103 protein-coding genes, 2 tRNA genes and 1 pseudogene (1 of these 106 only partly in view) are annotated in these 113,700 nt (G+C 65.1%); 46 read left to right on the forward strand and 60 right to left on the reverse strand.

The genetic code is table 11. The features are described 5' to 3' along the window. Positions 1-291: 291 nt before the first annotated feature. Positions 292-367 (forward strand) — tRNA-Thr (locus KVP10_RS12840). Positions 368-702: 335 nt separating this feature from the next. On the opposite strand, the gene KVP10_RS12845 is transcribed toward KVP10_RS12840, so the two are convergent. Continuing rightward, positions 703-1,218 (reverse strand): DUF2478 domain-containing protein, encoded by a 516-nt coding sequence (locus KVP10_RS12845; RefSeq protein ID WP_217965012.1) that lies wholly within the window; start codon positions 1,216-1,218, stop codon positions 703-705. 397 nt (positions 1,219-1,615) lie between these two features. On the opposite strand from KVP10_RS12845, the gene KVP10_RS12850 reads away from it, so the two are divergent. Next, positions 1,616-1,933 (forward strand): TM2 domain-containing protein, encoded by a 318-nt coding sequence (locus KVP10_RS12850; protein WP_217965013.1) that lies wholly within the window; start codon positions 1,616-1,618, stop codon positions 1,931-1,933. 99 nt (positions 1,934-2,032) lie between these two features. Here the strand turns inward: KVP10_RS12850 and KVP10_RS12855 are convergent, their stop codons facing one another. The 9 genes from KVP10_RS12855 to KVP10_RS12895 form a co-directional block, all read right to left on the reverse strand. After that, on the reverse strand, positions 2,033-2,779 hold the full coding sequence (locus tag KVP10_RS12855; RefSeq protein ID WP_217965014.1) for an IclR family transcriptional regulator: 747 nt from the start codon (positions 2,777-2,779) through the stop codon (positions 2,033-2,035). 161 nt (positions 2,780-2,940) lie between these two features. Then, the gene (locus KVP10_RS12860; protein ID WP_217965015.1) at positions 2,941-3,789 is read right to left on the reverse strand and encodes an N-formylglutamate amidohydrolase; all 849 of its coding nucleotides are present in this window, start codon (positions 3,787-3,789) and stop codon (positions 2,941-2,943) included. A gap of 180 nt (positions 3,790-3,969) precedes the next feature. Next, entirely contained in the window at positions 3,970-5,469 is a 1,500-nt protein-coding gene (locus tag KVP10_RS12865; protein WP_217965016.1) for a YfcC family protein, read from the reverse strand. A 285-nt stretch (positions 5,470-5,754) separates the two neighbouring features. Then, the gene (locus tag KVP10_RS12870) at positions 5,755-5,958 is read right to left on the reverse strand and encodes a hypothetical protein (RefSeq protein WP_217965017.1); all 204 of its coding nucleotides are present in this window, start codon (positions 5,956-5,958) and stop codon (positions 5,755-5,757) included. Between the two features lie 29 nt (positions 5,959-5,987). After that, the gene (gene def, locus KVP10_RS12875; protein WP_217965018.1) at positions 5,988-6,509 is read right to left on the reverse strand and encodes a peptide deformylase; all 522 of its coding nucleotides are present in this window, start codon (positions 6,507-6,509) and stop codon (positions 5,988-5,990) included. A gap of 247 nt (positions 6,510-6,756) precedes the next feature. Then, positions 6,757-7,524: an ABC transporter ATP-binding protein gene (locus KVP10_RS12880; RefSeq protein WP_217965019.1), complete on the reverse strand. Its 768-nt coding sequence runs from the start codon at positions 7,522-7,524 to the stop codon at positions 6,757-6,759. Positions 7,525-7,570: 46 nt separating this feature from the next. Continuing rightward, a complete protein-coding gene (hisM, locus tag KVP10_RS12885; protein ID WP_217965243.1) occupies positions 7,571-8,290 on the reverse strand; it encodes a histidine ABC transporter permease HisM in 720 nt (239 codons plus the stop codon). Between the two features lie 5 nt (positions 8,291-8,295). After that, positions 8,296-8,982 (reverse strand): ABC transporter permease, encoded by a 687-nt coding sequence (locus KVP10_RS12890; protein ID WP_217965020.1) that lies wholly within the window; start codon positions 8,980-8,982, stop codon positions 8,296-8,298. 160 nt (positions 8,983-9,142) lie between these two features. Continuing rightward, positions 9,143-9,922 carry a transporter substrate-binding domain-containing protein gene (locus KVP10_RS12895; RefSeq protein ID WP_217965021.1) on the reverse strand — a complete coding sequence of 260 codons (780 nt, stop codon included), beginning with the start codon at positions 9,920-9,922 and terminating at the stop codon, positions 9,143-9,145. A 524-nt stretch (positions 9,923-10,446) separates the two neighbouring features. Here KVP10_RS12895 and KVP10_RS12900 point away from each other — a divergent pair. Continuing rightward, on the forward strand, positions 10,447-11,568 hold the full coding sequence (locus tag KVP10_RS12900; RefSeq protein ID WP_217965022.1) for a DUF2817 domain-containing protein: 1,122 nt from the start codon (positions 10,447-10,449) through the stop codon (positions 11,566-11,568). A 241-nt stretch (positions 11,569-11,809) separates the two neighbouring features. Here the strand turns inward: KVP10_RS12900 and KVP10_RS12905 are convergent, their stop codons facing one another. Continuing rightward, the gene (locus KVP10_RS12905) at positions 11,810-15,940 is read right to left on the reverse strand and encodes a Pls/PosA family non-ribosomal peptide synthetase (protein ID WP_217965023.1); all 4,131 of its coding nucleotides are present in this window, start codon (positions 15,938-15,940) and stop codon (positions 11,810-11,812) included. A 439-nt stretch (positions 15,941-16,379) separates the two neighbouring features. After that, positions 16,380-17,027, reverse strand: coding sequence for an FMN-dependent NADH-azoreductase (locus KVP10_RS12910; RefSeq protein ID WP_217965024.1), 648 nt, complete (start codon positions 17,025-17,027; stop codon positions 16,380-16,382). Positions 17,028-17,192: 165 nt separating this feature from the next. Between KVP10_RS12910 and KVP10_RS12915 the strand changes: the two genes are divergently transcribed. After that, positions 17,193-18,119 (forward strand): LysR family transcriptional regulator, encoded by a 927-nt coding sequence (locus KVP10_RS12915; RefSeq protein ID WP_217965025.1) that lies wholly within the window; start codon positions 17,193-17,195, stop codon positions 18,117-18,119. Between the two features lie 9 nt (positions 18,120-18,128). Here the strand turns inward: KVP10_RS12915 and KVP10_RS12920 are convergent, their stop codons facing one another. The 5 genes from KVP10_RS12920 to KVP10_RS12940 all read right to left on the reverse strand — a co-directional run bounded on the left by KVP10_RS12920 (position 18,129) and on the right by KVP10_RS12940 (position 26,198). Beyond that, positions 18,129-19,511 carry a heavy metal sensor histidine kinase gene (locus KVP10_RS12920; RefSeq protein WP_217965026.1) on the reverse strand — a complete coding sequence of 461 codons (1,383 nt, stop codon included), beginning with the start codon at positions 19,509-19,511 and terminating at the stop codon, positions 18,129-18,131. Beyond that, on the reverse strand, positions 19,508-20,194 hold the full coding sequence (locus KVP10_RS12925; protein ID WP_217965027.1) for a heavy metal response regulator transcription factor: 687 nt from the start codon (positions 20,192-20,194) through the stop codon (positions 19,508-19,510). Before KVP10_RS12925 ends, KVP10_RS12920 begins: the two co-directional genes overlap by 4 nt. 120 nt (positions 20,195-20,314) lie before the next feature. Continuing rightward, positions 20,315-23,503, reverse strand: a complete 3,189-nt coding sequence (locus tag KVP10_RS12930; protein ID WP_217965028.1) for an efflux RND transporter permease subunit — start codon at positions 23,501-23,503, stop codon at positions 20,315-20,317. Continuing rightward, on the reverse strand, positions 23,500-24,672 hold the full coding sequence (locus tag KVP10_RS12935) for an efflux RND transporter periplasmic adaptor subunit (RefSeq protein ID WP_217965029.1): 1,173 nt from the start codon (positions 24,670-24,672) through the stop codon (positions 23,500-23,502). Before KVP10_RS12935 ends, KVP10_RS12930 begins: the two co-directional genes overlap by 4 nt. Then, positions 24,669-26,198, reverse strand: coding sequence for an efflux transporter outer membrane subunit (locus KVP10_RS12940; RefSeq protein ID WP_217965030.1), 1,530 nt, complete (start codon positions 26,196-26,198; stop codon positions 24,669-24,671). The genes KVP10_RS12935 and KVP10_RS12940 overlap by 4 nt, the downstream gene beginning before the upstream one ends. Before the next feature lie 816 nt (positions 26,199-27,014). On the opposite strand from KVP10_RS12940, the gene KVP10_RS12945 reads away from it, so the two are divergent. Then, positions 27,015-28,025 carry an aldo/keto reductase gene (locus KVP10_RS12945; RefSeq protein ID WP_217965031.1) on the forward strand — a complete coding sequence of 337 codons (1,011 nt, stop codon included), beginning with the start codon at positions 27,015-27,017 and terminating at the stop codon, positions 28,023-28,025. Between the two features lie 194 nt (positions 28,026-28,219). Here KVP10_RS12945 and KVP10_RS12950 read toward each other — a convergent pair whose 3' ends face one another. Beyond that, positions 28,220-29,128 (reverse strand): LysR family transcriptional regulator, encoded by a 909-nt coding sequence (locus KVP10_RS12950; RefSeq protein WP_217965032.1) that lies wholly within the window; start codon positions 29,126-29,128, stop codon positions 28,220-28,222. A gap of 113 nt (positions 29,129-29,241) precedes the next feature. Between KVP10_RS12950 and KVP10_RS12955 the strand changes: the two genes are divergently transcribed. The 6 genes from KVP10_RS12955 (at position 29,242) to KVP10_RS12980 (ending at position 35,428) form a co-directional block, all read left to right on the forward strand. Beyond that, positions 29,242-30,324: a tartrate dehydrogenase gene (locus tag KVP10_RS12955; protein ID WP_217965033.1), complete on the forward strand. Its 1,083-nt coding sequence runs from the start codon at positions 29,242-29,244 to the stop codon at positions 30,322-30,324. Positions 30,325-30,606: 282 nt separating this feature from the next. Then, positions 30,607-31,917: an MFS transporter gene (locus KVP10_RS12960; RefSeq protein WP_217965034.1), complete on the forward strand. Its 1,311-nt coding sequence runs from the start codon at positions 30,607-30,609 to the stop codon at positions 31,915-31,917. A 612-nt stretch (positions 31,918-32,529) separates the two neighbouring features. After that, positions 32,530-32,793, forward strand: coding sequence for a hypothetical protein (locus KVP10_RS12965; protein WP_217965035.1), 264 nt, complete (start codon positions 32,530-32,532; stop codon positions 32,791-32,793). Positions 32,794-33,133: 340 nt separating this feature from the next. After that, a complete protein-coding gene (locus KVP10_RS12970) occupies positions 33,134-33,850 on the forward strand; it encodes a Crp/Fnr family transcriptional regulator (protein WP_217965036.1) in 717 nt (238 codons plus the stop codon). A gap of 73 nt (positions 33,851-33,923) precedes the next feature. After that, the gene (locus tag KVP10_RS12975) at positions 33,924-34,922 is read left to right on the forward strand and encodes a 2-hydroxyacid dehydrogenase (RefSeq protein WP_217965037.1); all 999 of its coding nucleotides are present in this window, start codon (positions 33,924-33,926) and stop codon (positions 34,920-34,922) included. An 89-nt stretch (positions 34,923-35,011) separates the two neighbouring features. Beyond that, positions 35,012-35,428, forward strand: a complete 417-nt coding sequence (locus tag KVP10_RS12980; RefSeq protein ID WP_217965038.1) for a GNAT family acetyltransferase — start codon at positions 35,012-35,014, stop codon at positions 35,426-35,428. A gap of 150 nt (positions 35,429-35,578) precedes the next feature. Here KVP10_RS12980 and KVP10_RS12985 read toward each other — a convergent pair whose 3' ends face one another. From KVP10_RS12985 to KVP10_RS13000, 4 genes are all read right to left on the reverse strand, one after another. Then, complete coding sequence (locus KVP10_RS12985; protein ID WP_217965039.1) at positions 35,579-36,340, reverse strand: class I SAM-dependent methyltransferase; 762 nt, start codon at positions 36,338-36,340, stop codon at positions 35,579-35,581. Positions 36,341-36,692: 352 nt separating this feature from the next. Continuing rightward, entirely contained in the window at positions 36,693-37,595 is a 903-nt protein-coding gene (locus KVP10_RS12990; RefSeq protein WP_376810925.1) for a DMT family transporter, read from the reverse strand. 155 nt (positions 37,596-37,750) lie between these two features. Beyond that, positions 37,751-38,338 (reverse strand): hemerythrin domain-containing protein, encoded by a 588-nt coding sequence (locus tag KVP10_RS12995; RefSeq protein WP_217965041.1) that lies wholly within the window; start codon positions 38,336-38,338, stop codon positions 37,751-37,753. 158 nt (positions 38,339-38,496) lie between these two features. Continuing rightward, positions 38,497-39,381: a LysR family transcriptional regulator gene (locus KVP10_RS13000; RefSeq protein WP_217965042.1), complete on the reverse strand. Its 885-nt coding sequence runs from the start codon at positions 39,379-39,381 to the stop codon at positions 38,497-38,499. 189 nt (positions 39,382-39,570) lie between these two features. On the opposite strand from KVP10_RS13000, the gene KVP10_RS13005 reads away from it, so the two are divergent. From KVP10_RS13005 to KVP10_RS13045, 9 genes are all read left to right on the forward strand, one after another. Further along, on the forward strand, positions 39,571-41,196 hold the full coding sequence (locus KVP10_RS13005; protein ID WP_217965043.1) for a gamma-glutamyltransferase family protein: 1,626 nt from the start codon (positions 39,571-39,573) through the stop codon (positions 41,194-41,196). 156 nt (positions 41,197-41,352) lie between these two features. Continuing rightward, positions 41,353-42,861: an ABC transporter substrate-binding protein gene (locus KVP10_RS13010; RefSeq protein WP_217965044.1), complete on the forward strand. Its 1,509-nt coding sequence runs from the start codon at positions 41,353-41,355 to the stop codon at positions 42,859-42,861. A 177-nt stretch (positions 42,862-43,038) separates the two neighbouring features. Then, positions 43,039-43,983: an ABC transporter permease gene (locus KVP10_RS13015; protein ID WP_217965045.1), complete on the forward strand. Its 945-nt coding sequence runs from the start codon at positions 43,039-43,041 to the stop codon at positions 43,981-43,983. After that, entirely contained in the window at positions 43,980-44,861 is an 882-nt protein-coding gene (locus tag KVP10_RS13020) for an ABC transporter permease (protein ID WP_217965046.1), read from the forward strand. The genes KVP10_RS13015 and KVP10_RS13020 overlap by 4 nt, the downstream gene beginning before the upstream one ends. An 11-nt stretch (positions 44,862-44,872) precedes the next feature. Beyond that, on the forward strand, positions 44,873-46,732 hold the full coding sequence (locus KVP10_RS13025; RefSeq protein ID WP_217965244.1) for a dipeptide ABC transporter ATP-binding protein: 1,860 nt from the start codon (positions 44,873-44,875) through the stop codon (positions 46,730-46,732). A gap of 351 nt (positions 46,733-47,083) precedes the next feature. Beyond that, entirely contained in the window at positions 47,084-48,109 is a 1,026-nt protein-coding gene (locus KVP10_RS13030) for a TRAP transporter substrate-binding protein (protein WP_217965047.1), read from the forward strand. A 198-nt stretch (positions 48,110-48,307) separates the two neighbouring features. Then, complete coding sequence (locus KVP10_RS13035; protein ID WP_246600670.1) at positions 48,308-50,107, forward strand: TRAP transporter large permease; 1,800 nt, start codon at positions 48,308-48,310, stop codon at positions 50,105-50,107. Positions 50,108-50,110: 3 nt separating this feature from the next. After that, a complete protein-coding gene (locus KVP10_RS13040) occupies positions 50,111-51,205 on the forward strand; it encodes a LacI family DNA-binding transcriptional regulator (RefSeq protein ID WP_217965049.1) in 1,095 nt (364 codons plus the stop codon). Between the two features lie 10 nt (positions 51,206-51,215). Continuing rightward, on the forward strand, positions 51,216-52,271 hold the full coding sequence (locus KVP10_RS13045) for an NAD(P)-dependent oxidoreductase (protein ID WP_246600648.1): 1,056 nt from the start codon (positions 51,216-51,218) through the stop codon (positions 52,269-52,271). Here the strand turns inward: KVP10_RS13045 and KVP10_RS13050 are convergent. After that, a complete protein-coding gene (locus KVP10_RS13050) occupies positions 52,261-53,106 on the reverse strand; it encodes an aldo/keto reductase (protein ID WP_217965050.1) in 846 nt (281 codons plus the stop codon). The two genes, KVP10_RS13045 and KVP10_RS13050, sit on opposite strands and share 11 nt — an antisense overlap. A 340-nt stretch (positions 53,107-53,446) precedes the next feature. Here KVP10_RS13050 and KVP10_RS13055 point away from each other — a divergent pair, with 340 nt between their 5' ends. The 9 genes from KVP10_RS13055 (at position 53,447) to KVP10_RS13090 (ending at position 62,072) form a co-directional block, all read left to right on the forward strand. Next, complete coding sequence (locus KVP10_RS13055) at positions 53,447-54,226, forward strand: AraC family transcriptional regulator (protein WP_217965051.1); 780 nt, start codon at positions 53,447-53,449, stop codon at positions 54,224-54,226. Between the two features lie 221 nt (positions 54,227-54,447). After that, a complete protein-coding gene (locus KVP10_RS13060; protein WP_343218734.1) occupies positions 54,448-55,428 on the forward strand; it encodes a Bug family tripartite tricarboxylate transporter substrate binding protein in 981 nt (326 codons plus the stop codon). Between the two features lie 99 nt (positions 55,429-55,527). Further along, a complete protein-coding gene (locus KVP10_RS21335) occupies positions 55,528-56,382 on the forward strand; it encodes an SDR family NAD(P)-dependent oxidoreductase (RefSeq protein WP_343218735.1) in 855 nt (284 codons plus the stop codon). Between the two features lie 11 nt (positions 56,383-56,393). Continuing rightward, positions 56,394-58,667: an acetate--CoA ligase family protein gene (locus tag KVP10_RS13065; protein ID WP_343218742.1), complete on the forward strand. Its 2,274-nt coding sequence runs from the start codon at positions 56,394-56,396 to the stop codon at positions 58,665-58,667. Continuing rightward, a complete protein-coding gene (locus KVP10_RS13070) occupies positions 58,657-59,115 on the forward strand; it encodes an FAS1-like dehydratase domain-containing protein (protein ID WP_217965053.1) in 459 nt (152 codons plus the stop codon). Before KVP10_RS13065 ends, KVP10_RS13070 begins: the two co-directional genes overlap by 11 nt. A gap of 30 nt (positions 59,116-59,145) precedes the next feature. Further along, on the forward strand, positions 59,146-59,565 hold the full coding sequence (locus KVP10_RS13075) for a MaoC/PaaZ C-terminal domain-containing protein (protein WP_217965054.1): 420 nt from the start codon (positions 59,146-59,148) through the stop codon (positions 59,563-59,565). Between the two features lie 17 nt (positions 59,566-59,582). Continuing rightward, positions 59,583-60,752, forward strand: coding sequence for a thiolase domain-containing protein (locus tag KVP10_RS13080; RefSeq protein ID WP_217965055.1), 1,170 nt, complete (start codon positions 59,583-59,585; stop codon positions 60,750-60,752). Next, positions 60,749-61,165 (forward strand): Zn-ribbon domain-containing OB-fold protein, encoded by a 417-nt coding sequence (locus KVP10_RS13085; RefSeq protein ID WP_343218736.1) that lies wholly within the window; start codon positions 60,749-60,751, stop codon positions 61,163-61,165. The genes KVP10_RS13080 and KVP10_RS13085 overlap by 4 nt, the downstream gene beginning before the upstream one ends. A gap of 58 nt (positions 61,166-61,223) precedes the next feature. Then, positions 61,224-62,072 (forward strand): SDR family NAD(P)-dependent oxidoreductase, encoded by an 849-nt coding sequence (locus tag KVP10_RS13090; protein WP_217965056.1) that lies wholly within the window; start codon positions 61,224-61,226, stop codon positions 62,070-62,072. Here KVP10_RS13090 and KVP10_RS13095 read toward each other — a convergent pair. Then, complete coding sequence (locus tag KVP10_RS13095) at positions 62,069-63,457, reverse strand: M20 family metallopeptidase (protein ID WP_217965057.1); 1,389 nt, start codon at positions 63,455-63,457, stop codon at positions 62,069-62,071. The two genes, KVP10_RS13090 and KVP10_RS13095, sit on opposite strands and share 4 nt — an antisense overlap. Positions 63,458-63,621: 164 nt before the next feature. On the opposite strand from KVP10_RS13095, the gene KVP10_RS13100 reads away from it, so the two are divergent. Then, the gene (locus KVP10_RS13100) at positions 63,622-63,996 is read left to right on the forward strand and encodes an MAPEG family protein (RefSeq protein WP_217965058.1); all 375 of its coding nucleotides are present in this window, start codon (positions 63,622-63,624) and stop codon (positions 63,994-63,996) included. 74 nt (positions 63,997-64,070) lie between these two features. Here the strand turns inward: KVP10_RS13100 and KVP10_RS13105 are convergent, their stop codons facing one another. After that, positions 64,071-65,417 (reverse strand): MFS transporter, encoded by a 1,347-nt coding sequence (locus tag KVP10_RS13105; RefSeq protein WP_217965059.1) that lies wholly within the window; start codon positions 65,415-65,417, stop codon positions 64,071-64,073. A gap of 153 nt (positions 65,418-65,570) precedes the next feature. Between KVP10_RS13105 and cyoA the strand changes: the two genes are divergently transcribed. The 7 genes from cyoA (at position 65,571) to KVP10_RS13140 (ending at position 72,601) form a co-directional block, all read left to right on the forward strand. Continuing rightward, the gene (gene cyoA / locus KVP10_RS13110; protein ID WP_217965060.1) at positions 65,571-66,644 is read left to right on the forward strand and encodes a ubiquinol oxidase subunit II; all 1,074 of its coding nucleotides are present in this window, start codon (positions 65,571-65,573) and stop codon (positions 66,642-66,644) included. Between the two features lie 81 nt (positions 66,645-66,725). After that, positions 66,726-68,723: a cytochrome o ubiquinol oxidase subunit I gene (gene cyoB / locus KVP10_RS13115; protein WP_217965061.1), complete on the forward strand. Its 1,998-nt coding sequence runs from the start codon at positions 66,726-66,728 to the stop codon at positions 68,721-68,723. Continuing rightward, positions 68,716-69,351: a cytochrome o ubiquinol oxidase subunit III gene (cyoC, locus tag KVP10_RS13120; protein ID WP_217965062.1), complete on the forward strand. Its 636-nt coding sequence runs from the start codon at positions 68,716-68,718 to the stop codon at positions 69,349-69,351. The genes cyoB and cyoC overlap by 8 nt, the downstream gene beginning before the upstream one ends. Further along, positions 69,348-69,746 (forward strand): cytochrome o ubiquinol oxidase subunit IV, encoded by a 399-nt coding sequence (gene cyoD / locus KVP10_RS13125; protein ID WP_217965063.1) that lies wholly within the window; start codon positions 69,348-69,350, stop codon positions 69,744-69,746. Before cyoC ends, cyoD begins: the two co-directional genes overlap by 4 nt. A gap of 5 nt (positions 69,747-69,751) precedes the next feature. Beyond that, on the forward strand, positions 69,752-70,657 hold the full coding sequence (locus tag KVP10_RS13130; RefSeq protein ID WP_217965248.1) for an SURF1 family protein: 906 nt from the start codon (positions 69,752-69,754) through the stop codon (positions 70,655-70,657). An 11-nt stretch (positions 70,658-70,668) separates the two neighbouring features. Further along, a complete protein-coding gene (locus tag KVP10_RS13135) occupies positions 70,669-72,051 on the forward strand; it encodes an ATP-binding protein (RefSeq protein ID WP_217965064.1) in 1,383 nt (460 codons plus the stop codon). After that, entirely contained in the window at positions 72,041-72,601 is a 561-nt protein-coding gene (locus tag KVP10_RS13140) for a response regulator transcription factor (RefSeq protein ID WP_217965065.1), read from the forward strand. Before KVP10_RS13135 ends, KVP10_RS13140 begins: the two co-directional genes overlap by 11 nt. Positions 72,602-72,630: 29 nt before the next feature. On the opposite strand, the gene KVP10_RS13145 is transcribed toward KVP10_RS13140, so the two are convergent. The 13 genes from KVP10_RS13145 to KVP10_RS13205 all read right to left on the reverse strand — a co-directional run bounded on the left by KVP10_RS13145 (position 72,631) and on the right by KVP10_RS13205 (position 85,536). Further along, entirely contained in the window at positions 72,631-73,491 is an 861-nt protein-coding gene (locus KVP10_RS13145; RefSeq protein ID WP_217965066.1) for an amidohydrolase family protein, read from the reverse strand. 113 nt (positions 73,492-73,604) lie between these two features. Further along, positions 73,605-74,285 (reverse strand): MgtC/SapB family protein, encoded by a 681-nt coding sequence (locus KVP10_RS13150; protein ID WP_217965067.1) that lies wholly within the window; start codon positions 74,283-74,285, stop codon positions 73,605-73,607. A 175-nt stretch (positions 74,286-74,460) separates the two neighbouring features. Further along, the gene (locus tag KVP10_RS13155; protein ID WP_217965068.1) at positions 74,461-75,522 is read right to left on the reverse strand and encodes an AI-2E family transporter; all 1,062 of its coding nucleotides are present in this window, start codon (positions 75,520-75,522) and stop codon (positions 74,461-74,463) included. A gap of 281 nt (positions 75,523-75,803) precedes the next feature. Further along, the gene (locus KVP10_RS13160; RefSeq protein ID WP_217965069.1) at positions 75,804-76,115 is read right to left on the reverse strand and encodes a high-potential iron-sulfur protein; all 312 of its coding nucleotides are present in this window, start codon (positions 76,113-76,115) and stop codon (positions 75,804-75,806) included. After that, positions 76,112-76,309, reverse strand: coding sequence for a cbb3-type cytochrome oxidase assembly protein CcoS (gene ccoS, locus KVP10_RS13165; protein ID WP_217965070.1), 198 nt, complete (start codon positions 76,307-76,309; stop codon positions 76,112-76,114). The genes KVP10_RS13160 and ccoS overlap by 4 nt, the downstream gene beginning before the upstream one ends. Next, on the reverse strand, positions 76,306-78,543 hold the full coding sequence (locus KVP10_RS13170) for a heavy metal translocating P-type ATPase (protein ID WP_217965071.1): 2,238 nt from the start codon (positions 78,541-78,543) through the stop codon (positions 76,306-76,308). Before KVP10_RS13170 ends, ccoS begins: the two co-directional genes overlap by 4 nt. Continuing rightward, a complete protein-coding gene (locus KVP10_RS13175) occupies positions 78,540-78,704 on the reverse strand; it encodes a hypothetical protein (protein ID WP_217965072.1) in 165 nt (54 codons plus the stop codon). The genes KVP10_RS13170 and KVP10_RS13175 overlap by 4 nt, the downstream gene beginning before the upstream one ends. 31 nt (positions 78,705-78,735) lie before the next feature. Next, on the reverse strand, positions 78,736-79,659 hold the full coding sequence (ccoP, locus tag KVP10_RS13180; RefSeq protein ID WP_217965073.1) for a cytochrome-c oxidase, cbb3-type subunit III: 924 nt from the start codon (positions 79,657-79,659) through the stop codon (positions 78,736-78,738). Beyond that, positions 79,656-79,901: a cbb3-type cytochrome oxidase subunit 3 gene (locus KVP10_RS13185; RefSeq protein ID WP_217965074.1), complete on the reverse strand. Its 246-nt coding sequence runs from the start codon at positions 79,899-79,901 to the stop codon at positions 79,656-79,658. Before KVP10_RS13185 ends, ccoP begins: the two co-directional genes overlap by 4 nt. Then, complete coding sequence (ccoO, locus tag KVP10_RS13190; protein WP_217965075.1) at positions 79,898-80,536, reverse strand: cytochrome-c oxidase, cbb3-type subunit II; 639 nt, start codon at positions 80,534-80,536, stop codon at positions 79,898-79,900. Before ccoO ends, KVP10_RS13185 begins: the two co-directional genes overlap by 4 nt. Positions 80,537-80,741: 205 nt before the next feature. Next, positions 80,742-82,205, reverse strand: coding sequence for a cytochrome-c oxidase, cbb3-type subunit I (ccoN, locus tag KVP10_RS13195; protein ID WP_217965076.1), 1,464 nt, complete (start codon positions 82,203-82,205; stop codon positions 80,742-80,744). Positions 82,206-82,537: 332 nt separating this feature from the next. Then, complete coding sequence (locus tag KVP10_RS13200) at positions 82,538-83,056, reverse strand: DUF1993 domain-containing protein (protein ID WP_246600650.1); 519 nt, start codon at positions 83,054-83,056, stop codon at positions 82,538-82,540. Between the two features lie 146 nt (positions 83,057-83,202). Further along, positions 83,203-85,536 (reverse strand): molybdopterin-dependent oxidoreductase, encoded by a 2,334-nt coding sequence (locus KVP10_RS13205; protein WP_217965077.1) that lies wholly within the window; start codon positions 85,534-85,536, stop codon positions 83,203-83,205. A gap of 351 nt (positions 85,537-85,887) precedes the next feature. Here KVP10_RS13205 and KVP10_RS13210 point away from each other — a divergent pair, with 351 nt between their 5' ends. From KVP10_RS13210 to KVP10_RS13220, 3 genes are all read left to right on the forward strand, one after another. Continuing rightward, the gene (locus KVP10_RS13210) at positions 85,888-86,823 is read left to right on the forward strand and encodes a 4-hydroxy-tetrahydrodipicolinate synthase family protein (protein ID WP_217965078.1); all 936 of its coding nucleotides are present in this window, start codon (positions 85,888-85,890) and stop codon (positions 86,821-86,823) included. Between the two features lie 15 nt (positions 86,824-86,838). Beyond that, positions 86,839-87,618: an SDR family oxidoreductase gene (locus KVP10_RS13215; RefSeq protein ID WP_217965079.1), complete on the forward strand. Its 780-nt coding sequence runs from the start codon at positions 86,839-86,841 to the stop codon at positions 87,616-87,618. Positions 87,619-87,726: 108 nt separating this feature from the next. Continuing rightward, complete coding sequence (locus KVP10_RS13220; RefSeq protein ID WP_217965080.1) at positions 87,727-88,725, forward strand: Bug family tripartite tricarboxylate transporter substrate binding protein; 999 nt, start codon at positions 87,727-87,729, stop codon at positions 88,723-88,725. Positions 88,726-88,868: 143 nt separating this feature from the next. Here KVP10_RS13220 and KVP10_RS13225 read toward each other — a convergent pair whose 3' ends face one another. From KVP10_RS13225 to KVP10_RS13255, 7 genes are all read right to left on the reverse strand, one after another. Next, positions 88,869-89,909, reverse strand: coding sequence for an XdhC family protein (locus KVP10_RS13225; protein WP_217965081.1), 1,041 nt, complete (start codon positions 89,907-89,909; stop codon positions 88,869-88,871). Positions 89,910-90,093: 184 nt separating this feature from the next. Beyond that, the gene (locus KVP10_RS13230; protein WP_217965082.1) at positions 90,094-90,702 is read right to left on the reverse strand and encodes an SRPBCC family protein; all 609 of its coding nucleotides are present in this window, start codon (positions 90,700-90,702) and stop codon (positions 90,094-90,096) included. Positions 90,703-90,720: 18 nt separating this feature from the next. Further along, positions 90,721-91,962, reverse strand: coding sequence for a vWA domain-containing protein (locus KVP10_RS13235; protein WP_246600651.1), 1,242 nt, complete (start codon positions 91,960-91,962; stop codon positions 90,721-90,723). Positions 91,963-91,997: 35 nt separating this feature from the next. Beyond that, positions 91,998-92,930: an AAA family ATPase gene (locus KVP10_RS13240; protein WP_217965083.1), complete on the reverse strand. Its 933-nt coding sequence runs from the start codon at positions 92,928-92,930 to the stop codon at positions 91,998-92,000. A gap of 25 nt (positions 92,931-92,955) precedes the next feature. Then, the gene (locus KVP10_RS13245) at positions 92,956-93,747 is read right to left on the reverse strand and encodes an FAD binding domain-containing protein (protein WP_217965084.1); all 792 of its coding nucleotides are present in this window, start codon (positions 93,745-93,747) and stop codon (positions 92,956-92,958) included. Positions 93,748-93,765: 18 nt separating this feature from the next. Beyond that, the gene (locus KVP10_RS13250; protein ID WP_217965085.1) at positions 93,766-96,135 is read right to left on the reverse strand and encodes a xanthine dehydrogenase family protein molybdopterin-binding subunit; all 2,370 of its coding nucleotides are present in this window, start codon (positions 96,133-96,135) and stop codon (positions 93,766-93,768) included. Positions 96,136-96,154: 19 nt separating this feature from the next. After that, on the reverse strand, positions 96,155-96,622 hold the full coding sequence (locus KVP10_RS13255; RefSeq protein ID WP_217965086.1) for a (2Fe-2S)-binding protein: 468 nt from the start codon (positions 96,620-96,622) through the stop codon (positions 96,155-96,157). A 134-nt stretch (positions 96,623-96,756) separates the two neighbouring features. Between KVP10_RS13255 and KVP10_RS13260 the strand changes: the two genes are divergently transcribed. Together KVP10_RS13260 and KVP10_RS13265 are read left to right on the forward strand one after the other, a co-directional pair. Further along, the gene (locus KVP10_RS13260; protein ID WP_217965087.1) at positions 96,757-97,458 is read left to right on the forward strand and encodes a helix-turn-helix transcriptional regulator; all 702 of its coding nucleotides are present in this window, start codon (positions 96,757-96,759) and stop codon (positions 97,456-97,458) included. Between the two features lie 100 nt (positions 97,459-97,558). Continuing rightward, positions 97,559-97,948, forward strand: a complete 390-nt coding sequence (locus KVP10_RS13265; protein ID WP_217965088.1) for a VOC family protein — start codon at positions 97,559-97,561, stop codon at positions 97,946-97,948. 22 nt (positions 97,949-97,970) lie between these two features. On the opposite strand, the gene KVP10_RS13270 is transcribed toward KVP10_RS13265, so the two are convergent. Together KVP10_RS13270 and KVP10_RS13275 are read right to left on the reverse strand one after the other, a co-directional pair. After that, the gene (locus KVP10_RS13270; RefSeq protein ID WP_246600652.1) at positions 97,971-98,579 is read right to left on the reverse strand and encodes a trimeric intracellular cation channel family protein; all 609 of its coding nucleotides are present in this window, start codon (positions 98,577-98,579) and stop codon (positions 97,971-97,973) included. Between the two features lie 13 nt (positions 98,580-98,592). Next, positions 98,593-99,414 carry an HpcH/HpaI aldolase family protein gene (locus KVP10_RS13275; RefSeq protein WP_217965090.1) on the reverse strand — a complete coding sequence of 274 codons (822 nt, stop codon included), beginning with the start codon at positions 99,412-99,414 and terminating at the stop codon, positions 98,593-98,595. Positions 99,415-99,723: 309 nt separating this feature from the next. Here KVP10_RS13275 and KVP10_RS13280 point away from each other — a divergent pair, with 309 nt between their 5' ends. Both KVP10_RS13280 and KVP10_RS13285 read left to right on the forward strand, forming a co-directional pair. After that, positions 99,724-100,047, forward strand: coding sequence for a type II toxin-antitoxin system RelE/ParE family toxin (locus KVP10_RS13280; RefSeq protein ID WP_217965091.1), 324 nt, complete (start codon positions 99,724-99,726; stop codon positions 100,045-100,047). Further along, positions 100,044-100,331, forward strand: coding sequence for a helix-turn-helix domain-containing protein (locus tag KVP10_RS13285; RefSeq protein WP_217965092.1), 288 nt, complete (start codon positions 100,044-100,046; stop codon positions 100,329-100,331). Before KVP10_RS13280 ends, KVP10_RS13285 begins: the two co-directional genes overlap by 4 nt. Positions 100,332-100,569: 238 nt before the next feature. Here KVP10_RS13285 and KVP10_RS13290 read toward each other — a convergent pair whose 3' ends face one another. From KVP10_RS13290 to KVP10_RS13315, 6 genes are all read right to left on the reverse strand, one after another. Then, positions 100,570-101,139, reverse strand: a complete 570-nt coding sequence (locus KVP10_RS13290) for an Hsp20/alpha crystallin family protein (RefSeq protein WP_217965251.1) — start codon at positions 101,137-101,139, stop codon at positions 100,570-100,572. A 119-nt stretch (positions 101,140-101,258) separates the two neighbouring features. Then, positions 101,259-101,666, reverse strand: a complete 408-nt coding sequence (locus tag KVP10_RS13295) for an Hsp20/alpha crystallin family protein (protein WP_217965093.1) — start codon at positions 101,664-101,666, stop codon at positions 101,259-101,261. Between the two features lie 27 nt (positions 101,667-101,693). Continuing rightward, positions 101,694-102,134, reverse strand: coding sequence for an Hsp20/alpha crystallin family protein (locus tag KVP10_RS13300; RefSeq protein WP_217965094.1), 441 nt, complete (start codon positions 102,132-102,134; stop codon positions 101,694-101,696). 290 nt (positions 102,135-102,424) lie between these two features. Next, positions 102,425-104,044: a chaperonin GroEL gene (gene groL, locus KVP10_RS13305; protein ID WP_217965095.1), complete on the reverse strand. Its 1,620-nt coding sequence runs from the start codon at positions 104,042-104,044 to the stop codon at positions 102,425-102,427. Between the two features lie 32 nt (positions 104,045-104,076). After that, complete coding sequence (locus tag KVP10_RS13310) at positions 104,077-104,391, reverse strand: co-chaperone GroES (RefSeq protein ID WP_217965096.1); 315 nt, start codon at positions 104,389-104,391, stop codon at positions 104,077-104,079. 165 nt (positions 104,392-104,556) lie between these two features. After that, positions 104,557-105,192 carry a diguanylate cyclase gene (locus tag KVP10_RS13315; protein WP_217965097.1) on the reverse strand — a complete coding sequence of 212 codons (636 nt, stop codon included), beginning with the start codon at positions 105,190-105,192 and terminating at the stop codon, positions 104,557-104,559. Positions 105,193-105,702: 510 nt separating this feature from the next. Here KVP10_RS13315 and KVP10_RS21440 point away from each other — a divergent pair. Then, positions 105,703-105,873 (forward strand): annotated as a pseudogene (locus KVP10_RS21440) (tyrosine-type recombinase/integrase); the annotation flags it as partial. 98 nt (positions 105,874-105,971) lie between these two features. Beyond that, positions 105,972-106,205, forward strand: coding sequence for a tyrosine-type recombinase/integrase (locus KVP10_RS21445; protein WP_343218743.1), 234 nt, complete (start codon positions 105,972-105,974; stop codon positions 106,203-106,205). A 36-nt stretch (positions 106,206-106,241) separates the two neighbouring features. Here the strand turns inward: KVP10_RS21445 and KVP10_RS13325 are convergent. From KVP10_RS13325 to KVP10_RS13355, 7 genes are all read right to left on the reverse strand, one after another. Further along, positions 106,242-106,317 (reverse strand) — tRNA-Asn (locus tag KVP10_RS13325). A 252-nt stretch (positions 106,318-106,569) separates the two neighbouring features. Beyond that, a complete protein-coding gene (locus KVP10_RS13330) occupies positions 106,570-108,162 on the reverse strand; it encodes a DHA2 family efflux MFS transporter permease subunit (RefSeq protein WP_217965098.1) in 1,593 nt (530 codons plus the stop codon). Next, on the reverse strand, positions 108,159-109,346 hold the full coding sequence (locus tag KVP10_RS13335; RefSeq protein WP_217965099.1) for an HlyD/EmrA/EmrK family protein: 1,188 nt from the start codon (positions 109,344-109,346) through the stop codon (positions 108,159-108,161). The genes KVP10_RS13330 and KVP10_RS13335 overlap by 4 nt, the downstream gene beginning before the upstream one ends. Positions 109,347-109,378: 32 nt before the next feature. Then, positions 109,379-110,869, reverse strand: coding sequence for an efflux transporter outer membrane subunit (locus tag KVP10_RS13340; protein ID WP_217965100.1), 1,491 nt, complete (start codon positions 110,867-110,869; stop codon positions 109,379-109,381). 121 nt (positions 110,870-110,990) lie between these two features. After that, the gene (locus KVP10_RS13345; RefSeq protein WP_217965101.1) at positions 110,991-111,566 is read right to left on the reverse strand and encodes a MarR family winged helix-turn-helix transcriptional regulator; all 576 of its coding nucleotides are present in this window, start codon (positions 111,564-111,566) and stop codon (positions 110,991-110,993) included. A 197-nt stretch (positions 111,567-111,763) separates the two neighbouring features. Further along, positions 111,764-113,023, reverse strand: a complete 1,260-nt coding sequence (locus KVP10_RS13350) for a DUF3734 domain-containing protein (RefSeq protein WP_376810923.1) — start codon at positions 113,021-113,023, stop codon at positions 111,764-111,766. A 358-nt stretch (positions 113,024-113,381) separates the two neighbouring features. Then, positions 113,382-113,700: the 3' portion of a LysR substrate-binding domain-containing protein gene (locus KVP10_RS13355; protein WP_217965252.1), read on the reverse strand. 620 nt of this gene lie beyond the right edge of the window; 319 of the gene's 939 nt are visible here — the last part of the coding sequence; its start codon lies off the right edge, out of view; it ends in the stop codon at positions 113,382-113,384.

Below are 113,700 nucleotides of genomic sequence, written 5' to 3' on the forward strand. Positions count from 1 at the left end.
AGGGTTGCCCGGCGCGGCTCTCATCATGGAGCGGGGATCCGTCCCCATGCAGACTCCGGATAGATTTAAGCAAGCCCAATTTACGTCAACACTGTCCTGTTTGCAAAAATCGGGCTGACCATAGATTACTAACTGGCTACTACAACAGGGCCGCCCCCTTACTTTCCAAGGCGCGCGAAAACTGCTAGAATTTTCGACTCTTTGCCATTGACGCCTGCGGCCCGGCACCGGGGTTCGCGGAAAACGGGCAAATAGAAACAGGCGAAAAGAGAATTCAAGGTTTTAGGTTTCGCCGCTTTAGCTCAGTTGGTAGAGCAGTTCATTCGTAATGAAAAGGTCGCCAGTTCGAATCCGGCAAGCGGCACCAAAAAGTGAGAAGGGCCACCCACTAGGGTGGCCCTTTTGCTTGCATCGGGTCGCCAGTTACCTACGCAGTCGACTGTCCAGGCAGCCAACGATCTTTGCAGCCAATTACCTGTTTGATCGATGACCTGTTCGGCCGGGTTCTTCCCCGTTGGCTCTACCCCATAAACAGGGGATGGGGGCATTCATCACACTCGGTTAATTACCCCATTCGGCCGCACTGGGCCAAGACCTGTGCGGTAATTCGGCCGATTACCGGCCAGCCGATCACCCACATAGACGGATGAGCGTTGTAGAGATGGCTGGGCGTGCCATGCATGGCGGCTGGCCGCATGGCGCTTAGCGCGGCCCTGGCCGGATCATGTTCCACCATTGCGCGATCGCCGCCGGTTTGCTCTCGAGCCGCAGCGCGGCGGGGGCGAAGGCCTGCCAGGCTTGGGCATGCTTGGGCGACACGGTCGTCAGCAGCGGCCTGCCGGCCGAGATGGCGGCGGCAAAGGCTGCCCAGAGGCCTTTCTGCGTGGCTTCCAGTTTGCCGAACTTGCTGAAGACGACGATGTCGGCCTGCGGTATCTGGGTCAGCAGGCCGGCGCCGGCGTCTTCCATGCCCGCGGTGTCAAGGTGGCACGAGGTGCCGGCCGGCGGGGCGTCGAGCTGGATGGAAAATCTCTTGCCCGAGGCCAGGTCGCGCAGGAAACCGGCGCTGCACATGCCCTCGGTCTCGTTGTTTTCCGCGAGCACGCCGACGGCCTCGATGCCCGCCGCGCGCCACTGCGCGACGGCGGCCGAGAGCAGCGCCTGGGAGTCCAGGCCTTCGCGGTTCGCGATGTAGGCGATAGTGCTGGAAGTAGTCATTGCAATGAGCCGCCTGTATGGAAAACGTATTGCTTTGCCGGACGTTGCCTGCCCACGGCCTGGCTGCTGGCCACGTCCCGGGCTCGTCGCACAAGACCCGGGCCGGCGCTGGCCGGACCAAGAGCCTGCCGAATGGAACAAGGCCCAAGTGCGATTGGATCGGGATCCTGCCGCTGGGGACAAGATCCAACTCCAGCTAGATCAAAGGCTATCGTATGCGACAAGGCCGACTCCGGCTGGATCAAGGCCCGCCCCACAGGGCGAGGCCCAGCCCTGGCTTGATTGTAGTCTCTCGCTTGTAGTCTCTCGCCGTCGTCCGTCACGACATTGCGCCCGTGCAAGCCTGCCTCCGGAAGGATAGAATCGTCACCAAATCGACAAGGAAAGGGAGTACGCCATGGACAACAATCAAGCCGCTGTGACCATGCTCTACGACGCCAACAAGAAGAGCGCGGTCGTGGCCTATCTGCTCTGGTTCTTCCTGGGCGCCCTGGGCGGCCATCGCTTCTATGTCGGCAAGATCGGCAGCGCGATAGGCATGATCATCCTGCTTGTCATCGGATCGATGCTGGCCATGGTGGGGATAGGCACCGTGTTGCTGGCTATCCTGGGCATCTGGGTGATCGTGGACGCGTTCCTGATTCCCAAGTGGATACGGATAGACAATACTCGGCTGGCGACGAAGCTGGCCGGCGGCGGCCAAGTGCCGAATTAGCGTGAAGTCTCGGCGCTTGGGATAGCACCGAGCTCAGCGCCGTTCCCAGTTCAGCACAGAGCCGGTTCAGCACCGCTCCGAGTCCGGCACAGCGTCGGTTCAGCACAGCGCCGAGATCACCTGGGCGCTTTCCAGCAGCCTGTTCTTGATGGCCTGGGTGCGTTCGTTCGAGAAGCGGCGCCCCGGGCCCGCCACGCTGAGCGAGGCCAGCACTTCCTTGTCGCGATTCCATATGGGCACCGCCACGGCGGTGGCACCCGGCGTGTTTTCCCCGCGCGAGATCGCATAGCCGTTGGCGCGTATGCGGGCCAGTTCGCGTGTGATCTGGCTGCGCCGCACCAGCGTGTCGGGCGTGCGCGCCGCCAGCGGCTGGCTCAGCAGGGCATCCAGCACCTCTGGCGGGCTGTGGGCCAGCAACACCTTGCCCGAGGCCCCCACGTACAGCGGCCGGCGCACGCTGACGTCGTTGTGCACGCGATCGGGATCGACGGTGTCCCAGCGCGCGATGCACAGGGTCTCGAGGCCGTCGCGCACCCGCATCTGCACGTTCTCGCCGAACAGGCGGCCGAGTTCCCGCAGGTGGGGCCGCACCAGGCCGACCAGGCGGGTCTGTTCCTGCGCCGACAACCCCAGGTACAGGGCCTTGTTGCCCAGGAAATACAGGCCCTGGGGCCCTTGCTTGCGCACCAGGCCGCGGCGCTCCAGCGTATACAGCAGCCGGAAGGTGCGGGTCTTGGTGTTGTGGCTGTCGCGGGCCAGTTCGGTGACGCCCAGACCCGGCGTCTGCGCGATCCGCAGCAGCAGGGCCAGGGCTTCGTCGACGGCGGAAACGGTGTAGTCGGTCACGGTAGGTGGCGGGCGTCTTTGCCTGTTTGGGGTGAACAGGCTCTAGTGTCGTGTCCTGGAAATTCGCCCGCGCGATTCCGGGACACGACACCGGTTTTTGTTTGCCTAGTTTAGTGCGGGGCCGGAGTCGGAGTCGGGGCGTGAGCAGCGGCGGCCTGCCATCAGCCCTGCCGTATGCGCGCCGCGATGCGGCGCGCCACTTCGTGCAGCTTGTCCTGCAGCACCGTGTAGCCCTCGTGCTTTTCGAAGCGCTGTTCGTCCATGTACAGGCGGCGGTTCAGCTCGATCTGCAGGCTGTAGCGGCGCGAGCCCGGGTCGCTGTAGGCGCGGATCAGCTCCGCTCCCTTGTAGGGCTGGTTGATCGCCGCCTGGTAGCCCAGGTCGCGGAATTGCGCCGCTAGCCATTCGATGAATTCGCGCGGTGCGGTGGTGTGGTCGTAGTCGCCGATCACCACGTCGGGGCGCGCCGCGCCGGCATCGGTGTTCATGGCGTTGCCCACCGATTTCATGGAATGGCAGTCGATGTGCCAGACCACGCCGTCGCGCGCGTGGGCTTCGTCCAGCAGGCTTTTGAGCCGGGCGTGGTAGGGCAGGTAGTAGTGGTCGATGCGGTGGCGGACCTCGGCGACATCCAGCGGGCCGTCATACACCGGCACACCGGGCAGGGCGTAGCGGCGGATCAGCCCCATGCCTGCGCGGGTCTTGGCGCTGGCCTGCACCGGCCCGGGCCAGGGCTGCGCGAGCAGCTCGACGTCGATGTCGCGCACGTTGCGGTTGGCGTCTATATAGCTGCGGTGAAAGCCGGCGGCCAGGATATGTGCGCCTTCGGCCAGCGCACCGTTCCAGAGTTCTTCCACCCAGGCGTCCCAGCCCGTATCCAGTTGCTCGCGGCTGGCTCGCAGCGGCACCGTGGCCGGAAAATGCCGGCTGCTGTGGGGCGAGTCGAATATCAGGGGGATCGCGGGCCCATGGGGGGCTTGCAGGGTGTAGGGGGCGTGAGCTTCGGTCATGGCAGTGTCCGGATGGATGCGAGGTACGGGCCGTCGGCTCCGGGGCGCGCCCGGTCGGGCGCGGACGAAACACATTTGCCGGCAGCTATTGGCCGCCGGCGTGGCCTTGCGGCCTGCCGCCGCGGCGCCGGCCGCGGCCCTGGTGCCGCCGGCGGCCGGGCTGGCGCGTGGCCGCGCATTTCAGTAGCCTACGGAAATGGCGTAGGCCATTATCGCCAGGGACAGGACGGCCAGCAGCACGAACAGCGGCAGTATGAATTTCAGCCATTCCAGCAGGTTCACCTTGCCGGCGGCCAGGAAGGCCAGCAGCATGCCGGAGGTGGGCGTGATCATATTGGTCAGGCCGTTGCCGAACAGGAAGGCCTGCACGATGGACTGCTTGCCTATGCCGGCGAGCTGGCCGATGGGGCCGAGGATGGGGATGCTCATGGCCGCCTTGCCCGAAGTCGAAGGCACCAGCACGTCCAGTATCATTTCCACGAACATCATGCCCTGCGCGGCGAAGCTGGTGGAATGCCCGTCGGCCAGCGAAGACAGCTTGTAGATCACCGTGTCCAGCACCAGGCTGTCGCGCAGCACGATATTGATGGCGGCGGCCAGGCCGATCAGCAGGCCCGCCAGCACCATCCCCTTCATGCCGTCCAGGAACGCCTCGCAGGAATCGCGCAGCGGCAGGCCGGCGATCAGCGCGGAAATAATGGCCACTGCCAGGTAGAAGGTGCTCAGATCCTTGGAGTGCCAGTTGTAGCGGTTCACGCCGTAGATCAGCGCCACGATGCTGGCGCCCAGCACGCAGAGCAGGGCCAGGTGCCGGCCCGCCAGGCGCGTGCCGGCGGCAACCCGCGGATTGGGCGCGCGCGCCACGGCCGATTGTGCGGATGCGCCGGGCGCAGGGCTCTCTTGCGGCTGCGTTGTTTCTGTCCCGTCAGGAGCGTTTCCCGCGGAAAGCCGCCTGGCCGCGCTCATCCTCCGCACTTGGTACAGCATGTAGGCGATGCCCACGGCCAGGTAGAGGCAGAAGACGAAGACGCGCAGGCCGACGCCGTTCAGGGCGGGCAGCCCGAGCAGGGGCTGGGTGATGTTCAGGGCGAGCGGATTGGTGATGGAGGCGATGTAGCCGATCTTGGCGGCGATCAGCACCAGGCCGACGCCGAACAGCGGTGGCAGGTCCAGCCGTTCGGCCAGCAGCACGACCACGGGAATCAGCACCAGGTACTCGGAAATCAGGCCCAGGAAGGTGCTGCCGCAGGCCAGCGCGATCATCAGCAAGGGCGTCAGCCAGTAGACATTGCCGCGGGTCACTTCCAGCAGCCGGTCTATGCCTGCATCGATGGCGCGGCTCTTGCGGATGATGCCGAACATGCCGCCTATGATCATCACCATGAAGATCAGGTCGGCGGACTGGCTCAGGCCCTTGGGGATCGCGGCCAGGGTCGAGACCAGGCTGGCGGGCACGGCGCTCTTGCCGTGCGGCGAACTGTACAGCACGTCGCTCAGGTGCCGTTCCTTGGGCAGTACGTGATAGGTGCCGGCGACCACCAGCTTGCCGGATCGCTGGAACATGCCCGAATCCAGAACATAGGTCAGCGCCATGGCGAACAGCATGATGAGCAGCATGATGGCGACCGGGTGCAGCATTTTCTTCTGCGGCTTTGCGGGCTTGGCGGCGTCAGCGATCACGATTCATCTCCGGGCGGAATGTTTCGTTCAACGAAATCGAATAAAGGAGTCGGCATAGTTAGCCACCGAATTCCCGGGTAATAAAGCCTGGCAGAGCCCGGAACGAAAATATAGCCGGAATGTTTCGTCTGACAAAACAAGGGGAATGGCACCGCAGGCGCGATGCCGGAAGCTGCCGCAGGGACATTGGCCCCGCAATCCGCGTCTCGCACCCCGCAGCCCGCGTCTTGCCCCGTAGAGCTTGGATTTATTTCTAATAAGGATGCAAACCGCCGGGAGGCGGCCTTAGAAGGAACGCGCGACGCCCCAGATCAGCAGCGTCAGGCCGGCCAGGATGGCGATCATCTGCAGAATGGTGCCGCTTTGCCCGCGCAGCAGGGGCGGCCTGGATTCCTGGGGAATCTTGCTCAGTCGCGCGGCGGTGCGCGCTACGACCCAGCCGACCACGATCAGCAGGATGTTCAAGTATCGGGGGGACAGTCCGGTCATGCGTTGGGTTCCTGGGTGATGGCGCGACGCTATGCCGTCGCCTGGGGCTGGACGATCTCGGTGTAGCCGAAATGCGAGAAGTCGCGGATGCGCGAAGGATAGAGGCGGCCGATGAGATGGTCGCATTCGTGCTGCACGACGCGGGCATGGAAGCCTTCGGCCAGGCGATCGATGGGCATGCCCTGCGGGTCGCGCCCGGTGTAATGGATGCGTGTATAGCGCGGCACGGTTCCGCGCAAGCCCGGCACCGACAGGCAGCCTTCCCAGCCTTCTTCCGTTTCGTCGGACAGGGGCGTGATGATCGGGTTGCACAGCACGGTCTGTTCGACCGCCGGGGCGTCGGGATAGCGCGTGCTGGAATCGAAGCCGAACACGACCAGTTGCAGGTCCACGCCGATCTGCGGCGCGGCCAGGCCGACGCCGCCAGCGTCCAGCATGGTATCGAACATGTCCGCCACCAGGGTTTGCAGCGCGCGGCTGCCGAAGTCGGTGACGGGCTGGGCCTGGCGCAGCAGGCGCGGATCGCCCATCTTGAGTATCTCGCGTATCACCTGGAATTCCCGAATGTGATGAATGTTTGCAAATATAGCGCAGAGTCCTGCCAGCGGAGGCGGGCGCGGGCCCGTATGCGCGAACGCGACGCCGCGTGGGGTGTTCCTGGGCCGCGCGCCGCCGCATGGCGTCCCGCGGCGCCGGGCACTGTCATGCCCGGCACCGTCACTCCGGGCATCGTCATGCCTGGTGTCGCCGTGTCCGACGTCGCCATGCCGGACTCCGGCTCGCTGCGTTCCGCGGCGCCTACTTCAGGCTGCCGGACAGGAACTGCGCCAGGCGCGGGCTGCGCGGCGTGCCCAGCACCTGCGCGGGCGGCCCTTCTTCCTCGACCACGCCCTGGTGCAGGAACATGACGTGGTTCGAGACGTTGCGTGCAAAGCCCATTTCGTGGGTGACGATGATCATGGTGCGGCCTTCCTCGGCCAGCGCCTGCATGACTCGCAGCACCTCGCCGACCAGTTCCGGATCCAGCGCCGATGTGGGTTCGTCGAACAGCATGACCTCGGGTTCCAGCGCCAGCGCGCGGGCGATGGCCACGCGCTGCTGCTGGCCGCCGGAAAGCTGCACTGGGTACTTGTCCATGACCTCGGGCGCCAGGCCGACCTTCTGCAGATAATGCCGCGCGCGTTCCGTCGCGGCCTTGCGGTCCAGTCCCAGCACGTGGATGGGCGCGGCGGTGATGTTTTCCAGCGCCGTCATGTGCGACCACAGGTTGAAGTGCTGGAACACCATGGCCAGCTTGGTGCGCAGGCGCTGCAACTGGTGCTTGTCGGCGGGCGCCAACTGGTTGTGGCGGTCGCGCGTGGTCTTGAGCTCTTCGTTGAGTATGGTGATGCGGCCCTCGCTGGGCGCGTCCAGGAAATTGATGCAGCGCAGGAAGGTGCTCTTGCCCGAGCCGCTCGAGCCGATGATGCTGATGACGTCGCCGCGCCCGGCCGTCAGGGATACGCCGCGCAGCACTTCGTGGTCGCCGAAGCGCTTGTGTATGTTCTCGACTTTCAGGCTTTCCATGGTCGTGTTCGTATGTTCTTGCGGGCCCGCTTTCATGATCGCGGCCTCAGTCATGGCCGGACGGTTTCAGGAACGCCAGCCAGCGTTTTTCCATCAGCCTGAACCCGGCTACCAGCACGAAGGCGATGGCGGCATAGAACAGCGCGGCGATGCCGAACGCGGAAAAAGACGCATAGGTGGCGCTGTTGACGTCGCGCGCGACTTTGAGCAGTTCGGGCACGGTGGCGGTGAAGGCAATGGACGTGGCATGCAGCACGATAATGACTTCGTTGCTGTAGTAGGGCAGGGCGCGCCGCAGCGCCGAAGGCAGGATGAAGCGGGTGTAGATGCGCGTGCGGGAAAAGCCGAAGGCGCGCGCCGCCTCGATTTCGCCGGCGGGAATCGAGCGGATGGCGCCGGCCAGCACTTCGGTCAGGTAGGCGCAGGTGTTGAAGCTGAACGACAAGATCACGCAGTTGAAGCCGCTGCGAAAGAACATCGACAGGGTGGGCGTGTGGCGGATCGCATCCAGGCTGAACAGCCCCGTGTAGACGATGAGCAACTGCACGTACAGCGGCGTGCCGCGGATCACGAAGGTGTAGAACTGCACGGGCCGGCTCAGCCATTTGTTGGACGAGGCCCGCAATATGGACAGCGGAATGGACGCGGCGAAGGCGATGGCCATGTTCAGCACCAGCAGCCACAGCGTCATGGCCGCGCCCGAAATGGCCCAGCCCGAGTTCAGGCCCAGGTACTGCGGCCAGTATTCCCTGAAGATTTCCAGCAGGGTCATCAGAGCTCGGCCTCTTTGACGCCCACGCTGAAGCGCTTGCCCGCCCAGGACAGCGCCACCAGCGTGGCACAGGTGAAGCCCAGGTAGATCAGCGCGGCGAGGATATTGAAGAAGAACAGGTGCTGCGTGGAGCGCCCCGCCTGCTGGCTGATGCTGATGATGTCGACCAGCCCGATGATGGACACCAGCGCGGTGGATTTGATGACCACCTGCAGGTTGTTGCTCAGGCCCGGCAGGGCGTGGCGCACCATCTGCGGCAGGGTGATCTTGCGAAACACCATGCCATCGCTCATGCCGGTGGACAGGCCGGCCTCGATCTGGCCGCGCGGCACCGATTCCAGCGCGCCGCGGAAGGTTTCGGTCATGTAGGCGCCGTAGATGAAGGCCAGCGTCACCACGCCGGCGCTGAAGGCGTTGATCTCGATCTGGCCGATGCCGGCCAGGGTGCAGAGCCAGTTGACCAGGCTCTGCAGGTTGTAGAACACCAGCAGCATGATCACGAGATCGGGCACGCTGCGTATGGCCGTGGTGTAGCAGGCCGCGATGCCGTACAGCACGCGGTTGCCCGAGGTCTTGCACAAGGCGCCGGCCATGCCCAGCAGCATGGCGAAAAACGCCGACAGCACCGTCAGCGCCAGTGTCATGAGGGTGCCCTGCAGGATCAGGGGGCCGTATCCGTACAACATGGCTGGACGCGCCTACATCGAAGCCGAGGCGGCCGCCGCGCCGGCCGGCGCATGGGCGCCAGGACAGGCGCGCGGACAGCCGTACGAACCGGCGCGCGAACGGCCGCGCGCGTTGCGGCGCGTTCGTCGCGTGCTTGCGGCCGCCGCTCGTGCCATGGCCTTACTGCTTGTCGGGATTGATCAGGCCGTACTTGGTGTAGCGGCCCAGGATCTTCTGGTAGGTGCCATTGGCCTTGAGTCCGGCGATGGCATCGTCGATCTGCTTTTGCAGCGCGGTGTCGCCCAGGCGCAGCCCCAGGCTGGCGCCATAGCCGAATACCTGCGGATCCTGCACCGGCGTGCCGCTGAGATGGAAGCTCTTGCCTGCGGGCGTTTCGAAGAAGAACTGCGCCGCCGCCGCGTTCTGCAGCGTGGCGTCGATGCGGCCCAGGGCCAGGTCCTGCTTGGCGAGGTCGTCGTTCTGGTAGGTGACCAGGTTCACGCCCTTGCCGCGCCAGTGCTTGTTGGCATAGGCGGCCTGGGTCGTGCCTTGCACGATGCCCACGGTCTTGCCCTTGAGCGATTCGATGGTGGTGTCCAGGTTGACGTTCTTGGGCACCATCATGCGCGAGGGGCTGGCGTACAGCGGCGTGGTGAACAGCACTTGCTTCTTGCGCTGGTCGGTGATGGTCAGGCCGGAAAGAATGGCATCGATCTTCTTGGCGTTCAGGGCCGCGATGATGCCGTCGAAATTCATCTTCACCCACTGGCACTTGGCATGCAGGTAGTCGCAGATGGCATTGCCCATGTCTATGTCGAAGCCCTGCAGATTGCCGTGGGCATCGACCGACTCGAACGGGGCGAAGGTGGGATCCACGCCCAGGCGGATGTGCAGGGTGTCTGCAGCCTGCGCCGTGAAGGCGCACAGGGAGAACAGCGCGGCGTACAGGGTCTTGTACATGTGGGCTCCAGGGAAATGAGAGGGCGGACCGGCCGTAGCGGCCGATGCGAAATAGCTAATATTAGTTGAAAGTCTTGTCTATACAATATAAGTGGAGTCCCGGACGGGGCCCCGTAGCGGGTCGGGGAGGCCCGGGCCGCCATGCGCGGCCGGCGCCCGCGACGCCCGCCGGCCGGGCTGGAGTATACGCCTTGTTCCGCCGGGGCCTCCCGGCGCCGGTGCTGGTTATCGGGATGCCGGTGTCCCGCTCCGGTGCGGGATGCAAGGGTCTAGGTGTCTCGGCCCCGGCTCTGGCCCTGGTCCGAGTCCGGATTTGGATTTCGATCCCGACGCAGACGGCCGAGATATTGGCCCGGGCCACGGCAATGCTGTCGGGGTATCATCGGCGCGGACCCGCCCCGGCATGCGCCGCCTGTGCGCAGGCTCGCACAGGCGGCCGGCGTGGCGCGCGGGCCGTGCATGACTGCTGCGCAATGCGGAACATGCCGCGCTTTTATATGCAATTCGATGGAAGATACAGACAGATGAACCTGACCATGATGGATGCCGAGCCCAGCTACACGCTGCTCAGAACCCGATTCCTGGAAACCGCCAAGCGCCACGGCGCCCGGCTCGAGCACCACAAGCACCCGCTGCAGGGGCCGCAGGGCGAGGATCTGTATACCGACGTAGCCGTCTTCGCTCGCCCCGGCACCCGCAAATGGCTGGTGTCGGTCTCGGGCACCCATGGGGTTGAAGGCTATTACGGCTCCATGTGCCAGAGCGCATACATGGACGCCCTGGCCGCCGACGGCCGCCTGGACGGCGAAGTCGGCCTGCTGTTGGTGCACCTGATCAACCCCTGGGGCACGGCCTGGAAGCGGCGTACCAACGAAGACAATATAGACCTGAACCGCAACTACCTGGATTTCAGCCGGCCGCTGCCGCAAAACCCCGGCTACGAGGCCATCCACGAGCTGTTCACGCTGCGAGATGGCCAGGATGAAGGCGGCGGCCAGTCCGACGCGCTCTGGGACGCCAAGGTGCGCGAGCTGGGCCGCACCCAGTTGATGAACGTGCTGGGCGCCGGCCAGTACCGGCACCCCGACGGCCTGTATTACGGCGGCGTCGAGCCGTCCTGGTCGAACACCACCTTGCGCGCCATCGTCGCCCAGTACCTGTCCGATTGCAGCGATGCGATCAGCTTCGACCTGCACACCGGAGCTGGCGACTACGGCCATCCCATGCTGATGGCGATCGCCGAGCGCGAGTACCCAGGCATGGAGGACGCGCGCCGCATCTACGGCCCCTGGCTGTATACGGTGCTGACCGGCGCAAGCTCTACCACCGACACGGGGATTTCGGCGGCGGCCACGGGCTATACCTCGCAGGCGATGGTGGATACGATGCAGGGCAAGCGCTTCACCCAACTGGTCATAGAGTGCGGCACCTACACCAATGAGCAGATCCGCGGCAGCGCCTTGTGGAACGACCATTTCCTGCATCTGCGCGGCGAGCTGCAGGGCCCTGTGTACGAACAGGTCAAGCGCGACCTCCTGGAGTTCTTCTTCCCCGCCGACGCGGACTGGCGCGAGGTGGTGTGGGTACGGACCCGGCAGATGTTCGACCGGGCGCTGAATGATCTGGCTGCGCGCGATCAGGATTGATTGGCGCGGTTTTGCGCTGGAGCCTTGCTTTTGTCGTTGATCCTTGCGGGCCTTCCGGCTTGTCACCGGGCAGGCCAATAGACAGGTTTTCAAACCCGCCGCATGCCACGGCGTGAGCCGGGGACCCCGTAGGAGTCCGAAGCGCAGGCGAGTCTGCCGAGCATCGGAACTCCGCAGGGCAGCCCCGGCGGCTTAAGAACCCGCGCTTGGCGGCAAAAGAACTACACCCGGAATAAAGAACTCACTCCGCTCCTACAGGACTCAAGGACTGCTGCGTCGCCGTTGCGGCCTCCGGCTGCGTAACCCCGTCGCTTGCTGGCACCGACGGACAGCCGTGCCACGACGTTCCGGCGGGAATGTTTTCCCCCTTCATCACCAGCGTCAACGGCCCCAGGTGCGCGTCGTCGGCCACGGCGGCGCTGTACAGCACCGTGCTGCGCGGCCCCATATAGACCCGCTTGCCTATCCGTACATCGTCGATCTTCATGACGCGGTCCTCGAACAAATGCGTCTGCGGGCAGCACAGCGCATTGAGCTCGCTGTAGTCGCCGATATGCACGCAGTCGAATTCCGTCATGTCCGTGGTGTCCAGGTAGACACCGCGCCCGATATGGCAGCCCAGCAGATTCAGCGCCTTGGGCAGGAAGGGCGTGCCGCGCAGGTAGCGCAGGAAATTGGGCACCGCGATGCCTTCGTACATGTTTGTGGTGGCCTCCGAGAGCCAGACGAAAGGCGTCCACATGGGCACGGCGCGCCGCTTGTAGCGGCCCAGCAGCACCCACTTGAAAAAGGCCACGAACAGGAACGTGGCCAGGCCGAACAGCAGGCCCGAGACCGCCAGTTCGCGGATGGTCTTGACCCAGTGGCCGGCCCCGGCGATGGGCATCACGTCCAGCACGATGGCATAGCCGGCGGCGATCACCAGCGAATGCGGAGCCACGATGCGGAAGGTTTCCACCAGTCCGCGCTGCAGGCGCCGCATGGGCGAGGGGCGGTAGGTCAGCGACTCGGGGTAGCCCTGCACGGTTTCGCGCGCCGGCAGGTTCAGCGGCGGCGAGCCCAGCCAGGTGTCTCCGTCGCGCACCGGGGTGTTGCGCGGCAGGCTGGAAAGCACGCCGATCAGCACGTTCTCGGGCAACTCGGTGCCATCCGGGATGTAGGCCCCGTTGCCGACGAAGCTGCGGCGCGACACCTTGGTGGGCTGCACGGTCATCCAGCCGCCGTCTATGTGCTCGTCGCCCAGCATCACTGCGTCGGCGATAAAGGTTTCGTCGCCCAGCGACAGCATGTCCGGCACCACTCCCAGCGCCGTGGAGATCTCTGCGTCGCGCCCCACGCGCGCGCCCAGCAGGCGGTACCAGGTCGAGGAAAACACCGTGGCGTAGACGCCGTGCAATACCTGCAGGCTGGATTCCTGGATCTGGTTCACCAGCCATTTGCACAGGTAGACGCGGCCATTGACCGGGTAGCGGCCGGGCTTCAGGCGCGGCAGCAGCGCCCAGCGTATGCCGGCGGCGATCAGGGCCGTGAGCACGATCATCACCACGCTGGCCGGCAGCGACAGCAGGAAATACTTGATCAGGCGCAGCGCGAACACGTCGTAGCTATTGGCAAAGCCCGCCACCGCCAGCGGCTTGACCGCCAGGTTGTCCACGTCCAGGTAGTCGACCAGCATGAAGGTCGGGAACAGGGGTATGAAGAACAGCACGCTCACCAGCAGCGAGCCGAAGAAGAAATAAAGATTCTTCAGCGTGGCGTGGCGGCGGGATTCTGCGGGGCGCGCAGGCAGGCTGGCGGGATCGAAGGCGCCCTGGTCCTGGGCCGGCGAGCCGCCCCAGACGCGCAGTTCCGGCACGCGCATGCCGTCGCGCAGCGCCGACTGGCCCTGCACGTGGCCCCATTGCCCCACGCGGGTATTGCCTTCCAGCACGACATACGAGCCGATCGCCGCGTTGTCGTCGATCCGTATGTGGCCCAGTATCAGTTCGCCGTTCTCGACCCGCGCATTTTCCAGATTGACGCCATTGCCGATGCTCGCGCCATCGCCGATTTCCAGCAGGTCCGGCACCCGCAAGGTGCTCGAGCCGATCAGCACGTCGCGGCCGATGCGCGCGCCCAGGGCCCGCAGCCAGTGCACATAGAGCGACGAGCCGTTGAGCATGTACAGCGGCGTGGCCTCGAGGATGCGGTCGGTGAGCCACCAGCGGAAATAGGTCAGGCCCCACAGCGGATAGCGGCCGGGTGCGGGCCGTCCGAGTATCAGCCACTTGGCCGCGCAAGCCAGCACGAATTCCGCCAGCGAGACCAGCAGGAACACCAGCAGCGACCAGGCGACGGCGCGCAGGATGGAGTCTCCCGGATCGCCGGTCAGGTATTGATAGGTGAAGAAGGGCAGCAGCCATTGCGCCATCTTGAACGTGACGAGAAACGGCACGGTACAGGCCTGGGCCAGGCCGCAGCGCCAGCGCCGCCAGCGCGAGTGCTGCAGCCGCGGCACATCGGCGCGGCTGGCGCTCGGGGTTTGCGCGGCCTGGCGCCGCAGGGCGGCGGCCAGCATTTCGGCCAGGTCGCCGACGCGCCGGTTCTGGTAGAGGTCGCGCACGGTGATCTGCGCCAGGCGCGGGTCCTGGCGCAGCGCCGAGGCCAGCCTGGCGGCCAGTAGCGAGTGGCCGCCCAGGTCGGTGAAGAAGTCCATGTCGCGGCGTATGGGCTGGCCCGGAAACAGGCCGGCCAGCGCCGGAAACAGGATCTCTTCGGCCGCGTCGCGCGGCGTGTCCGAGCCTTCGGCCTGGCCGCCCGCGGCCAGTTGCATGGCCTTGAGCGCCTTGCGGTCTATCTTGCCGGAGGACAGGCGCGGCATCTGCTCCAGGCGTTCATAGCGCGCCGGCACCATGTAGGGTGGCAGGCGCGCGCCCAGGGCGGCGCGCAGCGTTGCCTGCGATGGCTCGGCCGCGGCGGCTTCTTGCGGGTTCTGGCCGTTGGACGGAACCCAGAACGCCGCCAATTGGTCCACGCCGGCTTCCTGGCGCAGCACCACGGCGGCCGCGCCGACGCCCGGCTGCTGGGCCAGCACCGCTTCGATCTCGCCGAGTTCGACCCGGAAACCGCGGATCTTGACCTGGTCGTCGGCCCGGCCCAGGCAATGCACCTGGTGGCCGGAGTCGATGCGGGCCAGGTCGCCGCTGCGGTACAGGCGCCGGTCATGCTCGCCGCTGACCCAGGGATTGGCCAGGAATTTCTCGCGTGTCAGGTCGGGCCGGCCCAGGTAGCCCGCGGCCACGCCCGGGCCGGTGATACAGAGTTCGCCCGTTTCGCCATAGGGCAGGATGGACAGGGTGCCCTCGGCGGCCAGTTCGGCATCGACCACCAGCAGGCCGTAATTGGGCAGCGGCTGGCCGATGGTCACCGGCTCGCCGGGCTTGAGCCGGGCCAGGCTGGCCGACACCGTGGTCTCGGTCGGCCCGTAGGTATTGAACATCTGGCGTTCGGGCGAGGCCCAGCGCTCGACCAGGTTCTCGGGGCACATTTCCCCGCCCAGATTGATGATGCGCAGGCTCGGCACGTCCTGGCGAAACAGCGCCAGCAAGGTGGGCACGGCGTGCAGCACCGTGATCTGCTCGGCCGCGAGCGCCTGCGGCAGGGCCTCGGGATCGGTGGCCAGTTCCTTGGGAGAGATCCAGAGCGTGGCTCCAACCAGGTAGCTGATCCAGATTTCCTCGAACGACATGTCGAAGGCTACTGAAAAGCCCTGGTACACGCGGTCGCTTTCCTGGACCCCCAGCACCGAGTTCTCGCTGCGCAGGAAATGGCAGATGCTGCCCTGGGTGATGGCTATGCCCTTGGGCTTGCCGGTGGAGCCCGAGGTGTAGATGACGTAGGCCGTGTCGTGGGCATGCTGCGCGCCGCGGCGGCGCAGCGGCACGTCGGCGGCGAGCGGCGCCAGCAGCCGTTCGGCGGTGTACGCGGGCAGTTCCGGTGCGGCCAGGCGGGGCTCCAGTCCGGCGCAGGTCACCAGCCCGAGGGCCTGGGCGTCCTCCAGGCAGACGGCAATGCGTTCGACCGGGGTGTCGGCGTCGAAGGGCAGCCAGGCGGCGCCGGTCTTGGCGATGGCCAGTTGCATGACCAGCAGGTCTATGCCGCGCGGCAGCCACAGGCCCAGGATCTTGCCGGGTCCTGCGCCAGCTTCGATCAGCCGGTGGCAGGCGAGGTCGGCGCGGGCGTCCAGCTCGGCGTAGCCAAGGCTGTCCAGTCCGTGGATCAGGGCGGTCTTGCGGGGGCAGCGCCGCGCCGTGTCTTCGAAGATGTCGGCCAGGGATTCGGCGCGCAGCAGATCCGGCTGCTGTGCGCCATGCAAGACATAGGATGGGGACATTGAGGAAGGAAGCGGCAGAGAGATAGGGGCTGCTGGGGGTTCCGAGGCGCAAGGGCGACGATGGGTACTATCGGGCGAACCGCCGAATTGCCCGCCGCGGTTTGCGTTGCAGCATTTTAATCCGCCCCAGGGTTTATGGCGCATCGCAAGTGTTGCGTGGGCGCAATAGAACTAAAAGAATGTAAAAGTAGGGGGGGCTGTAAAGGCGGAGGCCCGTGCGATGGCCGGAAAAGGTGGCGCCGCCCGGGGAAAAAGGACGGCGGACGACGGGATCGAGCAGACGCGGCCGGCGGTAGACGCGCCAAGCCGGAAGTGGGGAGCGGGGCCGGCCCGAGACACTGGGACAGCAGAAGCGCGGCCGCAGGGTCGCGGCTGCGCAGGCGGGGGCATGGCTCGCGGCCCAGGGGCCGGCGCCCTGGCGCCAACCCGTAGACTGGCCTCAGGCAGCCTGGACGGCCTGGTTTTCGTTGGCGGCCGCGAGTTCGAGCGCCTGGATGGATTGCTCGGCGCCGGCCAGTGCCTCGGCCTTGCGTTCCTCGCCCATGTTCAGGCCTTCGGCGCGCACGAAGCGCACGTCGCTAATGCCGAAGAAGCCGAACACGGTCTGCAGGTAGCTTTCCTGGTGTTCCATGGCGCGCCCGGCCTCGCTGGTCGAATAGATGCCGCCGCGGCTGGAGGCGACGATCACCGTCTTGCCGCCGGCCAGGCCTACCGGGCCCTGCGCGGTGTACTTGAAGGTGCGGCCTGCCTGGGCGATACGGTCGATCCAGGCCTTGAGCTGGCTGGGGATCGAGAAGTTGTACAGCGGCGCGCCGATGACGATCACGTCCGCGTCCAGGAACTGGCTGACCAGGGCTTCGGAAAGCGCGTTTTCGCGCTTTTGCGCGTCGCTCAGCGCATCCGAGGGCGGCAGGCGAAAGCCCAGCGATTCGGCGGACAAGTGATTGGGGGCGTCGCTGGCCAGGTCGAGATATTCGACCGCCAGGCCGGGGTGGGCGTTGCGCCACTGTTCGACGATGCGCGCCGTCAATTGGCGCGAGACGGAGTTGGAACCGGAAACGCTGGAATCGATGTGCAGGAGTTTCATGATGTTTTTTTCTGGTCGGTACGCCACGATGCGTGGCAATGGATATATTATGAATATGCGATGAGTGCCTGATAAGACGGCTGGTTTGCAATTCATTGTTCTATCTATGGGTCTAATAGTGTGAATAATTCTGGCGGCGGCTCCGAAACCTGGGCGAGGAATGGCATGCAGGATCTGAACGATATGGGCTATTTCGCCGAGGTGGCGCAGCGCGGCAGTTTCGCCGCGGCGGCGCGCGCCCTGGGTATTCCGAATTCGCGCCTGTCGCGGCGCATCGCGCGGCTGGAAGCGCAGCTGGGGGTGCGGCTGTTGCAGCGCACGACGCGCAAACTGTCCCTGACGACGGTGGGCGAAATGTACCTGCGCCATTGCATCGCCATCTGCGACGAGGCCCAGGCCGCGGCCGACGCCGTGGCGCAGGCCAGCAGCGAGCCGCGTGGCGTGGTGCGCCTGAGCTGTCCGGTGACGCTGGCGCAGTCCGTGGTGGGGCTCATATTGCCCGAGTTCATGGACAGCCATCCGCTGGTGCAGATCCAGATGGAGGTCAGCAACCGTGCGGTGGATGTGATCGAAGAGGGCATCGACATCGCGCTGCGCGTGCGCACCACGCTGTCGGACAGCGGCAGCCTGGTGGTCAAGCACCTGGGGCTGTCGCAGACGCTGCTGGTGGCCAGCCCGGCGCAGATCCGGCGCCAGGGCGCGCCGCAAGGCCCCGAAGACCTGGCGGCCATGGACACGGTGTCGATGTCGCCCACCGGCGGCCGCCATGCCTGGAAGCTGCTGGGCCCCGAAGGCGCGGAATTCCTGGCAGTGCACCGTCCGCGCTACGTGGCCGACGATCTGCTTGCGGTCAAGTTCGCCGTGCTGGCCGGCATCGGCGTGGGCATGCTGCCCGACTATATGTGCCGCGAAGAACTGGCCGACGGCCGGCTGGTGACTGCCTTGCAGGGCTGGAACCTGGAACCCGGCATCGTGCATGCTGTATTCCCCTCGCGCCGCGGCCTGGTGCCGGCGGTGCGGCTATTGCTGGATTTCATCGGCGAGCGCATGGCCCAGAACTGCGACGAGCATAACGGCGGCCCCCGCCGCTGATGCGCGCCGCTACGCCGCTTCCGCCGCCGGAACGCTGAAACCTATGGTGGTGATGCCGTCGGCGCTGCTGGCGAAGACATCGCCGCCGTGCATGGTGGCGATCGCCTTGACGATGGCCAGGCCCAGGCCGTGGCCGTGTGTCTTGCCGTTGTAGCGCGCGGCGTCGACGCGGTAGAAGCGGTCGAACAGCATGGGCAGGTGCTTGGGCGGTATGGATTCGCCCGGGTTGGCCACGCCGATGCGGATCTGGCTTTGCTGGCGCACAATGTCCACGCGGATCTCGGCGCCGGAATGCGAATGCTCGATGGCGTTTTCCAGCAGATTGGCCATGGCGCGGCGAAACAGCGCCGTCTCGATCAAGGCCTCGGCCTGCACGTCGCCGTCTATCTTGACGGTTTCCTGGGTCTCGTCGAGCACGAATTCCAGGAATTCGATGGTCTTGCCGATCTCGCGGGCCACGGGCGCGCGCACCAGCCCGGTGGCGGCCTCGCCCTGGTCGGCGCGCGCCAGGAACAGCATGTCGTTGACGATGGAGCGCAGCCGCTCGATTTCTTCGAGATTGGACTGCAGCACTTCCTGGAACTGCTGTGCGGTGCGCTTGCGCGACAGCGCCACCTGGGTTTCGCCGATCAGGTTGGTCAGGGGCGTGCGCAGCTCGTGGGCCACGTCGGCGTTGAAGGATTCCAACTGGGTGTAGGCGGCTTCCAGGCGCCCCAGCGCGCCATTGAAGGCGCCGGCCAGGTCGGAGAGCTCGGCGGGCAGCGGCGAGATGCGCAGCCGCTGCGACAGCTTGCGCGGGCTCAGCAACTGGGCCTCGCGCGACAGCAGCTTGAGCGGACGCAGACCCACGCGGGCGATCCAGTAGCCCAGGATCATCACCAGCATGACCGCCGTCAGCGACAGGGTCATGAGGGCGGTGAGGAATGTGTGCAGCGTATGGATGTAGGGCTTGGCGTCTATGCCTATGGTGAGATGGATGTCGGGCTGGCTCTGGAAGCCCGGAATGGTGCGCGTCAGCGTGTACAGCGGGTAGTCGCGCCCGGGCAGCCGCAGCATGCCCATGCCGTCCCGGCCGCCCAGGCGGGCGCGTATCGAGTCCAGGTCGGCGCCGTAGCGGTAGCGCGGGTCGGAACTGGCGACCCAGAAGCGCTTGCTGCCGTTGGTGGCGGTGAGCGTGTCCATCTTGGTGACGACATGGCTCCAGCGCTGCGGGTTGCCGGCGCGCTTGATCATGTATTCCATGTCCTGGTAGGCGGTCTGCAGCTCGTCGCGCTGGTGGCGTGCCAGTTCGCGCTGCAGTACCCCGTACAGGGCGGCCCCGATCAGCAGGAACATGGTCAGCGTCGCCAGCGCGAACATGGCGACCAGCCGCACCGTGATAGAGCGTTTCATCGCTGCCCGTCTTCGCTGCGCAGTTCCAGCACGTAGCCCATGCCGCGGATGGTGTGCAGCAGGCGCGGGCTGAAGGGCGTGTCCATCTTGGCGCGCAGCCGCTTGATGGCCACTTCCACCACATTGGTGTTGCTGTCGAAGTTCATGTCCCAGACCAGCTCGGCGATGGCGGTCTTGGACAGGATCTCGCCCTGGCGCCGCGCCAGCACCGCCAGCAGGGAGAATTCCTTGGCGGTCAGGTCGATGCGCGTGCTGCCGCGGTAGGCCTTGCGGCTGATCAGGTCTATGTGCAGATCGCCGATGCGCAGTTGCGCCGGTTCCTGCGCCCGGCCGCGGCGCGACAGCGCCTGCAGGCGCGCCAGAAGCTCGATGAAAGAGAAGGGCTTGACGAGATAATCGTCGGCGCCCTCGTGCAGGCCCTTGACGCGGTCTTCGACGCGGTCGCGCGCGGTGAGCATGATGACCGGCGTCTGCTTGACCGTGCGCAGGCCGCGCAGCAGCGTGAAGCCGTCCTGGCCCGGCAGCATGACGTCGAGCACGATGACGTCGTAGTCGTGCTGCGTGGCCATGTGCTGGCCGTCGATGCCGTCATGCGCCAGGTCGACCGCGCAGCCTTGTTCCGTGAGGCCCTTGTACAGGTACTCGGCGGTCTTGGGCTCGTCTTCGATGATCAGGATCTTCATGGGGAACACCGTTGCGACTCCCTATTTTAGAACCTGCTAGAACAAATACATGGCCCGGCCGCGACGCGCTCTCCGGGCCCCGGGCGGCGCGCCGCGCCGCCGCGGCATATGCCCGGCGGCTCATTCACCCGGCCGCTCCTGCAGGTGCGGCGCGTTCCTGGCTTCCTGGCGTGCCTTGCGCAGCTTGCGCGCCTGGCGCGCCTTCTTGCGCCGCATGTACCAATAGTGGGCCCGGTCCAGGTACAGGTAGATCACGGGCGTGGTGAACAGCGTCATCGCCTGCGACAGGATCAGGCCGCCCACCATGGCATAGCCCAGCGGCCGGCGCAGTTCCGAGCCGGCCCCGTGGCCCAGCATCAGCGGCAGGCCGCTGAGCAGCGCGCACATGGTGGTCATCATGATGGGCCGGAAGCGCAGCAGGCAGGCCTGGTAGATGGCTTCCTTGGGCTCCAGGCCCAGCTGGCGCTCGGCCGACAGCGCGAAGTCGATCATCATGATGCCGTTCTTCTTGACGATGCCTATCAGCAGGATGATGCCGATCAGCGCGATCACGGTCAGGTCGTAGCCGTTGGCCATGAGGATCAGCAGCGCTCCCACGCCGGCCGAGGGCAGGGTGGAAAGAATCGTCAGCGGGTGGATGTAGCTCTCGTACAGCAGGCCGAGCACGATATACACCGCCACCAGGGCCGCGGCGATCAGGTAGGGCTGGGTGGCGAGCGATTCGCCGAAGGCCTTGGCGGTGCCCTGGAACGAGCTGGTCAGCGCCTGCGGCAGGTTCATCGCGTTGGTGGCGTTCTGGATGGCCGTGACCGCCTGGCCCAGGGCCACGCCCGGGGCCAGGTTGAAGGAGATCGTGACCGCCGGGAACTGGCTCTGGTGGCTGATCGACAGGTAGCCGGTCTTGGTGGTGTCCACCTTGACGAAGGTCGACAGCGGCACCTGCTGCTTGGTCAGCGGCGATGTGATGTACAGCTTGCTGAACAGGTTCGGGTCCTGCTGCAGGCGCGGCGTGACTTCCAGGACCACGTGATAGCTGTTGATCTGCGTAAAGTACTGCGCGACCTGGCGTTGGCCTATGGCGTCGTAGATAGTGTCGTCGATCAACTGCGGCGTGATGCCGAAGCTGGAGGCGCGCGCCCGGTCTATGGTGACCGTGGCGGTAGCCGCCGAGTTCTGCTGGTCGCTGGCCACGTCGGCGAGCTGCGGCAATTGCTTCAGGCGGTCGAGCACCCGCGGCGCCCAGGTGTTGAGCTCGTCCAGGTTGGCGTCGGTCAGGGTGTACTGGTATTGGGTGCGCGACAGGCGCCCGCCGACGTTGATGTCCTGCCCCGCCTGCAGGAACAGGCGGATGCCCTCGACCTGGGCCAGCTTCGGACGCAGGCGGTTGATGACCTCGTCGGCGCTGACCTTGCGCCCGTCTTCCTTGGGCTTGAGGCTGATGAAGTAGCGCCCGGTATTGAAGGTGGGCTGGTTGCTGCTCATGCCGATCTGCATGATGTCCGGGTCCTTGCGCAGCACGTCGGCCAGCTTCATCATGCGCTGGTTCATGGCGCTGAAGGAAGTGTCCTGCGCGGACTCGGCGAAGCCGAAGATATAGCCGGTGTCCTGCTGCGGAAAGAAACCCTTGGGGATCACGATGAACAGCAGCACCGTCGCCGCCAGGGTGAGCAGGAAGCTGCACAGCGTCAGGAACTGATGGCGCAGCACCAGGTTCAGGCCGCGCCGGTAGCCGTCGAGCAGCTTGTCGAAGCCGCGCTCGAAAAACTGGTAGATGCGGCCGTGGGATTCCTTGTGATGGTCTTTCAGGAAGCGCGAGCACAGCATGGGCGTGAGCGTCAGCGACACCAGCACCGACACCACGATGGTCAGGGTGACGGTGATGGCGAACTCGCGGAACAGCCGGCCCACGATGCCGCCCATCAGCAAGAGCGGTATGAATACTGCGATCAGCGATACCGAGATCGACACGATGGTGAAGCCGATTTCGCCCGCGCCCTTGTAGGCCGCCTCCATGGGCGACATGCCGTCCTCGATGTGCCGGTAGATGTTCTCCAGCATGACGATGGCGTCGTCGACCACGAAGCCCACGGCGATGGTCAGGGCCATCAGCGACAGATTGTCCAGGCTGAAGCCCAGCACGTACATGATGGCCACGGTGCCCAGCAGCGCCAGCGGCACGGTGGCGCTGGGAATCAGGGTCGCCGGCACGCTGCGCAGGAACACGAAGATCACACCCACCACCAGGGCGATGGACAGCAGCAGCGTCAGTTCGACCTCGTGCACCGAGGCGCGTATGTTCTGCGTGCGGTCGATCAGCGTGGTGACATGCACCGAGGTCGGGATGGACGCCTCGAGCCGCGGCAGCGCGGCCTTGATGCGATTGACGGTCGCGATCACGTTGGCGCCCGGCTGCTTGGTGATGCCGACCACCAGCGAGCGGCCGTCGATGGCCGCCTCGCCCGGCGGCGCGGCGCGCCCGGCGAAGGCCCAGGCGGCCTGCTTGGCGTCTTCGGGGCCGGCAATGGCGCGGCCGATGTCCTTGATGCGGATGGGCGTGCCGTTGCGGTAGGCGATGACCACGTCGTTCCACGGGTCGGCGCTCAGGATCTGGTCGTTGGTGTAGACCGTGAAGCTTTGCTTGCGCCCGTCTATGGTGCCCTTGGGCGCGTTGACTGTGGTGTCGGCAATGACGCCGCGTATGTCCTCCATGCTCAGGCCCATCGCGGACAGCTTGTCCGGATCGACCTGGATGCGCACCGCGGGCTTGAGCTGGCCGAAAATATTCACCAGGCCCACGCCCTCGATCTGTGAGAGCTGTTGCGCGATGATGTTGTCGGCGTAGTCGTTGACCTTGGTGATGGGCAAGGCGTCGGACTGCACCGACAGGATCATGATCGAGGCGTCGGCCGGGTTGATCTTGCGGAAGGTCGGCGGGGTCGGCAGGTTGGGCGGCAACTGGCCCGTGGCGGCGTTGATGGCCGATTGCACGTCCAGGGCTGCGCCATCTATATCGCGGCTCAGCGAGAACTGCAGCGTGATCTGGGCCTGGCCCAGGGCGCTGACCGAGGTCATCTGCGTCAGGCCCGAGATCAGCGAGAACTGCCGTTCCAGCGGCTGGGCCACGCTGGAGGCCATGATCTCGGGGTTGCCGCCCGGCAGCTTGGCGGTTACCTGGATGGTGGGGAAGTCGACCTGCGGCAGCGGCGCGACGGGCAGCAGCGGGAAGACCGCCGCTCCCAGCAGGAACAGCGCCACCGCCAGCAGCGAGGTGCCGATCGGGCGCTTGATGAAATTGGCGGAGATGCTCACTTCGATTGCTCCGCCGCGGCGGCCATGTCCTGCACCTTAGTCACGTGTATGCCCGGGCGCAGCTTGTATTGCCCGTCGACCACGACGCGCTGGCCGGCGGCCAGGCCCTTGTCGACCACCGCGATGCCGTCCTGGATGACGACTACGTGCACGTATTGCAGATGCACGATGTCCTTGTCGTCCAGCACATAGGCATAGGTGCCTTCGGGGCCGCGCTGTATGGCCTCGTCGGGTATGGCCAGCGCCTGCTTGCGCACGCCCAGGTACAGGCGCGCATTGACGTATTGGCCGGGCCACATGTCATGCACCGGGTTGGGAAAGCTGGCTTTCAACTGTATGGTGCCGGTGCTGGTGTCTATCTGGTTGTTGAGCAGCAGCAGGCTGCCGTGGCCCAGTGGCTGCGGGCTGTTGCGGGCGTAGGCGTCCACCTGCAGCGGGCTTGGGCTGGCGCGCATCGCGTGGTTGATGTCGACGAAGGAATCTTCGGGCAGCGTGAACACCACCCCGATGGGGTCGACCTGGTTGATCACCACCAGCCCCCCCGCGTCGGCCGCGTGGACGATGTTGCCGGGATCCACCAGGCGCGCGCCCACCCGGCCGCTGATGGGCGCGGTGATGCGGGTGTAGCTGAGCTGGGTGCGCGCGGAATTGATCTGCGCGTCGTCGGCCTGCACGGCAGCCTCGAGCTGGGCGACCTGGGCGCGCTGCGTGTCCAGGGTCTGGCGCGTGGCGGCGTCCTGCTTGACCAGGTCGGCATAGCGCCGCAGGTCCAGGCGGGCATTGGCAAGCTGGGCCTGGTCCTTGGCCTTCTGCGCCACGGCGGCATCCAGTTGCGCCTGCTCGGTGCGCGGATCGATCTGCGCGATCAACTGTCCGGCGGCGACATCCTGGCCTTCCTTGAAGCCGACGCGGTCGAGCTGGCCGTCGATACGCGTGTGCACCGTGACGCTGTGCAGCGCAGTAACAGTGCCCACGCCGTTGAGGTAAATAGGCACGTCCTGCTGCTTGACGGCGGTGACGGTGGCCTGCACGGGGGCATTGGAGGCCTGCGGCCGCGGTTGCGCGTCGCTGCCGTGGCGGCTCAGGAACCAGACGATGGCGCCCAGCACGATCAGTACCGGCAGGCCGGTGGTCAGCATGGAACGTCGCGTGGAGGAAATCTTGCTCATGAGGCTTTACTCGGATTCTCGGGGTTCTGGGCGTTCTTGGCATCGGCCGCGGAGTTCTCGGCGGCGCGCGGCGGCTCGATCTGCGCGGCGTTCCAGCCGCCGCCCACGGCCTTGACCAGGGCCACGCTGGCGACCAATTGGCGCCCGCGTAGCTGCACCAGGCTGCGTTCGGCGCTGAGCGCCAGGGTCTGGGCGGTGATCACATTCAGGTAGACGCTGGTGCCGGCCCGGTACTGGGCCAGCGCCAGGCGCTCGGCCAGTTGCGCCGAGTCCACTGCTTGTTTTTGCGCCAGCGCTTCGTCGCGCAGGACGCGCAGTGTGGCGAGATTGTCCTCGACTTCCTGGAAGCCGCCCAGCACTGTCTGCTTGTATTGAGCCACCGCCGCATCGTAGGCGGCGATGGCTTCGTCGCTATGGGCTTTGCGCAGGCCGCCGTCGAACAGGGTCTGGGCCAAGGCTGCGCCCAGGGCCCAGACGCGTCCCGGGACGTCGAACCACTGCACGAAGGAGCCCGAGCTGTAGCCGCCGGAGGCGCTGAGCATAAGTGCGGGGAAGTAGGCGGCGCGAGCTACGCCGATATTGGCGTTGGCGGCGGCCGCACGGCGTTCGGCGCCTGCGATGTCGGGGCGCCGTTCCAGCAGTTGGCTGGGCACGCCGGTGGGCGTCTCGGGCAGGCGTATCGGCAGGTCCAGCGTTCCGCCGGGGGGGCCGGACAGCGCGGGCAGGGAGAAGTCGGCTGGCGCCTTGCCGACGAGTATGGCCAGGGCGTGCTCGAGCTGGCTGCGCTGCGCCTGCAAGTCGATGGCTTGCGCCTGGGTGGAACTGAGCTGGTTCTGCGCCAGGGCCACGTCCGAGCGCAGTGCCACGCCCGAGGCGTATTGGCTCTGGGTCAGTTGCAGCGCGCGCCGGTAGGCGGCGAGGGTGCGGGTATAGAGATCGAGCTGCAGGTCGGTGACGCGCAGCTGTATATAGTCTTGCGCCACGGTGGCCTGGATGCTGAGGCGCGCGGCCGCCAGGTCGGCGGCGCTGGCCTGGCTGGCTGCTTCGCCGGCCTGGACGCTGCGCCGTATGCCGCCCCAGAGGTCGGGTTCCCAGCCGGCGGTCAGGCCGACGGAATAGGTGTTGCCGAGCTTGAGGCCGTTGGTATTGGTCTGGGCGCGTTCGGCGCCCACGCCGGCGCCCAGGGTGGGCCAGAAGCTGGCGCGCGCGGCGGCCGCGGCGGCTTGCGCCTGGCGATACTGGGCCTGGGCTTGCTGGATGTTCTGGTTGGCGGTGTCGGCCTGGGTGATGAGGCGGTCGAGGGTAGGGTCGCCGTAGGCTGTCCACCAGTCGCTGTGGCCATCGATGTGGCTGGGGCTGGCGCTTTTCCAGGGGCCCGCTTCTTTGTAGGCGGCGGGGATGTGCATGGCCGGGCGCACGTAGTCGGGGCCGACGGCGCAGCCGGCCAGCGCGACGGCGGCGGCCGCGCAGGCCAGGCCGCGGCCTTGTCGCGCCCAGGCGTATTGCAACTTCGGGGGAAAAAGCATAAGGAGAGCTGCGGGCGAATTTGCAAGGGTTGGAGTAAGGGCCGGCGGCAGTCCGGAGGGGACGTGGCCGCCACCAAAATATCCAAGACTTTACGCTTTGTTGCAGGACTTGGGGCTGTCTCGAATATGACAATTTTGTCAGTTTGGGCTTGGTGTCGGGGGTGTTTTTGCAGGGATTTTGGTTGGGCGCTCCTTTTGTTTTGTTTTTGTGGTGATGGCTGGGGGCTTGGCTTGTCGCCTGGAATTGGGGTTGGCCGAGATTGCCCATCGGCTGGCGGGGCCTGTGCATCGCCGGTTCGGGTTCTTGACCCGCGGCCTGGAACGGGGCGCCTCCCTCCAGTGCGATACCCCACGCACTTCCGGGAGGCGCCCCGTTCCCTCCGCTACTGGTGTAGACGGTTGGTGGGACAAGGCAGGGATTTTTGCTTTTCGAGGATTTGATGGCCTCGATGTTTGTGCGTCGCTGGTCCGGGTTCTTGGTCCGCGGCCTGGAACGGGGCGCCTCCCTCCGGTGCGATACCCCACGCACCTCCGGGAGGTGCCCCGTTCCCTCCGCTACCGGTGAGACGGTTGGTGGGATGGGGGGCGTGTGGGCTGGATGTGGCGGCCGGGCGGCCGCCACGTGCTGCGCTGTGCACTTTATGTGCTATTTTAATTTTCGGGGCCCGGCCGGGTGGTGTGCCCCGGATCGGACCAGCTCTTGCGCGGGCTTCCGATCCGGGGCGCCGCGGCCGGCGCCGCGATTCGATCAACTCGCTGCGCGCGCTTGGCGGCCGATACGGCCCGTGCCGCGCGCATTGCACATCGGGGAATGCCATGCAATACCGCCGTCTGGGCAAAAGCAATCTGAAAGTATCGGCCCTGTGCCTGGGGACCATGATGTTCGCCGGCCCGACCGACGAGAAGGAGGCGGGCAGCATCGTCGCCTCGGCTGCCGAACACGGTATCAACTTTATCGACACGGCCGACGTCTACAACAAAGGCGCTTCGGAAGAAATGGTCGGCAGATTGCTGGCCGGGCAGCGTCATGAGTGGGTGCTGGCGACCAAGCTGGGCAATCCCATGGGCAAGAAGCCCAACGAATCGAACTACTCGCGCAGCTGGATGATGCGCGAAGTCGACAACAGCCTGCGCCGCCTCGGCGCTGACTACATCGACATCCTGTACATGCACCGCGATTTCCACGAAGAAAATCTGGAAGAGCCGCTGCGTGCGATGGGCGACCTGATCGCTGCGGGCAAGCTGCGCTACTACGGCATTTCCAATTTCCGCGGCTGGCGTATCGCGGAAGTCATACGCCTGTGCGAAAAGCTCAATGTCCCGGCGCCGATTGCGTGCCAGCCCTATTACAACTTGTTGAACCGCGGGCCGGAAGTGGAAATCCTGCCGGCCTGCGCTCATTACGGATTGGGCGTTGTGTCGTACAGCCCCATCGCGCGCGGCGTGCTTACCGGCAAGTATCAGCCGGGCCAGCCGCCCGCGCCCGAAACGCGCGCGGCGCGCGGCGACAGGCGCATTCTCCAGACCGAGTTCAAGGAAGAATCGCTGCTGATCGCGCAGAAGCTGGCGCAGCATTGCGAGACTCGCGGCATCAAGCCCGGGCATTTCGCCACCGCCTGGGTGCTGGCCAACCAGCATATCAGCGCCGTCATCGCCGGCCCGCGCACGCTGGCGCAGATGGAAGACTATTACCCCGCCGTGGATGTGGCCATCTCCGCCGAGGAAGAGGCCCTGGTCGACAGCCTGGTCACGCCGGGCCATGCCTCGGCCGCAGGCTACAACGACCCGAACTATCCCTTCTTCGGCCGCCTGAGGGCCGCAGCCTAGCAAGCTTCTTGCAGGATCCTCAGTCGCGCTGGACTAGCCGCCCGTCGTGCCCTCGCTCGTCTACAACAGTAGCGGAGGGAATGGGGCGCCTCCCGGAGGTGCGTGGGGTATCGCACCGCAGGGAGGTGCCCCTTCCAGGCCGTGGCCCGAGAACCCGGCCCGGCGACGCACGAATCCGCAAGCCCGCCACATGCTCAGGACCCCAGCTCCGCGGCCAGGAAATCTACGAACGCCCGAATGCGGTTCGAGAGCTGGTGGCGTTGCGCATACACGGCATAGATATCCGCTTCCGGGGTTTCATAGTCCGGAAGCACCACCACCAATCGCCCGTCCGCGAGATGCTCCTGGATATCCCATTCCGCGCGCATCAATATGCCGTGCCCGTCCAAGGCCCATTTCACGGCGATCTCTCCATCGTTGGTCGTCAGATTGCCATTGATGCGTATGGTCTCGGTCCTGCGGGAAGCGCCGCGCCCGCTCGACAGCCGCCAGATCCCATAGGCCTCGTCGCCCTGGCGGATGCCGATGCAATTGTGCGCCGCCAGGTCGTGCGGCGTGGCCGGTGTGCCGTGCCGGCCAAGATAGGACGGCGAGGCGCATAACAGCCTGCGGTTCGGCGCGAGCCGCCGGGCGACGACGCGCGCATCGGGCGGCGCGCCAAACCGGATGCACACATCGAAGGTATCGTCGGTGAGCGGCGGGGGCGTCACGGAGAGCTGAAGCTGGACCGATACTTGAGGGTACAGCGCCACGAAACGGGAGATGCACGGCGCGATATGGCTGCGCCCGAAGCCCAGGGTGGCGTTGACGCGCAGCAGCCCTGTCGGATGCTTTTGCGCACCCCCAAGCAATTCTCCCAGCGCGTCGATTTCATCGAGAATGCGGCGCGCATGTTCGATGTACACCTCTCCCTCCGGCGTGAGCATCATGCGGCGGGTCGTCCGATTCACCAATGGCACCCCGGCCCGCTTCTCCATTTGCGCAAGCCGCTTGCTTACGGCGGCGGGAGTGAGTCCCAGTTCGCGGGCGGCCGCACTCAGGCTGCCGGAGGCGGCGAGTATCGAGAAAAACCCCAGATCGGCGGGCTGTACGGAATCAGTCACGGTTTTATCTGTGAATTCAAGTTAATGATGCTTTGAGAGCACCAGTGGTTATTAAATCAGAATTTTAGGTAGAGTTCGGCCGTGGGGCTTTTATCAATCCCAAAGGTCGAGAAATGAAGACATACCGCATAGCAACCATCCCCGGGGATGGCATCGGCAAGGAAGTCATCCCGGCGGGCAAGGCCTTGCTGGAAACCCTGGCCGGAACGACGCAGGGCTTTACGTTCGAATTCGAGGATTTCGACTGGGGCGCCGATTACTACCGCGCGCACGGAATCATGATGCCTGCAGACGGGCTCGATGCCTTGCGTGGCAAGGATGCGATTCTCTTCGGCTCGGCCGGCGATCCGGATGTCCCCGACCACATCACGCTGTGGGGGCTGCGCCTGAAGATCTGCCAGGGCCTGGACCAGTATGCCAATGTGCGCCCGACCCGCATCCTGCCGGGTATCGATGCGCCGCTGAAACGCTGTGGGCCGGCGGACTTGAACTGGGTCATAGTCCGCGAAAATTCCGAAGGCGAATATTCGGGCGTCGGCGGCCGGGTGCACCAGGGCCAGCCTATCGAGGCGGCCACGGACGTATCCATACTCACACGCGCCGGCGTCGAGCGCATCATGCGCTTCGCGTTCCGCTTGGCTCAATCCCGCCCGCGCAAGCTGCTCACAGTCGTCACCAAGAGCAATGCGCAGCGCCACGCCATGGTCATGTGGGACGAGATCGCCCAGCAAATTGCGCGTGAGTTTCCCGACGTCAAATGGGACAAGGAACTCGTCGATGCAGCCACCGCGCGCATGGTCAACCGTCCGGCAAGCCTGGATACCATTGTTGCAACCAACCTGCATGCCGATATTCTCAGCGACCTCGCCGCGGCGCTCGCAGGCAGCCTCGGCATCGCGCCGACCGGCAATATTGATCCCGAACGCCGTTATCCATCGATGTTCGAGCCCATACACGGCTCGGCGTTCGACATCATGGGAAAAGGCCTGGCAAATCCGATCGGTACTTTCTGGTCGGTAGTAATGCTGCTCGAGCATCTGGGCGAGACGCAGGCCGCCGCGCATGTAATGCGCGCTATCGAGAAAGTCACGGCGGATCCCGCGCTGCACACTCGCGACCTGGGCGGCATTGCGACGACCGCGCAGGTGACTGCGGCGATGTGCGAGCTTGTGGGCAAGGCAGCCGTCGCCGCATAAACGGCGGCATGGCTGTGCAGAAGTCTTCGACGATGCCGGTCCGGGCGTTGGCATGGTCGCAGCGGCCGAATCGTATGCCGGAATAGGGTGGGTATCCCCTGCAGGCGGCTTGGGCAAGCACATCTTGCATGTCGCCGGCTGCCGCATGCCCGGCCGATCCAAGGCGATCCCACGGAGCGCTCTGGGGCGACTCCCGGCATCGTGGCCGCGCTGCACATCCGGAAATCCTGCAAGTCCAGGCAAAGACAGGATCGGAAACCAATTTTCATGGAGGAGAGACACATGCAATCTGAAATTGAATCCCGGGTATCCCGGAAGCTGATGTGGCACATCATTCCGTTCGTGATGCTGCTTTATTTCGTCAGCTTCCTGGATCGTGTCAACGTGGGCTTTGCCGCAATGACCATGAACAAGGAAATCGGGCTGACGCCGGCCGCGTTCGGCCTCGGCGGCGGCCTGTTCTTTATCGGGTACTTTCTGTTCGAAGTTCCGTCCAACCTGATTCTGCATAAAGTAGGCGCAAGAATCTGGATCGCGCGAGTCATGATCACTTGGGGGCTCGTGTCCGCCGCCTCGGCGTGGACTGCGGGTCCGATAAGTTTCTACAGCCTGCGTTTTCTGCTCGGCGTGGCCGAGGCCGGCTTCTTCCCGGGCATCATCCTCTACCTGAGCCTCTGGTTCCCAGTCAAGCAAAGGGCCGCGGCCACGGCATGGTTCATGGCTGCCGCGCCATTGTCCACCGCTCTCGGTTCCCCGATCTCGGGCGCGATCATGCAATTGCCATCCGTATTCGGCTTTTCCGATTGGCAGCTTTTATATGTCATCGAGGCCATACCCGCGATCGTGCTGGGGTTCGTCGTATTGCGGCGCCTGGTCGACACGCCCGCGCAAGCCTCGTGGCTGAATGCACAGGAGCGGGACTGGCTGCTTGCGCAGATGCAGACAGAGGCCGGCCAGCGCGCGGCGCACTCCGACCATGTCGTCGGCGTGTGGAAAGCCTTGCGCGAGCCCCGGGTGCTGGTGCTGGCCTTGATCTATTTCGGCACCTCGGCGGGCCTCTACACCCTGGGCCTGTGGGCCCCCTTGATGATTCGCCGCTTCGGCTTCGACGCCCTGCACACCGGCTTCATCAACGCAATTCCCAGCGTGGCCGCGATCATCGGGATGATCCTGTGGGCGCGTCATTCGGATCGCCGCGAAGAGCGAACCTGGCATGTCGTCATCCCGTGCGCGCTTGCGTGCATCGGCTTTATTTTTGCGGGCCGCGCCGACACCGCCCTCATGATCGTGCTGGCCCTGGTCATCGTCAACGTCGGTATCAGCGCAGCCAAGCCTCCGCTATGGGCCATGCCCAGCATGTTCCTGTCCGGCGCCGGCGCCGCGGCGGGCATCGCGGCGATCAATTCGATCGGCAATCTGGGCGGCTTCTTCGGCCCGGCCGTGATCGGCTGGCTGAAGCAGAGCACCGGCGGCTATGCGGCGGGACTTTATGTCGTGGCTGCGCTGCTTGCCGTTTCCGCCATCATGACGCTGATACTGAGCCGCAGGCCCGGTCGCGGCTCCATCGCGAGCCCCGTCGGCAGCAACCATTGAGCCGGGCGCCGAAGCGAGACGCACCTATCTCCGAAAAAGAATGCGGCCCCAGCCGCGTTGAAAAGCGTCCCCGCTCCCCCTCGCTCGTCTACAACAGTAGCGGAGGGAATGGGGCGCCTCCCGGAGGTGCGTGGGGTATCGCACCGCAGGGAGGCGCCCCATTCCAGGCCGCGGCCCAAGAACCTAGCTGGGCGACGCTGAAGCGAGGGGCATCGAAATACAAGCCTTCGAAGTACCAAAGCTAAAGAAGCACGACCTCTCCGGCCGTGCCGCAAAATCCCCGCTTCCTTTCAATCGTCTACAGCAGTAGCGGAGGGAATGGGGCACCTCCCGGAGGTGCGTGGGGTATCGCACCGCAGGGAGATGCCCCATTCCAGGCCGCGGCCAACGAACCCGGCCCGCCGACGCATGAATTTCCGAGACCGCGCCACATAAGCGCTAACCACGCAAGCAGGAAAACCAGCGGGAAGCACAGGGCCGCGAGGCGCCTGCGTCAGCAACTCCCCGGCCCGCGCCTATACTGCCTATACTGTAGTAACGCGCTGAAAGATCCCGCGATGTAACACTTTTCCAACCGGCAGAACCTTCGCTGCCGGTGCGGGTCCAACCTTCATGAGAAACACCAAGACCGGCGTGGCGAAACGCCTCATATTTTCGCTCTGCGTGTTGGGTGCTCTCGGCGGCTGTGCGGTCTATCCGACCAGCCCTGGTTACACCTATTACGATGGCTACGGCTATACCGCTCCCGCTCCAGCCTATGTCGGGCCGCCAGTATATTTCGGCCTGGGCATCTGGGGCGGCGGGCCCTACTACCACGGCTGGCATGGCGGCCGGCGCGGTGGCTGGCACGGTGGCGGCCGCCACTGGCATCGTTGATACGCACGCATACACCTTGCAGTCCTCCGCCGGACTGCCGAAAAGCCCTGTGCGCCGCGCGCCTGCTGCGCATACGGAACAGCCACGTTCTTCCATCTACTATATTTTGCGCCGGGCTGCCTACGCCGGGCCACCTATATTGCGTCAGGCCATCTCCGTTGCGCCGGGCCATCTACATTGCGCCAGGCCGAGCCTCCCGACCGATCCCGCAACGCTCGGCGTGATAGCATGCCCCAAGCCGCACAACAAGCCCTCATGCTTGCCTCAGCCGGAAATCGCGCTTTTACTTTTATAAAGTAATTATGGAACAGGGCGGCATCGAATCTGCCTGAAAAAAGAAATGCCGCCCAACGCCCCCTTCGAGATCCTGGCGCGCGCCGAGCAACTGCTGCGCCGGCACGCCTGGCTGGTCGGCTCCGCGCCCGCCGCCATCGATGCCTTGCTGGCCGGCGCCCGCATCCAGCGACACGAACGCGGCCAATATCTTTTTCACCGCGAAGAAGCCAGCCACGACGCCTGGCTTGTCGTCGACGGCTTCGTCACCACCGGCGTCGCGGGGCCGGACGGCAAGGCCTATACATCCCACTGGTTCGGCGCGGGCGCAGTGCTCAACATCGTCTCGGCCATGGACGCGCAGTCCGCCATCCACGACTGCATCGCCCGCACCGATTCCATCTCCGTGCAGATCAAAGGCTGTGCCTTGCAGGCCTTCCTGGACCAGCATCCTGGCGCAAAAGACGCCATCTTGCGCTACCTCTGCGGGCGCATACGCTATCTGCAGCGCCTGGTGCGCGAATCGGCGCTGGCCACGCTGCGCGCCCGTTGCGCCCAGGTGCTGGTGGACCTGGCCGACGAGCACGGCATCGGGCAGGACGACGGCGTGCGGCTGGCGTTCAGCCTCACGCAGGAATCGCTCGGCGAGATGCTGGGCTGCACGCGGCAAAGCGTGAACAAGGAATTGCAGCGCTTCGAACGCGAGGGGCTGATACGCCTTACCCGATCCTGCTGCGTGTTGCTGGAGCGCGCCAGGCTGGACGCCATCGCCTTCGCGGGTTAACCACTAGCGCTGTACCCTGCAAGTGTCGGGAAATTGACTGACGGGCGGGCAGCCGCAGTCAATAATGGCGGCCATGACAAACACTGCACCTGCCCCTCACGGCGCGGCCGCGCCCGTCAAGATCTTCTACCTGGCCATCGGCACGCCCGAACTCTATGCCGTGGCGCGCAGTTATGTGCCTGCGGGCATGGAGCTCGTCACGCTCGATTCGGCCGACCGCGCCGAGTCGCTCGCCAAGATTCGCGATTGCGAAGTGGTGATCGTCGGCACCCGCAAGCTCGACCGCGAACTCATCGAGGCCGCGCCCCGGCTGCGCCTGGCCGTGCACCAGGGCGTGGGCTACCACGACACCATGGACGTGCCCGCCCTTCGGGAACGCGGTATTCCCGTAGCCGTTACCCCCAACGGCACTCCGCAGACGGTTTCCGAGCACGCCGTGATGCTCATGCTTTCGGCCTGCCGACTTTTGCCATACGCGGATGCCGAACTGCGTGCCGGCCGCTACCACGTCAATGCGCTGCGCCTGCAGTCGCAGACGCTGGCCGGCAAGACGATAGGCTACGTTGGCATGGGCCGGATCGGCCAGGCCACCGCGCGCCGGCTGCTGGGCTGGGAGACTCGCGGCATCTATACCGACCCTGTCGCGCTCGACGCCGGGCACGAGCAGGCCTTGCAGCTCGAGCGCGTGGACCTGGACACCTTGCTGGCGCGCGCCGACATCGTGACGCTGCACGTGCCGCTCACCGAAGGCACGCATCATCTGATCGACGCCGGGGCCCTGGCGCGCATGAAGCGCGGCGCCGTACTGGTGAACACCGCCCGCGGCCCGGTGATGGATGAAGACGCCGTGGCCGATGCACTGGCTTCGGGTCATCTGGGAGCCCTGGGCACCGACGTTTATCGCCATGAACCCGTGCCCGGCGACCATTGCCTGACCCCTTATCCGAATACCGTGCTCACGCCGCATATCGCCGCAGCCACGCGCGACACCTACGCCCGCAAGATGGAAGGCGTCTTCGCCAACATTGCCCGCTACTACGCAGGGGAGAGCCTGCTCGAACAGGTGCTGTGACTCGCGTGAGTGCCGGTTCGCGCGCTGCGGATCCTGTGTCCAGGCCTTAAAATCGGGGACCGATATTGGATTCGAGGCCTGCCCGCGACATGGAAATACGCTCTTACCGACCCAGTGATGAAGATGCAGTGATTGCGCTGTGGCGCGAGGCCGGGCTGCTGCGGCCCTGGAACGATCCGAAGCGCGACATCGAGCGCAAGCTGACCGAGCAGCCCGAACTGTTCCTGGTCTGCGAGACCGGAGGCAAGCTGGCAGGCACCGCGATGGTGGGGTATGACGGCCATCGCGGCTGGGTCTACTACCTGGCCGTGGCAGAGTCGCAGCGCGGCCGGGCCATGGGCACTGCGCTGATGCAGCGTGCCGAGCAACTGCTGATCGAACGGGGCTGCCCGAAGCTGAGCCTGATGGTACGCAGCAGCAATGCCGCCGTGTTGAAGTTCTACGAGTCGCTGGGATACGCCCGGGACGAGGTCGTGACCCTGGGCCGGCGCCTGATACCCGACTGACGGCGTAGCTGGGCGCGAAGTTGCGCATGGGGCAGGGCCGGGCCCTTGTCCCGCCTGGCCCCGAAGCAAACCGTGCATGGCAGCGCCGGCATTCCCGCCGAAAGGCCGGCTTACGCGCTGCCGGGAGCACGCTTCGGGAAAGATTTGCGATCAGGCGTGGCGCGCCTGGATCCAGGCGGTGTCGCTGGAAAACGTGCGGTCGGGCTGGATCGCGAAGTATTCGCGGGCTTCTTGCGGCAGGGCGTCCATGGTCGCATGCAGCGCGGCCACGCGCGGCGCCGGCGTGCCGATGCGGCGCACCCAGCTTTCGAATTCCAGTTTCAGCTTCCACGAATCGCTGTTCGTGACTTCGAGCCCCGCCGCGGCCAGCATGGCGCGCCATTCCGACAGCCGGTAGTCGCGCACGTGCGAGGCGTCGCGCAGCAGTTCTATGGTCTGCAGCGCCGTGTCGTACAGCGGGGTTTCGGGCGCGATCACGTCTATGATCACCAGAGTGCCCGCGGGCGCCAGCACCCGCGCCATTTCCCTGGTCGAGGCGCCCATGTCCATCCAGTGGTGGGCGGAATAGCGGCTCACTACCAGGTCGAAGGCATGGTCGTCGAAGGGCAGTTGCTGGACCGAGCCCTGCAGCGTGGCGAGCTTGTCCAGCCCGCGTTTCGCGGCCTCGGCGCGTACTACGCCGAGCATTTCTTCCGAAAGATCGTAGGCCACTACTTCCGCGGGAGCGGCCGCGGCTACGGCATAGCTGGCGTGGCCGCCGCCACAGCCCAGGTCGAGCACGCGGCGTGGCTGCAGGCTTGCGGCCAGCGCGCCCAGACGCTCGAGATCACTGCCCTGCGCGTGCACGGCACTGGTCAGGTAGTTTGCGGCCATGGTGCCGAATTGGCGGTTCACCAGATTGTGTTGGTCCATATTGTGGGGGCTCCTGCGTGTTCGGTGTGGCCTGTTGCGCGCGCCTGGCGATTCCTGGCTTGCAATCGGGGAGGGCCTGGCGATGGGCCGGTCTGCCGGCTGCGGCGCAAAGGTACAGGCATAGAAGCCTATGCACAATCCGCAGCCGCGGCAAGCCCATTGCAGATACTAGTATTGCTGCTGCTACGCTGAGGGCCCCGAAGCCGCTTGCGCCTTCGGGATCACGCCTTTGCCTGTGCGGCGCTTCGTGGCGGAGCCGCCCAGGGTTTTGTCGGCATGAGATCGCACCCGCGCGTGGTGCGTTTGGGGCGGCGCGCAAGAAGCCGTTCCTGGACGGGAAAGGGCGTGCGAATCAGACCACGCTCGGCCTCTTCCTGCGTCCGTCGTGCGTCACCAGGAAGATCCCGGCCGCGGCCAGCAGCATGCCGGGCCACGCGGGCGGAGGTATGGTCTCGCCTAGTGTCGCGTAGGCGATCAGGGCCGTAACCGGCGGCACCAGGAAGAACAGCGCCGACACCCTCGAGGCCTCGCCGTGGCGGTACATGGCCAGCAGCAAGGTGATGGCGACGATGGAATTGGCCAGTGCCAGGTACGCCAGGGCCAGCAGCAAGGATGTGGTCCACACGATGTGCATGGGTTCCAGCGCCGCGGCCAGCGGCAGCGTCACCGCCAGGCCCACGGCGTACTGGATCAGGTTCGCGGCGATCGGATGGACGTCGGTGCCGTAGCGCCGTTCCCATAGCGTGGCGGCGGTGATCGCCAGCAGCGCCGCGCAGGCATACAGCAGCCCGGCCCTGGATGCCACGGCCACGTCCGATTTCGAGACTATGACCAGCGCGGCCCCGGCCACGCCCAGCAGCAGTCCCGCCCAGCGGCGCCGGCTGATGCGCTCGCCGGCAAAGAAGGGGGCCAGCAGCCCGATGAGCAGGGGCTGCAGGGACGTGATCAAGGCCAGGGCCCCGGCGGAAATCCCGTGCTTGAACGACAGGTAGGTGAAAGAAAAATATCCGGCCTGCAGCAGCAGGCCGACCATGGCGACCCGGCCCCAGGCCTGCAGCGTGCGCGGCCAGCGCGGACGCAACACCAGGGCCAGCGGCGCCAGCACCGCCAGCACCACCGCATAGCGCAAGGCCAGGAAAGTCAGAGGATCGGAATGAACAAGCCCGACTTTCAGGACGATGAAGCCGGTGCACCAGAGCAGCAGGAATATTGCCGGGGCGGCCCCGAGCCAACGGGGAGGAGGGGCGTCGCGCATGGCGGGGGGCGGCATGTTCCGGGATTTCAGGGCTGGAGAGGCGGAAAGTCAGAATCGCATAGTAACCGGCCGTCCCGCCAGGTGCATTTCCGGCCGTAGACGGTCTCGTGCGGGCCGGCGGGAACTCGCGGGAACTCGCCGCGGGCGATGCTGCTTCAGACGGGGGGTATGCCGCGCCGCTCGCGCATGGCGCGGCCTATGCGTGCCAGTTCTTCGTCGCTGAGCAGCCGCGCCGCCATCGGCAGCAACTCGTCTTCCTCGAAGCGTATGTGACGCTCGTAGAGCGCGGCGAAGGCTTCGACGTCGGCTGCGGGCAGGGCGCTCGAGGCGTCCGGCGCCGTGGCGCCGGCATTGCCGTTTTCATGTGCCGCACCGGCTATGGCCTGCAGGCGCGGGCGCAAGCGGGCCCAGGCTGTTTCGAGTTCGCGGTGTTCGTCACGCAGCCCCTGGGTCATGCCCTTCAGGCATACCGGATCCGAACCGGCCATGGATTCGAGCAGGGCAGGAAACAGGTCTTGCTCTTCGTCGGCATGGTGCTGCGGCGCGGCCGTATCGAAATAACGCAGCACACCGGCCGCCGCGCTGCGCGCCGGCTCGTCCACGCCATGTCCGGCCAGGTGCGCGGCCAGGCGCCGCAAGGTATTGCACTGGCGCTCGATGCGGATATGGCAGGCGGCCAGCATTTCCAGCGGCGCTTCGGTGCTGGCGGCCGGAGACGTGAAGCCGGGGATCGAAATATTCATGGGTCGGGCCTCGCTGCGTGTATCGGCGTGCAGCGCATTGCGCCGCCGCTGCTTCCATCATAAACCTTGCGGTCGGGCCTCGTGCCGTGCTGCGGCGTCTATGTGGATGTAGAGATCCCACGGCCGCGCCGCCGGCGTCGGGCTTGCCGATGCGGCGTTCAGGTCCGCGCCGACAGGGTCGCGTAGCGTTCGAAAATCATCGCGGTGACTTCTTGCAGGCGATGGTCGCGGCGCTCCACCATGCCGATGTCGCGGCTCACTTGTCCCAGCTCGGGCGGCAGGGGCAGGGTGCGCAAGCCCGTGGCTTCCTGCCAGCGCATGGTGTGCAGCAGGGGCAGCACGGTGATGCCCACGTCATGCCGCACCAGGTCCAGCACCTGCTCTATGGCGTTGAGCTCCAGGAAGTCGTCGGGCGTCACGCCCAGCTTCCTGAGCACGCGCTCGACCTGGGCCCCGGTGTGCTGGCTGCGGTCGAAGCGCAGGAACGGATGGGTGCGCAGCAGCTCCCTGGGGTCGTCGCCGATGACCCGGGTGGATGCGATTAGGCAGACCGGTTCCTGGTACAGGCGTTTCCAGCGCGTGCCGGGCGGCGTCTTGCCCGCGCCCACCACCAGCGCCGCGTCGATCTCGCCGTTTTCCACCTTGTGGCACAGCTCGCGGGACTTGCCCGAAGACAGGCGTATCGTCAGGTCGCGATGTTCGCTCTTGAGTTGCGACACGATGCGCGCCAGAGTGCTCATGCAAGAGACGATGGCGCCGATGCTCAGGGTGCCGGCGTAGGTGCCGGGCGGCGGGCGCGGGGTGCGGATGCGGTCGTAGATTTCCAGCAGCTGCTCGATTTCCGGCAGCAGCTCGCGCCCGGCTGCATTGAGCGTGGCCAGCCGCCCGCTGCGGTCGAACAGCGGGCGGCCCAGCTCGGTTTCCAGGGCGCGCATTTGCAGGCTCACCGCAGCCTGGGTCAGCGCCACCTGTTCGGCAGCATCCGAAAAAGAACCGCGCCGGGCTACGGCGACAAAGGTGCGCAGGTAGCGGATCGAGCTCATAAAAAAAACTTGAGAGACAAATATTAAAATTAAATTGATTTAATGAGTCAGTAATAGTAGCTTATCGAGGCCTGTACGCTCGACGGGCGGGCATCTGTTTGCCCGCAGGCTCGGCGCCGCTATTCAAGCGGACAGGCCCCTAATTTTCATAAACAGGACGCCGGCATAGGCCGGATAGCAGGCTGACACATGGAACTCTTCGACTGGACCAACCCCTACCCGACGACGCGTACGCCGGTTTTCGCCCGCAATGTGGTGTCGACTTCTCATCCGTTGGCCGCGCAGGCGGGCATGCGCATGCTGCTGCGCGGCGGCAACGCGGTGGACGCGGCGCTCGCGGCGGCCGCCACCATCGTGCTGGTCGAGCCCGTGTCCTGCGGCATCGGCGGGGACTGCTTCGCCATTTTGTGGGACGGCAAGAAGCTGCACGGGCTGAATTCCTCCGGCACGGCGCCGGCGGCCTGGAATGTCGAATACTACAAGCGCAAATACGGCGTCGACGGCAATGGCCTGGCGATCCAGCCCAAGCGCGGCTGGGACACGGTCACTGTTCCCGGCGTGGTGGCGGGCTGGGCGGCGCTGCACGACAAATTCGGCAAGCTGCCCTTCGAGGAATTGTTCGAGCCGGCCATCGAGATCGCCGAGCGCGGCTATGCCGTGCCGCCCATCGTGGCGGGCAAGTGGGCCACCGCGGCCGAAGAACTGCACAGCCAGCCCGGCTATGCCCAGACCTTCATGCCCAATGGCCGTGCGCCGCGTATCGGCGAGTTGTTCCGCATGCCCGGCGCGGCCTATACCTTGCGGCGCATCGCGCAAAGCCGCGGCCGCGATTTCTACGAGGGCGAGCTGGCTGAGAAGATCGTGGCGTTCAGCCGCGAGACCGGCGGCTCGTTCACGCTGGACGATTTGCGCGGCTACAGTCCCGAGTGGGTCGAGCCCATAGCCAAGAATTACCGCGGCTACACGGTGCATGAAATCCCGCCCAACGGGCAGGGGATCGCCGCCCTGATGGCCCTGGGCATGGTAGAGCACTTCGACCTGCGCAACATGCCGGTCGATTCGGTGGTTTCGCAGCATGTGCAGATCGAGGCCATGAAACTGGCCTTCGCCGATCTGTACCGCTACGTGTCGGACCCGCGCAGCATGGAAGTCACGCCGGCCCAGATGCTGGACGACGCCTATCTGCAAAGCCGCGCCAAGCTGATCCGCCTGGATCGCGCCGGCGATTTCCAGGCCGGCCGGCCCCATTCGGGCGGCACAATATATTTGTCGGCGGCCGACGAGCACGGCATGATGATCTCTTTCATACAGTCCAACTACATGGGGTTCGGCTCCGGCGTGGTGGTGCCCGATACCGGCATCAGCCTGCAAAACCGCGGCGTGGGCTTTTCCATGGACCCGGCCTCTCCCAATGTGGTCGGGGCCGGCAAGCGCCCGTTCCACACCATCATTCCGGGCTTCCTCACGCGCGACGGCCGTCCCGTCATGAGCTTCGGCGTCATGGGCGGCGACATCCAGCCGCAGGGCCACCTGCAGACCCTGGTGCGCATGCTCGACTACCACCAGCAGCCGCAAGCCGCCTGCGACGCGCCGCGCTGGAAGGTCAACCGCGACTTCACGCTCGACATCGAACCCAATATGAACCCCGAAACGGTGCAGGGCCTGAAAAACCTGGGCCACAAGATGAAATCGATCTACGATCCGTACATGGATTTCGGCTCCGGCCAGTTCATCTGGCGGCTGTCGGACGAGCCCGATCATGGCTACGTGGCCGCCAGCGACAGCCGGCGCGACGGGCTGGCCGCCGGCTTCTGACGGCGGGCCGGCTGGCACTCCGGGTTGATGGTTCGTGCGACAAATCCTCGACCCGGGCATGAAGGCCCGCCGCGGCAAAAAGCGGACCTTTTTCTTATCTGCTTGGTTTGAACAGGCCCAGGAGGCCGCGAAAATAATACTGGAGGAGACTACGCTATGAAGAAGATCGTTCTGGGTGTGCTGCTGGGCGCGGCGAGCGCCTGCAGTGTTGCGCAGACCCTGCGCATCGGCCTGCAGGAAGACCCCGACACACTCGATCCGGCGCGCGCACGCACATACGTGTCGCGCATCGTGTTCACTTCGTTGTGCGACAAGCTGGTCGACATCGACGCCAAGCTGCAGTTCGTTCCGCAACTGGCGAAGTCGTGGTCCTGGAGCCCCGACAACAAGACCCTCACAATGAAGCTGCGCGACGATGTGCTGTTTCATGACGGCTCGCACTTCGACGCCGCCGCGGCCAAGGCCAATCTCGATCGCGACATGACGCTCAAGGGCAGCCAGCGCCGCTCCGAATTGGCGTCCATCGCGGAGGTCGATGCGCCCGATCCCACTACGCTGGTCATCAAGGTCAAGCAGCCCGATGCGACCCTGCTGGCGCAACTGTCGGACCGCGCCGGCATGATGATTTCGCCCAAGAGTTTCGGCAATGCCGAAGACGCCGGCGCGGTTGCCCGCCATCCGGTGTGTTCCGGCCCCTATGAATTCGTGAAGCGGGTGCAGAACGACCGCATCGTGCTCAAGAAGTTCGACAAATACTACGACGCCAAGGATTTCCACTTCGACCAGGTGGTGTTCCTGCCGATTCCCGACACCACGGTGCGTCTGCAGAACCTGCGCTCGGGCGGGATCGACATTCTCGAGCGCCTCAATCCGTCGGACATCAAGACGGTCAAGAGCGATCCCAGCCTGGCGTTCAAGCCGGTGACGGGCCTGGGCTTCCAGCAATTCATGTTCAACGTCGGCAATGGCCCCAAGGCCAAGACCAACCCGTTTGCCAACAAGCTGGTGCGCCAGGCTTTCCAACTGACCATAGATCGCGACGCCATCAACCAGGTCATAGGCGACGGCACTTTCACGCCGGCGCAGCAGCCGTTCCCGCTGGCCAGTCCCTATCACAGCGACAAATTCCCTATCGTCAAGCCCGACATCGCCAAGGCCAAGGCCTTGCTCAAGCAGGCCGGCATGCCGGTGGTCAAGGCCGAACTCGATTTCGGCAACAACACGATCACGTCCTCGACCGCGGAAATGGTGCAGGCCATGGCCGCCCAGGCGGGCTTTCAGTTGAGCCTGCGCCCCACCGAATACGCAGCCATGCTGGCCGAGGATTCCAAGGGCAATTTCCAGATCGACTTGCGCGGCTGGTCGGGGCGGGTGGACCCCGACGGCAACATCTTCAATTTCGTCACCTGCAAGGGGGCCTTGAACGACGGCAAGTACTGCAATCCCGAGGTCGACAAGCTCTTGAAGGAAGCCCGCACAGTACCCGACGTGGCCGGCCGCAAGGCCATCTACGACAAGGCGCAGGCCATCCTGCAGGACGAGCTGCCCAGCCTGTACATTTATTACATGCCCTGGCCTTTCGCTACACGCAAGCAGGTGCAGGGATTCACGCCGTATCCGGACGGCATGATCCGCTTGCGCGGCGTGACGCTGTCCAAGAGCTAGCGTATCGTTCCAATAGCGCCCTGATCCAGGCTTGCGGACCGAGCAAACCACAGCGCCCTTTTCGGCCGGCCCGTGCATGGATCCATGCGCGGGCCGGCCCCGCATTCGCGCCCTCCGCCAAGGTTCGCCGCGGCATAGGCGCGGGTGGGGGCGGGGCCATGTAGCTGGAGTCCCCGGATGTTCAAAATGATAGTGCGCCGCGTGATCGTGGCGATCCCTACGCTGATCCTGGTTTCCATGATGATCTTCAGCTTGCAGAAGATCCTGCCCGGCGACCCGGTGCTGGCCATGGCCGGCGAAGAGCGCGATCCCGCGGTCCTCAATTACCTGAGGGAAAAGTACCACCTCAACGATCCGCTGCCGCAGCAATACCTGGCCTGGGTGCGCCGGGTGGCCCACGGCGACCTGGGCGTTTCGCTGCGCACCGATATCCCTGTCACCACACTGGTGGCGCAGAAACTGCCCGTGACCATACAGCTATCGGTGATGGCCATGCTGTTCGCGATCCTGAGCGGCATACCGCTGGGCATACTGGCGGCCGTCAAGAAGGGCACGCGTACGGAGTTCGGCGCCAATCTGCTTGCCTTGTCGGGGATGTCGATACCGAATTTCTGGCTCGGCATCCTGCTCATCATGCTGGTGTCGGTGCACTGGCGGCTGTTGCCCGCCTCGGGCTTCGTGCCGATCACGCAGGACTTCTGGCTTTCCCTCAAGACTTCGCTGATGCCCGCGCTGGTGCTGGCCGCCGTCATCAGCGCCTACCTGATGCGGCATACCCGTTCTTCCATGCTCGAGGCGCTCAGCGCCGACTACGTGCGCACCGCGCGCGCCAAGGGGGCGCCGGAATGGTCGGTGGTGCTGCGCCATGCCTTGCGCAACGCGCTGATGCCCATCGTCACCCTGGTCACCATCCTGTTCGGCGAGCTGTTGGCGGGCGCCGTGCTGACCGAGCAGATCTTCGGCATACCAGGTTTCGGCAAGCTGCTGGTGGACGCCGTATTCAACCGCGACTACGCCGTGGTGCAGGGCGTGGTGTTGTGCATCGCCACGGGCTTCATCGTGCTGACCTTGCTCGCCGATGTGCTGTACATCCTGGTCAACCCCCGCCTGAGGAACGCATGACCGCTTCCACCGCCACCGTTCCCGCCGCGGGCGCCGCGCCGCGCCGCCGCAGCCGCGCCTGGGCCAAGTTCCGCCGCAATCGCTCCGCCATGCTGGGGGCGGCCATCGTCCTGTTCTTCGTCGTGGTGGCGGTGTGCGCGCCGCTCATCGCCGGCCAGGACCCGCTGCATGTCAGCTTCACCGCGATCCGCAAGGCGCCGTCCGCGGCGCATTGGTTCGGCACCGACGAGCTCGGCCGCGACATTTTCAGCCGCATGGTCTATGGGGCGCGCGCATCGCTATTGGCGGGCATGTGCTCGGTCCTGATCGCGCTGCTGGTCGGCGTGCCGCTGGGCCTGCTGGCGGGCTATTTCGGCGGCTTGCTCGATGGCTGCATTTCGCGCGTCACCGAGGCCTTGTTCTCGATTCCGTTCCTGATCCTGGCCATCGCGCTGGCCGCCTTCCTGGGCCCCAGCCTCATCAATGCCATGATCGCCATCGGGGTCTCGGCCGCGCCGCTGTTCATACGGCTCGCGCGCGGCCAGGTGCTGGCGGTAAAGAACGAAGACTACGTGCAGAGCACGCGTTCGCTGGGGGCGTCCGACCGCCGCATCATCCTGCGCCATGTGCTGCCCAACATCATGCCGGCGCTGATCGTGCAGGCGACCATACAGATCGCCAAGGCCATCATTGCCGAGGCCAGCCTGTCGTTCCTGGGCCTGGGCCTGCAGCCGCCCGACCCGTCCTGGGGCTCGATGCTCAACACGGCCAAGAATTTCATGACCCAGGCGCCCTGGATGTCCGTGTTTCCGGGCTGCGCGATTTTCCTGGTGGTATTCGGCTTCAATCTGCTGGGCGACGGCTTGCGCGATGCGCTGGATCCGCGCCAGGAGGGCTGACGATGGCGGATATGGATGCAGGGCGCGTGGTCCAGGTCGACGGCTTGTCGGTTTCCTTCAAGACGCCGGAACGCGAAGTCCACGCGGTGCGCGATGTGTCTTTCCATCTCGGCCGCGGCGAGACGCTGGCCATCGTCGGCGAATCGGGTTCCGGCAAATCGGTGACCACGCTGGCCTTGATGCGCCTGGTGGAGTTCGGCCGCGGACGCATCACCGGCGGCAGGCTGCTGCTGCGCCGGCGCACTGGCGAGGTGGTTGACGTGGCCGATGCGCCCGAGACCGTCATGCGCACCCTGCGCGGCGCCGACATTGCCATGATCTTCCAGGAGCCCATGACCTCGCTGAACCCCAGCTTCACCGTGGGCAATCAGATTGCCGAGGCCCTGCGCCTGCACCAGGGCATGGACGCGCAAGCGGCGCGCGCCGAAACGCTGCGCCTGTTGGAAACCGTGCGCATCCCCGATGCGCGCGGCTTGCGCGATCGCTATCCGCACCAGCTCTCGGGCGGCATGCGCCAGCGCATCATGATCGCCATGGCGCTGTCGTGCCGGCCGCAGGTGCTGGTCGCCGACGAACCGACCACGGCGCTGGACGTCACCATCCAGGCGCAGATCCTGCAACTGATCCGCGAACTGCAGCGCGACATGGACATGGGGGTGATCTTCATCACCCACGACATGGGCGTGGTGGCCGAGGTGGCCGACCGCGTCATGGTGATGTACCGCGGCGAAAAGGTGGAAGAGGGCGATTCCGCGCCGGTGTTCGGGCGGCCGCGGCACTGGTATACCCGCGCGCTGTTGTCCGCGGTGCCCAGGCTGGGCTCCATGAAGGGCCTGGACCAGCCCGCGCCCTTCGAGCTGCTGGACGAGCGGACCGCGGATATCGCGGCTGCGGAGACCGCGGCTACGGAGACCATGGCCGCGACGGCGCGCTACGAGCAGCCGCCGGTGCTGCAGGTACAGGGCCTGACCACGCGCTTCGACATAGCCGGCGGCCTGTTCGGCCGGGTGACGCGGCGCGTGCACGCGGTAGAGCAGGTCAGCTTCGACCTGTACGCCGGTGAAACATTGGCCCTGGTGGGCGAATCCGGTTGCGGCAAGACCACCACCGGCCGCTCGCTGGCGCGCCTGGAGATGCCGCGAGCGGGCAAGATCCTGTTCGAGGGGCAGGACATAGGCCTGCTGCGCGGCGGCCGCATGCAAGCCTTGCGGCGCAATATCCAGTTCATATTCCAGGATCCCTTTGCCTCGCTCGATCCGCGCGCCACCATCGGCTATTCCATCATGGAACCCCTGCTGATCCACGGCGTGGCGCGCGGCCGCAAGGCGCAGGAACGCGTCGAGTGGCTGATGCAGAAGTGCGGCCTGTCGGCCGACATGGCGGACCGCTACCCGCATGAATTCTCCGGCGGCCAGCGGCAGCGCGTCTGCATCGCCCGCGCGCTGGCCCTGAATCCGCGCATCATCATCGCCGACGAATCGGTCTCGGCCCTGGACGTGTCCATACAGGCGCAGATCGTCAATTTGCTGCTCGACCTGCAGCGCGAGCTGGGCCTGTCGATTCTCTTCATCTCGCACGACATGGCGGTGGTCGAACGCATCAGCCACCGCGTCGTGGTGATGTACCTGGGGCAGGTGGTCGAGATCGGCCCCCGCCGCGCGGTTTTCGAGGATCCCCAGCATGCATACACGAAGAAGCTGATGGCCGCGGTGCCCATCGCCGACCCCGCGCGCCGTCATCGCGCGCATTCCCTGCTGGTGGACGAAATCCCCAGCCCCGTGCGCAGCATCGGCGACGAACCCAGGATCGATCCGCTGGTGCAGGTGGCGCCAGGCCATTTCGTGGCGCGCCACCGCGTCGGGGCATACTAAGACCCCGCGCGGCTTTCCGCAGGGGCCTGCAGTACGCAAGCTCGAGGCGCCGGCCCGCGACGCCTGCCACCTGCCACCTGCCACCTGCCACCTGCCACCTGCCACCTGCCACCTGCCCGACTTTCTCGGGATTACCCTTATTTTTCTGTCAACTGTATCGGTTTAGTATATCGATACACTAAATCGATACAGCTATATGCCGCAGCCGGCTCGGCCGGATGGGCAAAGCAGCATGCCCGGCCCGGCGTTGCACGCCTGCCTGGGCCGCGCAGAAAACCGCTGGTGCGCCGGTCTTGGCTGCAGGCGTTGCCACCTGGCTATCCGGATACTCGACATTCAAGGAGACTCATCATGACCGCATTGTCCCGCCGGCAATTTCTTCGTTCTTCCGCCATGCTTGCCGCAATGGCGGGCGTACCCGCGCTGGTGCGCGCCAAGGGGCCTATCGCCTTGCGCGTGGCCTCGTCGATGCCGACCAACGACAATGCGTCCCTGCATGTCTGGTACGAGCATTTCGCGGCCAATCTCAAGGGCGCGGTGGGCGACGCCATCAAGCTGGACTACTTCCCCAACGGCCAGTTGGGCAAGGAAAGCGACGTGGTGCAGCAGGTCAAGATCGGCTCGACCGACATGATGGTCTCGGGCGCATCGATCTGGGCCACCGTGGCGCCGGAACTGGGCATGCTGGACCTGGGCTATCTGTTCACCGGCTTCGATCATGTGCACCGGGCCTTGAGCGGCCCGGCCGGGTCCAAGCTGAACGAGCTGTTGCAGCGGCATTCCGGCTGCAGCATCCTGGCCTGGGCGCCGCAGTTCGGCGGGCGCAATGTCTACACCAAGAAACCGGTGCATTCGCTGGCTGAAATCAAGGGTGTGAAGCTGCGCGTGCTGCCCGCGCCGGCATACATAGAAACCTTCAAGGCCATGGGCGCCGTGCCTACGCCCATCTCGTTCGGCGAAATCTACATGGCGGTGCAGACGGGCGTGGTGGAAGGCCTGGAACACGATTCGGCCACCGTGCTGGCCAGCAAGTTCTACGAAGTCGTCAAATCCTGCTGGCAGACCCAGCATGCCTTCGGCCCTATGGTGGCCGTAATGGGCAAGCGCGGCCTGGCGAAGATTCCCGCCGAGCTGAAGAGCGCCTTCATGAAGGCGGCCCAGGACGCCACCGAGCAGCAGCGTCCCATCGCCGCGCACAAAGAGCAGGCGGCCAACGAAGCGCTCAAGCAGCACGGCATGAGCTTCTATCCCATGGCGCAGACCGAGCGCGACCTGGTGCACGGCAAGTTGCAGGACACCGCATACCGTAGCTTCGCGGCCAAATATCCCGTCACTGCGCCGCTGTTCGCCGATATCGCGGCGGCCGCCAAGAGCTAAGCCATGGCTACCGTTCCAGCCCCGAGCCGGGCGGCCGCGCGGACGACGCCCGGCGGTAGCGCGGCACAACGCACGCAGTCCCGGCAATCCGGACAACTGCGGCAAGGCGCGCAGGCGTCCGCGGCCGCAAGCGGCGCCGGCGCCTCCCAGGGCTTGGCCAGGACCGGAGGCGCTCCGGACCGCTGGGTCGAAGCCTTGATGCGCCTGGTCGAATACCTGTCCGCGGCGGTGCTGGCCGCCGACGTGCTGGTGGTTTTCATATCGGTGATCTACCGCTATTTCCTGCACGACCCCTTCGATTGGGCCGAGGAGGTCGCCGAGGCGCTGATGATCGTGCTGGTGTTCTTCGGCGCGGCCACTGTGCTCGGGCGTAGCGGCCACATCGGCATCGATTTGTTTCGCGGCATGCTGCCGCGGCGCTGGCAAGCCGTCGCCACCCATGCGACCCACTGGATCATCGCCGGAGTGTCGGTATGTTTGTGCGTATCGTCCTTCGAGCTGTTGCTGGATTCGTACGAGCAGATGACGCCCAGCGGCCTGCCGGGGTGGATCAATACCTACCCGATGTTGCTGGGCAGCGCGTTCATGACGATATTCGCGCTGGTCAATGCGCTTGCCGGCACGCGCCGCGTGGTGCTGGAGTCGCTGGGATGGTGCGTGGCCGTCGCCGCTGCCGTACTGGCGTGGAATATCTTCCTGCCCGATATGGCCATACCGCCCGGCGCGCTGCTGGCGCTGGGCTTTGTCGCAGGCTTGCTGCTGGGCGTGCCGATCGGCTTCGTGCTGGCTTTTTGCTCGCTGCTGTTCTTCCTGGCCAATCCCTCGCTGCCCATGCTGGTCTATTCGCAGCAGGTCATGGCCGGGGTCGACAACTTCGTGCTGCTGGCCATTCCGTTCTTCGTGCTGGCGGGACTGCTGATGGAATCCAACGGCATGTCCTCGCGCCTGATCGAATTGCTGCTGCGCATGTTCGGCAGGGTGCGCGGCGGCCTGGGCCTGATCATCATCACCGCCACGGCGTTCTTCTCGGGCGTGTCGGGCTCGAAGCTGGCCGACATCGCCGCGGTGGGCGGCGTGGTGATGCCCGCGGTGCGCCAGAGCCGCCAGGATCCGGACGAGGCGGCCGCGCTGCTGGCATGCAGCGCGGTCATGGCCGAGACCATCCCTCCCTGCGTGAACATGATCATCATGGGCTTCGTCGCCAATATCTCCATCGCCGGGCTGTTCCTGGCGGGGCTGGTGCCGGCGCTGGTGCTGGCCGTTTCGCTGGCCGTGATGGCCGTGATATTCGGGCGCAAGATTAATGTGCATGACGCCCTGGGCAAGCGCCGCGCGCTGCTGCCATTGCTGGGCGGCGCGCTCGTGGCGTTCATCATGATCATGATGATAGGCAAGGGCGTGACCTCTGGCATAGCCACTTCCACCGAGGTGTCGGCGTTCGCCGTGGTCTATGCGCTGTTGGCCGGCAGCCTGGCATTTCGCGAGATGTCGCTGCGCGCGACCGTCGATGTGTTCGTGCGCGGCGCGTCCATGGCCGGCGGCATCTTGTTCATCGTGGCGGCGGCCTCCAGTGTGTCGTTCGCGCTGACGATCGAGCAGATACCGGCCATGCTTTCCGGCACCATGCTGGCCTTTGCCCACCATTACGGCCCCAACGGCTTCTTGTTGTTGTCGGTGCTGCTGATGGTGGTGTTCGGCTCGGTACTTGAAGGGGCGCCGGCGCTCATCATCTTCGGCCCGCTGCTGACGCCCCTGGCCACGCAACTGGGCATCAACCCCCTGCATTTCGGCACCGTGATCGTGCTGGCAATGGGCTTCGGCCTGTTCCTGCCGCCCGTGGGGCTGGGGCTGTTCGCCACTTGCGCCATCACCGGCACCGAGGTCGGACGCGTGGCGCGGCCCATGCTGAAGTACTTGGCAGTGCTTGCGGCCGCCCTTGTATTATTGATATTCGTCCCATCTTTTTCCGAATGGCTGCCGCGCCATTTCGGCATGTAGCTCATGAGCACCATACACGATGTCGCCCGGCATGCCGGCGTTTCCGCCAGCACGGTATCCAATGTGCTGAACGGGCGCGCCGGGCAGATGCGCCCCGAGACCCTGGAAAGGGTGCGAGCCGCGATCGCCGAGCTGAAATATGGGCCGAGCACCGTGGCGCGCCAGCTCAAGACCGGGCATTCCTCTTTCATCGGCTTGCTGATTCCTTCCATCGCCAACCCCATGTTCGGCTACATCGCTTGCGAGATCGAGCGCCACGCCTTGCAGCATGGCTACCGCGTGCTGATCTGCAATGCCTACCGCGATCGGGACAAGGAGGCCGCGTTCTTCCAGGACCTGCTGGCCCACGGCGTGCGCAGCGCCATAGTCGTCTCGTCCCTGGAAGACGAGCGCCACCTGGAACTGGCGGCCGAGCGCGGCATGACCGTGGTCAGCTATGACCGCCGCGCCGTGCCCGGCGACCGCCCCGGCGTCGATCACGTTACCGTCGACAGCGTGCTGGCCGCGCGAATGGCCACCCGCCATCTCATCGAGCATGGCCATCGGCACTTGGCCTTCGTCACCGTTTCCGGCGTGACCATGAGCCGCAAGGACAAGATCCAGGGATTCTGGCAGGCGGTGGACGAAGCGGGGCTGCGCGCCACCAGCCGCGTCGTCGACGCGGGGCCCGTGCACCAGTATGGCGATTCCGCCATCGGCGAGATCGGCGCGTCCTGCGCGCGCCAGCTGTCCGGCGAGCCCGACAGGCCGACCGGCATCGTGGCGCTCAACGACTTGATGGCCCTGGGCGTGATGGCGGGGCTGCATGAGTCGGGCCTGCGCGTGCCGCAAGACGTGTCCGTGATCGGCATGGACGGCCTGTTCCTTTCGGCGATGTCCAATCCAGGGCTGAGCACTATCGAATTTCCCGTTACCGCGATGGCGGCCGCGCTGGTTGACCGGGTCATAGGCGGCGCGACGCCGGGCGACCAGCCGGCCGAGACCGTCTTTACCGATGTCAGGCTGATCGAACGCGAGTCCGTCGCCGCACCGCGCGGCGCGCGCCGCAAGAGCGCGGCATCCCCGCGAGGCGCTGCGGCAAAGAGCAATACAAAGTAGAAGGCAGTATATGAAGCACATGAAGCAGCGCGTATTCGTCACCCATCCCCGCGGCCGGCTCGAGGATTATTTCGGCGACAAGGCCGTGGCGGCGCTGGCCGCCGTGGCCGAGGCCCGCTTCAATCCCGAGGACCGCGAGCTCTCCACACCGGAACTGATCGAGGCCGCGGCGGATAGCGATGCCATCATCGCCTACAGGCAGACGCCCGCGCCGCGCGAACTGTTTGCGGGCTTGCCGAGGCTGGCCGCGTTTCTGCGCTGCGCTGTCGACATACGCACCGTCAACGTGGCGGCCGCCGGAGAACACGGCGTGCTCGTCACGCAGGCCAGCGCCGGCTTCGTGCCCGCGGTGGCGGAATGGGTGCTGGGCGCCATGCTGGACCTGGCGCGCTCGACTACCGTCTATGCGAGCGCCTACCATCGCGGGCGGCGGCCCGAGCCCGTGATGGGCCGCGAGCTGTGCGGCGCGACGCTGGGCATCATCGGATACGGGCGTATTGCGCGCCGCCTCGGCGAGCTGGGCGCGGCCCTGGGCATGCGGGTGCTGGTTTCCGATCCGCATGTCGAGGTGTCCGGGCATGGTGTGCGTTCGGTCGACTTGCCGGCGCTCCTGGCCGCGGCGGATTTCGTCGTCTGCCTGGCCGCCGCCAACGCCCAGACCGAGAACCTGATGGACGTGCGCGCTTTCGCCGCCTTGCGGCCGGGTTCGTATTTCATCAATGCGTCGCGCGGCGAGCTGGTGGACGAGCAGGCGCTGCTGGCGGCGCTCGATTCGGGCCACCTGGCCGGTTGCGCCCTGGACGTAGGCCGCGCCGCGGACCAGATGCCCACGCCCGAACTGGCCCGCCATCCGCGAGTCATCGCAACGCCTCATGTGGGCGGCCTCACTCCGGGGGCCATCGAGCACCAGGCCCTGGAGACAGTGGCCCAGGTCGAGGCGATCTTCCAGGGCAGGATTCCTCCCGGCGCGGTGAATGCTGCGCAGGCGACGCGCTTGCTGAAGTGGGGCGGCGCAGGCCAGCCCGAAGCCGAGGCGGCCGATCTTCGGCCGGCCCTCAGATCATAGGCAGGTAATTCGGCTCGGGCCCGCGCGGGAAGGCGCTGTCGATGCGGGCAAGCTCCGTGTCGGACAAGACCAGGCCGCCGGCGCCGGCATTGTCCTGCGCATGCGCGGCGGTCGAAGCCTTGGGGATCGCATACAGGCCCGGCTTGCGTGTCAGGAAGGCCAGCGCGACCTGGCGCGGCGTGGCGCCGCGAGCCTCGGCTATTTCTGCCAGGAGCCTGCCGCCGACGCTGTCGGGCTCGGGAAAATCATTGTGCCCGAACGGGCTGTAGGCCACCACGGCCACCTCGTGGCGTTCGCACCAGGGTATGACGGCGTGCTCTATGGCGCGTTCCTGCAAGTGGTATAGCACCTGGTTGCAGGCCAGCCGTCCCGGCCCGGCCACCGCCAGCGCTTCTTCCAGGTCAGCCACGTCGAAGTTGCTGGCCCCATAGGACAGTATCTTGCCGTCGCGCTGCAGCGCGTCGAAAGCGGCGAAGGTCTCTTCCAGCGGATGGCTGCCGCGCCAATGCAGCAGATAGCAATCCAGGCGGTCGGTGCCCAGCGCCTTCAGCGACCGTTCGCAGGCGTTGAGCGTGCCCTTGCGGGACGCATGCTGCGGCAGCACTTTCGACACCAGGAACACCTCGTCGCGCCGCCCGCGCACGGCTTCGCCCACGACGCGCTCGGCCGCTCCGTCGCCATACATCTCGGCCGTGTCTATGTGATTCATGCCCAGGTCGAGCCCGCGCCGCAGCGCGTCCACAGCCCGAGCGCGATGGCCCTCATCGATATACCAGGTGCCTTGGCCTATGATGGAAACGGATCTGCCGGTAGAGCCGAAAGTCGAGGTGCGCATGAATGATGATTCCCTGAATGATTGCGAAAGCATGGCCGGGCATCGGTGCTGGATATGGCCGATAGCGCAAACGGCTGCATAACCGTTTTGGGCGAGAGTATGGCGGGCGACAGCCTGTGCCGTATCGAGTGCCCGTTTGCCCTCGCTTTGTCTGCATACGCACGTCCATGCTTGATTGCCTCAGGCCCTTTACTGCATAATTATTTTAGGGGTGGGACATATTTATTGTGCGGTACGCGGCTGGAGACTAGCGGCATGCGCCGCTCGACCCATTATGAATACTGTAGAACTTGCCGATGTCGGCCGCAGCCAGATCAGGGGCTGGCTGCATGAAGGTGTGGTGTTCGAGACTCATCGAGGACAGCCGCACGTCATTCCCAGGCACGCTCACGATGCTTACCAGGTCGGGGTTACCACCCGCGATCCCGGGGAATATCTGTGCGAAGGCAAGACCTGGCTTGCAGCTCCCGGCAACATCATATTGTTTCATCCCGGCCAGGTGCACAGCTCCCCCAAGACGAGCGTGCGCTGCAGGCAGGCCATCTCCAGACTGCTATTCATCGATCCGGAAAAAATGCGCCGGGCGGCTCGCATGCTTGCCGAAGGCACGGACGAATATCCTACGTTCGATAAGCTGGTCATCGAAGATCGGGCATTTATCGGTAGTTTCCTGCAGATGCATGCCTCGGCGGATGCGGACAACTTTTCTCTAGAGCAAGAGTCTCGTTTCATTTCTGTCTTGGGGGCGCTGATACTGCGGTTCGGCTCGCTCGGCAGGCCTTGCGAGAACGTGCAATGCAGCGGGGCCCGGATACAGGCGGTTCTCGATTACCTGGAAGCGCATTACGCGGAAAACATTTCTCTTGAAGACCTCGCCGGGATCGCCGAAGTCAGTCCATTTCATCTGAATCGCGTATTTGCCCACAAAGTAGGCATGCCTCCGCATGCCTTCCAGACACAGCGCCGTATCGACAGGGCCAAGCAATTGCTGCTGGGCGGCATGTCGGTGATCGATGCCGCGCTTGAAACAGGCTTCTTCGACCAAAGCCACTTTACCCGGCATTTCCGGCGCATCGTGGGAGTTCCTCCACGCAGCTACGTTTCTTTATTGAGCCATTGATCCGGGGGCAGCTCCTCGCGCAATAGCGCGCATTCGTCGCGTCCGCCGCACGCGCCTGCCACACGCAAGATCGTACAAGCCCCGCATTTTTCGCTTGCGCATACTAACGTCCCAAGGGATGCAGGTACGCAAGACTCCTGCCGATTCCCGATAAACATTCGATTGGTCGACGACCTAGCGTCGTACGCCCAAGGACGTATTTTTGCCCAAAGGAGACGGCAGTGAAGATTTTATTGAAATACGCGGCAATACTTGGTCTTTCTGTATGCGCAACGCTGTTCGGGTCCAACCCCGCACTGGCGAAATATCCGGATCACGCCATTCAATTGGTGTCTCCATATGCCGCAGGCGGCGCAAACGATTTCCTGACGCGTTTGATGGCCAAGGGGCTGTCCGAGCAACTGAAAGTGAGTGCGGTAGTGGAAAACCGGGCAGGCGCCAATGGCATGGTCGGGGGCGGCTTTGTCGCCAAATCGGCCCCGGACGGCTACACCTTGCTCATGGGCAATAGTGCCACGCATGGAACGAATCCGACGCTATATCCCAAAGCCCCATACGATGCCTTGAAGGATTTTTCGCCGGTGGCGATGGTCGGGATGGTGCCTATCGTACTGATCGTGAATTCGTCTTTGCACATCAATAGCATCAAAGAACTGCTGGCATACGGCAAGGCGCACCCTGGGAAGCTGTCCTTCGGCAGCAGTGGGGTCGGGGGCACCGGGCACCTGGCCGGCGAAGCATTCAAGATGGCGACCGGGATCGACATGATCCATGCTCCCTACAAGGGGGACGCCCCAGCGGTAACCGACACCATGGGAGGCCAGGTATCCATGGCCTTCGTGGGAGTGGCGTCGGCCACGCCCATGCTGAAGTCCGGCAAGATCAAGATTCTGGCGGTTGCCAATCCCTCGCGGCTGTCGTCGCTGCCGGATGTACCCACCATGGCGCAGGCGGGCGTCAAGGGCGTGGAATTTTCACAATGGTATGCACTCATGGCACGCTCGGGCACCCCGGAGCATCGCATCGACGTACTCAACGATGCAGTGCGCAAGACTTTGCAGGAAAGCAGCGTGAAAAAGAGCCTGGCCACCATGGGAGCCGAAGCCAGCGCCATGTCGCCGGCGCAACTGCACACATTCATCACCAACGAGATCCAGCGGTTCGGCAAGATCATCCATACCTTGCACATACAGCCGCAGTGATCTCGCAGCGGTATCGATGCCGGTGCCATATGCAGAGCTTGCGCGAATACATACATTTCTTTCTAACTAAAGGAATTGACCATGTTGTTGGAAAACAAAGTGGCGGTGGTGACGGGGGCGGGGCAGGGGATCGGCGCTGCACTTGCCCGAGCCCTGGCCGCCGAAGGCGCCCGTGTCGTCGTCAATGACATCAATGGCGCCAACGCCGACGAGGTTGCGCGCCTTCTTTCCGAGGAAGGGCTGCAAGCGATAGGCGAGCATTCCGATATTTCGAGTTTCGATGGCGCCGAAGCATTGATGGAGGCGGCTGTCCAGGCATATGGAGGAGTAGACATACTCGTCAATAACGCCGGGATACTGCGCGACCGAATGAGCTTCAATATGAGCGAAGCGGAATGGGACCAGGTGATCGCGGTCTGCCTCAAAGGCACTTTTGCCTGCGCCAGGGCGGCGGTGCGTCATATGCGCCGCTCGGGCAAGCCAGGGCGGATCATCAATATTTCATCTCGTTCCGGGTTGCGCGGCAGTATAGGGCAGGCCAATTATGCCGCCGCGAAAGCCGGTGTATTGGGCTTGACCCGCACCATGTCCCGGGAGGTCGAAAAATACGGAATCACGGTCAATGCCATCAGTCCGCGTGCCGTAACGGGCATGACCGACAGCGTCCCGGACGCCGTACGCCGGAAGAAAGATGCTTCCTGGAGCGATTCTTCGGTGGTTCTGCGCGGCTCGCCCGCGCAAGTGGCTCCCGCCGTCCTTTACTTGGCAAGCGAAGAGGCGCAATGGGTCAACGGCCAGGTAATCGGCATCGGCGGCGACAAACTTTCACTGTGGACACACCCCCGCGAAACCGTGGAAGCCTATTCGTTCGGCGGCTGGACGCTGCAGAAGATCCGGGAGTTGTTTCGCCCCACGTTCGGGTCGGAACTGCAATCGGTGGGAAACAAGGATTGAGCGCCGTGAACGTGAAGGCGATTAATACTGATGGTTGTGCGGCAGGAAACCGGCCTGTTGCGGCGGATGGCCCCGGGTCTCTGGCCGAACTGTTTTCCCCGCGATCGGTCGCTGTCCTGGGCGCCTCGGCAAACCCCGAACGATTCAGCGGGAAAATCGTACCCACTCTGCTGCGGCAGGGTTTCGGAGGCGCCATTTATCCGATCAATCCCGCTCGTACGCACATCGCAGGCCTGCCCTGCTATGGCAGGCTCCTGGACGTGCCGGGCGATGTCGATTGTGTGGTCTTCGCGCTGGCGGCCGAGCACATAGAAGCGGCTATAGCTCAGTGCGCGCAGAAGTGTGTGAAGTTGCTGGTGGTATGTAGCGCGGGCTTTGCCGAGCAGGGAGACGACGGCGGTGTCGCTCTGCAGGAAAACATGCTGAGGCTTGCGAGCAAGGCGGGAATACGGGTGCTGGGGCCGAACTGCATCGGCTTTGCCAATCTGGTGGCGCGTGTATGTATTTCCTCTGCGGCCGCCATGAGCTGGCCGGACATTCCGCAGGGCCGCATCGGCCTCGTATCCCAGAGCGGGGGTTTGGGCCTGGCCAGCATATTGCACGCTGCTCTGGAGGCGGGCATCGCATTCAGCCACATTGTGACCACCGGCAACGAGGCCGATCTGAACACCATGGAGATTGCCCGGTTCCTGGTTTCGGACGAGCATACGGATGTGCTGGCAATGACCGTGGAGGCCGTACGCGATATAGATGGGTTCATCGGTGTGCTCCGGGCCGCCAGGCAGGCGCGCAAGCCGGTAGTGATACTCAAGTCCGGCAGAACGGAATTGGGCAAGGTCATGGCGGCATCCCATACCGGCGCCTTGGCGGGGTCCGTAGAAGTCTTCGAGGCGGCCTGCCGCCAGTATGCTGCGGTATGCGCCAACGATATAGACGATTTCTATGAATTGGCCTCCATGCTGGGAAAGCTGCGCCACAGTGGCAAACTGGCCCAGGATTGGCAACCCGGCAAGCACTGCGCGGCGGTCTCCATATCGGGCGGACATATAGGCCTGTTCGCGGACCACGGCTCCCTGGCCGGATTGAGTTTTCCCGAATTCTCGACCGAGACTCTGGCGGCTGTTGCGCGTGAACTCGGGTTCGAGGGGAATTTCCAGAACCCCTTGGACACGACCGCCCGAACCATAGGGGATGACGGCTTTTGGGGGCGCTGTGTCGAGGTCTTGCTCGCAGACCCATCCATTCATGTAGTGGTCCCCATCATCACTGTGGCCCGCTCCTACGAGCCGGCCGTGCGGGACTTCATCGATATCGCGCGCCGGTCTAAAAAAATAGTGATCGTGCTGTGGGCTGGCGGGGATTTCGAGGGCGAGGCGAAGCGCTTGCTCGCACAGAGCGACATCCCGGTGTTTCGCACGCCCGCCCGTACGGCGGAGGCGCTGCGTGTGCTGGATTCGTATTACTCCAGCATGAGCACGCAGCACGCCGAGCACGAATCGACGTGTATAGACGAGGCCCGGTCGAGACTGGCTGCCCAGGCACTGCAAAATTTCGCGAGCGTGTCGAAGGCGAGCTTGTCCGAATCCCAAAGCAGGCTCGTATTGGGTGAACTGGGCTTTCCTTTCACTGGCCAACAGCTTGCCGGCAGTATGGACGAAGCGCTGGCAGCCGCCGGAAGCCTCGGCTATCCCCTGGTACTGAAGGCGGATCATCCGGATATACCTCATAAGACGGATGTCGGAGCGGTATTCCTGAACATCCGGGACGAGGCGGCGCTGCGTGACGCATACGGCCGGCTCGAACAGCGCATGCGGGAGATTGCCCCGGGCAAGGGAAAGGTGCTGGTTCAGCCCATGGTGGATGTCGGCACCGAGCTTATTGTCGGGGTGCACAGGGATGTGGAATTCGGGCCTGTAGTCTTGCTCGGAATCGGAGGGGTATTTGTGGAGGTCTTGCAGGATGTGGCGATACGCAAAGCCCCTATCGGCCGCGAAGACGCCTTGTCCATGATGGCGGAATTGCGCGCTTCTCGGCTACTGGATGGCGTGCGCGGGCAGCGGCCCGTGGATAAAGAGGAGCTGGCGCAACTGCTGGTCATGCTCAGCGAGTTCGCGCATGCCAATGCGGAAATACTGAAGGAAGTCGACATCAATCCATTGGCATTGGACAAGCGCAGCGGCCGGCTGGTTGCGCTGGATGCCTTGATCGTTCTGGATGACGCGGCCGGCCGCAAGGATCAGTCCGGCCCGGGACGGGCTGCGCAAGGGAGTATGTATGGAAGTTGATCTTTCATGGATAGGAAAGGCGACCGAGCCTTTCGTGGTAGAGATTGAAAAGGGGGCCATACGTGTTTTTGCCGAGGCCATAGGCGATACCGATCCGTTGTCGTTCGACGAAAGCCTTGCCCGCAGCAGGGGCTACATGGGCCTGGTCGCACCGCTGACGTTTCCGGCGAGCTTTCGTCCGCCGCGGCGCCAGCCCTGGCTGGCGGGTCTGGACGAGGGGCGGATCCTGGCCGGTGAGCAATATTTCCGTTATGCCAGGCGGGTGGTCGCGGGCGATGTCCTGGACTGCCGGCTATGCCTGCTGCGTGTGGAAGAGAAGTCGGGGCGCAGCGGCACCATGCAGTTGCTCGTGCAGGAAATGCAGGCCACGGACCGCAGCGGCGCGTTGGTCGTGAGCAATGGCCGGGTGGTGGTTTATCGAAGCGCCGGCAAGCTCGGTGCACGCTGAATCGGATTTGACATATGAGGGATGGCAGCAATGCAGGATCATGACCGCATCGAACTCGCAATGAAGCCCGGATCTCGCCACGAGATCCGAAGAGGGCCGATCTCGACCACGCAGCTCGTCAAGTACGCTGGCGCTTCGGGGGATTTCAACCGCATACATTTCGACCATCCTTTTGCCATGCAGGCAGGGCTTGGCGGCGTGGTGGTTCACGGCATGCTGACCATGGGGTTTGCTGCAAGCTGCGTGAACGAGCATGTGCGGGAACTGGCGGATGTGGATGAAATCTCGGCCCGCTTCCTGGCGCCGCTGAAAGCGGGCGATGTCGTCGATCTTTCATCGACAGTCGTGCAAGTGGACGGACGTACGCTGCACATGGAATTGCTGGCGGTGTCGGACGGCCGAACGGTGATGAGCGGCAAGGCCCGCGCAGTCCTGCGCAGCGGGGCATGAATGCGAAAGGTACGCATATGAGCATCAAAGGAAAAGCCTATATCGTGGGTGCGTACGAGCACCCCTTGCGGCATGCTCCGGATAAATCCCTGGCGCAGTTGCATGCCGAAGTGTCCCTGTGCGCTTTGCGTGACGCGGGCCTGAGTCGCAAGGATGTCGACGGATACTTCTGCTCGGGGGATGCGCCGGGCATGGGCCCCACTTCCATGGCGGAATACCTGAACCTCGACGTCAAGGTGGCGGATTCGACCGATATAGGGGGAGCTTCGTATCTGGCGCTAGTCAACCATGCGGCCCAGGCGATAGCGGCGGGAAAATGCAATATCGCCTTGATTGCGTTGGCGGGAAGGCCGCGCAGCGAGGGGGTTGCGACGGGCTTGCAACCCAAGACGCGCAATCCCGCGCAACCTGATTATCAATGGGAATACCCCTATGGACTGAGCAACGTCAACGGCTACGCCATGTGCGCGTTGCGGCACATGCACGAATACGGGACGACAAGCGAGCAATTGGCCTGGATACGAGTGGCTGCGTCCCATCACGCGAGCCACAATCCGGATGCCATGTTCAGGAAAGTGGTGACAGTCGAAGAAGTCCTCGAATCGCCCATGGTCGCGGACCCCTTGCATAGACTGGATTGCTGCGTCATTACCGATGGGGGAGGGGCGCTGGTGCTGGCGCGCCCCGAGATAGCCCGCAGCCTGTCGAGGCCCAGGGTCAAATTGCTCGGAGCAGGCGAGACCATCGGGCATCTCGGCGGCGGGTATTTCGATCTGACATGCTCCGGAGCGGCGCGAGCGGGCGCACAGGCTTTCGCGGAGGCGGGCGTCACGCCGGCGGATATCCAGTACGCGTCCATTTATGACAGTTTCACGATCACAGTATTGATGCAGCTTGAAGACTTGGGTTTTTGCGCCAAAGGCGAAGGCGGGCGGTTCGTGGCGGATGGCAATCTCATAGCCGGAGTAGGGCGGCTGCCATTCAACACCGATGGAGGGGGACTATGCAGCAATCACCCCGGCAACCGGGGCGGCATGACGAAAATCATCGAGGCGGTACGCCAGTTGCGGGGCGAGGCGCATGCTGCCGTTCAGGTGCCGGATTGCAGATTGGCGCTGGCACAAGGGACCGGGGGCCAATTGGCGACCCGGCATGGAAGCGCCACCCTGATCATGGAGAGGGAATGATGGCAGATTCGTATCAGCCGCGGCCGATTCCAGCGCCGACGCCCAATTGCGAAACCCAGGAGTTCTGGACGGCTGCCCAGGATGGCCGCTTATTGCTGCGCCATTGCGAATCCTGCGGCAGGTCTCATTGGTATCCGCGTGCCGTCTGCCCCTTTTGCGACAGCACATCCACTTCCTGGCGGCAGGCCAGTGGCCGTGGTGTCATCTATACCTTCAGTGTCATGCGCAGGGCCAGGATTCCGTTTGCTTGCGCCTACGTCTCGCTCGATGAGGGGCCGACCATGTTGACCAATATCGTCGACTGTGATTTTGGCGGCCTGCGCATCGGAGCCGCCGTGCAGGCCGCATTCGTTCCGGCCCAGGAAAGCGGGCAAATGGTGCCTGTGTTCCGTTTATGTAGCGGCAGCGAATAAATCCTGCGTCGATTCCACCCGCTCGGGTGTGTTGTGTATATCAAAAGGATATTGATCCATGAATCTGGGTTTAGAGGGAAAGGTGGTTTGCATCACCGGCGGCAGCCGGGGCATAGGCCTGGCAACAGCACGCGCATATGCAGGGGAAGGCGCACGCGTGCTGATCTGTGCCAGGGACCAGGGCCGCTTGGCCGCTGCGGTTGAAAGTGTCAGGCAGGCCTGCGGAATCCGGATCGATGCGGTTCCCGTCGATGTGACCGAGCCTGCCGATGTCGGCCGCTTGATCGAGCATATTGCGGACAGGCATGGCCGGCTCGATGTCCTGGTCAATAATGCCGGAACCGGTATCTACAAGCCATTTGCCGATGTCAGCGACGATGATCTGCTGAACGGGATGGCGATCAATTTTTTTGCCCAGTTTCGCGTGACACAGCGGGCTTTGCCCTTGTTGCGCAAGTCCCGGGGCGTTGTCATCAATGTGTCCGGGCGAACCGCGATACGCGGAAATTTCCCTCCGGGTTCCAGTTGTACCGGGCCGGCAAAGGCCGCCGAAGTGCGGTTCTCGATAGATCTTGCGACCGAACTGGCGGAGCACGGCATTCGCGTCAACTGTGTCGTGCCGGGGGTCGTGAAGTCCGAAGACCGGCTGCGCATGTGGGAAACGCAAGCCATGAGCAAGGAGCTCGACCCGCAGGCCACCGCCGATATCCGACAAGGTCTTGAGGAAATTTCCGTGGCGTCCGGCCAAAGCTGGGGCGCTCCGGAAGACATCGCGGATGTGATTCTCTTTTTGTCTTCTGCGCGCGCCTCTTATGTGAACGGGGTGGCTCTTACGGTGGATGGCGGCCCGCACAACAAGTCGTACATTACTCAGTTGTACTCGGCCAAGCCTGCATCGGCTGCCTAGCGTTTCGGCGTACCGCCTTCGCCCAGATCCCAGTACAGCCCGGCCATGATGCCCAGGCCTTCGCGCAGCAGCGCCGAGGGCAGGTGTTCGTTGGGCGCGTGCTGCGAACAGCCGGGGTAGGAATGCGGCACCCAGACGGTGCGCAGCCCCAGCACGTCGGTGAATATGTCGTTGGGCAGCGAGCCGCCCAGATTGGGCAGGATGGCCGGCTTCTTGCCGCTGCTGCGGGCGATGGAGTCGGCGGCCCATTGCACCCAGGGGTCTTCGGGGTCGATGCGCGTTGCCTGGAACAGCACGTCGCGCGCCGGCGTTATCTGCACCATGGGAAAGCCGTGGGTATCCAGGTGGCGGCGCAGCGCCGGCAGGATGTCCTGCGCCTTCACCCCCACGACGAAACGCAACTGGCAGCGCGCCCAGGCGCGCGGCGGGATGGCGTTGACGGGAGTTTCGGGGTTGCCGGTCTTGAAGGCCAGCACTTCGAAGGAACACCAGCCGAACACGCGCTCGGCCGGCGACAGGCCCGGTTCGCCCCAGTCGGGCTCGATCTCCGGGCCGTCGGGGCCGCCGTCGACCTCGCAGTCGGCCAGGGCCCGGCGTACCGAGGCGGGCAGTTCGGGAGGCACCCATTCGGGTATGCGTATCTGGCCGGTGGGCGAGACGATGCTGGCGATGGCGTGCGCCAGCTGGATGCCGGGATTGGATATCAAACCGCCCCAGTTGCCCGAATGGTGGCCGCCGGCACGCGCCTCGATGACGAGATCGAAGTTCATGCTGCCGCGCGAGCCCAGGAAGATGGTGGGGCGCTCGGGGCTCAGGCGCGGGCCGTCCGAGGCGAGCAACAGGTCGGCCGCGAAGAGTTCGCGGTTTTCTTCGCAGAGTTCGCGCAGGCCGGGCGAGCCGGTTTCCTCGCCCATTTCTATGAGGTATTTGGCGTTGAAGCCCAGCCGTCCGCGCTGGCCGAGCACGGCCTGCAGGGCCTGCAGGTTGACCGAGTGCTGCCCCTTGTTGTCGGCGATGCCGCGGCCGTACCAGCGGTCCTGCTCGGGCGTGAGAGTCCAGGGCGAGAGGCCTTCTTTCCATTCTTTGTCCAGGCCGCGGATGACGTCGCCGTGGCCATAGCCCAGCACGGTGGGGAGCGCCGGGTCTTCGATGCGCTGGGCATACAGGAAGGGCGCGCGCGCCTTGGCGTGCTCGAGCAGGCGGCATTCGAAGCCCATGGATTCGAACGCGGGGCGCATTTCGGTTTCGAGATATTGCACCAGCACGGGGCCGCGCTCGGGGTTCTGGCTTTCGGTGGGGATGGCGACGCGGCGCGCCAGGGTTTCGCGGAAGCCTCCCGCGTCGAAGAATTGCTGGACGGCGGATATGGCTAGCGCGCGTGTCATGATGAGCTCCGGGGTTTGCTGCGATTGCCCCTGATTGTGCGGCCATGTCGACGCCGAGTGAAGGGCGAGGCCTCGTGGTTTACCCTGAATACCGGCGATGCCGGGCCCTATAATGGCCCGCAGGGGCGGCCCTGGGTCTGGCGGGCGCCGAAACGGAGACGATCATGGATGCCATCACCTGGATGATGCTGGTCGCCGCGCTGCTGCCTATCGTGGCGGCGGTGCTGGCCAAGGCGGGAGGCGAGGGGTACGACAACGATGACCCCAGGCCGTGGCTGGCGCGCCAGCAGGGCTGGCGGGCGCGGGCCAATGCCGCGCAGACCAATCTGTTCGAGGGCCTGCCGTTTTTCTATGCAGCCGTGCTGTATGCGCTATACGCCCACGCGGACCTGGCGCGCCTGGGCTTGCTGATGCTGGCGTGGCTGCTGTTGCGGGTGGCGCACCTGGCCCTGTATATCGCCGGCCGCGGCAGCTTGCGTTCGCTGGCCTGGACGCTGAGCCTGGCGGTCAATATTGCGATCCTGTTCGCGGCGGCCTGAGGCGCCCGGCAGGGCGTGCGCCGCGGCCCGAGGGCTGGCGAGGCCACGGCTTGCGGCCCCCCAAAGACCGGGTTTCAGTCCTGCGTTTCCAGCGTGCGGTTGATGAACAGCGCCAGCATGGTGCAGACCACGCCGGACAGCAGGTAGGCGGTGACCGAAACCAGGCCGTACAGGGTCGACAGCCCCAGCGCCACCAGCGGCGCGAAGGCTGCGCCCACCAGCCAGGCGAAGTCGGAGGTCAGCGCCGCGCCGGTGTAGCGGAACTGGCGCCCGAAATTGGCGGTCACCGTGCCGGCGGCCTGGCCGTAGGACAGGCCCAGCAGGGTGAAGCCTATCAAGATGAAGGCGTCCTGCTCTTTGGTGCCGCCGCCCAGCAGCCAGGGCACGCACAGGCTGAACACGCCGATCAGGCAGGCCATCAGGCCCAGCGTGGTGCGGCGCCCGATCCGGTCGGCCAGCCAGCCCGAGACGATCATGCCCAGGATGGCCAGGCAGGCGCCGACGACTTCCACCGCGAGGATGGAATTCACCGATTGGGTCGCCTGCAGGGACAGCCACGACAGGGGGAATATCGTAACCATATGGAACAGCGCGTAGCTGGCCAGGCTGGCGAAGGCGCCGATGAAGATGTTGTAGCCCTGCGCCTTGAACATGTGCAGGGTGCCTATGGGCTCGAGGTCTTTTTCCTCGAGCAGGCGGGTGTATTCATCGGTGACGACCAGGCGCAGGCGCGCGAACAGCGCCACCACGTTGATGGCGAAGGCCACGTAGAACGGATAGCGCCAGCCCCAGTCGAGGAATTCGTCGGTACTCAGCGTGCTGTGCAGGTACAGGAAGAGGCCGCCGGCCAGCAGGAACCCGATGGGGGCGCTCAATTGGCCCACCATGGCATACCAGCCGCGCTTGCGCGACGGGGCGTTCAGCGCCAGCAGCGAGGGCAGGCCGTCCCAGGAGCCGCCGTTGGCCACCCCTTGCAGCGCCCGGAACACCGCCAGCAGGACGATGGCGGTGCCGTGCAGTTCGGCGTAGCCCGGAAGGAATGCGATGCCGGCCGTCGCCGTGCCCAGCAGGAACAGGGAGGCGGTGAGCTTGACGCCGCGGCCCCAGTGGCGCTGGATCGTCATGAACAACGTAGTGCCGAACGGGCGGGCGATGAAGGCGAACGAGAACAGCGCGAAGGCCATCAAGGTGCCGTATAGTGACGGCAGGTAGGGGAAGAATACCTGGGGGAAGACCAGGACCGAGGCGATCCCGTAGACGAAGAAGTCGAAATATTCCGATGCGCGGCCGATGATCACCCCCACGGCGATTTCGCCCGGGGCTACCTTGGAGTGGCCGGCATGGCCGGTCGTATCGGCGCGGCCCGCCTGATGCAGGGGCGCGGGAGAAGATTCGTTGTAGTTCAGCACGTCGCTCGACATTTTTGCAGTCTCCCCTTTGTGGGGCTAAATTCCGCCATTTTTCTAGACTACACCAGCCCCGGCAGAATGTGCCATTGGACAAAATGTCCAATTGTCGCAGTGCAGCAACAGCAGTAAGTTCTCATGCTTTCGTGCTTAGTCTCGTTTTACGCGATGCCCCTACCCAAACCCCCGCGCAGATTGCTGCTGCTTCCCCTGCTGGCCGCCACGCTCTTGCTGAGCGGCTGCAACGCCGTCCTGTTGTCTCCGTCGGGGGACGTGGCGATCCAGCAGCGCAACTTGATCATCGTCTCCACGGCCTTGATGCTGTTGATCATCGTCCCCGTGATTTTCTTCATACTGCTGTTCGCCTGGCGCTATCGGGCCTCGAACCAGCGCGACGACTACGACCCGGAATGGAGCCATTCGACCCGCATCGAGCTGATGATCTGGTCGGCGCCGCTGGTGATCATTATCGCGCTGGGGGCGATCACCTGGGTGGGCACGCACAAGCTGGATCCCTACCGCCCGCTGGACCGCCTGGCCGCGGGCCATTCCGTGCCCGCCAACCTGAAGCCGCTGGAAGTGGACGTGGTGTCGATGGACTGGAAGTGGCTGTTCATCTATCCCGAGCTGGGCGTGGCCACGGTCAACGAGCTGGCGGCGCCGGTCGACCGTCCGCTGCAGTTCAAGCTGACCTCCTCGACGGTGATGAATGCCTTCTTCGTGCCTGCACTGGCCGGCATGATCTACACCATGCCGGGCATGGAAACCCAGCTGAACGCGGTCATCAACAAGACCGGCACCTACCAGGGCATGTCGGCCAACTACAGCGGCGCGGGCTTTTCGGACATGAACTTCAAGTTCTACGGCATGAGCACCGGCGACTTCGACAAGTGGGTGGCCCAGGTCCGCAGCGGCGGCGATACGCTGGACCGCAAGGCCTATCTGGAACTGGACAAGCCCAGCAAGCGCGACCCGGTGCGCCACTACGGGCATGTCGAGGCCGGCCTGTATCGCGTCATTCTCAACCGCTGCGTGGACAGCAAGCATATGTGCCTGGACCAGATGGCGGCCATCGACGAGCGCGGCGGCATGGGGCTGCCGGGCATGGCCAACGTGGCCAGCGAGCTGCCCGAACAGCTGCGCCTGGGCCTGGCCGACTCGCCCGCACGCAAATATGTGGGCGCCATCTGCACCGCGCGCAATCCCGCGGGCGCCGTGGGCGTCGATGGCGAGGTTTCGTGACTCGCCGCACGGTCCGTTTTTCCGCCGGGCGCGCCCGCCGTGGCAACCCGAAGTGCCTGAACAAAAAGTGCTTGAAACAAAATGCCTGAGCAAATCACCAAACTGATATTCGGCCGGCTTACGCTGGACGCGATTCCCTACCACGAACCCATCCTGGTATGGACCTTCTGCTTCGTGGCGCTGGGCGGCCTGGCGCTGCTGGGCGCCATCACCTATTTCAAGCAGTGGGGCTACTTGTGGCGCGAATGGTTCACCAGCATCGACCACAAGAAAATCGGCATCATGTACATCGTGCTGGCCATCGTGATGCTGCTGCGCGGCTTCTCGGACGCTGTCATGATGCGCCTGCAGCAGGCGGTCGCGTTCGGCAGCGACGCCGGCTACCTGCCGCCGCATCACTACGACCAGATCTTCACAGCCCACGGCGTGATCATGATCTTCTTCGTCGCCATGCCGCTGGTCACGGGCCTGATGAACTACATCGTGCCGCTGCAGATCGGTGCGCGCGACGTGGCCTTCCCGTTCCTGAACAATTTCAGTTTCTGGATGACCACGGGCGGCGCCATCCTGGTGATGTGCTCGCTGTTCGTCGGCGAGTTCGCCCGCACCGGCTGGCTGGCCATGCCGCCCCTGTCCGACCTGCCGCAGAGCGCGGACGTGGGGGTCGACTATTACATATGGGCGCTGCAGGTGGCGGGGATAGGGACACTGCTGTCGGGCATCAACTTGATGGTCACCATCATCAAGATGCGCGCGCCCGGCATGTCCCTGATGAAGATGCCCGTCTTCACCTGGACCTCGCTGTGCACCAATGTGCTGATCGTCGCCGCCTTCCCGGTGCTGACGGCTGTGCTGGCCTTGTTGATGCTGGACCGCTACGCGGGCACCAACTTCTTCACCAACAGCCTGGGCGGCAACCCGATGATGTACGTGAACCTGATCTGGATCTGGGGTCATCCCGAGGTCTACATCCTGATACTGCCCGCTTTCGGCGTCTATTCCGAAGTCGTCTCCACCTACAGCGGCAAGCGCCTGTTCGGCTACACCTCGATGGTGTATGCCACGGTCGTGATCACCGTGCTGTCCTACCTGGTGTGGCTGCACCACTTCTTCACCATGGGCTCGGGAGCCAGCGTCAATTCCTTCTTCGGCATCACGACGATGATCATCTCGATACCGACAGGGGCGAAGATCTTCAACTGGATGTTCACGATGTATCGCGGCCGCATCCGCTACGACGTGCCGATGCTGTGGACGGTGGGTTTCATGATCACCTTCGTGATCGGCGGCATGACGGGCGTGATGCTGGCGGTGCCCCCCAACGATTTCCTGCTGCACAACAGCCTGTTCCTGGTGGCCCACTTCCATAACGTGATCATCGGCGGCGTGCTGTTCGGCATGATGGCAGGCATCACCTACTGGTTTCCCAAGGCCTTCGGCTTCAAGCTGGATCCGTTCTGGGGCAAGTGCTCGTTCTGGTTCTGGTTCGTCGGTTTCTATTTCGCCTTCATGCCCTTGTATGTGCTGGGCCTGATGGGCGTGACCCGGCGCCTGAATCATTTCGACGACCCCTCGCTGCAGATCTGGTTCCAGATCGCCGCATTCGGCGCCTTGCTGATCGCGCTGGGCATAGCCAGCTTCCTGATCCAGCTTTTCGTCAGTATCCGCCGCCGCGAGCAGTTGCGCGACACCACCGGCGATCCCTGGGACGGCCGCACGCTGGAATGGTCGACCTCTTCGCCGCCGCCCGCCTACAACTACGCCTTCACTCCCCAGGTGCATGACGGCGATGCCTGGTGGCAGATGAAGCAGCGCGGCGCCGCGCGTCCGCTGGACGGGTTCCTGCCCATCCACATGCCCGCCAATACCGGCGCCGGCATCATCCTGGCCGGCCTGTGCACTGCGCTGGGCTTCACCCTGATCTGGCATATGTGGATCCCGGTGATCGTCCTGGCGGTCGCCGCGCTCGCCGTGGCCATAGGCCATACCTTCAACTACAAGCGCGATTACTACATCCCCGCCGAGGATGTGGCCCGCGTCGAAGCCGAACGTACCCGACTGCTTGCCCAACATGTCTGATTCCTACGCCGTCTCCAAGTCCGCCGCCGCGTCCGGCGAGCTGAACTTCTATGTGAAAGAAGAAACCCACCCGCAGAACGGCACTTTGCTGGGCTTCTGGGTGTACCTGATGAGCGATTGCCTCATCTTCGCCTGCCTGTTCGCCACCTACGGGGTGCTGGGCCGCAGCTACGCGGCCGGCCCTTCGGGCGCCGACCTGTTCGAGCTGCCGATGGTGGCGCTGAACACCTCGATGCTGCTGCTGTCGTCGATCACCTACGGTTTTGCCATGGTGGTGATGCGCGAGAACCGCCGCGGCGCGATGCTGGGCTGGCTGGCCATCACCGGCGTGCTGGGCGCGATCTTCATAGGGCTGGAGATCACCGAGTTCCTGCACATGATCCACATCGGCGCCGGCCCGCAGCGCAGCGCCTTCCTGTCCGCTTTCTTCACGCTGGTCGGCACCCACGGCTTGCACGTGACCTGCGGCATCATCTGGCTGATCACCCTGATGGTGCAGGTGTGCAAGCATGGCCTGATCCCGGAAAACCGCCGCCGCCTGATGTGCCTGTCGATGTTCTGGCACTTCCTGGACGTGGTCTGGATCGGCGTCTTCACCTTTGTCTACCTGATGGGAGTGCTGCCATGAGCGATCATTCCACCACCGCGCACGGCGCGGGCGACGGCCACGCCGCGCACCACGATCACGACGATGGCGCGAGCCACGGCACCTTCCGCAGCTACCTGACCGGCTTCGTCCTGGCCGTGATTCTCACCGCCATCCCGTTCTGGCTGGTGATGGACAAGGTCTTCGAGAATTCCAGCATCACTGCCATGCTGCTGCTGGGCCTGGGCGCCGTCCAGATCGTCGTGCATATGATTTATTTCCTGCACATGAACGCCAAGTCCGAAGGCGGCTGGAACATGCTGGCGCTGATCTTCACCATTGTGCTGGTGATCATCACGCTGAGCGGCTCGCTCTGGGTCATGTATCACATGAACGCCAATATGATGCCGTCCATGCACGGCATGAAAATGTCTTGATCGCAATGTCGCCGACCCGCTCCGGCGCCAAGCCCGGCCAGGCTTCGCCCTCGCGGGCGCCCGAGCCCGGGCGCGCCGCGGTTCCCCGCCGCGGCGCCGGCAGCCTGGTGTGCCTGGCGCTGGCCGGCCTGTTGCTGTTCTGCCTGTTTTTCGGTCTCGGCACCTGGCAGGTGCAGCGCCGCGCCTGGAAGCTGGACCTGATTGCGCGCGTCGATCGGCGCGTGCACGCCACGCCCGTCGCGGCCCCCGGTCCCTCGGACTGGCCGCGCATCAGCGCGGATGCCGATGAATACCGCCGCGTCACGCTGCAGGGCGAGTGGCTCGCCGGCAAGGACACCCTGGTCAAGGCAGTTACCGAGCTGGGCGGAGGCTTCTGGGTGCTGACGCCATTGCGCCGCGCCGACGGCAGCATCGTGCTGGTCAATCGCGGCTTCGTGCCCGAAGACCAGCGCACAGCGGCGATTCCGCCGCCCGCGGCCGGCCCGGTGACGGGGCTGCTGCGCGTCACCGAACCCGGCGGCGCCTTCCTGCGCAAGAACGATCCGGCGGCCGGCCGCTGGTATTCGCGCGATGTCGCGGCCATCGCCGCCGCGCGCGGCCTGCCCGCGGCGCGGGTGGCTCCGTATTTCGTCGACGCCGCCGCGGTCTCGCCTGCTGCTCCCGGCGAGCCGACAGGCGGCCTGACCGTGATCCACTTCTACAACAACCACCTGGTCTATGCCATTACCTGGTACGCCCTGGCGCTGATGGTGGCGGGCGCGGCCTACTATGTCGCCCGCGACGAGCGGCGCCGCCGCCGCGATCCGGATGGCGGCCTGGACGACTACGAGCGCGGGGTTCGTGACGACCTGTCCGCAGCTCCGCTCCCCGCGGCCGGGCGCCATTTGGAAGGCGGTCCGCGCAAGGAATAAACTTTGCGCCTATGAGCATCGCGAAGACAGATCCCCCGGCCCCTTTGCCCGCCGCGGCCGGCCTGGCGCCCGGGGAACGGCGCATTGCCGGGCGTAGCCTGGACAATACCGGCCACAAGAACATGCAGCAATTGATCCAGTTGCGCTGGATCGCGGTGCTGGGGCAGTTGGCCACCATCTCGGTGGTCTACCAGGGTTTCGATATTCACTTGCCGCTGCGCAGCATGCTTGCGGTGCTGGGCTGCCTGGTGCTGTTCAATGCCGCCAGCATGCTGCGCCTGCGCTTGCGCCACGAAGTGGCCAATGGCGAGCTGCTGGCCGCCATGCTGGTCGATGTCTGCATGCTGACCGCCCAGCTTTATCTTAGCGGCGGCATCACCAATCCTTTCGTCTTCCTGTACCTGCTGCAGGTGACTCTGGGCGCAATGCTGCTCAAGTCCTGGAGCATCTGGACCCTGGTCGCCGCGGCCGCCTGCTGCGTCGGCGGCCTGGCCTTCACGGCGCCGCCGCTGTCGCTGGCGCTGGACCACGACAGCGGCATGGCCAGCGTGTATATCCAGGGCATGCTGGTGTGTCTTGCCATCAATGCGGTGCTGCTGGTGGTCTTCGTCAGCCGCATCAGCCACAATCTGCGCGCGCGCGACGCCCACCTGGCCGATCTGCGCCAGCGCGCCGCCGAAGAAGAGCACATCGTGCGCATGGGCCTGCTGGCTTCGGGTGCAGCGCACGAACTGGGCACGCCGCTGTCCACGCTGGCCGTGATCCTGGGCGACTGGCGCCGCATGCCGGCCTTTGCCGGCGATCCGGAGCTGGTGCTGGAAATCGGCGAGATGCAGAGCCAGGTGCTGCGCTGCAAGTCCATCGTCAGCAGCATCCTGCTGTCGGCCGGCGAGGCGCGCGGCGAGGCGCCGGTCGAGACCACCGTGTGCGGCTTTCTCGACGACCTCGTCGCCGAATGGCGCGCCACCCGGCCCGGCGCCATGCCGATACTCGACTACCGCAACGAGTTCGGACTGGATCTGCGCATTATTTCCGATTCGGCGCTCAAGCAGATGATATGCAATGTGCTGGACAACGCGCTGGAAGCTTCGCCGGAATATGTGGGCCTGCGCGTGCGCCGCGACGGCGCCGACCTGCGCCTGGACATCACCGACCGCGGGCTGGGTTTCGAGCCCGCCATGCTGGCGCAACTGGGCAAGCCTTACCAGTCCAGCAAGGGGCGCCCGGGCGGGGGCTTGGGCCTGTTCCTGGTGGTCAATGTGGCCCGTACGCTGGGCGGGCGTGTGCATGCTGCCAATCTGCCCGAGGGCGGGGCGGTGGTAAGCTTGATTCTGCCGCTGGAATCCCTGACGCCCGACGAGGACGAAACCGAGGGAGAACTCGATGCCGGCTGAGCCGACCCATCCGCAAGGCGCGAGCCGCCTGTTGCTGATCGTCGAGGACGACGAGGCCTTCGCCCGCACGCTGGGCCGTTCGTTCGAGCGGCGCGGCTACGCGGTGCTGCACGCCGCCAGCCTCGAGGGCGTGCAATCCCTGCTGGCCGGGCACGCGCCAGGCTACGCGGTGGTGGACCTGAAGCTGCGGGGCGAAGCCAGCGGCCTGGCCTGCGTGCAGGCCCTGCGCGCGCATGACGACGATATGAACATCGTGGTGCTGACCGGTTTTGCCAGCATCGCCACGGCGGTGGAAGCCATCAAGCTGGGCGCGCGCCATTACCTGGTCAAGCCTTCGAATACCGACGACATCGAGTCGGCTTTCGAGCGCGCCGACGGCGACACCGAGGTCAGCGTCACGAAACGTCCCACTTCCATCAAGACGCTGGAATGGGAACGTATCCACGAAACCTTGGCGCAGACCGGTTTCAATATTTCCGAGACCGCGCGCAGGCTGGGCATGCACCGCCGCACCCTGGCGCGCAAGCTGGAAAAGCAGCGGGTCAAGTGATGCGCGGCGGCGCGTCGTGCCGCGGGCGTCTAGAACCCGTAGAGTTCCGCCGGATTGTCCACCAGCACGCGGCGCCTGGCGGCCGTGTCGGGAACCCATTGCCCGAGCAGCGCAAAGAGCGCCGTGTCGTCGGGGCCGGCGCCCGATTCGGTGGGGTGCGGCCAGTCCGAGCCCCAAACCATGCGGCGTGGCGCCAGGGCTGTCAGCGCCTGCGCGACGGGCACCGTGTCGGCATAGTCTGCACGTTGCGAATTCAGGTAGGCGCCTGACAGTTTGACCCAGGTATTGCCGCGGGCGAGCAGGCCGGCGACGATGTCCAGCGCCGGATGGTCCGGCCCCGCGCCCTTGGGCAGGCGCAGCATGTGATCGAAGACCAGCGTGCCGGGCAGCCGCTCGAGCAGCGCGGCGTGCTCGACGATCTGTTGCGCCGTCAAGTGCAGTTGCACATGCCAGCCCAGGCGCTGTATGCGCTGCGCCATGGGCTCGATCATGTCGAAGCCCGTGACGGCGGTCTTGGGGTTGAACAGGGTGAAGCGCACGCCGCGGATGCCGCCGGCGTGCAAGACGTCGAGTTCCGCCTCGGCCACATCGGGGTGCAGCACCGCGACGCCGCGGGCCGATTCGGGGCCCAGGTCGGATATGGCCTGCAGCGTGACCCGGTTGTCGGTGCCGTAGATGCCGGGCGTGACCACCACCGTTCTTTGCAGGTTCAGCCTGCGCCGCAGTTCCAGGTATGCGGGCACGCCCAGAAAGCGCGGCGGCTGCAGGCCATGCGCCTGCGAAGGATAGCGCTTGTCGTAGATATGGATGTGGGCGTCGCAGGCGCCGTCCGGCGCCAGCTCGCCGGGGCCGGCCGCGGCGGGCTGCGATGCGCGGGATGCATGTGTCATGGGTACTTGCCTTGGCGTTTACGTGATGGTGTTATGGGTGTCGCGGCGTGTGCCCGCATGGGGCGCGGCCGGCAGGCGGCGGAGGCAGCCGCCACGGGCGGCTGCCTGTGGCCTTATTGTGTGTCGTCCTGCATCTCGCATACGCCGGGCACGGCCTTGAGGCGTTCGCGGATGCGGCTGTATTGCGTGGGCGAGACGCGCGACAGCGTGATGCGCACTTCGTCGAGGTCTTCCGATTCGTTGCTTTGCTGGACCACGAATTCCTTGACGCGGCTGCCGGTGGAGCCGAGCGTGTCGTGCAGCGCCTTCAGGTTCAGCGAGCCGTGCGTGACCAGCAGGCGCACCCGGCGTTCCTGGCGGGCGGCGATGTAGCGCTGTTCCAGCGGCTTGATGCCGGCCAGGATGATGAGGATGATGATGGTGGCCGCGATCGAGGCGGTGTACATGCCGCCGCCGACCGCCAGTCCGATGGCGGCCACCGACCAGAGGCTGGCCGCGGTGGTCAGCCCGCGTATGACTTCGCCGCGCAGCAGGATCGAGCCCGCGCCCAGGAAGCCTATGCCCGAGACGACCTGGGCGGCGATGCGGGAAGGGTCGAGCACTACGTGTTCCGCACCCAGGATGTCGTGGAAGCCGAATGCCGATACGATCATGATCAGTGTCGAACCCACGCACACCAGCATGTGCGTGCGCAGGCCCGCGGCCCACGACAGCCGTTCGCGTTCGAAGCCGATCAGGCTGCCCAGCAGGGCCCCCAGCAGCAGCCTGCCTATGATGTCGATGTTGCCAAGCATGGATGTCCTTTGTCTTGTCGGCCTCGGCGCACCCTTGCGCCGCGCCTGTTTCCATGCCTGGAATTATGGCACCGGACGGGAATAGTGCAATTCGGGCGCCGGGGAATCCGGGCGCACGGACGCCGGGCATCGCCGGCACCGGCGGCTCTGAACTGCGGGCGCGCCGAGCCGCGGATCAGGACTCCTGGTGCTTGCGGATGGCCGAAGGGAACAGGTCCCAGCAGGCGATGAACAGCGCCGCGCACAGCGGGCCGATCACGAAGCCGTTCAGGCCGAAGACGGTCAGGCCGCCCAGCGTGGAAATGAGAATGACGTAGTCGGGTATTTTGGTGTCCTTGCCCACCAGCACGGGCCGCAGCACATTGTCCACCAGGCCTATCACCAGCACGCAGAACAGGATCAGCACCACGCCTTGCCAGATCGCGCCGGTGACCAGGAAGTAGACCGCGACCGGCATCCAGATCAGCGCCGCGCCCACGGCGGGCAGCAGCGACAGGAACCCCATCAGCACGCCCCACAGCAGCGCGCCCTGGATGCCGAGGAACCAGAATATCAGGCCTCCCAGCAGGCCTTGCGTGCAAGCCACCGCGATATTGCCCTTGACCGTGGCGCGCACCACCGTGGTGAACTTGCGGTACAAGTGGACCTGGTGGTCGTCGCTCAGCGGGATCAGCAGCTTGCTGTGCCGCGCCAGCTGCGGCCCGTCGCGCAGCAGGAAGTACAGCAGGTAGAGCATCACGCCCATGCTGATGAGGAACTCGAAAGTGTGCTGGCCCACATTGACCGCCTGCGAGGCCAGGAACTTGCTGCCCTGCAGGGCGGCCGCCGACAGCTTGTCCTGCAGGCTGAAGACGTCGCCCACGCCGTAGCGGTCGAGCAGGCTGTGCACCGACGCGGGCAGGGCATTGACGATCTGCTCGAAGTAGGCGCCCAGGTCGAACTGGCCGGAACTGATGCGCTTGTAGATCGCCGCGCCTTCCTGGATCAGTGCGCCGGAGACGAAGATCAGCGGCAGGATCACGATCAGGATGATGATGAGCAGCGAGGCCAGCGCCGCCAGGTTGCGATGGCCGTGGAACCTGGCCAGCAGCCGCCTGTGCATGGGGCCGAACACGATGGCCAGGATCGCGCCCCAGAATATCGCGCTGTAGTAGGGCAGCAGTACGACGATGAAGGCGATGGTGACTGCCGTCAGCAGCAGCAGGAAGGTGCGGAAATAAAGAGTGGAATTTTCCATCCGGCGTCCAGTGTATCCGGGCTAGGGGTGCGAGCGGGCGGCGGCCGGCGCCGTCTGTGCGGGCTTGCCGGAGATGCCTGGGCCGCGGGCCGTGCCGGTCGGGCCTGGCGCGCGGTACCCGTGCGCGCGGGCCCCTGGAACCACGCGCACGGGTGCCTATTTTGCAACGGATTGGCTGCGCGTGGGATGGAAAGGGGAAAGGGGGCCCTCATTTATTGTGTGGGCTTGTATTCCCGGATACCAATTGTGAGCCCCCGGGCGGGGCCGGACGCCCCTTGGATTCAGGCCTTTTTCGCGTAGGCGCTGCACCAGCCGGCGGTGGCCACCAGCTTGCCGGCGAAGATCGGACAGGGGCCCCATTGCTCGCCGGCCTGGCCCTGGAACAACTGGCAGTTGCCGCAATGTTCGCCGGGCGAGTACTTGGGCTGCGCAGCCTTGTCGATCAGCGTGGCGTCGTGCCTGTAGCCCAGGCCGATCGCCACCGGGTCGCTTTCCTCCAGCTTGGCCGGGCCGGCCAGTGCACGGCCGCCCAGGGCCACGGACGAGGCCAGGCCGGCGCCTGCGATCAGGAAACTGCGGCGGGATGTCTTCATGATGTACTCCTTGTAGTTCGGGGTTGATGGTCGGAATCGGGATCGGGATCGGGCGGCGGGTCTTCCAGCAGCGGCATGAAGCCCGGGCTTTCGAGATCGTCGAACTGCTGATGGTTGACCGCCCAGAAGAAGATCGCCGCGGCCAGCAGCACGATCATCAGGGTGACGGGAATCAGGATCAGCAGGCTGTTCATGGATGCGAGGCGGACGCCGGGCCGGCCTGGAAAGCGGGCGCGCCGGCATGGGGGTAGGGGGCGGAGGCCTGCCGGGATTGCGGATCCTGCTTATGCGGACCCTGGGTATCCGGGCATGCGTCGGCGGGACGGGCTCCCGGCGCGGCGCGGCCTGCGCGCAGCGCGTTCATTGCCACCAGCAGCGAGCTGGCGGACATGCCCAGGGCCGCCAGCCAGGGCGGCACCCAGCCCAGGGCGGCCGGAGGGACGGCGCACAGGTTATAGAACAGCGACCAGCGCTGGCTCTGGGCTACCAGCTTCATGGCCTTGCGGGCGGCGGCGCGGGCCCTGGTCAAGCCGTCGAGGCGCCCGTCCAGCAGCAGCATGCCCGCACGCGATTGCGCTAGGTCGGTGGCGCTGGCCGGTGCGGCTGAAACGTCGGCGGCGGCCAGCACGGGGGCGTCATTGCTGCCGTCGCCCACGGCCAGCGTGACGTGGCCGGCCGCGCGCAGGGCGTCCAGCAGCGCCAGCTTGTCTTCGGGGCGCAGGCGGGCGTGCCATTCGTCCACCCCCAGGCGGGCGGCCAGCGCCGCGACCCGTTCGGGCGCGTCGCCGCTGGCGATGCGTATCGAGACGCCATCGGAGCGCAAGGCGTCGAGCACGGCGCGGGCCTCGGGGCGCGGATATTCCGCGGCCTCGGCGCCGTGAATGTCGATCGGCTCTGCGGCGTCGCTGCGCGCGGCGGCGGGGGGCGCCGGCCTCGCGGCGTCTTGGTGCACGGCGATGGGATGGGTAGGGCTTGATACATCACCGCCTGGCATGGGCGGCAGCGTCAGGGTGCCGGTCTTGTCGAACAGCGCGGCGTCGACCCGCGCCAGGCTGGCCAGTGCCGCCGCGTCATTGACCAAGACCCCTTGCGTGGCCAGCGCGCCCATGGCGCGCGTCAAGGTTGCCGGGGCCGCCAGGGCGAAGGCGCAGGGGCAGGCGGCCACCAGCACAGCCACGGTGGCCTCGAAGGCGCGGCTCGGCTCGGCGAGCAGCCAGCCCGCGGCGGTCAGCAGCGCCAGCAGCAGGATGGCCAGGACGTAGCGATGGGCGTGGCCGTCCGGGCCCGGCATGCTCGGGCGGCGCCGGCCTTCGAGCGCCTCGATCCGCGCCGCGGCACCGGATCCGGAGCCTTGTTCCACCACGATCACGGCGGGGCCGTCCAGCAACAGGCTGCCGGCCGCCAGGCATGCACCGCGCCTGTGCGGTACCGGGCGCGATTCTCCGGACAGCAGGGATTCGTCCAGGCGAGCCTCGGGGCTTTCCAGCCGGCCATCGGCGGGCACGATGCCGCCCGGCGCTATCCATACGCGGTCGCCCGGCAGTAGTTGCTCGGCCGGCACGGTCTCGAGGGCGCCGCCCGGGACATAGCGGCGGGCCAGCAGCGGCGTGGCGTCCAGCGCCGCGTCGGCCTGCGCCGCGCTATGGTGTCGCGTGCGCAATTCCAGGTAGCGTGCGCCCAGCAGCAGGAAGATGAACATGCCGACCGAGTCGAAATAGATCTCGCCTTGCCCGCGCCAGGTATTGAAGGCGCTGGCCAGGAACACCGGCACGATGGCCAGCGTGACCGGCAGGTCTATGCCCAGGCGGAGCCGGCGCAATTCCCGCCAGGCGTTGCGGTAGAAGGGCACGGCCGAATAGCCCACGCAGGGGATCGTCACCAGCAGGCACAGCCAGCGGAACAGGCCGCGCGTGCTGAAGTCGACCATGTCGACCGCGCCGATGTAGATCACGAAGGCGAAAGTCATGACCTGCATCGAGCACATGCCCGCCACCAGCAGGCGCTTGAGAATATCGTGGCGCTCGTCGACATGGCCGTCGTCGATGCTGTCGCGGCGCAAAGGCCTGGCGCGGTAGCCGGCGCCGGCGCAGGCCCGCAGCAGATCGTCCAGAGACAGCCTGCGGGCGTCCCAGATCACGCGCGCGCGGCGCGCGGGCACGTCGATGGAGACGCGCCGAATTCCCGGCAAGGCCTGGATGATCTGCTCCAGCCGCAACACTTGTCGGGCATCGTCCAGCGGCTCGGTGCGCAGGGCGGCCTCGACCCAGCCATCGCGGCGCTTGCGCAGCACCTGCGCGGCCAGCCGCGGGTCGGACCACAGGGCCGTGGAGCCCACGTCCGGCGGGCAGGCTCGCTTGCCTTGCGCCGCATCCTGCCCGGGCAAGGGCGCGGGGCTCGCAGGCTCATCGGGGACCGCGGGCTGCTTCATCGCGCCGCCTCGCCGCCAGGTTCCGGGGCCGCGGACAGGGGAACGCCGAAGACGGTGCGCGCGGTCGGCAGCGGCGTATCGGCATGGCGGTGGCTGGCGACGATGATCCAGACGCAGCCGGCCAGCGCCGCAACGAACACCAGCAGCCCCAGCCACAGCACGGGCTGGCGCTGCCAGCCTGCGCGCCGGGGATCAGCGGCGGACGTCGCTGCCGGCCGCCGCATCGCTGTGCGAAAGATGGTAGACATACGCGGCTACCGCTTGTATTTGCTCTTTGTCGAGCCTCGATCCCCATGCCGGCATATGCCCCTGGCGCCCGTCATGGATACTTTTTTCGATGTCGGCCAGCGTGCCGCCGTGCAGCCAGATGCTGTCGCTGAGCCGGGGCGCGCCCAGCATGGGGTTGCCCTGGCCTTGTGCGCCGTGGCAGGCCGCGCAGGTGGTCTTGAACAAGGGCTCGGCCGCCTTGGCCATGGCCGCGTCGTGCGGCGCGCCTGACAGGCCCAGCACATACTGGGCCAGGTTCTTGACGGTTTGCTCGCCCATGGCGGCCCAGGCGGGCATGACGCCGCCGCGGCCATTATGGATGGACGCGACGATGTCCTTGGGACTGCCGCCGTACAGCCAGTCCTGGTCGGTGAGATCGGGGGCGCCGAGCTTCTGGTTGCCGCGCGCCTGCACGCCATGGCAGGCCGCACAGTTGTCGCCGAACAGGCGACGGCCTAGCTGCAGGGCCTGCGAGTCGGTGGCCAGTTGCTCCACCGGTTGGGCGCCCAGGCGCTGCGTCAGGCCGTCCGCGCGGGCCTGGTTGGCGGCCGTGTCGCGCGCCAGCTCGCCGTGGGATGTCCAGCCCAGCGTGCCGCCGAAGCTTCCGAACCCGGGATACAGCACCAGGTAGGCGAAGGCCGCCGCGAACATCGCTCCGGACAGCGCCAGCCACCAGCGCGGCAGTGGCCGCACGCCCTCGCGCAACACCCCGTGCGCCCAGACATGGCCGGTGGTGCCGTCGTCGCGGGTAGGGATCTTGGCGCGCGGTCCCCACAGGAACAGGAACAGTGAAATGCCCAGGTTCAGCACCACCAGGAACATAACCCACAATGACCATCCCATGCTCATGGCCGGCCCTCCCCACGCCGCGCGGCCGCTTGCGCGCCAGCCTGCCCATGAATCGTCGCGGCGCGGCCCGGCCTTGCGTAGTCCGGCCATGCCTGATCCATGTCGTCCAGCATGGGCAGTTGCGCCATGCGGCTGAACACAGGCCTGTGGCTGCCCTGCCAGGCCCAGATCCAGATGCCGATGAAGACCGCCATCATCAGCAGTATGAATATCCCCACGAAGTGTCCCCAGAGCGGATTCATTGCGCATTCCCCTTGGCCGCGGCCGTCGGTTCGTTCTTGATGCCCAGGCCCTGCAGGTAGGCGATGAGCGCGTCCATTTCGGTCTTGCCCGCCAGCATCTTGGGCGCCGCCGCGATATCGGCGTCGCTGTAGGGGTCGCCCAGGCGGCGCAGCGCCCGCAGCCGCGCCTGCATGTCCGACGGATCGATGGCGGTGCGCGCCAGCCACGGATAGCCCGGCATATTGGACTGCGGCACCACCTGGCGCGGGTCCATCAGGTGCATGAACTGCCACTGGTCCGAGTACTTGCCACCGACCCGTGCCAGGTCCGGCCCGGTGCGCTTGGAGCCCCACTGGAACGGCCGGTCGTAGACCGACTCCTCGGCGGTGGAGTAGTGGCCGTAGCGCTGCGTTTCGAAGCGCTGCGCGCGGATCATCTGCGAGTGGCATAGATAGCAGCCCTCGCGCACATACACGTCGCGTCCGGCCAGGCGCAGCACGTCGTAGGGCTGGACCCCGGCCGGAGCCTTGATTTCATGGGCCTGCATGAATATGGGCGTGATTTCCGCCAGGCCGCCGAAAGACACCATGACGGCGGTCAGAATGCCCAGCATTCCGGCGTGTTTCTCTATGAATTCAAAATGCCTGTAAGCCATTTGCTTGTCCTTGGCCGCGGTGCGCCCCTGGTCGCCGGCGGCACGCCTTGTTTGCGCGCCGCACCGCTGCCTGTCACTGATATCGGATGGTGTTGCCCGCCATGTCGTTTGCCGCTAGCCCCCGGGATCCCGTGCTTTCCGGGGTATCGCGGGAAGTTGCCGCCTGTGTTTCCCCTGGGTATCGTGCCGGTGGATCCGCGGCGCCTCAGGCGGGAGCGGGAATGGGGGCCGGCTCCTGCCGTGGCTCGGGATCGGGTATGGGCACGGGGATCGGCGTGATCAGCCGGGCCCGCGCCGCCGCCGCGGTGTACCAGAGATTCCAGGCCATGACCCACATGCCCGAAAGAATCAGCACCCCGCCCAGCCAGCGCAACAGGTACAGCGGCTTGATCGCGATCAGGCTGTCCAGGAAGGAGTAGGTCAGCGATCCGTCGGGCAGGGTGGCGCGCCACATGATGCCCTCGGTGATGCCGGCCGCCCACATCGAGGCCACGTACAGCAGTGTCCCGGCCAGGTGCAGCCAGAAGTGCAGTTCCATGGCCTTGTGCGAATGCATCGCCGGACGTCCCAGGGCGCGCGGCGCCATCGCGTACAGCGAGCCTATGGTGATCATCGCCACCCAGCCCAGCGAGCCTGAATGCACGTGCGCTATGGTCCAGTCGGTGTAGTGCGACAGCGAGTTCACCGACTTGATCGCCATCATCGAGCCTTCGAAAGTCGAGGCGGCATAGAACACCAGCGCAAGCACCATGAACTTCGCGGCGGGGTCGCTGCGCAACCGGTGCCAGGAACCGTTGAAGGTCAGCAGGCCATTGGCCGCCGAACCCCAGCTCGGCATCAGCAGTACCAGCGAGAAGGCCATGCCCACCGATTGCACCCAGTCCGGCAGTGCGGTGTACATCAGGTGGTGCGAACCGGCCCACATGTAGACCGAGATCAGCGCCCAGAAATTCACTATGGAAAAGCGGTAGCTCCACAACGGCTGCTGGGCCTGGCGCGGCACGAAGTAGTACATCATGCCCAGGAACCCGGCGGTCAGGAAGAAGGCCACGGCATTGTGCCCGTACCACCACTGCACCATGGCGTCGACCACGCCCGAATAGATCGGGTAGGACTTGGTCAGCGACACCGGTATCGCCAGGTTGTTGACGATGTGCAGCAGGCCCACCGCGATGATGAAGGCGCCGTAGTACCAGCAGGCCACGTAGATGTGGCGGATGCGCCGGCGCGCCAGGCTGGCGAAGAACACCACGCCGAATGACACCCAGACCACGGCGATGAGAATATCGATGAACCATTCCGGCTCGGCGTATTCCTTGCTCTGGGTGATCCCCAGCGGCATGGTCGTCATCGCCAGCACGCAGATCAGTTGCCAGCCCCAGAAGGTAAAGCCGGCCAGCCGTCCGCAGGCGAGCCGGGCATGGCCGGTGCGCTGCACGACGTAGTAGCAGGTGCCCATCAGCGCCGAGCCGCCAAACGCGAAAATGACGCCGAAAGTGTGATCGGGCCGGATGCGGCTGAAGGTCAGCCACGGGACATTGAAATTCAATGCCGGCCACATCAACTGGGCCGCGGCCAGCACGCCCACCGACATGCCTATGATTCCCCAAACTGCGGCGGCCAACAGAAACTGGCGCACCACCTTATCGTTGTAATACTCGTCCTGCATGAAAACTCCCCGAACGGACGAGCATCAGCTTACCGGGGTGCATCGGGCAATACTTTGATGCGGATCAAACTAATGTGAAATAGTGCGCCGCGGGCGGGAAAGGCCGATGGCGTGGGGCATCGGTGCATCGCGGCGGGTGTCGCCGGTTTGGCGGGTGTGCCAGGTGTGGCAGAGGAGGCGGAGGCGTCAAGCGTGGCGGCCGGAGGCCCCGAAAAAGGCGGCGTCCGGCAATCCCGGCCATCGGCGGCCGGGATTGGGTAAACGATGCGGCGGGAAAAGGGCGGCATGGAGGCCCGGGCGGCCCCCGTGTTCGTCGCGGCCCCTGAACGGCGCTACGCGGACAGGCTGCCCAGGAAATCCATTTTTCCGACTTCGACGCCGCAGTGGCGCAGAATGTCGTAAGCGGTCGTCACATGGAAGTAGAAATTGGGCAGCACGAAATTCAGCAAGTATGCCTGCCCGTCGAATGTAATGGCATGCTTGCCCAGCTTGAGCACTATTTCCCGGTGTTCCGAGCCATCGATTTGTTCAGGGCGGACGCTCGCCAGAAAGTCTATCGTCTTGGCGATGCGCGCCGACAGTTCGGGGAAGGTGGTTTCCGTATCTTCGAACTTGGGTGTTTCCACCCCGGCCAGCCGCGCCGCACAGCCTTTCGCCGTGTCGGTGGCGACCTGCACCTGGCGGGCCAGCGCGAACATGTCGGGGTACAGCCGGCTGCCGATCAGCACCGCCGGGTCTATCTTGTGCGCCTCGGCATGCGCCGCCCCTTTGGCGAGAATGGTGTCGAGGATCTTCAGACTACGAGTCAGCGTCGCAATGGACGCCTGGTACATCGGAATGCCGGCCATCATGAGTCTCCGTAACCGTGTGTGCGGGAAGGCTTTTATTCTAGCTCTGCGCCGCAAGGGTTTTTGCGTGGCGCCGGACCGGCGCGGAACCACGGAGGCTGCGCGGGCCGGGCCCTCGGCGGGCCGGCCGCCTGGCCGCCGGCGCCAGCTCAGCCGTGCGTTGCGGGCTGATGCGCCCCGCCCGGTTCGATCGCGGGGACGTCGAAGGCGTGCACGGCGGGCGCCGGGCCGTCCCATTTGCAGATTTCCACCAGGGCGGATTGGGGGCTGGGGCCTTGCGTCAGGCGCGAAGTCCCGACGTCCAGGGTCAGCACGTTGGGGTTGCCATGGCGTTCCAGGGTCGAACTGTCGGGATCGAACCAGGCGCCGGTAGGCAGCGCCGCGACGCCCTCCATGGTCTTGGGATCTATGGTGGCGGCCGCCAGGCATGCGCCACGGTCGTTGTATATCTTGACGAGATCGCCGTCGGCGATTCCCCGCCGCGCGGCGTCGGACGGCGAGATGTAGACGCGCTGCCGCCCCTTGAGCTTGAGTTCCGCCGAGGTTTTTCCCGCGTCCAATTGGGAATGCAGCTTGTCGGCCGGCTGCGGAGTCATCAGGTGCAGCGGGAAGCGTTCGGCGGCCTTGGCGCCCAGCCATTCAGCGGGCTCCAGCCACATGGGATGCGCGGGGCAGTCGTCGTAGCCGAAGGCGGCGATGCGCTCGGAATAGATCTCGATCTTGCCGGACGGGGTTTGCAGCGGATGCGCCTCGGGGTCTTGCCGGAAAGTGTCGAACAGCACGTATTCCCGGTCGGGCTCGGGCAGTTCCAGGTAGCCGGCGCGCCAGAATTCTTCGAATTCGGGAGCCTGCATGCCGGCGCCGCGCCAGTTTTTCGCCAGCCGTTCATAGATGTGCCTGAGCCATTGGCCTTCGTCGCGCCCTTCCGTGAACTCGGCCTCGTGGCCGGCCAGCGCCGATAATTCCCGGTAGATGTCGAAGTCGTTGCGGCTCTGGGCATAGGGGGCCAGGGCCTTGTGCATGGCAAGCACATAGCGGTCGCGCGAAGATCCGCCTATATCGTTGCGCTCCAGCGTCGTGGTGGCGGGCAGCACGATGTCCGCCCGGCGCGCGGTGGGCGTCCACCAGCTATCGTGTACGACTATGGTTTCGGGTACGCTCCAGGCGCGCGCCATGCGATTCAGGTCTTGATGGTGGTGGAACGGGTTGCCGCCGGCCCAGTAGATCAGCTTGATGTCGGGGTAGGCGCCCGTGCTGCCGTTGAATTCGTAGCGGGCGCCGGGGTGCAGCAGCATGTCCGCGGTGCGCGCCACGGGAATCGAGCGGGCCGCCGGGTTCTTGCCCGCGGACATTTCCGGCGACGCCACGCCCGGGCGCGGATTACCCACGCCATTCATGGATCCGTGGCCGAAGGCGAAGCCGCCTCCGGGCAGGCCGATCTGGCCCAGGGCCGCGGCCAGTGCGATGCTGGCCCAGTAGGGCTGCTCGCCGCGATGGGCGCGCTGCAGCGACCATGCGCAAGTCAGCAGGCTGCGGCTTGCGGCGGCCTGGCGGGCGAGCGCCCGGATGTCTTCGGCGGGCACGCCGCACACTTGTTGCGCCCAGGCCGCGCTCTTGGCCGTGCCGTCGGATTTGCCGAGTACGTAGTCGGCAAACCTGTCGAAGCCCGTGCAATGTGTATGGACGAAGTCGGCGTCGTGGCGGTTTTCCACCAGCAAGGTGTGCACCAGTGCGAGCATCATCGCGGTGTCGGTGTTGGGCCTGATCGGGATCCAGCGCGCCGGCACGCCGTCCGGCACATCGGCGCGAGTCGGGCTGACCACCACGAATTCCAGGCCGGCCTGGCGCGCCCGCTCGATCCAGCGTGGCGCGGAATGTTCGCCCGCGCCTCCCGAAGTGATCTGCGTATTGCGCAGCGGCAGGCCGCCGAAGGCAATCAGCAGCTTGGTGTGGGCCGCGACGCTGTTCCAGTCGGTTACGCGGCCAGTGACGGGAGCATAAGTGCCGATGATGTAGGGCAGCAGAAATTGCGCCGCGCCCCAGCTGTAGTTGCCGGCCTGGTCCACGCAGCCGCCGCCCGCATAGAGGTAGCGGTGGGTGAGGGTGCGCGCATGGTGCAGCCGGCCGGCCGACGACCAGCCGTAGGAGCCGCCGAAAATCGATGTGTCGCCATGTGCGGCCCGCACTCGGGCCAGTTCGTCCGCGACCAGCTTCAGCGCGGTGTCCCAGTCGACCTCCACGAAGGGCTCGGCGCCGCGGTCGGCGCCGTCGGCCCGCTGGCGATCGCGCAGCCAGCTCTTGCGGACCGCGGGCCGGGCGATGCGCAGGTCGGAATGCACCATGCCGGGCATGGACTCCAGGATGGAAGAGGGCGCCGGGTCGTAGCGGAACGGTTCGCAGGCTACCAGGCGATTGTTTTCGACCACCGCAGTGAAAGCGCCCCAATGGGACAGGCTGGGATAGCGTTCGGTACTTGCAGGCATGTCGCCGTTTCCATGTGGCACCCGCTACGTACGGTCGGCCGCATCGGGAATGTTTTTCGCGGGGCCGGGCCTGAGCCGGGACCCGCGTCGATATTCGCCATTTTAGGCATTAGCTAATGAATAATTTTTCCTATTTATCGGGAAAAACGGGCGGATAACAAAAAAAATTTCATACCGCTGCGGCATATACTGGCATTGTGATCTGCGGCCGCAAAGGCGGAACATCCGGTCCGGATATGGCGGGCGGTGCGGCAGGTCGCCATGTTGCGGGGTGTCGTGCTGCGCATGCGACGCCGCCCGGGAGGCGGGCCCCGTAGTCATCCAAATTCAATATCAATTGGTGGAATCGCAATGGCTAAGATGAAGATCGAAGGGTCCTTCGTGGCTCTCATTACCCCTTTCAACCGCGACGGGACGGTGGATTTCGAGGGCTTTCGCACCTTGCTGAAGTTCCAGGAAGACCACGGCACGGCTGCCGTGCTCATCATGGGCTCGACCGGCGAAGTGTCCATGCTGTCGCAGCAGGAACGCCAGCAGATCATCGTCGAGACGGCCAAGATGAAAACCGGCAAGATGAAGTTCTTCTACGGCTGCACCGGCAATAATACCGACACCACCGTCGATTACCTGCGCTTTGCGCGCGCCAACGGCGCGGACGGGGCCATTCTTGCCGCTCCCGCGTATATCTGCGGCTCGGAATCCGACATCGAAGACTACTTCCTGGAAGTGGCCGATGCGACCGACCTGCCCCTGGGCATCTACAACAACCCGCCGCGGGTCAAGACCGATCTGCATTGGGACAACCTGCTGCGCATCTTCAAGCATCCCAATTACGTCGTGCACAAGGAATCCACCACCAGGGTGGGCCAGGTGGCGCAGGTGCTGCACGCCCGTCCCGACGTGGCCGTGATGTGCTGCGATTCGCCCAATCTGGGCCTGGTGGTGCCCACCATGAGCCTGGGCGGCCACGGCACCGCCAACATGACCGGCAACATCGCCCCGGCCGAAATGGCCACGATTTCCCGGCCCTGGAGCTCGCCCGAAGTGTCCGTGAGCTTCCGCGAGACCTACTTGCACATGCTGCCGATGCTGCATTTCTCGTATTCGGCCATCAATCCCGTGGCCATCAAGTCGCTGCTCAAGGCCGTGGGCCTGCCTGCGGGCGAACTGCGCAAGCCGCTCAAGGGGCTGCCGGATGCGGCGCTGCAGCAAGGCCTGCGTGCGGTGCGCGAACTCGGGCTGGACAAGAAGTATGGCTGGACTTCGCGTGAACTGAAAGCGGCCTGACCGCAGGAGCGCTCCATGGATCTTGGCATTCAAGGCCGGCAGGCCCTGGTGTTCGGCGGCAGCCGCGGCATGGGGCGCGCCTGCGCACTGCGATTCGCGCAGGAAGGGGTGGACGTGACGATTGCCGCACGCACCCGCGAGACCTTGCAGCGGGCGGCCGAGGAAATGTCTGCCGAGGCCGGCAACCCCGTGCACTTCGTGGTGGCCGACATCACCACCGCCGCGGGGCGCGATGCCGCGCTGGCGGCTTGTCCGGCTCCCGACATACTGGTGAACAACGCCGACGGCCCGATCCCCGGCGATTTCCGGCAATGGGTCCCGGAAGACTGGCACCAGGCGCTGGACGCGATGATGGTAGGCCCCATAGAAATGATCCGCCGCACGGTCGATGGCATGATCGAACGCAAGTTCGGGCGCATCGTCAACATCGTGTCGCGCAGCGTCAAGACGCCGCAGCTCGAAATGGGGCTGTCCAACGGCGCGCGCTCCGGGCTGGTGGGCTTTGTCGCGGGCCTGGCGCGCCAGACCGTGCGGCACAACGTCACCATCAACAATCTATTGCCCGGCCCCTTCGACACCGACGCGCAGCGCCGGCACATAGAGGGCATGCTGGAAATGACGGGCAAATCCTTCGACCAGTTGTGGAAGGAACGCAGCAGCGGCAATCCGGCGGGGCGTTACGGACGGCCGGAAGAGCTGGGTGCGCTGTGCGCGTTCGTCTGCTCGATGCACACGGGCTATATAACGGGCCAGAGCCTGCTGATAGACGGCGGCGGCTACCCCGGAACTTTTTGATTGCCATGCAGGCCGCCGCGGGTTTGTGTTCCGCGCAGCGGCGCATATAAATACAGAAGTATAGCGACAAGACGAAGACAGTCCTGTTATCCGCATAGGGAGAAGTTGATGAAGCAAAGCATATATGGCGGCCTTCTGCGCGCCGTTGCGATGGCCTTGGGCGTCGCCGGCGTGGTGGCCGCCAGTCCTGCGGGGGCGGAAAGCGCTTATCCGTCCCGAACCATCACCATTGTTGTCCCGCATCCGCCCGGCGGCTCGGTGGATGGCGTGGCGCGCCTGTTCGCCGACAAGCTCAAGAATGAGCTGCACGAATCCGTGGTGGTCGAAAACCGTCCCGGCGCCTCGGGCATGATAGGCGCGGCCTATGTGGCGCGGGCCAAGCCAGATGGCTACACGCTCTACATCAACGCCTCGATTCACTCCATCAATCCGCTGCTGTACAAGAAGACCATCACCTTCGACGCGGTCAAGGACTTCACCGCCGTCAGCATGCTGGCGCAAGGCGCGCTGATCTTCAGCGTGAACCCCAAAGTGCCGGCCGACAGTGTCCAGCAATTCATTACCGATGTGAAGGCCGATCCGGATAAATATACGTTCGCTACCAGCGGCTTCGGCTCGGCCGGCCACCTGGGTGCGGCGCAGTTCCTGTACGAAGCGCATATTTCGAAAGTGCCCATCGTGCTCTACAAGGGCGCCGCGCCCGCGCTGTCGGACCTGGTGGGCGGGCAGGTCTCGGCCATCATGGACCCCATGCTGTCCTCTCTGCCGCTCGTGAAGTCGGGCAAGCTGCGGGCCCTGGCGGTAACGGGCAGCGCCCGCAGCCCGCTGCTGCCGGACGTCCCCACCATGCGCGAGGCTGGCATGAAGGACTTCGAGTTCTATTCCTGGTACGGCCTGTGGGCGCCCGCCAAGCTGCCGCCGGCCGTCCTGGGCAAGATCGAGGCCGCATCCGCCAAGATCATGGGTTCGCCCGAAATGAAGCAGCGTCTGGACGCCCTGGGCTTTGAAGTCGCCTACAAGAACTCGGCGGATTTCACCGCTTATATCGCGTCCGAGATGGCGCGCTACAAGAAGATCATCGACACGGCGCACATCACCGCGGGCTAGGTGCAATGCCGCAGCGGCCGTTGCGTATCCCCGCCGGGATGCCGACGGCCTTTATTTCATACAGGCGGCCCGCCGTGCGGCGGGCCGCGCGCATTCCGGACCGGCCCGCGGGCGATGGCGACAGTGGCCGGCTGCCGCCGGCATCACCCCGTAAAGCACACCGTGCCGGCCCCCATCATGCCTTGCTGGTCCTTGACGTATGCGACGTCCGTATCGCGCGGCAGGGCCACGCCGTTCTTCACCGCCAGCACTTCCGCCATGACGCTGACGGCGATTTCCGGCGGGGTCTTGCTGCCGATATAAATGCCGATGGGGCCGCGCAGGTGGGCCAGCGACTGCTCGGTCTGGTCCAGGTATTCGATCATGCGCTCGCGCCGCGCCTGATTGTTGCGCCGGCTGCCTATGGCCCCTATATAGAAGGCGGGGGTTTCCAGCGCCTGCAGCAAGGCCAGGTCGTCCAGCTTGGGGTCGTGCGTGAGCGCGATGACGCAACTGCGCGCGTCGGGCTGGAATTCCGCCACCGTGTCGTCCGGCATGGTGTCCACCACCCGCACTCCGGGAACGTTCCAGACGCTGCTGTATTCCTTGCGCGGATCGCATACCGTGACCGCGAAGCCGCAGAACTGCGCCATGGTGGCCAGGTATTCGCTCATCTGGCCCGCGCCGATGATCAGCATCCGGTAGCCCGGGCCGAAAGTATTCACCAGTTCGTGCTCGTCCAGGCCGAGATCGGCCGGGACGTCGGTGGGCTCCAGGTGCACATGGCCGTCGGCGAGGCGCACGCACCTGTGCATCAGCCGCCCCGTATCCAGCATCTGCACCAGTTCTTCCAGCGAACCGACGTCGGGGTCGAATTCGAGGATTATCTCGAGCGTGCCGCCGCAAGGCAGGCCGAAGCGGTGGGCCTCGTCGGCGGTGACGCCATATTTGAGAAAGCGCGGCGGCCCGTTGCGGGGCAGGGCGTCGGGTGCGTCCGGCTGGGTATAGCGGGCGATCAGGTCGTCCTCGATGCAGCCGCCCGACACCGAGCCCACGACGATGCCGTCTTCGCGCAGCGCCATGATCGAGCCTATGGGCCGCGGCGAAGACCCCCAGGTGTGCACTACGGTCGCCAGCACGGCGTGGCTGCCGTTGCTGCGCCAGTCGCGCAGGGTGCGCAAAATGATGAAGTCCAGATTTTCCATGGCAGGTTTCCCTGAAAATCCCTTCCATAAAAAATAGTTCTTATAGGGCTTGCAGTCAAAGCGGCACGTCCGCCACGAGAACACGCGGCCCGGCGGTGGCCGTCAGGGCCGGCGCGGCCGGGCCGCGCGATGCGCATGGGCTCGTATGGCAACGTGCTTCATTCTTGTATTTGCCAGTCTTTTATCATTGGGTTGCCCAGGCGATGCCCAGTATCACCAGTACCGCCACCACGACCCAGATCCAATTCGAAACGCGGCGGCCGGCCGGGCCGGACCCGCGCGCGCCGCTGGATCCCGTCGATACTGCCGAGTCGGCGGCGCCGGCGGCAGGCGCCTTGGCCGCCGCCGGATAGCGGCGCTGCATCTCTTCGTCGAAACGCTTGAAGAAACTTTCGGCCATGGCCTTGGCCACGCCGTCGATCAGCCGCTGCCCGACCTGAGCGATCTTGCCGCCCACGGTGGCATTGACCGTGTACGCCAATTCGCAGCCCTCGCCCTGGGGCGTCAGGGCGACCTTGGCGCTGCCCTTGCCGAAGCCGGCTGCCCCGCCATTGCCGTTGAAGTTCAGTGTATAGCTCTCGGGGGCCTGGATATCGGCCAGTTGTATCGTGCTCTTGAACTTGGCTGCTACCGGGCCTACCTTGACCGTGCTGACCAGGGCGTATTCATGTTCGCCGGTGGCCTCGATGCTCTCGCAGCCCGGCACGCAAACCTTCAGGACCTCGGGGTCGTTGAGTGCCTCCCAGGCTTGTTGCCGGCCGACGGCCAGTTTGCGCGAGCCTTGCATGTCCATGGTTGCCTCCTTGGGGGATCATTGTTTTACAAGCGTGGCGATGGCGCCGGCCAGGTCCTGCAGCCGGCTGACATTGTGCACTGCCAGCATGGCGTCGGCCATACGGTGCAGCACCGCGGCGCCGCGGGCGCTGGGCGTATAGCCGTCGAAGCGCAGCAGCGGGTTGAGCCACAGTATGCGGCGCGTGCGGAGCTTGAGCCTGCCCAGTTCGCGGGCGAGGTCGTCCGGGTCGCCGGTGTCCAGTCCGTCGGTAACGATCAGCACCACGGTGCGGCGTCCCACCAGGCAGCGGGCGTGCCCGCGCCACAGGCTGGCCAGGCAGTCGCCGAGCCGGGTGCCGCCCGCATAATCATGTATCAGCCCGCCGGCGGCCTGCAGCATGGCGTCCGTATCGGCCAGGCGAAAGGCCGGGCCCAGGTCGGTAAGCTCGGTGCCGAAGGCGAACACATTGCGGCACACGGGCAGGATGCGCCCCCCCACTTGCACGTGGCGGGTCGCCGCGTGCAGGAAGGCCAGCAGGGTGCGGGCGTAGCGTTCCATCGAACCCGATACGTCCACCAGCGCCAGCAGCGGCAAGGGCTGCCTGCGGCGCCGCAGCCGGTGCAGGGCCATCACGTCGCCGCCGTTGTGGGCGGCAGCCCGCAGGGTGCGGCCCCAATGTATGCGCGAGCCCCGCGTGCCGGCCCGGGTGCGGCGGCTGGCCACCGTGGGCAAGGGCAGGGCAACGTCGCGCACCAGGCGCTGCACCAGGAAATATTCGCTGGCCGACATTTGATTGAAATCGGCCGATTTCAGGCGGATGACGTCGCTTGCGGTCATGGCGGCGTCGAGCTCGAGGTCGGGCTTGGCCGTGCCAGGCGCGCCGGCCGGCGGGGCCAGCGCCGCCTGCACGCGCGGGCGCGCGCGCGGCGGCCCGGCCTCGCGCTCGGAGCGCGGCATCATCCGCGCCAGCAACTGGTGGGCCAGCTCCGGATCCCGGAAAAAGGCGGCGAACATTTCGCGGAACACGGCACGATCCTGCTCGCGGCTGACCAGTACCGTTTCCAGCGCCGCGCCTACGTCCTGCTTGCGCGCCACACCTACGCACTGCAAGGCCTGCTGGGCCAGGGCGATCCGCGCCGCGTCTACCGGCACCCCGGCGCGGCGCAAGGCGCGGCCGAAGGCACTGAGATTGCCGCTGAGCTTGCCGCTGCGCGCATCGCCCAGCAAGGACACCTGCTGCGGGCGCGCCGCGGTGTCGCGCTGGTCGGCTGGCATCATAGGCCGGGTGTCCTTTGTTGCCATCGGCCCCGCCTTCAGGCGGCGGCCTGCTGCGCAGATCGCAGGGCCTCGGACGCCAGCGCCCGGTCCAGCGCGGCGACGTCGTCGCGCTGTTTGAACAGTATGCCGGCAGTGTCCACCACGACTTCGGGGTCTAGCGCGATGGTGTCCAGGGCCACCAGCGCCCGGGCCCATTCCACGGTCTCGGCGATGCCGGGAGCGCGCTGGAAATGGCCCTCGCCGGCGGCATTGCGCAGTTGTTGCACGAAGGCGGCGACCTGCCGGGCCAGGGCGCGCGGAGCCTGCGGCACCAGCGCCTGTACGATGGCCAGCTCGCGTTCGCGGTCGGGATAGTCCAGCCAGTGGTACAGGCAGCGGCGCTTGACGGCGTCATTGAGTTCGCGCGTGCGGTTGCTGGTCAGCAGTGTCACCGGCGGGATGGTCGCGCGCACCGTCCCGAGTTCCGGGATGCTGACTTGGTATTCGCCCAGGTATTCGAGCAGGAAGGCTTCGAAGGGCTCGTCGGCGCGATCGATTTCGTCGATCAGCAGCAGGGCCCCGGGCGCCGGAGCCTGCAAGGCCTGCAGCAGCGGACGGCGCACCAGGTAGCGCGGCTGGTAGACCTCGCGTTCGAGTTCGCTGGCCGGCGCCAGGCCCTCGGCCGCCCGCAAGTGCAGCAACTGCGCCGCGTAGTTCCATTCGTACAGGGCTTCGCGCTGTTCCAGCCCGTCGAAGCATTGCAGGCGCAGCAGTTCGCGCCCCAATACCGCGGCCAGGGCCTTGGCCAGTTCGGTCTTGCCCACGCCGGGTTCGCCCTCCAGCAGCAGCGGGCGCTGCAGCTTGAGCGCCAGGAATACCGCCGTGGCCAGACGCCGGTCGGCAAAATAAGCCCTGGCCTCGAGCGCGGTAATCAGCGCATCGATGGAGCCAGGGTCTGGCGCTGCGGCGGATACCAGCGGTGTGCTCATGGAACATTCCTAGCGTTGACGGCCCCTAGGCCAGCGCCTGGGCCACGGCGCGCTGCGCCATCACCCCGACCAGGTGGGCACGGTAGGCGCTGCTGCCGTGCAGGTCGCTGGATGCCTGGGATGCATCGGTCGGCACCGCGGCTAGCGCATCGGGGCTGAAGTTGCTCGCCAGGGCGGCTTCCATGGCCTGGTGGCGGAATACGCCATTGCCCGCGCCCGTCACCGCCACTCGCACGCCGTCGTCGAATTGCGCAACGAACACGCCGATTAGCGCGAACAGCGAAGCGGGTTGCGGGAACTTGACGTAGGCGGCGCGCTTGGGCACCGGGAAGCTTATCGCCGTGACGAGTTCCCCCGGCTCGAGAGCGGTGCTGAACAGGCCCTGGAAGAAATCGTCGGCCTTGATCTGGCGCCCGGTGGTGTGGATAGTGGCGCCCAGCGCCAGCAAGGCGGCCGGATAGTCCGCCGCCGGATCGTTATTGGCCACCGAGCCGCCCAGCGTACCCATGGCGCGCACCTGCTTGTCGCCTATGCCCGCGGCCAGGCGCGCCAGGGCGGGGATGGCAGCCAGCACCTCGGCGTTTTCGGCGACATCGGCGTGCCGGGTCATGGCGCCGATCACGATGGCGCCGCCTTCGCGGCGGATGCCGGACAGCTCTTTGAGTCCGCCCAGGTCTACCAGTTGCCCGGGCGCGGCCAGGCGCAGTTTCATCGAGCCCAACAGGGTCTGCCCGCCCGCCAGGGCCTGTCCACCGTCTTTGAGCAGCCTGAGCGCATCGGCCTGCGTGGCCGGGCGTTCATAAGTAAATGCATACATGTGTGTCTCCTGAGTGGATCACTTGGCGGCCTGGATCGCCTGCCAGACACGGTGCGGCGTGGCGGGCATGTCGATATCGCGCACCCCCAGCGGCTCGAGCGCGTCGAGCAGGGCATTGATCACCGCCGGCGGCGAGCCTATGGTGCCGGCCTCGCCGCAGCCCTTGCTGCCCAGCGGATTGTGCGTGCACGGCGTGCACACGGTGCCAAGCCGGAATTCGGGGAAATCCTTGGCGCGCGGCATGGCGTAGTCCATATAGCTGCCGGTCAGCAACTGGCCGCTATCGGGGTCGTAGGCGCACTGTTCCAGCAGCGCCTGGCCGATGCCCTGCATGACCCCGCCTTGCACCTGGCCTTCGACGATCATGGGATTAACGATGACGCCGAAGTCGTCCACTGCCGTGAACCGGTCCACATGCACCACGCCCGTCGCGGGATCGACCTCTACCTCGCAGATATGGGTTCCGGCGGGGTAGGTGAAGTTGCTGGGGTCGTAGAAGGCGGTCTCGTCCAGCCCGGGTTCGAGCTTGTCCAGCGGATAGTTGTGCGGCACGTAGGCGGCCAGCGCCACTTCCGCAAAGGGGACTTTTTTGTCGGTGCCCTTGACGCTGAATTCGCCGTTGGCGAAATCTATGTCGGCATCGCTGGCTTCCATCAGGTGGGCCGCGATCTTCTTGGCCTTTTCCTCGATCTTGTCCAGTGCCCGCATGACCGCCGCGCCGCCCACGGCCAGCGAACGCGAGCCGTAGGTGCCCATGCCGAAGGGGATGCGGCCGGTGTCGCCATGCACGATTTCGACCGCGTCGACCGCGATGCCCAGGCGCGCGGAGACCAGTTGCGCGAACGCGGTCTCGTGGCCCTGCCCGTGGCTGTGGGTGCCGGTGAACACGGTCACCGAGCCGGTGGGATTGATGCGCACCTCGCCGCATTCATACAGGCCGGCGCGCCCGCCCAATTGCCCGACGATGTGCGAGGGCGCCAGGCCGCAGGCCTCGATATAGCTGGAATAGCCTATGCCGCGCTTCAGGCCCTTGGCCTCGCTGGCCCGGCGGCGTTCCACGAAGCCGGCCACGTCTGCGAGCTTGTTGGCCTCTTCGAGGCATTTCGGGAAGTCGCCCGTGTCGTATTGCAGCGCGACCGGCGTCTGGTAGGGAAACTCGGTGATGAAGTTGCGCCGGCGGATTTCGTCCTGGCCGATGCCGAGTTCCCAGGCGCAGCGGGTGACCAGGCGCTCGACCAGGTAGGCGGCTTCGGGCCGCCCGGCGCCGCGGTAGGCATCCACCGGCACCGTGTTGGTGAACCAGCCGTCGACCTCGACATAGACCTGCGGCGTGGTGTATTGGCCGGCCAGCAGCGTGCCGTACAGGATGGTGGGCACGACCGGCCCGAAAGTCGCCAGGTACGCGCCCAGGTTCGCATCGGTGTGGACCCTCAATGCGAGGAACTTGCCGTCCTTGTCCAGCGCCATCTCGGCGTGCGTGACGTGGTCGCGCCCATGGGTATCGGCGATGAAGCTTTCGCTGCGTTCGGCGGTCCATTTAACCGCGCAGTCCAGTTCGCGCGCAGCCCAGGCTATGGCGACGTCCTCGGGGTACAGGTTGATCTTGGAGCCGAAGCCGCCGCCCACGTCGGGGGCGATGACGCGTATCTTGTGCTCGGGCTGGTGCAGCACGAAGGCCGACAGCAGCAGGCGCACCAGGTGCGGGTTCTGGCTGGTGGTATACAGCAGCGATTCGCCCGTGGCGCGGTCATAGCGCGCATTGTCCGCGCGCGGTTCCATGGCGTTGGGAATCAGGCGGTTGTTGATCAGGTCGAGGCGGGTGACGTGCGCCGCGCTTGCGAAAGTGGCGTCCACGGCAGCCTTGTCGCCCAGCACCCACTTGTAGCAGCGGTTGTCGGGGGCCTCGTCGTGCAGCGCCGGCCCCTGGGCGGCCTTGCCCATGTCGACGACGGGTTCGAGCTCTTCGTAGTCGGCGGCCACGGCCTCGGCGGCGTTGCGGGCCTGTTCCTGCGTATCGGCCACCACCATCGCGACCGGCTCGCCCACATAGCGCACCTTGCCGATCGACAGGAACGGGTGGGGCGGCTCTTTCATGGGGCTGCCGTCGGGATTGCTGATCAGCCACCCGCTAGGCAGGCCGCCGACCTTGCCGTCGATATCCTGGCCGGTGAAAACGCCCAGCACCCCCGGCATGCGCCCGGCTTCGGCCGTATCGATGCTCTTGATGCGAGCGTGGGCGTACGGCGAGCGCACGAAACAGGCGTATTTCTGGCCTTCCTGGTGGATATCGTCCACGTACCTGCCAGCGCCTGTCAGAAAGCGCAGGTCTTCGACACGCCGCAGCGATTCGCCTATATGCGGCATGTTGGCAAATTGATTTGCACCCATGATTGAGTCTCCTTTGCCATCAGGCTGCCATGGCTTTCTGGGCGGTCTGCACCGCCCTGACGATGTTGTGGTAGCCCGTGCAGCGGCAGAGGTTGCCATCCAACTGCTCGCGGATTTCGCTGGCGCTGGCTTGCGGATGATGGGCGAGCAAGTCGACGGCGCTCATCACCATGCCCGGCGTACAGTAGCCGCACTGCAGGCCGTGGCATTCCTTGAAGGCGGCCTGCACCGGATGCAGGGTGCCGTCGCTATTGGCCAGGCCCTCGATGGTGGTGATTTCGGCGCCCTGCATCTGCGCCGCCAGGACGTTGCAGGACTTGATGGCTCGCCCGTTGGCGATCACGGTACAGGCGCCGCACTGGGCGGTATCGCAGCCTACATGGGTGCCCGTCAGCCGCAGTTCGTTGCGGATGAGCTGCACCAGCAGTACATTGGGCTCGACCTCGGTGCTGACTGCTTGTCCATTGACTTTGAGCTCGATTTTCATTGCAGATGTCTCCAGGTTTGTTGTTGTCCTTCGAATCCTGCCTCCCATTCTTAAAACTCTGCGAGGCGGGGCGCTACCTAGGTGAAACCCTTAGCTGCACCGCAGCGTCGGTCGCCGTGCCTCGTGGAGCCCTCATGTCCCGTGCCGAAAGATTGCTGGAATTGATGCAGTGCCTGCGCCGTCGCCGCCATCCCGTCAGCGGCAAGGCCCTGGCCGGCGAACTGGGCGTCAGCCTGCGCACGCTGTACCGGGACATCGCCAGCCTGCAGGCGCAAGGGGCGCACATCGAGGGCGAGCCGGGCGTGGGCTACGTGCTGCAGCCCGGCTTCCTGCTGCCGCCGCTGATGTTCTCGGCGCCCGAACTTGACGCGCTCATGCTCGGCGCCCGCTGGGTGGCCAGGCGTACGGATTCCGAACTGGCGCACGACGCCCGCAACGCCTTGTCCAAGATCGCGGCCGTGTTGCCGGCCGACCTGCGCCAATCCCTGCATGACAGCGCCTTGCTGGTCGGCCCGCCCGACGCCGTACAGGACGGCCTGGACTGCCTGCCCGCGCTGCGCCAGGCCATACGGCAGGAACGCAAATTGCTCATCCGTTACCGAGACCGGCAGGAACACGATACCGAGCGTGTCATCTGGCCCTTTGCGCTGGGCTTTTTCGAGAGGGTGCGCATGGTCTCCGCATGGTGCGAGCGGCGCCAGGCCTTGCGCCATTTCCGCGTAGACCGTTTCGTGGCGCTGGAACCGCTGGGCGAGCGCTATCCGGTGCGGCGCCAGGCCCTGCTGAAGCGCTGGAGAGAAGAGCAGGGCATACACGCCGATCCTTTGGGTGTTTGATACTGACGGAAATTGTCAGTGTCCGCCCCTAGCATGACGATACCGTGAGCATAAGCGGCCCGATGGGTCCGCGGCTCACAAACACTGCCAAGGAATCGTCATGCCCGATCTCGATCGCCCCGTCCTCGATCTCAACCATGCCATCATCTATGTCGACAGTCCCGAACGCAGCGCCCGTTTCTATGCTCAGTTGTTGGGCCTGCAAGCCGTCGAGGCGTCGCCCGCCTTCGCGCTGTTCGTGTTCGCTTCGGGCTTCAAGCTGGGGTTATGGTCGCGCCACACCGTAGAGCCCGCCGCCACGCCCGTCGGCGGCAGCGAACTGGCCTTTGCCGTGGACAGCGACGCCGAAGTCGACCGCCTGCATGCTCAATGGCAGCGGGACGGCCTGGCGATAATCCAGCCGCCCCTGACCATGGACTTCGGCTATACCTACACCGCGCAAGACCCCGACGGCCATAGGCTGCGGGTGTATTGCCTGCATCTTGAGTGATGTCGTTGCACTATTGCGCCGTTCAATCGTCGCCCTTGGTGAACCTGGGCAGGTTCCAGTGAAACACCAGCGACAGGCAGCGTATTGCAAAGCACAGGGCGATGGCGGTCCATGAAACCCATTGCGCAGGCCAGCCGAGAATATCCCCGCCGGTTTGCAGCGCGGCAGCAAGCAAGGCCGCCGAGGCGTAGATTTCCCGCTGCAGGATGACCGGGGTGCGGTTCAGCAGCAAGTCGCGCAGCGCGCCGCCGCCTACGGCCGAGATCATGCCCAGGATGACGGCCGCTTCGATGCTGTGGCTGTGCATCAAGGCCTTGTGCGCGCCGAAAACGGCAAAAAACCCCAGGCCCGCCGCGTCGAACATCAGCACCGGATGCGATAGTTTTTGCACCAGGTCTTCCGCGCTGATGACCAGGCCGGCAGCGATCAGAGCCAGGGCCATGTAGCGCCAGTCGGCAAGGCCGGCCGGCGGCAGCGCCCCTATGCACACGTCCCGGATGATACCGCCGCCGCAGGCGGTGGTGTAGGCCAGGGTAATGATGCCGAACAGGTCCAGCTTCTTCTGGTGCGCCGCCACGGCTCCGCTGATGGCGAAGACGAACGTACCTATCAGGTCGAGCGACGTAAACAAGGTGTGTGCGCTTTCAATAGCTGCTGGAAGCCGTGGGCCTGGATGCCGGCGACTGGCCGCGGAACCTTGCGGCCGCCGCATCCACCCCGTTGCGCAGGATGATGGTGTCGAGCGCCACGGCGACGAATTGCGCGCCCAAGTCCAGGCATTCGCGCGCCCGCGCCTCGTCCACCATCAGGATGCCCGGCGCCTTGCCGCAGGCGCGGATACGGCGTATGGCGTCGTCTATGCTGCGGTTTACTTCCGGGTGCCGCGCCTGGCCGGGATAGCCCATGCTGGCCGACAGGTCTGCGGGGCCGATGAAAATGCCGTCGATGCCGTCGATGGCGGCAATCGCCTCGATCTGCTCCAGCGCCTGGGGCGTTTCCACCTGTACCAGCAGACACAGGTCTTCGGCGGCCTTGGCGACGTAGTCGGCGGTGCGACCGAAGTTGGACGCGCGAGTGGAGCCGCCCATGCCCCGTATGCCGTCGGGCGCGTAACGTATGGCGCGCACGGCGGCCTGGGCTTCCTGTGCGTTCTGCACGAAAGGCAGCAGCAGCGTCTGCGCGCCAATGTCCAGATAGCGCTTGATGAGCACCGGGTCGTTCCATGCCGGCCGCACGACCGCGTGCATAGGCTGCGCGCCCGCCGCGGGATGCGCGGCGGCCACGGCCTGCAACTGTTGCATCATCAGCGGCACATCGGTGGGCGTGTGCTCGGTGTCCAGCAGCACCCAGTCGTAGCCCGCGCCGCCGATCAGTTCGGAGACGAAAGGCGAGGGGATGGTGGACCAGATGCCGATCTGCGCGCGTCCGGCGCGCAGGGCCTGCTTGAAATGGTTGGTGTAGGGCATGTTTCGGTTTTGCAATAGACGGATCAATTTGGCCTGTGCCAATTTTCTCTATTGGATTCTATCTTAGGAATGGCTGGGCCGAGTCTGTTGAATTTGCCAGAATGCAGATTGTTTTTGGCGGAAAGGCAGCCTTCATTGGATCTGCGCTGCATGTAACGCGAAGCATATGGCCTACGAAGATCGAGGCGTGGATATGGATATCGAGAAGGGCAAAGATCGTGCCGCCCCTTTAGACGAGACATCTCCAGGGCACTAATGAGGACGATGCCGCCTCAGGATTAGCATGTATAGCAAAAAAGAGATAAAATAATGACATGGGAAATAATTCCTCTGCCTGAGGCCGAAGCGGAATTGCTGGCGTTGCCGGTTGATATGCAGGCTCGTTTTCTGCGTATTGCCGACATGCTGATCGAGTACGGCCCGCATCGGGTCGGTATGCCACATGTTCGTCACCTGGAAGGCAAACTGTGGGAAATCCGCGTGAAGGGCCGCGATGGCCTGGCGCGAGCCATTTATATGGCCCTTGCCGGACAGCGTCTGAGCGTGTTGCATGTTTTCGTGAAGAAAACGCAGAAGACGCCGCATAAGGCAATCGAGACGGCCTATGTCCGGATGATGGAACAAGAACGATGAGTAATTACGAAACTCTGAAAAAGCGGATGCTGGCAAATCCCAAGGTGAAGGCGGAATACGAAGCCTTGGCGCCAGAATTCGAACTTGCCCGCGAGCTCATTGCGGCCCGCGCCCGAGCAGGGCTGACACAAGAGCAACTGGCCGACAAGATGCATACAACACAATCGACCATAGCCCGCCTCGAAAGTGGCCGCACGATGCCTTCTCTACGCACGCTTTCCCGCTATGCCGAGGCAACGGGGTGCCGCACTGTTATCAGGCTGGAGGAACTTGCCCGCGCCTGACGGCTTCGGGCGAGACGGGCCAAAGTCTATGTCAGGGGTCGCGGGTGCTCTTGGAATATCAGCACGGCTAAACCCTGTTGCCAGGGAGGGGACACCTCCTGGTGAATTACCTGCGCGATATTGAAGGGTGGGAGCCCAGGGCGCATCCCGGCTGGATACGTTCGAACCATGAGCCGGGTAATGGAAAAGGTCCGGACGCCAGCCCGGGCCACGCCTGAGGAGCCCGTATAACCGAACGTTAGTTAATCTCGATCGTGCAGCCCACCGATTGCGCCGACTCTGACTCCGACTTCGGCACGGTCAGCGTCAGCACCCCATTGCTGAATTTTGCCAGCGTGTGATCCGGATAGGCATCCGCGGGCATGGGAATGGTGCGCATGAAGTTGCCGTACGCACGCTCCAGCCTATAGCAGCCGTTCTCTTCGCTGCGGACGTCCTGCTTCTTTTCACCGCGCAGTACGAGCATGCCATCTTCAACACTTACGCTGAGATCCTCACGATCCAATCCCGGAAGTTCAACGGTTACGCGCAATACCCGCCCCTCGTCAACCACGTCGAGACGTGGCCGAAAACGTGACGGGCTGAAGTCTCCGAACCATCTATCCAGTACACCGTGCCCCGAAAACGGGTCGTGAATAAAATCCTCCATCACGCGCCACTGCTCGCGTGAAAAGAGCCGTGGGATGTCGGGCCAGTAGGCCCGCTTCTGCTTGTTTGACGGGACTTCCTCCGAATTGCCTGGTTCCGCTTCACGAGCTTGCCCACGAAGAAATTTAAATGGATTCCACTTTTTCAAGTCGGTATTCATCATCTTCTCCTTTGCCGTCCCGGGGAAGCCAGATTTGCGCTGCGACATCCCTGTCGCCAGTGGGTGGCGGCTGATGGCCGCTACCCACCCTCTGCTGCGTGTCGCGCCTGCAACCTGGCTCAGCCTGCATGCACCTCGATCCGGCGCGGCTGGGCTTCCTCGCGACGCGGAATGGTCAGCTTCAATACACCATCCTTCAGGGTCGCATCTATCTTCGATGCATCCAGATCCGCCCCAAGCGAAAATGCCCGGGCAAAGTGAGGTTGAGGAACCTCCGCATGCTGCAAGCGCAACCCTGTCGGCGTGGGCACCACCGATTCGCCTTCAATAGACAGGTTGCCGTCAGACACCTTTATGTTGAGCCGATCCTTTGTCACACCTGGCAGATCCGCCCATAGCGTCACTTTTTGGCTGTCCTCGAAGATATCCACGGGGGGCGTCACCGTGATCCGGCGTCGCGCCGGGCCGCCTGCGCGGCGACTCACCGCGGTGTCGTCCTTCGTGACGAGTTCCGTTGTGTTGCTCATGATATTCTCCTCAATGCTGTAATCACCTCATTGAACGGTAATGGCCCGCGGCTTGGACGTCTCCTTCTTGCCAATGCTTATGGCCAGGCAGCCGTCGGTGTACCGCGCCGTCACCTTATCGGGATCTGCTTGTTCGGGCAGCTCGACGACCCGGCGGTAGGTGCCTGCGAAGCGCTCTTGCGCGTAGACCCGCGTGTCATCCGCCGCCTCCGGTTGGGCGGTTGTACGCTCGCCGCTGATGACCAGCAGGCCCTTGTCGATCGATACTTCGAGAGCCTTCGGATCGATACCCGGCGCAAACGCGACGATTTCGATCGAGTCGTCGGTCGAACCGACATTGATTTGTGGAAACGTACCGAAGCGCCCGGAGCGTATGCTGGATGGAAAACCGTTGAAGAGGCTCGCCATCTGCTGCTGCAGGCGATCGAACTCGTTGAAGAGGTCGCTTCCAAAGAAAAGATCGTTCATGGTCTGTTCTCCCTCGCAATGGCAGGAAGACGGCACCGGCTCACACGTCCTAACCCGTCCGCCACGCCAATAGCCAACAAGTCAAAACACACAGCGCACGAATCGGACACGAACTCTGCGCTGGCTTGTACAAAACTCCAAATGGGGATTCCGATCCGGTTTTTCAAGCGTGCGATGCACGATGAAAAGCACACCATGACCGGAAAACCGTGCGTCGAGCAGAACGCCCCGCGGGCACCTCGGCGGCACCCGCAGGGACGATCCCCGCTATCAGGCGGCGTCGGGAAGAACTAGTAGTCCATGCCCGCCGGCACCGGTGCAGGTTTCTCTTCCTTGGGCTGTTCCGCGACGGAGGCTTCCGTCGTCAGTACGAGGCTCGCGATCGAGGCGGCATTCTGAAGCGCCGTACGCGCCACTTTCGTCGGATCTACGACACCCATCTCGACGAGATCGCCATAGCTGCCCGACGATGCGTTGTACCCGAAGTTCCCTTTGCCCGCGGCAACCTTGGCAACCACCACGGAGGGCTCTTCGCCGGCGTTGGCGACGATGGCGCGCAAGGGCGCCTCCAGGGCACGGCGAATGATCTGGATACCGGCGTCCTGATCGGCGTTGGCCCCCTTGAGGCACTCGATCGCACTGTGGGCACGGAGCAGCGCCACCCCGCCGCCCGGAACGATGCCTTCTTCGACAGCGGCGCGCGTCGCGTGCAGTGCATCGTCGACCCGGTCTTTCTTTTCCTTCATCTCGACCTCGGTCGCCGCGCCCACCTTGATCACGGCCACGCCGCCGGAGAGCTTGGCAATGCGCTCTTGCAGCTTCTCGCGGTCGTAGTCGCTGGTCGCCTGCTCCACCTGGGCTTCGATCGCCTTGACCCGCGCCTGGATCTTCGAGGCCTCGCCGGTTCCATCGACGATGATGGTGTGCTCCTTGTGGACTTCGACACGCTTGGCGCTGCCGAGATCCTCCAGCGTGGTTTTCTCGAGCTGCTTGCCGGTTTCCTCGGAGATGACCGTGGCGTTCGTCAGGATGGCGATATCCTCGAGCATGGCCTTGCGCCGGTCGCCGAACCCGGGCGCCTTGACCGCTGCCACCTTGAGTATGCCGCGCATCGAATTCACCACCAGGGTTGCCAGGGCTTCCCCCTCGATGTCTTCGGCGATGATCAGCAGCGGCTTCCCTGCCTTGGCTGCGATCTCCAGCACCGGCAGCAAATCGCGCACGTTGGAGATCTTCTTTTCGTGCACCAGGATGAGCGGATCTTCCAGAGAAGCTGTCTGCTTCTCGGGTTCGTTGATAAAATAGGGACTCAGATAACCCCGGTCGAATTGCATGCCCTCGACCACATCGAGTTCGTTGTCCAGCGATTTCCCGTCTTCGACGGTGATCACGCCTTCCCGGCCCACCTTGTCCATTGCATCGGCAATGATCTTGCCGATGGCCTCGTCCGCGTTGGCCGAGAGTGCTGCGACCTGGGCAATTTCCTTGCTGGTCGAAATCGGCTTGGATTGCGCCTTCAGCGCCTCGACGACTGCACCTACGGCCTTGTCTATCCCACGCTTCAGATCCATGGGGTTGAGGCCCGCGACCACATAGCGCGCCCCTTCCTGAATGATGGATTGGGCCAGCACGGTCGCCGTGGTCGTCCCGTCTCCGGCGACATCCGCCGTTTTGGAGGCCACTTGCTTGACGACCTGGGCTCCGAGGTTTTCGAACTTGTCCTTGAGCTCGATTTCCTTGGCAACGGAAACCCCGTCCTTGGTGAGGACAGGCGCGCCGAAGCTGCGCTCCAGCAATACGTTGCGCCCCTTGGGGCCCAGCGTCACTTTTACCGCGTCGGCCAGTACGTTCACGCCCTTGACGATACGATTGCGGGCGCTGTCATGAAAAAGGACATCTTTCGCACTCATGTCAATACTCCTGAATCGTTGATGGGGCCGGCTCAGGCGGCCTTTTTCAAGGGCTGGCCGTCCTGCTCGACGACGGCCAGAACGTCGTCTTCACGCAGTACGAGCCACTCCTCGCCATCGATCTTGACAGTCTGGCCCGCGTATTTCCCAAACAGCACCTGGTCGCCGATCTTCAGATGCAGAGGAAGAACCGAGCCATCCTGCAGACGCTTGCCGCCGCCGATGGCGACCACCTCGCCTTGCTCAGGTTTTTCCGTAGCGGAATCGGGAATCACGATACCGGAGGCCGTCTTGCGCCGTTCGATTCGCTTGACGACAACCCGGTCGTGAAGGGGACGAATCTTCATGATTAATCTCCTCGGAGAATCAGATCATCAAAAAGGAATCAGGAAGACGCCCCCCACCCAATCAGCAATGGGCGCGCGCCTTCCAGGCAACGTATGCTGCACCGGGAAAAATAAAGTCTGGCCGGAATTTTTCAATAGGCCGGTGTCAGCCTAAATTGCAACTTTTTATTTCATCGAGAAACGCGTCGTATGGCTCAGCCGGTACACGTCGCGGCCCGCACGATGCCGGTCGTAGGGGCGGGGTAAGACGGGACACGGCAAAGGCCGGGTATCTCCAGGCGCGAGCGTGTCGTCGTCCTGTGGGATCTCACGCCACAAACCGGTCGCCCTGGGACGGAACAGCCAGCGAACGTAGCCGTATTGCGCGGCCATTTCCATCAGGACTGCCTGGTCAGGCGCTTCCATGATTACCGTCGCGCCGTCGTCGCCGCAATCCGCGTATGCCCCAAAGGCCTGGTGACACGCCAGCGCCTCGCCAAGCGGCGCATTCAGCCGCCACCAGGGCCGGTGGTTGGTCCGCTCCAGATCCCACGCTCCTAGCTGCCAGGCAGCGTCGAGCGCCTCCCGATCCCAATATTCCATGCGATCCCAGGAGGCGTTTATCTGCAAGGCCGACCCGGCGACGGGTCGCGGCGGCAAGCTGACACCGGCGAGCTTGAAGGCCGACGCCCGCAAGAACCCATGCCAATGCAGCATCAGCAAGACCGGTGTCCCGGCTTTGGGCACAGCGCTGAGGGACACCGCATACAGCGGCAGGTGCATGGCAGAGGCATGCGCCCTTATCGTGTCAAAGATCTCCATGAGGCCTCCGAGTCGATATCCTGGAGCCTATTTTACAGGGATGCGCCATCCCCAAGGGAGAGGGCGCTGCCACCTGAAGCCGCCTGCGCCATGGGCGTCGCAATCGTATCTGGCCCCGTGTGTCCGAATGCCAACACGCTTTCAACGCCGTCACCCGGTGTCGGCATCTACGGCTTAGCGACATCTTGGGACTTGCGCGGGGGGCCACCCGCGGGCGGCTGCACTGATCGAGGTGCCATCGATGACAGTGGGAGCGCGCCCGTGTTGACCCGCCACAGGCACCGTCGGCGAACCAGCCACCGCAGGCGTCGGGCCGCTTCGACTTCAATGCCTCCTTGAGGAGGTAACGCAACCCTCCAGATGGCTTGGACGCAAGGCTAAGTGGGGCGGCCTTGGGCTACTTCGCGGGCCCTACCCAAGCTGCCAAGGTATCAGGAGCCGGATATTCGCGTGCGGTGGGAACCGCCGGCGGTCATCACGCGATTGGTTGATGCGTTGACCTTGGAGTGGATGCGGGACGCTGCTATTGTGGCCGTGGCCACCGGGATGCGTGAGGACGAAATCCTTTCCATGCAGCCTTCGCAGGTGAACCTTGCCCGATGCACGGCTTGGGCCATGCATGAAGAAGCGAAGTCTAAACACGCCCGTGCCGTGCCCCTGAACGACGATGCAACGGCCGTGATGAAAAGGCGACTAGAAACTGCCGGGCGCTACATCTTCACCCGCGATGAGGGCGAGGATGTCAGTGTGTGGGAAATCGACCGCAGGCGTTCAAGCGGGTGTGCAGGGCGGCTGGGATCAGCGACTTCCGTTTTCATGACTTGCGCCACACATGGACGTCGTGGCACGAGCAAAGGGGCACGCTGCTCATGGTGGTGCAGGAGCTGGGCGGCTGGCGGTCTTTCAAGATGGTGCAGCGGTATGCCTACCTTGCGCCAAGCCACATCGCCGCCCACGCGCGCGCTGTCAATTTTTTGGCAAAGTGGCAGCCAGAAAAGAAAATCGCCGCGTGAGAGACGGCGATAACATTTTGATATTTCTAGCGCTTTTGGCTCCCCGAACTGGGTTCGAACCAGTGACCTGCGGATTAACAGTCCGTCGCTCTACCGACTGAGCTATCGGGGAATTAAAGAAGCGAAACTATAGCAAGAATTCATGGGCTGTGCAAACGCGGTAGGCTAGATGTCATAGGGCGGGGCGCTTGTGGCGGGCCTCTTCTGTATGCGGTCGTATCCAAGGGCCAGGCTACATGGAAATCCCTGTACTGGTCGCCGCCAGGCCCGCGATGACAGTCTCTGCGCATACCACCTAGATAATGAAACGGGGCGCCCACAAGAGCGCCCCATTTTTCGAACCGGCGAATCTCGAACTTGGCCGTCAATGCGCCGCTGCAGCCGTGTCCGCGCTGCCGCCGCTCATCTTCTTCGGACGGGCGAGCCAGACCAGGGCGATCAGCACCAGGAAGATGATGGCCGAGGCGTAGAAGATGTCGGTGGCCGAGATGGTGAAGGCCTGCTGGTCGATCATGTTGTTGATCAGCGAGGCCGACTGCGCCTGGTCCAGTCCTTTGCCGCTCAGGCCCGACATGGCCGCGTCGAAGGCGGGCTTGCCCGGGCGGGCGAGTTCCGTCAATTGCGCGTGGTGCAGGGTGGCGCGGTTTTCCCACAGGGTGGTGGTGATGGACGTGCCGAAGGCGCCGAAGATGAGCCGCACGAAGTTCGTCAGGCCGGCCGCCGCCGGCACGCGATGCGGGTCCAGGCCCGAGAGCGTGATGGTGGTCAGCGGAATGAAGAACATGGCCATGGCCGCGCCCTGGATGAAGGTCGGCACCATCACCGTGTAGATGTCTACCTCGGTGTTGAAGTCGGCGCGCATGTAGCTGACCAGCGCGAAGATCAGGAAGGACGTGGTGACGATGTAGCGCGGGTCGTGCTTGGCCAGCATCTTGCCGACGATGGGCGAGAAAATGATGGCCAGGATGCCCACGGGCGCCGAGGCGATGCCTGCGTCGGTGGCGGTGTAGCCCAGCGTGGCCTGCAGCCACAGCGGCAGCAGCACGACGGTGCCGAAGAACACGCCGTAGGCCACCGAGATGGTCACGGTGCCCGAGGTGAAATTGCGGATCTTGAACAGCGTCAGGTCCACGACGGGGTGCACGGCGGTCAGTTCCCAGATCACAAAGAACACGAAGGCGACCACGGCGACGACGGCCAGCACGACGATGGTGTTGCTGGCGAACCAGTCCAGTTCCTTGCCTTTGTCGAGCATGAGCTGCAGCGCGGCTACCCACAGGACCAGCAAGGCCAGGCCTATGCTGTCTATGGGGCGCTTGACGCGCACCGAGTCGCGCGTTTTATAGATCTGCCACGATGCCCAGCCGGCGATCAGGCCTACCGGCACGTTGATGTAGAAGATCCACGGCCAGCTATAGTTGTCTGAGATCATGCCGCCCAGCAGCGGCCCGGCCACCGGCCCGACCAGCACGGTCATGGACCATAGGGCGAGCGCCATGCCGGCTTTCTCCTTGGGATAGCTGCCCAGCATCAGTGTTTGCGACAGCGGGATCATGGGGCCGGCCACTGCGCCCTGGATGACGCGAAACGCCACCAGCGATTCCAGCGACCATGAGAAGCCGCATAGCCATGAAGCCAGCACGAACAGCAGGGTGGACAGCACGAACAGGCGCACCTGGCCGAAGCGCTGGGTCAGCCACCCGGTCAGGGGCACGGTGATGGCGTTGGCCACCGCGAACGACGTGATCACCCAGGTGCCCTGGGTGGCGCTGACGCCCAGGTCGCCGGCGATGGTCGGTATCGACACGTTGGCGATCGAGGAGTCCAGCACGTTCATGAAGACCGCCGCCGACAGGGCAATGGTGCCGAACAGGCGCGCATTGCCGGTCAGGGGCGGATAGCCCCCCGCCGGGGGCCGCGGGGCGGGCTTGGCAGCCCGCGAGTCGTCAGCGCTCATGATCCCAGGTTTTCTTTGATGATCTTGTCGATCAGGGCGTCAACACCTTGCGTGTTCTTGGCGAAGACATTGGTTTCGAATTTGGATTCGTTCGCATTTTGCGCGGCGAGCTTGTGATCGGGCTCGACCAGATGCACTTCGGCCACCATGGACAGGCCCACACGCAGCGGATGCGCGGCGAGTTCCTTGGGGTCGAGCGCGATGCGCACCGGCACCCGCTGCACTACCTTGATCCAGTTGCCGCTGGCGTTCTGGGCGGGCAGCAGGGCGAAGGCGCTGCCCGTGCCCGCGGCGATGCCTTCGATGTAGCCGTGGTAGGTCACGTCGCTGCCGTAGACGTCGGCGGTGAGCTTGACTTCCTGGCCGGGCTTCATCTTGGTGATCTGGCCTTCCTTGAAGTTGGCCTCGACCCACACTTGCTGCAGCGGGATCACGGTCATCAGCGGCGTGCCGGGGGCGACGTGCTGGCCGACTTGCACCGAACGCTGGGCCACCGTGCCGTCGGTCGGCGCAGGCAGCACCGTGCGGGCATTGTCCAGCCAAGCATCGCGCACGCGGTCGGCGGCCTGGCGCACGTCCGGATGCTGGGCAATGGTAGTGCCGGCGGTCAGGGCCAGGTTGGTTTCCAGCTTGGCCTTGGAGGCAGCCAACGCAGCCTTGGCCTGCGCCAGGGCCGACTCGGCGGTCTTGACGGCGGTGGCCGCGTGCAGGATTTCTTCGCCGCTGACGCCGCCCGACTTGGCCAGCATCTGGCGCCGCTTCAAGTCGCTCTGGGCCTTGCTCAGGTCGACCTGGGCGCGCTCGATGTCGGCCTGGCGCATGGCGATGTCGGCCTTGAGGGCGTCGTTCTGCACGAACAGAGTGCGCGTGCGCCGCACGGTCTGCGCCAGCGCAGCCTCGGCCTGCTTGAGGGCGACTTGCGAGTCGATGGGGTCGAGCTTGACCAGCGTCTGGCCTTGCTTGACGGTTTGCGTGTTGTCGGCGCCGATGGCCACTACGGTGCCTGCGATCTGCGAGGTGACCTGGACCAGGTTGCCGTGCACATAGGCGTCGTCGGTGGATTCGTAATGCGAGGCCACTACGACCCAATAGATGGCATAGCAGATGCCTAGGGCGATGAAGATCAGGGCCGCGGTGAGCAGCAGCCGTTTGCGTTTGGGAGCCGGTTTGCTTTCGGTAGTCATAACAGTCTCGTGTTTCAGTGAGTCGTGTTGCTTCAGTCTTTCAGGGCGTGGGTAGAGGCAGGGGCGGTGTCAGCGGCCGTGCCGCCTGGTGCGCCGGCCTGACCGGACGGCGCGGAGCCGCCGGCGGCGGCCGCTGCGCCGTAGCCGCCGCCCAGCGCGGTGGCGAGCTGCGCGTCCAGGTTGTAGGCGCGCGCCTTCAGGTCGGTGTCGAGGATGGCCTGCTTGAGCACCTCGTTTTGAGCCAGCAGCACCTGCACGTAATTGCCCAGGCCCGAGCGATAGCGTTGTACGGCGATGTCGTACGCGTCCGAGATCGATTGGTAGCTGGCATGCTGGTCGGCGATCTGCTGCTGCAGCGCGCGGATCGAAGTGCTGGCGTCGGCCACTTCCCGCACCGCGGTCAGCACTGCCTGGTTGTAATTGGCGACGGCGATGTCGCGTTCCGAGCGCTTGGCGTTCAATTGGGCATTCAGCGCGCCGCCGTGGAAAATGGGCAGCGTGATGGCCGGGCCCACGCCGTAGACGCGGCTGCTGTTCTTCAGCAGTTCGCCCATGCCCAGCGACCAGAAGCCCGCGAAGGCCGACAGGTTCACGTCGGGGTAGAACTCGGCCTTGGCCGCCGAGACTTCACTGGCGCTGGCCTGCGCCAGCAGGCGAGCCGCCACTACGTCGGGCCGCCGGCCCAGCAGGCTGATCGGCAGTTCGGCCGGCACGCCTTGGGGCGCCGCGGCCAGCTTGGCGATATGGATGCTCTTGCCGCGGTCCGGCCCCTGGCCGGCGAGCGCCGCGAGCTGGTGACGCAGCAGGTCGGCGTTGGTGTCTGCCTGGCTAAGCTGTACCTTGGCCGAGGACACCGCCGATTCGGCCTGCTTGAGCTCGACTTGGGTATCCAGGCCGGCCTGCACGCGCTGGCGGGTGATCTGTGTCACGTCCTGCAGTTGCTTGACGATGCGCGAGATCACTTCGTGCTGCCTGAGGGCGTCCTGCAGGTTGAAATAGCTTTGCGTGACTGCGCTCACCAGCGAATTGCGGGCCATCTGCGCGTCGGCCTGGCTGGCCTGGGCGCGCGACAAGGCGGCGGCGTAGCGCGCCCGGTTCTTGCCCCACAAGTCCAGATCGAAGCCGAGCTTCAGTTCCAGGCTGTTGTCGGTGTACATCGCGCCGCCGTAGGGAGGCGGGTAGATGTAGTTTTCCGAGAAACGCTCGCGCGTGTTGTTGTAGACGGCATCGAGCTGCGGCAAGCGCACGGCGCGCGCGCTGCTGACCGCGGCATTGGCGACGGCCAGCCGAGCCCGGGCGGCGGCCAGCGAGGGATTGCCCCGCAGGCTCTCGTCGATCAGTTCGTTCAACTGCGGGTCCTGATAGCGGTGCCACCACTGGTCGGTAGGCCAGGCGATGGCCGTATCACGCAGTCCGATCTTGGCGCCCTGGATCTCACTGAGCGCCGGTTTGCCCGGATTGATGGCCGCGCAGCCGGTGAGGACGGCAAGCAGCAATACTGATATCGATAGCAGGGGTTTCATGCTGACAATAAGCTGAAAGTAATTGTTAGGGTCGTATCTGACTAGGCAGTGATTAGCGGGTTTTCGTGCTTCGCGGGCTCACGGCCCATGCGCCCGAAGACTTCGAAAACGAGGGCTCCGGTCAATGGGGCGCGTCGTGTTCCGGTTCTTGTTGCGGGTTTGCACAGGAGCCGTTGGCTTCCATGCGCCGCAACAGGCTGATGAGGGTATCGACCTCCTGCCGGGAAAAACCGCTTAGGTGAGCATTGAGGGTGTGCGCCACCGCCGGGAGTATGCCGGCCACTACGTCACGGCCGCTGGCGGTGAGTTCGAGCTTGACCACCCGCCGGTCGGTCTGGCTGCGGTGGCGTGTAAGAAAGCCCTTGGCTTCGAGGCGGTCGAGGGTGCGCGTCATGGCGCCGGTGTCGACGCTGACGGCGCGCGCCAGTTCGGCGGGCGTGTCGATCTCGCGGCTGCTGATCAGGACCATGGGCTTCCATTGCATGGCGGTCAGGCCCAAGGGCGCAACGCCCTGGTCGATCATGCGATTGATGGATGTGTAGACCGTCTTGAGGATATAGCCGATGTTGTCCTGCTGGCACAGGGTGTAGCCGTCGGGATTGTAGAAATTGCAGCCGGCTGCCGCGGTATCGGCGGCCGAAGTCGTGCCGGAGCCCGGCGACTGCGCGGAAAAAGAGGGGAAAGGACTTTGTGCCATGAGCAGAATTCTAGCGCGACTTTACTGACTAGGCAACTACTGTGAAGGCATTATCTAGTTATGCAGATAGAGCCCAGGCAACTTCAATGTTGCGGTGCCGCAACGGCTTGGGGAGGCCGGCGGCCGGCCACTGGGTAATACGGGCCGGTTATCGGGGCGGGACAGAGGCGGGATAGGGGCGGGAATACGGGTTGCGCTCAGCCGACGGAGTCGTCCAGCATTGCCCGCTCGATTTCGTCGCGGTGCACGTCGTGAGTGATGAAGCCCGAGTCGTTATCGGGCATATCCAGGAAGCCGGGCCGCGACAGGGTCTCGCGGATGTCCTGCAAGCCGGCGGTCCAGCGCTGGCGCATGGTGGGCAGGCCGAATTGGTAGTCTTTGTAGTGCTGGTCGTAGGGCTGGTCGCGATAGATCAGGTGCAGCACGTTGTAGCGCTTGCTCGATGAAAGCTGTTCGGCGAGCTTGCAATACAAGTCGTTTTGCCGGACTTCGGGCGGTACGTTCTGCAGCACGTTGCGCAGCATGTGGCGCAAATGCTGGGTCCAGCGCAGGTGCTCGGTAATCAGCCGGGTGCGGCTGGAATACTGGACGTCCTTCATGCGGTCGGTGACTTCCCCCATATTGACGGGCAGCCGGCCGCGGGCGCTCCAGAGATCGACCTGGAAGACCAGGGTGTCGGTGCGCGGGCGTGTGTTCAGGATATTGGCCAGGGGGGTGTTGGACACCATGCCGCCGTCCCAATAGTATTCGCCGTCGATTTCCACCGCGGGGAAGGCCGGGGGCAGGGCGCCCGAAGCCATGAAGTGTTCGGGCCTCAGGGTGTCGTGGGTATTGTCGAAGTACTTGAAATTGCCGGTGCGCACGTTGACCGCGCCTACCGACACATGCATTTCGCCGGAATTGATGCGGTCGAAATCGCACAGGCGCAAGAGCGTATCGCGCAAGGGAGACGTATCGTAGTAGCTGACCTGGTCGGGTTCGCTGGCAAGGACGAATGTGGGAGGCGGGAAGCGCGGCCGGAAAAAGCCGTTCTGGCCGTCGACGACGGCGCCCAGCGCGTGCAGTGCGCTCATGCCCTGGCGCACCGAATCGCTCAGGTTGAACAGGCTTTGCTCGATGAAGGGATAGGGGGCCGCGCCCAGATTGGGCCGGCAGATGGTTTCCCAGAATTCGACCAGCTTCTCGATACGTTTTTCGGGTGCGTTGCCGGCGATGATGGCGGTGTTGAGCGCGCCGATGGAAATGCCCGACAGGCGGTTCGGGATGATCCCGGCTTCGGACAGCCCCTGGAATACCCCCGCCTGATAGGCGCCCAGCGCGCCGCCGCCCTGCAGCACCAGCGCAATGGTTTCATAGGGAGGCAAGGCTGAGGGCCCGGCCTCGGCTGTCGTTTGTGCCTGGGGTTGCGCCGGGGATTGGGTTTGTGTCCGGGCCTGTGCTCGGGGTTTTGCCGCAATTTTTTTCCCGGTTTTTGCTCCCCTCTTCGTTTCGGATTTCGCCGCTGGGCGCGAACTCGGGCGCTTGCGTGCCGCTTGTTGCGAGCCGGCTTCGGGTGCGCCGGCCCGGGCATTGCGCGGCCGGGCCTGGGCGGCGGTCTTGCGGCCGGCTGTGGCCGCCTTCGCGCGGGCGCCATGGCGCTTGGGGCTGGTGGCAGGATCCAGGGCGGGGAAAAGTTCGAGCTGGCTCATGGTCGGGGCTATAGCGGTTGCGGGCTCGCCGCAAAGAGCGGTGGCCGGGAGTTTTCCAGTGTAGCCCACGATGTTTGCACCCATCGTGGCGCGGCGCGCCGCTTTTGCTTTTCTTTTTTCGAGCTGCTTATTTGTCTGTGTCTCGAGCCATGCCGGCGGGCGTATTGTCGTCGGGCCGCAGCGTGCCCATCCCCAGGCTGGCGGCAAAGGCCTCGATCAGCATGCCGCGGTAGCGAGCCTTGTGCAGCAGCAGCGACAGGCGCCGGCGCAAGTCCAGGAACGGGGTTTCCAGGATCTTCAGGCGGCCCATCGCCACGGCGTCCGTGGTTGCCTCCGAGGGCAGGCAGGCGATGCCCATGCCGGCGATCACGGCCTGCTTGATGGCCTCGACCTGGCCCAGTTCCAGCACGATGCGTCCAGGCGGTAGCGAATTCATGGCTTGTTCG

Origin of the sequence: Candidimonas humi (assembly GCF_019166065.1) — a bacterium.
GTDB lineage: Bacteria > Pseudomonadota > Gammaproteobacteria > Burkholderiales > Burkholderiaceae_B > Candidimonas > Candidimonas humi.

Coding starts and splice junctions, on each gene's coding strand:
- KVP10_RS12905 (WP_217965023.1), bottom strand. CDS start 15,940: ATGTCCCCATCCTATGTCTTGCATGGCGCACAGCAGCCGGATCTGCTG.
- KVP10_RS13015 (WP_217965045.1), top strand. CDS start 43,039: ATGTTCAAAATGATAGTGCGCCGCGTGATCGTGGCGATCCCTACGCTG.
- KVP10_RS13230 (WP_217965082.1), bottom strand. CDS start 90,702: ATGGACATGCAAGGCTCGCGCAAACTGGCCGTCGGCCGGCAACAAGCC.
- KVP10_RS12880 (WP_217965019.1), bottom strand. CDS start 7,524: ATGGAAAGCCTGAAAGTCGAGAACATACACAAGCGCTTCGGCGACCAC.
- KVP10_RS13025 (WP_217965244.1), top strand. CDS start 44,873: ATGGATGCAGGGCGCGTGGTCCAGGTCGACGGCTTGTCGGTTTCCTTC.
- KVP10_RS13185 (WP_217965074.1), bottom strand. CDS start 79,901: ATGAATCCGCTCTGGGGACACTTCGTGGGGATATTCATACTGCTGATG.
- KVP10_RS12980 (WP_217965038.1), top strand. CDS start 35,012: ATGGAAATACGCTCTTACCGACCCAGTGATGAAGATGCAGTGATTGCG.
- KVP10_RS13335 (WP_217965099.1), bottom strand. CDS start 109,346: ATGACTACCGAAAGCAAACCGGCTCCCAAACGCAAACGGCTGCTGCTC.
- KVP10_RS13315 (WP_217965097.1), bottom strand. CDS start 105,192: ATGGAGATCTTTGACACGATAAGGGCGCATGCCTCTGCCATGCACCTG.
- KVP10_RS13210 (WP_217965078.1), top strand. CDS start 85,888: ATGGCTAAGATGAAGATCGAAGGGTCCTTCGTGGCTCTCATTACCCCT.
- KVP10_RS13030 (WP_217965047.1), top strand. CDS start 47,084: ATGACCGCATTGTCCCGCCGGCAATTTCTTCGTTCTTCCGCCATGCTT.
- KVP10_RS12955 (WP_217965033.1), top strand. CDS start 29,242: ATGAAGACATACCGCATAGCAACCATCCCCGGGGATGGCATCGGCAAG.
- KVP10_RS12985 (WP_217965039.1), bottom strand. CDS start 36,340: ATGGACCAACACAATCTGGTGAACCGCCAATTCGGCACCATGGCCGCA.
- KVP10_RS13045 (WP_246600648.1), top strand. CDS start 51,216: ATGAAGCACATGAAGCAGCGCGTATTCGTCACCCATCCCCGCGGCCGG.
- KVP10_RS12970 (WP_217965036.1), top strand. CDS start 33,134: ATGCCGCCCAACGCCCCCTTCGAGATCCTGGCGCGCGCCGAGCAACTG.
- KVP10_RS13040 (WP_217965049.1), top strand. CDS start 50,111: ATGAGCACCATACACGATGTCGCCCGGCATGCCGGCGTTTCCGCCAGC.
- KVP10_RS13085 (WP_343218736.1), top strand. CDS start 60,749: ATGATGGCAGATTCGTATCAGCCGCGGCCGATTCCAGCGCCGACGCCC.
- KVP10_RS13000 (WP_217965042.1), bottom strand. CDS start 39,381: ATGAGCTCGATCCGCTACCTGCGCACCTTTGTCGCCGTAGCCCGGCGC.
- KVP10_RS13130 (WP_217965248.1), top strand. CDS start 69,752: ATGTCGCCGACCCGCTCCGGCGCCAAGCCCGGCCAGGCTTCGCCCTCG.
- KVP10_RS13160 (WP_217965069.1), bottom strand. CDS start 76,115: ATGAAGACATCCCGCCGCAGTTTCCTGATCGCAGGCGCCGGCCTGGCC.
- KVP10_RS13235 (WP_246600651.1), bottom strand. CDS start 91,962: ATGATGCCAGCCGACCAGCGCGACACCGCGGCGCGCCCGCAGCAGGTG.
- KVP10_RS13300 (WP_217965094.1), bottom strand. CDS start 102,134: ATGAACGATCTTTTCTTTGGAAGCGACCTCTTCAACGAGTTCGATCGC.
- cyoC (WP_217965062.1), top strand. CDS start 68,716: ATGTCTGATTCCTACGCCGTCTCCAAGTCCGCCGCCGCGTCCGGCGAG.
- KVP10_RS13255 (WP_217965086.1), bottom strand. CDS start 96,622: ATGAAAATCGAGCTCAAAGTCAATGGACAAGCAGTCAGCACCGAGGTC.
- KVP10_RS12850 (WP_217965013.1), top strand. CDS start 1,616: ATGGACAACAATCAAGCCGCTGTGACCATGCTCTACGACGCCAACAAG.
- KVP10_RS12845 (WP_217965012.1), bottom strand. CDS start 1,218: ATGACTACTTCCAGCACTATCGCCTACATCGCGAACCGCGAAGGCCTG.
- cyoD (WP_217965063.1), top strand. CDS start 69,348: ATGAGCGATCATTCCACCACCGCGCACGGCGCGGGCGACGGCCACGCC.
- KVP10_RS12965 (WP_217965035.1), top strand. CDS start 32,530: ATGAGAAACACCAAGACCGGCGTGGCGAAACGCCTCATATTTTCGCTC.
- KVP10_RS13155 (WP_217965068.1), bottom strand. CDS start 75,522: ATGGAAAATTCCACTCTTTATTTCCGCACCTTCCTGCTGCTGCTGACG.
- KVP10_RS13295 (WP_217965093.1), bottom strand. CDS start 101,666: ATGAGCAACACAACGGAACTCGTCACGAAGGACGACACCGCGGTGAGT.
- KVP10_RS13200 (WP_246600650.1), bottom strand. CDS start 83,056: ATGATGGCCGGCATTCCGATGTACCAGGCGTCCATTGCGACGCTGACT.
- KVP10_RS13145 (WP_217965066.1), bottom strand. CDS start 73,491: ATGACACATGCATCCCGCGCATCGCAGCCCGCCGCGGCCGGCCCCGGC.
- KVP10_RS13135 (WP_217965064.1), top strand. CDS start 70,669: ATGAGCATCGCGAAGACAGATCCCCCGGCCCCTTTGCCCGCCGCGGCC.
- KVP10_RS13140 (WP_217965065.1), top strand. CDS start 72,041: ATGCCGGCTGAGCCGACCCATCCGCAAGGCGCGAGCCGCCTGTTGCTG.
- KVP10_RS12890 (WP_217965020.1), bottom strand. CDS start 8,982: ATGTTGTACGGATACGGCCCCCTGATCCTGCAGGGCACCCTCATGACA.
- KVP10_RS13075 (WP_217965054.1), top strand. CDS start 59,146: ATGCAGGATCATGACCGCATCGAACTCGCAATGAAGCCCGGATCTCGC.
- KVP10_RS13340 (WP_217965100.1), bottom strand. CDS start 110,869: ATGAAACCCCTGCTATCGATATCAGTATTGCTGCTTGCCGTCCTCACC.
- KVP10_RS13215 (WP_217965079.1), top strand. CDS start 86,839: ATGGATCTTGGCATTCAAGGCCGGCAGGCCCTGGTGTTCGGCGGCAGC.
- KVP10_RS12960 (WP_217965034.1), top strand. CDS start 30,607: ATGCAATCTGAAATTGAATCCCGGGTATCCCGGAAGCTGATGTGGCAC.
- KVP10_RS12990 (WP_376810925.1), bottom strand. CDS start 37,595: ATGCGCGACGCCCCTCCTCCCCGTTGGCTCGGGGCCGCCCCGGCAATA.
- KVP10_RS13205 (WP_217965077.1), bottom strand. CDS start 85,536: ATGCCTGCAAGTACCGAACGCTATCCCAGCCTGTCCCATTGGGGCGCT.
- KVP10_RS13345 (WP_217965101.1), bottom strand. CDS start 111,566: ATGGCACAAAGTCCTTTCCCCTCTTTTTCCGCGCAGTCGCCGGGCTCC.
- KVP10_RS12860 (WP_217965015.1), bottom strand. CDS start 3,789: ATGACCGAAGCTCACGCCCCCTACACCCTGCAAGCCCCCCATGGGCCC.
- KVP10_RS13010 (WP_217965044.1), top strand. CDS start 41,353: ATGAAGAAGATCGTTCTGGGTGTGCTGCTGGGCGCGGCGAGCGCCTGC.
- KVP10_RS13070 (WP_217965053.1), top strand. CDS start 58,657: ATGGAAGTTGATCTTTCATGGATAGGAAAGGCGACCGAGCCTTTCGTG.
- KVP10_RS12870 (WP_217965017.1), bottom strand. CDS start 5,958: ATGACCGGACTGTCCCCCCGATACTTGAACATCCTGCTGATCGTGGTC.
- KVP10_RS13220 (WP_217965080.1), top strand. CDS start 87,727: ATGAAGCAAAGCATATATGGCGGCCTTCTGCGCGCCGTTGCGATGGCC.
- KVP10_RS13275 (WP_217965090.1), bottom strand. CDS start 99,414: ATGCCCTACACCAACCATTTCAAGCAGGCCCTGCGCGCCGGACGCGCG.
- KVP10_RS12915 (WP_217965025.1), top strand. CDS start 17,193: ATGCAGGATCTGAACGATATGGGCTATTTCGCCGAGGTGGCGCAGCGC.
- KVP10_RS13050 (WP_217965050.1), bottom strand. CDS start 53,106: ATGCGCACCTCGACTTTCGGCTCTACCGGCAGATCCGTTTCCATCATA.
- KVP10_RS13090 (WP_217965056.1), top strand. CDS start 61,224: ATGAATCTGGGTTTAGAGGGAAAGGTGGTTTGCATCACCGGCGGCAGC.
- KVP10_RS12900 (WP_217965022.1), top strand. CDS start 10,447: ATGAACCTGACCATGATGGATGCCGAGCCCAGCTACACGCTGCTCAGA.
- KVP10_RS13250 (WP_217965085.1), bottom strand. CDS start 96,135: ATGGGTGCAAATCAATTTGCCAACATGCCGCATATAGGCGAATCGCTG.
- KVP10_RS13260 (WP_217965087.1), top strand. CDS start 96,757: ATGTCCCGTGCCGAAAGATTGCTGGAATTGATGCAGTGCCTGCGCCGT.
- KVP10_RS12925 (WP_217965027.1), bottom strand. CDS start 20,194: ATGAAGATCCTGATCATCGAAGACGAGCCCAAGACCGCCGAGTACCTG.
- KVP10_RS13005 (WP_217965043.1), top strand. CDS start 39,571: ATGGAACTCTTCGACTGGACCAACCCCTACCCGACGACGCGTACGCCG.
- KVP10_RS12940 (WP_217965030.1), bottom strand. CDS start 26,198: ATGCTTTTTCCCCCGAAGTTGCAATACGCCTGGGCGCGACAAGGCCGC.
- KVP10_RS12895 (WP_217965021.1), bottom strand. CDS start 9,922: ATGTACAAGACCCTGTACGCCGCGCTGTTCTCCCTGTGCGCCTTCACG.
- KVP10_RS13245 (WP_217965084.1), bottom strand. CDS start 93,747: ATGTATGCATTTACTTATGAACGCCCGGCCACGCAGGCCGATGCGCTC.
- KVP10_RS13240 (WP_217965083.1), bottom strand. CDS start 92,930: ATGAGCACACCGCTGGTATCCGCCGCAGCGCCAGACCCTGGCTCCATC.
- KVP10_RS12920 (WP_217965026.1), bottom strand. CDS start 19,511: ATGAAACGCTCTATCACGGTGCGGCTGGTCGCCATGTTCGCGCTGGCG.
- groL (WP_217965095.1), bottom strand. CDS start 104,044: ATGAGTGCGAAAGATGTCCTTTTTCATGACAGCGCCCGCAATCGTATC.
- KVP10_RS13170 (WP_217965071.1), bottom strand. CDS start 78,543: ATGAAGCAGCCCGCGGTCCCCGATGAGCCTGCGAGCCCCGCGCCCTTG.
- KVP10_RS13105 (WP_217965059.1), bottom strand. CDS start 65,417: ATGTCGAGCGACGTGCTGAACTACAACGAATCTTCTCCCGCGCCCCTG.
- KVP10_RS13310 (WP_217965096.1), bottom strand. CDS start 104,391: ATGAAGATTCGTCCCCTTCACGACCGGGTTGTCGTCAAGCGAATCGAA.
- cyoB (WP_217965061.1), top strand. CDS start 66,726: ATGCCTGAGCAAATCACCAAACTGATATTCGGCCGGCTTACGCTGGAC.
- KVP10_RS12975 (WP_217965037.1), top strand. CDS start 33,924: ATGACAAACACTGCACCTGCCCCTCACGGCGCGGCCGCGCCCGTCAAG.
- KVP10_RS13150 (WP_217965067.1), bottom strand. CDS start 74,285: ATGCTTGGCAACATCGACATCATAGGCAGGCTGCTGCTGGGGGCCCTG.
- KVP10_RS13265 (WP_217965088.1), top strand. CDS start 97,559: ATGCCCGATCTCGATCGCCCCGTCCTCGATCTCAACCATGCCATCATC.
- KVP10_RS12910 (WP_217965024.1), bottom strand. CDS start 17,027: ATGAAACTCCTGCACATCGATTCCAGCGTTTCCGGTTCCAACTCCGTC.
- ccoP (WP_217965073.1), bottom strand. CDS start 79,659: ATGAGCATGGGATGGTCATTGTGGGTTATGTTCCTGGTGGTGCTGAAC.
- KVP10_RS13095 (WP_217965057.1), bottom strand. CDS start 63,457: ATGACACGCGCGCTAGCCATATCCGCCGTCCAGCAATTCTTCGACGCG.
- cyoA (WP_217965060.1), top strand. CDS start 65,571: ATGCCCCTACCCAAACCCCCGCGCAGATTGCTGCTGCTTCCCCTGCTG.
- KVP10_RS13035 (WP_246600670.1), top strand. CDS start 48,308: ATGCGCCTGGTCGAATACCTGTCCGCGGCGGTGCTGGCCGCCGACGTG.
- KVP10_RS13290 (WP_217965251.1), bottom strand. CDS start 101,139: ATGAATACCGACTTGAAAAAGTGGAATCCATTTAAATTTCTTCGTGGG.
- KVP10_RS12995 (WP_217965041.1), bottom strand. CDS start 38,338: ATGAATATTTCGATCCCCGGCTTCACGTCTCCGGCCGCCAGCACCGAA.
- KVP10_RS13280 (WP_217965091.1), top strand. CDS start 99,724: ATGACATGGGAAATAATTCCTCTGCCTGAGGCCGAAGCGGAATTGCTG.
- KVP10_RS13080 (WP_217965055.1), top strand. CDS start 59,583: ATGAGCATCAAAGGAAAAGCCTATATCGTGGGTGCGTACGAGCACCCC.
- KVP10_RS12935 (WP_217965029.1), bottom strand. CDS start 24,672: ATGAGCAAGATTTCCTCCACGCGACGTTCCATGCTGACCACCGGCCTG.
- KVP10_RS12945 (WP_217965031.1), top strand. CDS start 27,015: ATGCAATACCGCCGTCTGGGCAAAAGCAATCTGAAAGTATCGGCCCTG.
- KVP10_RS13285 (WP_217965092.1), top strand. CDS start 100,044: ATGAGTAATTACGAAACTCTGAAAAAGCGGATGCTGGCAAATCCCAAG.
- KVP10_RS13020 (WP_217965046.1), top strand. CDS start 43,980: ATGACCGCTTCCACCGCCACCGTTCCCGCCGCGGGCGCCGCGCCGCGC.
- ccoN (WP_217965076.1), bottom strand. CDS start 82,205: ATGCAGGACGAGTATTACAACGATAAGGTGGTGCGCCAGTTTCTGTTG.
- KVP10_RS13225 (WP_217965081.1), bottom strand. CDS start 89,909: ATGGAAAATCTGGACTTCATCATTTTGCGCACCCTGCGCGACTGGCGC.
- ccoS (WP_217965070.1), bottom strand. CDS start 76,309: ATGAACAGCCTGCTGATCCTGATTCCCGTCACCCTGATGATCGTGCTG.
- ccoO (WP_217965075.1), bottom strand. CDS start 80,536: ATGGCTTACAGGCATTTTGAATTCATAGAGAAACACGCCGGAATGCTG.
- KVP10_RS13100 (WP_217965058.1), top strand. CDS start 63,622: ATGGATGCCATCACCTGGATGATGCTGGTCGCCGCGCTGCTGCCTATC.
- KVP10_RS13330 (WP_217965098.1), bottom strand. CDS start 108,162: ATGAGCGCTGACGACTCGCGGGCTGCCAAGCCCGCCCCGCGGCCCCCG.